99 protein-coding genes and 6 pseudogenes (1 of these 105 running past the window's edge) are annotated in these 104,911 nt (G+C 38.5%); 49 read left to right on the top strand and 56 right to left on the bottom strand.

Translation table 11 applies throughout. The annotated features are described in order from the left end of the window. The 3 genes from RFX69_RS06455 to RFX69_RS06465 form a co-directional block, all read right to left on the bottom strand. Positions 1-668, bottom strand: the 5' portion of a protein-coding gene (locus RFX69_RS06455) for a transporter (RefSeq protein WP_001258758.1). 100 nt of this gene lie to the left of the window's left edge; the window shows 668 of its 768 coding nt (coding positions 1-668); it begins with the start codon at positions 666-668; the stop codon falls past the left edge of the window. 12 nt (positions 669-680) lie between these two features. Next, positions 681-1,226: an ankyrin repeat domain-containing protein gene (locus tag RFX69_RS06460; RefSeq protein WP_289332969.1), complete on the bottom strand. Its 546-nt coding sequence runs from the start codon at positions 1,224-1,226 to the stop codon at positions 681-683. A gap of 159 nt (positions 1,227-1,385) precedes the next feature. Beyond that, entirely contained in the window at positions 1,386-1,736 is a 351-nt protein-coding gene (locus RFX69_RS06465; RefSeq protein WP_001019316.1) for an HPF/RaiA family ribosome-associated protein, read from the bottom strand. Between the two features lie 252 nt (positions 1,737-1,988). Between RFX69_RS06465 and puuE the strand changes: the two genes are divergently transcribed. The 5 genes from puuE (at position 1,989) to RFX69_RS06490 (ending at position 6,117) form a co-directional block, all read left to right on the top strand. Then, positions 1,989-2,954 carry an allantoinase PuuE gene (puuE, locus tag RFX69_RS06470; protein WP_032038012.1) on the top strand — a complete coding sequence of 322 codons (966 nt, stop codon included), beginning with the start codon at positions 1,989-1,991 and terminating at the stop codon, positions 2,952-2,954. 99 nt (positions 2,955-3,053) lie between these two features. After that, positions 3,054-3,557: a 2-oxo-4-hydroxy-4-carboxy-5-ureidoimidazoline decarboxylase gene (gene uraD / locus RFX69_RS06475; RefSeq protein ID WP_000477669.1), complete on the top strand. Its 504-nt coding sequence runs from the start codon at positions 3,054-3,056 to the stop codon at positions 3,555-3,557. After that, positions 3,554-3,877 carry a hydroxyisourate hydrolase gene (gene uraH, locus RFX69_RS06480; protein ID WP_000626018.1) on the top strand — a complete coding sequence of 108 codons (324 nt, stop codon included), beginning with the start codon at positions 3,554-3,556 and terminating at the stop codon, positions 3,875-3,877. The genes uraD and uraH overlap by 4 nt, the downstream gene beginning before the upstream one ends. 24 nt (positions 3,878-3,901) lie before the next feature. Beyond that, positions 3,902-5,269 (top strand): nucleobase:cation symporter-2 family protein, encoded by a 1,368-nt coding sequence (locus RFX69_RS06485; protein WP_001016457.1) that lies wholly within the window; start codon positions 3,902-3,904, stop codon positions 5,267-5,269. A 122-nt stretch (positions 5,270-5,391) separates the two neighbouring features. Then, the gene (locus RFX69_RS06490; protein ID WP_001176278.1) at positions 5,392-6,117 is read left to right on the top strand and encodes an outer membrane protein OmpK; all 726 of its coding nucleotides are present in this window, start codon (positions 5,392-5,394) and stop codon (positions 6,115-6,117) included. A gap of 52 nt (positions 6,118-6,169) precedes the next feature. On the opposite strand, the gene hpxO is transcribed toward RFX69_RS06490, so the two are convergent. Next, on the bottom strand, positions 6,170-7,327 hold the full coding sequence (gene hpxO / locus RFX69_RS06495; RefSeq protein WP_001103527.1) for an FAD-dependent urate hydroxylase HpxO: 1,158 nt from the start codon (positions 7,325-7,327) through the stop codon (positions 6,170-6,172). A gap of 199 nt (positions 7,328-7,526) precedes the next feature. On the opposite strand from hpxO, the gene alc reads away from it, so the two are divergent. Next, positions 7,527-8,537 carry an allantoicase gene (gene alc / locus RFX69_RS06500; protein WP_289332968.1) on the top strand — a complete coding sequence of 337 codons (1,011 nt, stop codon included), beginning with the start codon at positions 7,527-7,529 and terminating at the stop codon, positions 8,535-8,537. Beyond that, the gene (locus tag RFX69_RS06505) at positions 8,534-9,037 is read left to right on the top strand and encodes an ureidoglycolate lyase (protein WP_032050630.1); all 504 of its coding nucleotides are present in this window, start codon (positions 8,534-8,536) and stop codon (positions 9,035-9,037) included. Before alc ends, RFX69_RS06505 begins: the two co-directional genes overlap by 4 nt. Before the next feature lie 122 nt (positions 9,038-9,159). Here the strand turns inward: RFX69_RS06505 and parE are convergent, their stop codons facing one another. Both parE and RFX69_RS06515 read right to left on the bottom strand, forming a co-directional pair. Next, a complete protein-coding gene (gene parE, locus RFX69_RS06510; RefSeq protein ID WP_000195974.1) occupies positions 9,160-11,043 on the bottom strand; it encodes a DNA topoisomerase IV subunit B in 1,884 nt (627 codons plus the stop codon). A 14-nt stretch (positions 11,044-11,057) separates the two neighbouring features. Beyond that, positions 11,058-11,639, bottom strand: a complete 582-nt coding sequence (locus tag RFX69_RS06515) for a YqiA/YcfP family alpha/beta fold hydrolase (RefSeq protein ID WP_001021725.1) — start codon at positions 11,637-11,639, stop codon at positions 11,058-11,060. 211 nt (positions 11,640-11,850) lie between these two features. Here RFX69_RS06515 and RFX69_RS06520 point away from each other — a divergent pair, with 211 nt between their 5' ends. Then, complete coding sequence (locus RFX69_RS06520) at positions 11,851-13,194, top strand: alpha/beta fold hydrolase (protein WP_001139636.1); 1,344 nt, start codon at positions 11,851-11,853, stop codon at positions 13,192-13,194. 64 nt (positions 13,195-13,258) lie between these two features. On the opposite strand, the gene RFX69_RS06525 is transcribed toward RFX69_RS06520, so the two are convergent. Beyond that, complete coding sequence (locus RFX69_RS06525) at positions 13,259-13,615, bottom strand: DUF5991 domain-containing protein (RefSeq protein ID WP_000787566.1); 357 nt, start codon at positions 13,613-13,615, stop codon at positions 13,259-13,261. A 142-nt stretch (positions 13,616-13,757) separates the two neighbouring features. Between RFX69_RS06525 and RFX69_RS06530 the strand changes: the two genes are divergently transcribed. Then, positions 13,758-14,414, top strand: coding sequence for a haloacid dehalogenase-like hydrolase (locus tag RFX69_RS06530; RefSeq protein ID WP_000659467.1), 657 nt, complete (start codon positions 13,758-13,760; stop codon positions 14,412-14,414). 134 nt (positions 14,415-14,548) lie between these two features. Here the strand turns inward: RFX69_RS06530 and RFX69_RS06535 are convergent, their stop codons facing one another. The 18 genes and pseudogenes from RFX69_RS06535 to gshA form a co-directional block, all read right to left on the bottom strand. Continuing rightward, positions 14,549-15,220, bottom strand: a complete 672-nt coding sequence (locus tag RFX69_RS06535; protein WP_000639492.1) for a hypothetical protein — start codon at positions 15,218-15,220, stop codon at positions 14,549-14,551. 69 nt (positions 15,221-15,289) lie between these two features. Next, positions 15,290-16,015 (bottom strand): SH3 domain-containing protein, encoded by a 726-nt coding sequence (locus RFX69_RS06540; RefSeq protein ID WP_005109259.1) that lies wholly within the window; start codon positions 16,013-16,015, stop codon positions 15,290-15,292. A gap of 86 nt (positions 16,016-16,101) precedes the next feature. Then, positions 16,102-16,901 (bottom strand): annotated as a pseudogene (locus RFX69_RS06545) (hypothetical protein). Positions 16,902-16,951: 50 nt separating this feature from the next. Then, the gene (locus RFX69_RS06550; protein WP_289333136.1) at positions 16,952-17,686 is read right to left on the bottom strand and encodes a lysozyme inhibitor LprI family protein; all 735 of its coding nucleotides are present in this window, start codon (positions 17,684-17,686) and stop codon (positions 16,952-16,954) included. Positions 17,687-17,835: 149 nt separating this feature from the next. After that, positions 17,836-18,297: a hypothetical protein gene (locus RFX69_RS06555; RefSeq protein WP_271055966.1), complete on the bottom strand. Its 462-nt coding sequence runs from the start codon at positions 18,295-18,297 to the stop codon at positions 17,836-17,838. Between the two features lie 259 nt (positions 18,298-18,556). Continuing rightward, positions 18,557-19,258 (bottom strand): hypothetical protein, encoded by a 702-nt coding sequence (locus RFX69_RS06560; protein ID WP_216072027.1) that lies wholly within the window; start codon positions 19,256-19,258, stop codon positions 18,557-18,559. 188 nt (positions 19,259-19,446) lie between these two features. Continuing rightward, positions 19,447-19,653: a hypothetical protein gene (locus RFX69_RS06565; protein WP_271055965.1), complete on the bottom strand. Its 207-nt coding sequence runs from the start codon at positions 19,651-19,653 to the stop codon at positions 19,447-19,449. 382 nt (positions 19,654-20,035) lie between these two features. Further along, positions 20,036-20,215: a hypothetical protein gene (locus RFX69_RS06570; protein WP_289332985.1), complete on the bottom strand. Its 180-nt coding sequence runs from the start codon at positions 20,213-20,215 to the stop codon at positions 20,036-20,038. Positions 20,216-20,583: 368 nt separating this feature from the next. Beyond that, positions 20,584-21,120, bottom strand: a complete 537-nt coding sequence (locus RFX69_RS06575; RefSeq protein WP_005109249.1) for a hypothetical protein — start codon at positions 21,118-21,120, stop codon at positions 20,584-20,586. 247 nt (positions 21,121-21,367) lie between these two features. Continuing rightward, positions 21,368-21,838 (bottom strand): annotated as a pseudogene (locus RFX69_RS06580) (DUF2345 domain-containing protein); the annotation flags it as partial. A 134-nt stretch (positions 21,839-21,972) separates the two neighbouring features. Then, positions 21,973-22,671, bottom strand: a complete 699-nt coding sequence (locus RFX69_RS06585; protein WP_271055964.1) for a hypothetical protein — start codon at positions 22,669-22,671, stop codon at positions 21,973-21,975. A 187-nt stretch (positions 22,672-22,858) separates the two neighbouring features. Next, a pseudogene (locus tag RFX69_RS06590) lies at positions 22,859-23,014 on the bottom strand (DUF1311 domain-containing protein); the annotation flags it as partial. A 171-nt stretch (positions 23,015-23,185) separates the two neighbouring features. Next, positions 23,186-23,803: a hypothetical protein gene (locus RFX69_RS06595; RefSeq protein WP_000987758.1), complete on the bottom strand. Its 618-nt coding sequence runs from the start codon at positions 23,801-23,803 to the stop codon at positions 23,186-23,188. Beyond that, positions 23,800-26,163, bottom strand: a complete 2,364-nt coding sequence (locus tag RFX69_RS06600) for a hypothetical protein (RefSeq protein WP_005109247.1) — start codon at positions 26,161-26,163, stop codon at positions 23,800-23,802. Before RFX69_RS06600 ends, RFX69_RS06595 begins: the two co-directional genes overlap by 4 nt. Before the next feature lie 3 nt (positions 26,164-26,166). Continuing rightward, entirely contained in the window at positions 26,167-26,793 is a 627-nt protein-coding gene (locus RFX69_RS06605) for a hypothetical protein (protein WP_309168977.1), read from the bottom strand. Beyond that, positions 26,780-30,100, bottom strand: coding sequence for a type VI secretion system Vgr family protein (locus RFX69_RS06610; protein WP_289332966.1), 3,321 nt, complete (start codon positions 30,098-30,100; stop codon positions 26,780-26,782). The genes RFX69_RS06605 and RFX69_RS06610 overlap by 14 nt, the downstream gene beginning before the upstream one ends. Before the next feature lie 165 nt (positions 30,101-30,265). Then, on the bottom strand, positions 30,266-30,781 hold the full coding sequence (locus RFX69_RS06615; RefSeq protein WP_001240040.1) for a disulfide bond formation protein B: 516 nt from the start codon (positions 30,779-30,781) through the stop codon (positions 30,266-30,268). 14 nt (positions 30,782-30,795) lie between these two features. Beyond that, positions 30,796-32,373 (bottom strand): glutamate--cysteine ligase, encoded by a 1,578-nt coding sequence (gene gshA / locus RFX69_RS06620; protein ID WP_000082287.1) that lies wholly within the window; start codon positions 32,371-32,373, stop codon positions 30,796-30,798. A gap of 168 nt (positions 32,374-32,541) precedes the next feature. Here gshA and RFX69_RS06625 point away from each other — a divergent pair, with 168 nt between their 5' ends. From RFX69_RS06625 to RFX69_RS06645, 5 genes are all read left to right on the top strand, one after another. Beyond that, complete coding sequence (locus RFX69_RS06625; RefSeq protein ID WP_000999589.1) at positions 32,542-33,081, top strand: DUF924 family protein; 540 nt, start codon at positions 32,542-32,544, stop codon at positions 33,079-33,081. Between the two features lie 59 nt (positions 33,082-33,140). Continuing rightward, positions 33,141-33,704, top strand: a complete 564-nt coding sequence (locus RFX69_RS06630; protein ID WP_289332965.1) for a hypothetical protein — start codon at positions 33,141-33,143, stop codon at positions 33,702-33,704. 13 nt (positions 33,705-33,717) lie between these two features. Beyond that, positions 33,718-35,028: a DUF445 domain-containing protein gene (locus tag RFX69_RS06635; RefSeq protein ID WP_001055481.1), complete on the top strand. Its 1,311-nt coding sequence runs from the start codon at positions 33,718-33,720 to the stop codon at positions 35,026-35,028. Positions 35,029-35,055: 27 nt separating this feature from the next. Then, positions 35,056-36,210: a pyridoxal phosphate-dependent aminotransferase gene (locus RFX69_RS06640; RefSeq protein ID WP_000939866.1), complete on the top strand. Its 1,155-nt coding sequence runs from the start codon at positions 35,056-35,058 to the stop codon at positions 36,208-36,210. Positions 36,211-36,316: 106 nt separating this feature from the next. Continuing rightward, positions 36,317-37,684, top strand: coding sequence for an MATE family efflux transporter (locus tag RFX69_RS06645; RefSeq protein WP_001135124.1), 1,368 nt, complete (start codon positions 36,317-36,319; stop codon positions 37,682-37,684). Positions 37,685-37,740: 56 nt separating this feature from the next. Here the strand turns inward: RFX69_RS06645 and RFX69_RS06650 are convergent, their stop codons facing one another. Then, complete coding sequence (locus tag RFX69_RS06650; protein WP_000787758.1) at positions 37,741-38,574, bottom strand: SDR family oxidoreductase; 834 nt, start codon at positions 38,572-38,574, stop codon at positions 37,741-37,743. Between the two features lie 196 nt (positions 38,575-38,770). Here RFX69_RS06650 and RFX69_RS06655 point away from each other — a divergent pair, with 196 nt between their 5' ends. From RFX69_RS06655 to phoR, 3 genes are all read left to right on the top strand, one after another. Then, positions 38,771-39,442, top strand: coding sequence for a TetR/AcrR family transcriptional regulator (locus tag RFX69_RS06655; RefSeq protein WP_000224581.1), 672 nt, complete (start codon positions 38,771-38,773; stop codon positions 39,440-39,442). Between the two features lie 255 nt (positions 39,443-39,697). Further along, on the top strand, positions 39,698-40,408 hold the full coding sequence (phoB, locus tag RFX69_RS06660) for a phosphate regulon transcriptional regulator PhoB (protein ID WP_000650776.1): 711 nt from the start codon (positions 39,698-39,700) through the stop codon (positions 40,406-40,408). Positions 40,409-40,417: 9 nt separating this feature from the next. Further along, positions 40,418-41,776, top strand: coding sequence for a phosphate regulon sensor histidine kinase PhoR (gene phoR / locus RFX69_RS06665; RefSeq protein WP_000273188.1), 1,359 nt, complete (start codon positions 40,418-40,420; stop codon positions 41,774-41,776). A 69-nt stretch (positions 41,777-41,845) separates the two neighbouring features. On the opposite strand, the gene RFX69_RS06670 is transcribed toward phoR, so the two are convergent. The 4 genes from RFX69_RS06670 to pncB all read right to left on the bottom strand — a co-directional run bounded on the left by RFX69_RS06670 (position 41,846) and on the right by pncB (position 46,324). Further along, entirely contained in the window at positions 41,846-43,042 is a 1,197-nt protein-coding gene (locus RFX69_RS06670; protein WP_000619876.1) for an alpha/beta fold hydrolase, read from the bottom strand. 220 nt (positions 43,043-43,262) lie between these two features. Continuing rightward, positions 43,263-44,114, bottom strand: a complete 852-nt coding sequence (gene asd / locus RFX69_RS06675; protein ID WP_000011219.1) for an archaetidylserine decarboxylase — start codon at positions 44,112-44,114, stop codon at positions 43,263-43,265. After that, complete coding sequence (locus tag RFX69_RS06680; RefSeq protein WP_000174475.1) at positions 44,111-44,959, bottom strand: sulfurtransferase; 849 nt, start codon at positions 44,957-44,959, stop codon at positions 44,111-44,113. Before RFX69_RS06680 ends, asd begins: the two co-directional genes overlap by 4 nt. Before the next feature lie 150 nt (positions 44,960-45,109). After that, on the bottom strand, positions 45,110-46,324 hold the full coding sequence (gene pncB, locus RFX69_RS06685) for a nicotinate phosphoribosyltransferase (RefSeq protein WP_032009500.1): 1,215 nt from the start codon (positions 46,322-46,324) through the stop codon (positions 45,110-45,112). A 168-nt stretch (positions 46,325-46,492) separates the two neighbouring features. On the opposite strand from pncB, the gene dtd reads away from it, so the two are divergent. Then, positions 46,493-46,936, top strand: a complete 444-nt coding sequence (gene dtd, locus RFX69_RS06690; protein ID WP_001202026.1) for a D-aminoacyl-tRNA deacylase — start codon at positions 46,493-46,495, stop codon at positions 46,934-46,936. A 39-nt stretch (positions 46,937-46,975) separates the two neighbouring features. Here the strand turns inward: dtd and RFX69_RS06695 are convergent, their stop codons facing one another. The 3 genes from RFX69_RS06695 to serB all read right to left on the bottom strand — a co-directional run bounded on the left by RFX69_RS06695 (position 46,976) and on the right by serB (position 49,677). After that, positions 46,976-47,455 carry a hypothetical protein gene (locus RFX69_RS06695; RefSeq protein ID WP_000778126.1) on the bottom strand — a complete coding sequence of 160 codons (480 nt, stop codon included), beginning with the start codon at positions 47,453-47,455 and terminating at the stop codon, positions 46,976-46,978. Positions 47,456-47,708: 253 nt separating this feature from the next. Beyond that, a complete protein-coding gene (gene aciT, locus RFX69_RS06700) occupies positions 47,709-48,044 on the bottom strand; it encodes a ciprofloxacin tolerance protein AciT (protein WP_000255593.1) in 336 nt (111 codons plus the stop codon). Positions 48,045-48,453: 409 nt separating this feature from the next. Continuing rightward, positions 48,454-49,677, bottom strand: a complete 1,224-nt coding sequence (gene serB, locus RFX69_RS06705) for a phosphoserine phosphatase SerB (RefSeq protein ID WP_001206799.1) — start codon at positions 49,675-49,677, stop codon at positions 48,454-48,456. A 59-nt stretch (positions 49,678-49,736) separates the two neighbouring features. Between serB and RFX69_RS06710 the strand changes: the two genes are divergently transcribed. From RFX69_RS06710 to glmS, 8 genes are all read left to right on the top strand, one after another. Further along, positions 49,737-51,044 carry a hypothetical protein gene (locus RFX69_RS06710; RefSeq protein WP_002000748.1) on the top strand — a complete coding sequence of 436 codons (1,308 nt, stop codon included), beginning with the start codon at positions 49,737-49,739 and terminating at the stop codon, positions 51,042-51,044. A 239-nt stretch (positions 51,045-51,283) separates the two neighbouring features. Then, positions 51,284-52,405 (top strand): bifunctional 3,4-dihydroxy-2-butanone-4-phosphate synthase/GTP cyclohydrolase II, encoded by a 1,122-nt coding sequence (gene ribBA, locus RFX69_RS06715; protein WP_001131392.1) that lies wholly within the window; start codon positions 51,284-51,286, stop codon positions 52,403-52,405. An 11-nt stretch (positions 52,406-52,416) separates the two neighbouring features. Then, on the top strand, positions 52,417-52,887 hold the full coding sequence (gene ribE, locus RFX69_RS06720) for a 6,7-dimethyl-8-ribityllumazine synthase (RefSeq protein WP_001007829.1): 471 nt from the start codon (positions 52,417-52,419) through the stop codon (positions 52,885-52,887). 3 nt (positions 52,888-52,890) lie between these two features. Continuing rightward, complete coding sequence (gene nusB, locus RFX69_RS06725) at positions 52,891-53,340, top strand: transcription antitermination factor NusB (protein ID WP_000084188.1); 450 nt, start codon at positions 52,891-52,893, stop codon at positions 53,338-53,340. A 15-nt stretch (positions 53,341-53,355) separates the two neighbouring features. Further along, positions 53,356-54,273: a thiamine-phosphate kinase gene (thiL, locus tag RFX69_RS06730; RefSeq protein WP_000807406.1), complete on the top strand. Its 918-nt coding sequence runs from the start codon at positions 53,356-53,358 to the stop codon at positions 54,271-54,273. Next, a complete protein-coding gene (locus RFX69_RS06735) occupies positions 54,251-54,784 on the top strand; it encodes a phosphatidylglycerophosphatase A (RefSeq protein WP_270900887.1) in 534 nt (177 codons plus the stop codon). Before thiL ends, RFX69_RS06735 begins: the two co-directional genes overlap by 23 nt. 8 nt (positions 54,785-54,792) lie before the next feature. After that, the gene (glmU, locus tag RFX69_RS06740) at positions 54,793-56,157 is read left to right on the top strand and encodes a bifunctional UDP-N-acetylglucosamine diphosphorylase/glucosamine-1-phosphate N-acetyltransferase GlmU (RefSeq protein ID WP_000108581.1); all 1,365 of its coding nucleotides are present in this window, start codon (positions 54,793-54,795) and stop codon (positions 56,155-56,157) included. A gap of 12 nt (positions 56,158-56,169) precedes the next feature. Beyond that, positions 56,170-58,008, top strand: a complete 1,839-nt coding sequence (glmS, locus tag RFX69_RS06745; protein ID WP_065709189.1) for a glutamine--fructose-6-phosphate transaminase (isomerizing) — start codon at positions 56,170-56,172, stop codon at positions 58,006-58,008. A gap of 228 nt (positions 58,009-58,236) precedes the next feature. Here glmS and RFX69_RS06750 read toward each other — a convergent pair. After that, positions 58,237-58,531 (bottom strand): annotated as a pseudogene (locus RFX69_RS06750) (hypothetical protein). A gap of 767 nt (positions 58,532-59,298) precedes the next feature. On the opposite strand from RFX69_RS06750, the gene RFX69_RS06755 reads away from it, so the two are divergent. The 4 genes from RFX69_RS06755 to RFX69_RS06770 are packed head-to-tail and all read left to right on the top strand — an operon-like array spanning position 59,299 to position 65,086. After that, positions 59,299-62,031 (top strand): type VI secretion system Vgr family protein, encoded by a 2,733-nt coding sequence (locus tag RFX69_RS06755; protein WP_270900886.1) that lies wholly within the window; start codon positions 59,299-59,301, stop codon positions 62,029-62,031. Between the two features lie 20 nt (positions 62,032-62,051). Continuing rightward, complete coding sequence (locus tag RFX69_RS06760) at positions 62,052-63,110, top strand: T6SS immunity protein Tli4 family protein (RefSeq protein WP_271055962.1); 1,059 nt, start codon at positions 62,052-62,054, stop codon at positions 63,108-63,110. A 1-nt stretch (position 63,111) separates the two neighbouring features. Further along, the gene (locus RFX69_RS06765; RefSeq protein ID WP_257934860.1) at positions 63,112-64,842 is read left to right on the top strand and encodes a triacylglycerol lipase; all 1,731 of its coding nucleotides are present in this window, start codon (positions 63,112-63,114) and stop codon (positions 64,840-64,842) included. Between the two features lie 46 nt (positions 64,843-64,888). Next, the gene (locus RFX69_RS06770) at positions 64,889-65,086 is read left to right on the top strand and encodes a hypothetical protein (RefSeq protein ID WP_270900884.1); all 198 of its coding nucleotides are present in this window, start codon (positions 64,889-64,891) and stop codon (positions 65,084-65,086) included. Here the strand turns inward: RFX69_RS06770 and murI are convergent. The 10 genes from murI to hutC form a co-directional block, all read right to left on the bottom strand. Continuing rightward, positions 65,078-65,887 carry a glutamate racemase gene (gene murI / locus RFX69_RS06775; RefSeq protein WP_289332964.1) on the bottom strand — a complete coding sequence of 270 codons (810 nt, stop codon included), beginning with the start codon at positions 65,885-65,887 and terminating at the stop codon, positions 65,078-65,080. The two genes, RFX69_RS06770 and murI, sit on opposite strands and share 9 nt — an antisense overlap. Before the next feature lie 23 nt (positions 65,888-65,910). Continuing rightward, positions 65,911-66,549 carry an HAD family hydrolase gene (locus RFX69_RS06780; protein ID WP_272310452.1) on the bottom strand — a complete coding sequence of 213 codons (639 nt, stop codon included), beginning with the start codon at positions 66,547-66,549 and terminating at the stop codon, positions 65,911-65,913. Positions 66,550-66,648: 99 nt separating this feature from the next. Then, positions 66,649-68,475 (bottom strand): DUF885 family protein, encoded by a 1,827-nt coding sequence (locus RFX69_RS06785; RefSeq protein ID WP_289332963.1) that lies wholly within the window; start codon positions 68,473-68,475, stop codon positions 66,649-66,651. A gap of 254 nt (positions 68,476-68,729) precedes the next feature. Continuing rightward, entirely contained in the window at positions 68,730-69,650 is a 921-nt protein-coding gene (hutG, locus tag RFX69_RS06790; RefSeq protein ID WP_001016884.1) for a formimidoylglutamase, read from the bottom strand. 10 nt (positions 69,651-69,660) lie between these two features. Next, the gene (hutI, locus tag RFX69_RS06795) at positions 69,661-70,866 is read right to left on the bottom strand and encodes an imidazolonepropionase (protein WP_289332962.1); all 1,206 of its coding nucleotides are present in this window, start codon (positions 70,864-70,866) and stop codon (positions 69,661-69,663) included. A 51-nt stretch (positions 70,867-70,917) separates the two neighbouring features. After that, positions 70,918-72,330 carry an amino acid permease gene (locus RFX69_RS06800; protein WP_000081464.1) on the bottom strand — a complete coding sequence of 471 codons (1,413 nt, stop codon included), beginning with the start codon at positions 72,328-72,330 and terminating at the stop codon, positions 70,918-70,920. A gap of 64 nt (positions 72,331-72,394) precedes the next feature. Further along, complete coding sequence (gene hutH, locus RFX69_RS06805) at positions 72,395-73,933, bottom strand: histidine ammonia-lyase (RefSeq protein WP_000421600.1); 1,539 nt, start codon at positions 73,931-73,933, stop codon at positions 72,395-72,397. A gap of 87 nt (positions 73,934-74,020) precedes the next feature. Continuing rightward, on the bottom strand, positions 74,021-75,697 hold the full coding sequence (gene hutU / locus RFX69_RS06810) for a urocanate hydratase (protein ID WP_000214181.1): 1,677 nt from the start codon (positions 75,695-75,697) through the stop codon (positions 74,021-74,023). A 250-nt stretch (positions 75,698-75,947) separates the two neighbouring features. Beyond that, positions 75,948-76,523, bottom strand: coding sequence for a HutD family protein (locus RFX69_RS06815; protein WP_289332961.1), 576 nt, complete (start codon positions 76,521-76,523; stop codon positions 75,948-75,950). Next, complete coding sequence (gene hutC / locus RFX69_RS06820; protein WP_001138319.1) at positions 76,520-77,272, bottom strand: histidine utilization repressor; 753 nt, start codon at positions 77,270-77,272, stop codon at positions 76,520-76,522. Before hutC ends, RFX69_RS06815 begins: the two co-directional genes overlap by 4 nt. A gap of 352 nt (positions 77,273-77,624) precedes the next feature. Between hutC and RFX69_RS06825 the strand changes: the two genes are divergently transcribed. Next, complete coding sequence (locus RFX69_RS06825) at positions 77,625-78,737, top strand: acyltransferase (RefSeq protein ID WP_289332960.1); 1,113 nt, start codon at positions 77,625-77,627, stop codon at positions 78,735-78,737. Between the two features lie 33 nt (positions 78,738-78,770). Here the strand turns inward: RFX69_RS06825 and zigA are convergent, their stop codons facing one another. From zigA to RFX69_RS06840, 3 genes are all read right to left on the bottom strand, one after another. Further along, positions 78,771-80,036: a zinc metallochaperone GTPase ZigA gene (zigA, locus tag RFX69_RS06830; RefSeq protein ID WP_289332959.1), complete on the bottom strand. Its 1,266-nt coding sequence runs from the start codon at positions 80,034-80,036 to the stop codon at positions 78,771-78,773. A 142-nt stretch (positions 80,037-80,178) separates the two neighbouring features. Next, on the bottom strand, positions 80,179-80,862 hold the full coding sequence (locus tag RFX69_RS06835; protein WP_032061085.1) for a D-Ala-D-Ala carboxypeptidase family metallohydrolase: 684 nt from the start codon (positions 80,860-80,862) through the stop codon (positions 80,179-80,181). Between the two features lie 163 nt (positions 80,863-81,025). Further along, positions 81,026-82,414, bottom strand: coding sequence for an amino acid permease (locus RFX69_RS06840; protein WP_000107088.1), 1,389 nt, complete (start codon positions 82,412-82,414; stop codon positions 81,026-81,028). A gap of 358 nt (positions 82,415-82,772) precedes the next feature. Between RFX69_RS06840 and fahA the strand changes: the two genes are divergently transcribed. From fahA to RFX69_RS06860, 4 genes are all read left to right on the top strand, one after another. Beyond that, positions 82,773-84,080 (top strand): fumarylacetoacetase, encoded by a 1,308-nt coding sequence (fahA, locus tag RFX69_RS06845; RefSeq protein ID WP_032061084.1) that lies wholly within the window; start codon positions 82,773-82,775, stop codon positions 84,078-84,080. Beyond that, positions 84,067-84,699 (top strand): maleylacetoacetate isomerase, encoded by a 633-nt coding sequence (gene maiA / locus RFX69_RS06850; protein WP_000781238.1) that lies wholly within the window; start codon positions 84,067-84,069, stop codon positions 84,697-84,699. The genes fahA and maiA overlap by 14 nt, the downstream gene beginning before the upstream one ends. A gap of 17 nt (positions 84,700-84,716) precedes the next feature. Continuing rightward, on the top strand, positions 84,717-85,265 hold the full coding sequence (locus RFX69_RS06855) for a VOC family protein (protein ID WP_000141646.1): 549 nt from the start codon (positions 84,717-84,719) through the stop codon (positions 85,263-85,265). 299 nt (positions 85,266-85,564) lie between these two features. After that, the gene (locus RFX69_RS06860; RefSeq protein ID WP_000568800.1) at positions 85,565-86,344 is read left to right on the top strand and encodes an IclR family transcriptional regulator; all 780 of its coding nucleotides are present in this window, start codon (positions 85,565-85,567) and stop codon (positions 86,342-86,344) included. 65 nt (positions 86,345-86,409) lie between these two features. Here RFX69_RS06860 and hppD read toward each other — a convergent pair whose 3' ends face one another. After that, the gene (gene hppD / locus RFX69_RS06865; protein WP_000353163.1) at positions 86,410-87,465 is read right to left on the bottom strand and encodes a 4-hydroxyphenylpyruvate dioxygenase; all 1,056 of its coding nucleotides are present in this window, start codon (positions 87,463-87,465) and stop codon (positions 86,410-86,412) included. Positions 87,466-87,987: 522 nt separating this feature from the next. Between hppD and RFX69_RS06870 the strand changes: the two genes are divergently transcribed. Continuing rightward, positions 87,988-88,461 carry a DUF523 domain-containing protein gene (locus RFX69_RS06870; RefSeq protein WP_289332860.1) on the top strand — a complete coding sequence of 158 codons (474 nt, stop codon included), beginning with the start codon at positions 87,988-87,990 and terminating at the stop codon, positions 88,459-88,461. 9 nt (positions 88,462-88,470) lie between these two features. Here RFX69_RS06870 and RFX69_RS06875 read toward each other — a convergent pair whose 3' ends face one another. The 3 genes from RFX69_RS06875 to pncA form a co-directional block, all read right to left on the bottom strand. Continuing rightward, positions 88,471-89,814, bottom strand: coding sequence for an MATE family efflux transporter (locus RFX69_RS06875; protein ID WP_289332859.1), 1,344 nt, complete (start codon positions 89,812-89,814; stop codon positions 88,471-88,473). A gap of 179 nt (positions 89,815-89,993) precedes the next feature. Then, positions 89,994-90,932, bottom strand: coding sequence for a bile acid:sodium symporter family protein (locus RFX69_RS06880; RefSeq protein ID WP_289332858.1), 939 nt, complete (start codon positions 90,930-90,932; stop codon positions 89,994-89,996). A gap of 54 nt (positions 90,933-90,986) precedes the next feature. Further along, positions 90,987-91,631 (bottom strand): bifunctional nicotinamidase/pyrazinamidase, encoded by a 645-nt coding sequence (gene pncA / locus RFX69_RS06885; RefSeq protein ID WP_289332857.1) that lies wholly within the window; start codon positions 91,629-91,631, stop codon positions 90,987-90,989. A 329-nt stretch (positions 91,632-91,960) separates the two neighbouring features. On the opposite strand from pncA, the gene dapA reads away from it, so the two are divergent. The 5 genes from dapA to RFX69_RS06910 all read left to right on the top strand — a co-directional run bounded on the left by dapA (position 91,961) and on the right by RFX69_RS06910 (position 95,749). Further along, positions 91,961-92,854, top strand: a complete 894-nt coding sequence (gene dapA, locus RFX69_RS06890; protein WP_000193600.1) for a 4-hydroxy-tetrahydrodipicolinate synthase — start codon at positions 91,961-91,963, stop codon at positions 92,852-92,854. Between the two features lie 15 nt (positions 92,855-92,869). After that, on the top strand, positions 92,870-93,472 hold the full coding sequence (locus RFX69_RS06895) for a hypothetical protein (protein WP_001177091.1): 603 nt from the start codon (positions 92,870-92,872) through the stop codon (positions 93,470-93,472). A 37-nt stretch (positions 93,473-93,509) separates the two neighbouring features. Then, complete coding sequence (purC, locus tag RFX69_RS06900) at positions 93,510-94,229, top strand: phosphoribosylaminoimidazolesuccinocarboxamide synthase (RefSeq protein WP_000917863.1); 720 nt, start codon at positions 93,510-93,512, stop codon at positions 94,227-94,229. Between the two features lie 192 nt (positions 94,230-94,421). Further along, positions 94,422-94,625, top strand: a complete 204-nt coding sequence (locus RFX69_RS06905; protein ID WP_000418560.1) for a hypothetical protein — start codon at positions 94,422-94,424, stop codon at positions 94,623-94,625. Between the two features lie 284 nt (positions 94,626-94,909). Then, entirely contained in the window at positions 94,910-95,749 is an 840-nt protein-coding gene (locus RFX69_RS06910) for a formate/nitrite transporter family protein (protein WP_272370941.1), read from the top strand. A 14-nt stretch (positions 95,750-95,763) separates the two neighbouring features. Here RFX69_RS06910 and RFX69_RS06915 read toward each other — a convergent pair whose 3' ends face one another. The 3 genes from RFX69_RS06915 to RFX69_RS06925 all read right to left on the bottom strand — a co-directional run bounded on the left by RFX69_RS06915 (position 95,764) and on the right by RFX69_RS06925 (position 98,875). Next, positions 95,764-97,029 carry a replication-associated recombination protein A gene (locus tag RFX69_RS06915; protein WP_001285409.1) on the bottom strand — a complete coding sequence of 422 codons (1,266 nt, stop codon included), beginning with the start codon at positions 97,027-97,029 and terminating at the stop codon, positions 95,764-95,766. Between the two features lie 105 nt (positions 97,030-97,134). After that, positions 97,135-98,307, bottom strand: coding sequence for a PQQ-dependent sugar dehydrogenase (locus RFX69_RS06920; protein ID WP_254946418.1), 1,173 nt, complete (start codon positions 98,305-98,307; stop codon positions 97,135-97,137). A gap of 109 nt (positions 98,308-98,416) precedes the next feature. After that, positions 98,417-98,875 (bottom strand): YcgN family cysteine cluster protein, encoded by a 459-nt coding sequence (locus tag RFX69_RS06925; RefSeq protein ID WP_000102817.1) that lies wholly within the window; start codon positions 98,873-98,875, stop codon positions 98,417-98,419. Between the two features lie 194 nt (positions 98,876-99,069). On the opposite strand from RFX69_RS06925, the gene RFX69_RS06930 reads away from it, so the two are divergent. The 8 genes from RFX69_RS06930 (at position 99,070) to RFX69_RS06965 (ending at position 104,357) form a co-directional block, all read left to right on the top strand. After that, positions 99,070-99,228: a DUF1328 domain-containing protein gene (locus RFX69_RS06930; protein ID WP_000490267.1), complete on the top strand. Its 159-nt coding sequence runs from the start codon at positions 99,070-99,072 to the stop codon at positions 99,226-99,228. 171 nt (positions 99,229-99,399) lie between these two features. After that, positions 99,400-100,137: a dienelactone hydrolase family protein gene (locus RFX69_RS06935; RefSeq protein WP_000100767.1), complete on the top strand. Its 738-nt coding sequence runs from the start codon at positions 99,400-99,402 to the stop codon at positions 100,135-100,137. 185 nt (positions 100,138-100,322) lie between these two features. Next, positions 100,323-100,685, top strand: a complete 363-nt coding sequence (locus tag RFX69_RS06940; protein ID WP_000130110.1) for an HIT family protein — start codon at positions 100,323-100,325, stop codon at positions 100,683-100,685. Positions 100,686-100,825: 140 nt separating this feature from the next. Further along, positions 100,826-101,860 carry an A/G-specific adenine glycosylase gene (gene mutY, locus RFX69_RS06945; protein WP_001113873.1) on the top strand — a complete coding sequence of 345 codons (1,035 nt, stop codon included), beginning with the start codon at positions 100,826-100,828 and terminating at the stop codon, positions 101,858-101,860. 47 nt (positions 101,861-101,907) lie between these two features. Beyond that, positions 101,908-102,444, top strand: a complete 537-nt coding sequence (locus RFX69_RS06950) for a M23 family metallopeptidase (RefSeq protein ID WP_001253744.1) — start codon at positions 101,908-101,910, stop codon at positions 102,442-102,444. A gap of 9 nt (positions 102,445-102,453) precedes the next feature. Beyond that, positions 102,454-102,699, top strand: coding sequence for a hypothetical protein (locus tag RFX69_RS06955; protein WP_001287365.1), 246 nt, complete (start codon positions 102,454-102,456; stop codon positions 102,697-102,699). 30 nt (positions 102,700-102,729) lie between these two features. Then, positions 102,730-103,290 (top strand): DNA-3-methyladenine glycosylase I, encoded by a 561-nt coding sequence (locus RFX69_RS06960; RefSeq protein WP_000857019.1) that lies wholly within the window; start codon positions 102,730-102,732, stop codon positions 103,288-103,290. 38 nt (positions 103,291-103,328) lie between these two features. Further along, on the top strand, positions 103,329-104,357 hold the full coding sequence (locus tag RFX69_RS06965; RefSeq protein WP_289332856.1) for an NAD(P)-dependent alcohol dehydrogenase: 1,029 nt from the start codon (positions 103,329-103,331) through the stop codon (positions 104,355-104,357). A 2-nt stretch (positions 104,358-104,359) separates the two neighbouring features. Here the strand turns inward: RFX69_RS06965 and RFX69_RS06970 are convergent. Together RFX69_RS06970 and RFX69_RS06975 are read right to left on the bottom strand one after the other, a co-directional pair. Next, a pseudogene (locus RFX69_RS06970) lies at positions 104,360-104,602 on the bottom strand (PLP-dependent aminotransferase family protein); the annotation flags it as partial. 2 nt (positions 104,603-104,604) lie between these two features. Continuing rightward, positions 104,605-104,850 (bottom strand): annotated as a pseudogene (locus RFX69_RS06975) (LysR family transcriptional regulator); the annotation flags it as partial. Between the last annotated feature and the right edge of the window lie 61 nt (positions 104,851-104,911).

The raw sequence follows: 104,911 nt of genomic DNA on the forward strand, positions 1-104,911 counted from the left end.
GCGTAAACTAAACCTGTTCCTAAACCATATTGGTAGTCTTGGCTTTCAGCTTTACGATAAACAAATTCAGAATATCCTGAGAGTTTGCCCGCAATCTTATAATTGATGGTTGGAATTGCAGTCACTGCCCAGTTACTGTTTTGTACTTCATAACGCATGGTAATAGAAGTATCCAACAAATCATTATATTTATAAGCTACTGCTGAACTTAAACTATATATATCGTCATGGGCAGTAAACTCATCATTACCTGTTGCAATGACAGCTTCAGCCAATACAGCCATTGTTAAATTTTCATCATTTAAATCAATTGCTTTTTTTAAGCCGATGCTTACATCGCCAAAACCTGAGTTATCCGTTTTTTTACCAGCACGTTTAGTTTGAGTCCATGCCGGACCTTGCCAGCCTAATTGCAATTCCAAACCATCAGCTAAACCTGTACGGAATAACATATCCTCATTTACAGTAACTGTTTTTTCTTTAACGCCATCAACAGTTGTCTCTGTATAGGTTGCACTTGGTAAGCCTTGTTCCCATGCTAATTTACCAACTGGCGTAATGCCTGTTCCAAAGCCTGAACCCGGACGATCAAACGAGAACTCTGCGGCAAAAGTACTTCCTGCAGCAACAGCGGTCAGAGCAAAAGTTAAAATTTGAAATGTTCTCATTCTATTATCCAATCAACTAGTTAATTCTTTTGACATTTTTGCTCCATGACGGCGCAATAACTCTAGTGTTTCACGCTCTTCTTGAAGCGCTTCTGACCAATCTATTTCATCAAAATCACAATCAAAGAACAACTGACTGATTGAAGATAAAATGGTGAGTCCTTCTTCATCACGTGTGTTTGGATCAACTTTTTCATCTAGCAAGCGCTGAACTGCTGGTGCACATGCCGAACTTGCTGCATCCCATAGTGGACCATAAAACTCTTCTGCATCCCAAAGATGAACATTTGCCTTTGCCTGAATGAGGGCTTCAAGAATATCGAGATAAACTTGCAGGGCTTGCTGTTTTTCTTCTTGTGATAATGGAGTCCCCGCTTCATACGCTTCAGAGACGTCTTCCCACCATTTAAAAATTCCATCACAAATAATGGACACTGGCGGTCCTTGTTCCGGATCAATGAAATTCGGATCAAGACCCTCAGCAAGTAATTTTTGTACTTGCGCGAGTTCTAATTCTTCTATGGCTTTAATTAAAGCCTGCTGTTGGGTGGTTAACATGACCATCTCTCAAAAATATATTAGCGCTATTATGCCTAATCTCTACTGAAGATTTTAGAGGTCAACGCTATTGCATTGCAAACCTAAAGTTGTGAAGAGTTTTTATTGGTCTTTTTATGTCTTCATAAAAAAAGCCCCGAAGGGCTTTTTAGTGTTTTTTTAAACTTCATCATCAATGAATTCTGGTTGACCACCTCTCGGGTGTTCTTTTTTCTCAAAGGTATGTTCAAGGCTACGTTTTAGCTTTTCAATCGCGCCATGAATTGAAGCGTCAATATTTCCTGCTTTATGGTGCACTGCAACTGGTTTTAAGCCAGAAGGACGTGCTTCGATCATACAGTGGATATCTTTGTCTCCACCTTTGTCCCCATTTTCATCACTAAAATGAACCGAGAAATGTGTAATACGTTCGCTATGACGTTGGAATTCTTGAGTAAGTTCTGCACGTACATAAGTAATTAAACGTTCACTATTATGGATGTTTTTATCTGTGCGGATTTCAATATTCATAAATACCATCCTCTCTTTCTTACTGTGGATCTTTTCTATGCAAAACTTTTTTATGTTGGCATGTTTTAAGCATGCATGAACTGACTTCAATTGTACATTTTGATGGTGTAATGGTTTGTTATCTCCTGACTTAAACGTACTGCTTTTAATTTATTTTGAAGATCTTCATACCTTCAATATCAGTCCATCTATAAAAATATGCAAGCTGATTTTTTAAATTTTTATGAAAAATTGAACAAAAGGAGAGCAATTGTGCCCGAATCTTATCTATCTGGAGCAGAACTTATTGAGCAGATTCAAAAGTCTCCTTATTCACGTGATTTAATCGGTTATCACGGACAGCCTCCAGAGGTGAAATGGCCTAATAATGCTAAGGTTGCCGTGCAATTTGTGCTGAATTATGAAGAAGGTGGCGAAAAACATATTGAACACGGTGACGAAGGTTCAGAGCAGTTTTTATCCGAGATTATTGGCGCTGCAAGTTACCCAGCCAAACATATGTCGATGGACTCTATGTACGAATATGGTTCACGTGCTGGTTTTTGGCGCATTCATAGTGAGTTTCAACGGCGCAAGCTCCCCATGACCATTTTCGGAGTAGCAATGGCGCTTGTTCGCAACCCTTATATTGTAGAGGCAATTAAACAGGCCGATTACGATGTGGTTTCTCATGGCTACCGCTGGCTTCATTATCAAGAGACAGATCTTGAAGTCGAAAAACAGCATATGGAACAAGCTTTATCTGTTTTAGAAAACTTGTTTGGAAATAAAACTATAGGTTGGTACACCGGACGTGATAGCCCCAATACGCGTCAGTTGCTTGCAGAGTTCCCGCAAATACAATACGACTCTGATTATTATGGTGATGACCTGCCTTTTTGGACCACACTTACCGATACGGCGGGTGCATCACGCCCTCATCTGATTATTCCTTATACTTTGGAATGTAACGACATGAAGTTCTGCTCACCAGGTGGATTTAATAGCTCAGAACAGTTTTTTCAATATTTAAAAGATAGTTTTGATGTGCTGTATGCAGAAGGAGAAACTGCACCAAAAATGATGTCGATTGGAATGCATTGCCGTATTTTAGGGCGTCCGGGTCGTTTTAAAGCATTACAAAGATTCTTGGACTATATTGAAATGCATGATCGTGTTTGGGTATGTCGCCGTCAGGATATTGCAGAATATTGGTATAAAAATCACATAAACCAATAATTGGTTAGTAATTTTCCAAATTTTTAAGCAAATCTCACATCACTCTTGGCACTGTTATTGCTAAAACTCTATATCACGACAACGAGTTTAGGAATAACAGTGTTTTTAGCCGAGTTTAATCAAGCCCCGCCCGACCAACTCAAGACTCTGTTAAACAACTGCGTCCATATTCCTGTATGGGCCGAAAAAATTATTTCAGAACGTCCCTACTCATCAACATCAGTACTTTTAGGGTATGCAGAACAATTAAGCCACACATGGTCATGGCAAGAGATTCAGGCCGCATTAGCCACCCATCCAAAAATTGGTGAAAGACAGGCAAAAAAACAGCTCAATGCAAAAGAGCAAAATTTTTCAGCCCAAGAACAAGCTGGCATTTCCTTAGATGAACAAACACAACAAGCCCTGCTGCAAGGTAATATCGAGTATGAGCAGAAGTTTGGTTTTATTTTTCTAATTAAAGCCGCAGGCCTCAGTAGCGACGAGATTTTAAAAAAACTCCATCAACGTCTTCAAAACAACTTAGCTATTGAAAAAACAATTGTACATGAGCAACTCGCTGCAATTGCTCTATTACGTCTATCTCAGGAAGTACAAGCATGATCAGCACTCATATTTTAGATACGAATTTAGGTAAACCGGCGGCACAGGTCGAAGTGAAGTTGTTTCATGCAGCCACTCATGAACTGATAGCGACTGCAATTACCAACCAAGATGGGCGAGTGAGTGATTTTGGAATAAAAAACTTAGGTAAAGGTGCTTATCAACTTGAATTTGAAGTTGCCCCTTATTTTTCATCACAGCAAATCAAAACTTTTTTCCCCCGTGTTTGTATTCAATTTTTTATAGAAGACACCAATCAGCATTACCACATTCCATTACTTATTAGTCCGTTTGCTTATTCCACTTATCGCGGCAGCTAACTCAAATATAAATAGGAGAAAAATATGAATCATCAGCAAAAGAATGCGATTTCTCCAGAGCATGAATATTTAGGAATTTCCAAAAGTTTTGCTTACGGCTTACAGCATGTGCTCACCATGTATGGGGGAATTGTAGCCCCGCCACTGATTATTGGAACGGCAGCTGGCTTAAGCGCAGCACAAGTCGGAATGCTCATTGCAGCGGCCCTATTTGTAGGCGGGTTGGCAACTCTCATACAAACCATCGGAACCAAATATCTAGGGGCAAAATTACCTCTAGTGCAAGGTGTGTCTTTTGCTGGTGTGGCAACCATGGTTGCTATTATCACTACAGGTGGTGGGTTGCCTGCTGTCTACGGCGCGGTTATTGCAGCCTCTCTAATTGGACTATGCCTTGCACCTTACTTTTCAAAAATTATTCGTTTTTTCCCACCTGTTGTGACCGGATGCGTCATCACGATTATTGGGCTATCGCTATTACCCGTTGCGATTCGCTGGATGATGGGTGGTAACAACAAAGCACCTGATTGGGGTAGCGTCGAGAATATCTCTTTAGCTTTGCTGACCTTAGGCATTGTGATTATTCTAAATATGCTGCCACAAGCAAGTATTCGCCGTTTATCAATTTTGTTGGCTATTGTTGCGGGTACTACCCTTGCCTACTTTATGGGTTTTGGAGATTTTAGTCAGGTGAGCTCAGGCGCATGGCTGCAATTTCCGCACTTATTTGCATTTGGTTTACCAACTTTCGAGCTAAGTGCAATTTTATCGATGCTAATCGTTACTTTGGTGATTATGACGGAAACTACAGCCGATATTATTGCTGTCGGAGACATTGTAGGAACCCAAGTCGATTCAAAACGCATCGCCAATGGTGTACGTGCAGATATGTTTTCAAGTGCGATTGCTCCTATCTTTGGTTCATTCATGCAAAGTGCTTTTGCCCAAAATGTTGGACTGGTGGCAATTACAGGTATCAAAAGCCGCTTTGTCGTAGCAGCAGGCGGTGTCATTCTGATTATTTTAGGTCTATTACCTGTTATGGGCCGCCTTATTGCGGCAATTCCTATGCCAGTACTTGGTGGTGCGGGTTTGGTCTTATTTGGGTCGGTTGCAGCAAGTGGAATTCGCACTTTGGCAAAAATTGATTATAACGATCAGAAAAATTTGATTATTGTAGCAACTGCTTTATCAGCTGGGATGATTCCAATTATTAACCATGAATTTTATGCTCATTTCCCAGTTTGGGTACAAACTTTGTTCCATTCGGGTATTAGTTCGACTTGTATCTTTGCTATCTTATTGAATTTGTTATTTAATCACTTACCTTCATTTCGCAGCTCGCGTACCCCTCATTTAAGCCAAACAATAAACACACGAAATACACATTAATGAGTTAGTTTTTTAGCGCCCCACTTCGGTGGGCTTTTTTTTAACCGTTGATCAAATTTGGCTTCATTTTTGCTTAAGACCCTGTATCCTTAGCGTGCTTTATTTGGGGGGAGATCATTTAAATGCAATTAAAGCAACTTGCGGCGACTTGTGCCTTGTTATCTGCAACTGCCATGGTTCAGGCAAAACCAATCTGGCAAGATTTTAGCGTGACTGGACTTTATGGTGAAAACTATGAAGTTGTAGATGACAAAGAAACCACCATTACTTTGGAATATGCAGCAAAAGTTAAATATGCTGATGTATTTTTCTTTATGGACCGCATGCGTGGCGAAAATGACCATAAGAGTACTTATTTTGAGTTATCACCACGTTTAAGCTTAGGCGAAGTGTCTGGCAAAAAACTGGCGTACGGCCCAATTAAAGATGTACTCATTAGTACCACTTGGGAAAGTAATAGCGAAAACGGCAATAACTTTGACAACTTCTTGTATGGTTTTGCAGTTGATTTAGATATCCCATATTTCCAATATGCGAATTTAAACTTCTATCGTGCGAATAATGAGAACACTGACGACGATTATCAAATGACGTTCGTTTATGGCATTCCATTTAAAATCGCATCTGAAGATTTCTTGGTAGATGGTTTCCTAGACTGGTCAACCGCTGAAGGCGACCATGCGAGCGAGTTGAACTGGACAACTCAATGGAAATGGAATGTAGGTAAACACATTTCTCCTGATACACGTCTATACCTCGGTATCGAGCACTCTGTGTGGAATAACAAATTTGGTATTAAAGGTGCCGACGAGAATAACGTTAGTGCATTGGTTAAATACCACTTCTAAAATTTTTATTTAGAAGATAAAACAGCAAGGAAAATCCTTGCTGTTTTTGTTTTTAATCGAGTGGATTACCCACAATATTGCTAATAATTCCCTGCATAATATGTCCGCCTTGTTCACGGCGTAGTTCCGCATACCAGGCCTGCGTGACCGTTTCATCTTTCATATGCGTTACGTCACAGCGTTTGCGCGCACGAAGCACCAATTCATTGGCACGTTCATTACGCTTGTTTTGATACCGGCGTAAAGCATCCTCTAGTCCCAAAGTGTTAATTTGCAAAGACCGCGCTAAATAAATCGCGTCTTCCATAGCTTGGCAACCGCCTTGCCCAATATCAGGTGTCGTGCTATGTGCAGCATCACCTAAAATCACCACACGACCTTTATAAAACTGTGTGAACGGTTCAATATCATGGATTTCTACCCGATTGGTTTTTTGCGGGTCTAAGCGTTCAATAAGCTGCTGCACTGGCTGACACCAATCAGCAAAATATTGTTTTAAAAGTTTTTTATATTCATCCCGATTATTCTCTAACCCTGCTGGTAAAGGTACATCTAAAAAGAAATAAAAACGTCCATCCGCAACTGGCATCAGAGACGCGCGCTTGCCCTCTCCTACATAAGTCGTCCATTGCTGAGCTGGCGCTAAATCTTCGGATATTTCAACCAGACCATTCCAGTTCACATAACCTGCATAGCGACGTTGTACCTGCTGACCTAACACATAGGCCCGAGTCATTGAATGCGTACCATCTGCCCCTATGAGTAAATCAGCCTGTGTTGAGCTACCATCAGCAAAATGAACCTCTACAAAATCAGCTTTATCTTCAAGGCCTACCATTTTTTTGCCTAAATAAATCTGATCTCGACCAAACTCATCCATTAACATATTTTGTAAATCGGCACGTGCAACCGGATAAGGGCGTTGTCCTACTTCTTCAATTAATGGTCGTAAACTGAATTGTGTCATCACATCTCCAGTTAAACCATCTACATAGGCCAAGTCATCCATTTGTCCACCAAGTTTGGCGATTTTGTCAGTTAATCCCAGATAGTTCAGACATTTCACCCCATTCGACCACAGCGAAATTGCGGCGCCGACCGGAAGAATCTTTTCAGTTTGCTCAAAAATACGAACTTGGTGACCAAATTTCTTTAATGCAATGCCTGTGGTTAGACCTCCCATTCCCGCACCAATAATCACCACATTCATAACACGCTCCTATAGATATTCACCTATAGGATGCTTATGCTAAAAACATGCCATCGTTCAAAATTTATTTAGCTTTTCCACAAAACTGGCATGCACCATGCTTATATATTTATGTATAAAACTCATCTCAACACGCTCAGTGTGAGTGCAGTTTTAAATGAAAAATCATGTTTTTAACAAGAAATACGGATACTCCATTATGGCAACATTGCACGCTCCAGCTTTTGAACTTCCTGAAATTTTGAATACTAAAACGAATTTGGCAGATGCCCGAATTGGTGCACAAGTGATTGAGTGTTCAGATGATTTCTTTGCAGAAGCAAAGCGTATGCTGCAATTTGAAGCACCTATTTTTGTTGAAGATAAATTTGATGATCATGGCAAATGGATGGACGGTTGGGAGACCCGCCGTAAGCGTCATGCAGGCTATGACTGGTGTATTGTGAAACTAGGTGTGAGTGGAAAAATCAGTGCACTTGATATCGATACCACGTTTTTTACAGGAAATTATCCTGCATCTGCATCATTAGAGGCATGTTATGCACCAAATGGTGACCTTACTGGGGTAACGTGGCAGAGTATTTTGGAAAATACAGAGCTAGGGCCGAGTCAACATCATATTTTTATGGTCAATAATGATGCAATTTTCACGCATATACGCCTCAATATTTTCCCGGATGGCGGTATTGCCCGTTTACGTGTTTATGGTGACGTTCATATTCAGGTGACCGACCACGAGCAGACTCTCGATTTATTGGCCTTAGAAAATGGCGGTCGTGTAATTGCTTATAGCGATGCGCACTTTGGACATCCACGTAATTTGATTAACCCAGGCCGTGGCATCAACATGGGCGATGGATGGGAAACCAAACGCCGCCGCGCACCAGGTTATGACTGGTGTATTCTTGCACTGGGTAAAAGCGGAAAAATTGAAAAAATTGAAATTGATACGGCGCATTTTAAAGGTAACTTTCCTGCTGAAGTTTCTATTCAGGCGGTCTACCTTGAAAATGCAACCGATGCACAGCTGATTCCACAAAGTATGTTTTGGTCTTACTTACTTGAAGCCCAACCTATGCAAATGGACCATATTCATGAATATGTGAATGAGATTTTAAAGCATGAAAAAGTCTCGCATATCCGTATTAATATGATTCCGGATGGTGGTATTAGCCGTGTCCGTTTATGGGGAAGAATTGCCAAGTCATGATCATGAAGAATGTTCAAATTCAGCCTTTAACCATTGAGAACTTTCAGCCCTTCGGAGAAGTCATTTGTTGTGACGGGCATGATTTTTTTCATATTAATGATGCACACACCGAGCGCTACCATGCGCTCGTTGAAACTGAAATTGAGGGCGAAGCAAAGGCAGGAATTAGTATTTTCCGAAATATTAAGGCGAGTGTGTTACCTCTGGAGATTTCAATGCTAGAGCGCCATCCGAAAGGCTCTCAAGCATTCATTCCATTACAGCAACAAAAATTTTTAATTATTGTGGCCCCTGCTTTAGACAAAAATACTCCTGATATTTCAAAACTATGTGCTTTTGTTTCGGATGGCAAGCAAAGTATCAATTATCGGGCAGGTACTTGGCATCATCCTTTGCTTACCTTTGAAGCGCCGAGTGATTTTGCAGTAGTGGATCGAATTGGAGGCGGTGCAAATTGTGATGTTTTTCAATTTCCAGAAGCTATAAAAATTACTGTCTAAATTAAAATAGACAGATCTGTCTATTTTTTAATTTAATAGTAGAACCCGTTGTGGTGATTTTCAACAATTTAGATTTACACAAAAAATCCCCGCCAATTGAGCAGGGATTTTTTCATTTATTTTTAAACCGTAATATCAGCTAAGTTACCCTTCTGCTCAAGCCATTGCTTACGGTCTGCTGCACGTTTTTTTGCAAGGAGCTTGTCGAGTAAACCTGCCGTTAAATGTGCATCATCTAGATCGAGTTGCACCAAACGACGGGTGTTCGGATCCATTGTTGTTTCACGTAGTTGAATTGCGTTCATCTCACCCAACCCTTTGAATCGGGTAATTTGCGGGTTCTTATTGCCTTTAACATTTTTCAAAATGGTTTCAAGCTCTTCATCATCTAGCGCGTAATGGACATCTTTACCAATGTCGATACGGAACAATGGTGGCATTGCTACATACAAATGCCCTTCTTCAACCAATGCTGGAAAATGTTTAACGAATAAAGCGCAAAGCAAAGTCGCAATGTGTAAACCATCCGAGTCGGCATCGGCCAAAATACAGATTTTGCCGTAACGTAATTCAGATAAATCATCACTACCTGGGTCTACACCAATTGCAATCGCAATGTCGTGAACTTCCTGAGAAGCAAGTACTTCATCTGAAGAAACTTCCCATGTATTTAAGATTTTTCCACGAATTGGCATGATGGCTTGAAAGTTCTTATCACGCGCCTGCTTGGCACTACCGCCCGCTGAGTCACCCTCAACAATAAAGAGTTCACTTTCTTCCCGTGTTTGGCCCACGCAGTCCGCTAGCTTACCCGGTAAAGCCGGGCCAGAAACAATCTTTTTACGCTCAACTTTTTTTGCAGCTTTTAAACGGCGCCCTGCTTTAGAAATTGCCATTTCAGCAAGTTGCATGGCAATTTCAGCATGCTGGTTTAGCCAGAGCGCAAACGCATCTTTAGCAATATTTAAAACTATATTGGCAGCTTCACGACTCGAAAGACGCTCTTTGGTTTGACCAGAGAACTGTGGTTCTTGGAACTTAAGCGATAAAATATAGTTCACGCCATCCCAAACATCTTCAGCCGAAAGTTTAAGATTACGTGGTAATAAATTACGTAACTCACAGAATTCACGTAGCGCTTCGGTCACCCCTGAACGCAAACCGTTCACATGAGTACCACCTTGTGCAGTCGGAATCAGGTTGACGTAGCTTTCTTGAACCTGTTCACCACCTTCAACATTCCAGCAAATCGCAAATTCACATGCCGCACGGTCTGCTTGCCCACTGCTTACAAATGCAGGGTTTGGCAAAATTTCGCGGTCTTGCAATTCATCCATCAAATAATCGACAAGACCATTTTCAAATTGCCATTCGATTTTTTCATCATTAATTTGATCGATATAAGTAATTTTTAAACCAGCTGCTAAAACAGCTTTAGCTTTTAAATTATGTTTGAGTGCTTTTAAAGCAAATTTTGGACTATCAAAATATTTAGCTTCAGGCCAGAAACGTACCGTTGTACCAGTCGCACGTTTTGGTGCTTTGCCTTCTAGCACTGCCAAAGGCGCAACAGGTTCACCTTGCTCAAAGGCCATCTGGTATAAATTACCCTGACGCTGAACTTCTACCTCAACACGAGTTGATAAAGCATTTACAACCGAAATCCCCACACCATGTAAACCACCTGAAAACTGATAGTTATCAGTACTAAACTTACCGCCAGCATGCAGCTTGGTTAAAATGATTTCGATACCACTTTGTCCATATTCAGGGTGAATATCGACTGGCATACCACGGCCATTATCTTCAACCGACAACGAACCATCTTTATAAACCGTGACACAGATTTTGTCGGCATGACCGGCTAAGGCTTCATCGACAGCATTATCAATAACTTCTTGCGCTAAATGGTTAGGACGAGAAGTATCGGTATACATCCCCGGACGACGACGAACAGGGTCTAAACCGGAAAGAACTTCAAGCGATTGAGCCGTATATTGTGTCACGTTGTACGTTTTCCTTATTTGATGGTGTGCGCAAAGAATTCGATCACTAAGGGTAATTTTTCTTCAAAATCTTCCATGGCATGATTGCCATGAGCATCCGTCAAAATCAATGAGGATGGTGTTGCAGCACTATAATAGCGTTGTGCTTGACGATAATCCAAAATTTCGTCGCCTTGTTGCAACAAGACGAGTATTTTGTCAGCATTTTCAGGCTGTTTCAGTTCCAGTTGTTCTAACTGTCGTAACTGAACATGATCAATTGACCATTGATCGTTCACCTTATAAGGCATACTTTCAACTTGAAATAACTCATCAAACAGCTTCCATGGTTGCATAGCAGGGTTAATCAGTACAGCCGGAATATTATATTTCGCGACAAAATATGTCGCAAAAAATCCACCAAGACTACTGCCGACTAAAGCCACCTCTTGTAAAGACTCAATCAGCTCTGAAACCTGGGCTACTACCTGTTCCGGAGATCTATTTAAATCTGGCAAATGCACATTTATGCCCAATTCGCTACAATACTGCTTAAGGCTGAGCCCTTTAATTGAAGAAGAGCTACTATTAAAGCCATGGAGGTAGATAATATTCATATATTTTCCCTCTAAATTGAGAATAAACTCACATTTTTGTTCTCAGTTTGTATATAAAAACACTATTGTCAGACAAGAAAAACCACTCAACTTACCATTCATCAGTATTTTAAAAACATGTGTTATTTAAACTACTAAGATGGAAACGTTAGCTGCCGTTCATAAAAAGTACAGCTTAAAACGTCGGTTATAACGTAAATGGGGAAAAGATATGCCGAGCTTAACACCGTTACATGAAACTTATTGTAAATGGGATCGTACGCCACCTAGTCAGGCCGACGTACTAGAAGGTTTAGCTCAACTGTTCAGTACCAGCTTAAATGGTGTACATGAATTAATACAAGTCATTAATATTGAAGTATTAAAAAATGCTTTTGGTATTAGTGCCCAAAATGCTAAAAATTTCCAAAAACGGCCCTCTGTCCAAAAGGCATATCAGTTTTCTTATGGTGCCTTACAAAAATATGGTAGTTGTTTTTTAGCACCAGGGCTGCGTCGCATTATTGAAAAATTTCCAACCCTTCATGAGAAGCCATTAACACCAACCCTTCATTTTTTAGTAGGAGTGTTAAATGGTATTTTCGGAGACTATCTACTTAAACAACATAGTCCCCTCGCCTTGCCAATGGTTCTATACGACCACTACGGTGCAATCCAACAAGGCGAACTTGCAGGCCGTATTGTAATTTTGGTTCATGGTTTGTGCATGAACCATCTTACTTGGTCAAATGCACATTATGGCGGGATTGGTGAGCGTCTGTTAGCACAGCGTGATCACAACACGATGCTGTATTTAAATTACAATACAGGCCGCCGCATTTCAGCCAATGGTCGCAGTTTCTCAAATTTATTAGAAGATTTAGTACAGCGTAATCCAAGAATTACTAGCATTGATTTAATTGGTCATAGTATGGGTGGACTGGTTTCCCGTAGCGCACTGTTTTACGGTAAACAAAATATGTACCAATGGATTCATATGGTCGAAAACCTCGTCTGTATTGGATCTCCCCACCACGGTGCAGTGCTTGAGCGTTTTGGATTTGCACTACAAGATCGGCTAGGCGCTTTTCCATTTGTTGGCCTAATTGGTCAGTTGGTTAACATCCGTAGTAATGGGATTTTAGACCTACGCCATGGTAGTGTTCGAGATGATGACTGGGAATACATGGATGCCCGTATTGGTATGATGGATGACAACCGTGCTCCGGCTCCTCTACCTTCCCATATCAATACCTTTTTAGTGGCAGGAACACTCGAGTTTGAAAAGGTGCGTAATAAAGCGCTTACCGTGATTGGCGATTACTTAGTGAGTGTAAAAAGCGCACTAGGTGAACATCCTAATCCACGTTTTCAGCTTAAAGTTCCAGATTCACATAAAGCGGTGTTTTATGGCTTAAATCACTTTGAAATTCAGTATCACTCAAGTGTTGCCGAACAGATTACTCGCTGGTTATATCCTCATGTGAATGATTATGTGCAAGACGGTATTCAAACCCATATTATTGATATGCCGAATTATACGCTCGAAGATTTAGAAGGAATTGTAGAGACGTAAAAAAAGCCCAACTTATGTTGGGTTTTTTTACGTTTAAATTATTTTAAAAATAGCCCTATATCAATTATTTATCTTTATAAAATAGGTTATCTTTGATATCTAAAACGTCATCGGAATAAAGATAATATTTTCCTTCCTTAAAGACTACTTTTCCTAACTTTTCACCACTTTGAACTTTAAAGAAATATAGTTCGTTATTTTTCTCTTTCACTTTGCATATATAAGATTTATCAACTTGAAAGCCAGCAACAGAATACTCACACTTTTTGGGTGTTAATGCTAAAACAGATTCTATCGTCGCAACATTTCCACCTGATAGTTCTTCAGAACTATAATAATGATAAGTACCATACCACTTATCTGCATTTGCAAATGTGTTAGTAGAAAGAACTAGGAATAATAAAAAACAAAAATTTTTCATTTAATTAATTTATAAACAATCAAGTCAAACTATTATAACCAAATTACAATACAATAAAATATTTAATAATTTTATAAATCAACTATTAAAATACTCTTTTGAAAATTAATTCTTATCACTATTAACAAATTTAGAGAAATATATGAAGGAAATTGTTGTTTTTGATTTGGATGGGACATTACTCTCGGGTGACTCTACAAGGACATGGTTAACAGATAAATTGAAATCTAATATTTTTAGATTTATCGGAGCACTTATTGTTACACCTATCGCTTTACCTCTTATGAAATTTAAGAAATATAAATCTAAAGGTGCGTCATTGTATTTATGGATTGCAACGTATAGCTTGAACGAACAAGAATTAGAATACAGCTTTAAAAATTTCTCTAAGAATATCAATGAAACTACTTTCAGTTCATTATATTGGTTTGAGCAAGGTATAGCCGAAGTTAAAGATCATTTAGCCAATGGAAGAATTGTGTTTATTGCCACGGCTGCACCAGAAAAGTTAGCAAAAGTTTTACTAGATTCTATTAATCTAAATGTACAAATCATTGGTACTCCTTTACAAAATAAACTAGGAGGATGGGTAAGTGGAATACATTGTAGGGCTGAAGAAAAAGTAAAAAGATTGAATAAGCTTGATATCAAACAACCTTGGTTTGCAACATACAGTGATGATATTGAAGATGACTTACCCATTTTGATTGGCGCTAAATTACCCTATTTAATTAACGGGGATAACAACAAAATTAAAAATATTAAAATCAAAAATTTAAAAATATTAAATTGGTTTTAAGCTTATGATATGAATATTGTTTATATAAATTTCTAAAGACTAAATAAAGATAGCATAGGCACTTTTAGTAATAAAGGTGTCTATGCTATTTAAATTAAATTTCTATTTATAGAGAATATTATCAGATACTTTCATTAATTTTCTCTATACTTATTTCTTAAATCTAACAAACCTTTACTATATATTTTTTCATTTTCAGTACACGATGCTTGTAAGTTCATATCTAGGTAAGTGTAACGATGTAACAACTTTTCTTCATTATTTTGCCCTCCAAAAATATTAAAATGTGCACCTTCACTTGAAAAACATTCAGTTATAATATTAGGAATTCCATCCCCTATCAAATCAACTCCTCTAATTTTATTATTTTTATATAAAATCTGATCCTTATTTAATTCAAAGCCATAGCCTCGAACTAAATCCTTGCTTCTTTTTTTAATATTATAAAAATAATTAGGCTCATCTGTAACAAAAGCTAATTCTGAAACACAATCACTACTATCTTTTTTCAATAGTGGGTTCACAACATCATATTTAAATTTTTCTTCCTCTTTATAGATAATTACGATATCTTTATTAAGAGGTTTTTCACTTACTATACAACCTTCATCAGAATCTAATAATAAATAAATTTTATTATCTAAACCCTTTTTTATTTTTCTAATTTTTTCAGTAGATTCAATGAATTGGCTATTATTTACTTTCTGTATTTCAAAAGAATTTGCATAAGCTCCTTCAATTACATATTGAATAGTAGATAAGCTAAAACCTACTAAAAATACAAAAACTAATTTTTTATAAATCACTTCTATTTTCTCACATCACTAATGAAATTAATATTTAGAGCCATTCCTAACTTTACTATATGAATATTATCAAATTTCAACTTTCCAAGCTTTATTGGCAACTAGTTTTCCATTTTTTATATTTAAAACGATATTATATGCTGCTGCACCACCATTATTAAAAGTATTTAAAATAAAAATATTATTATTTAAGTAATATATTTTAAAATCAGCAAGCTCGTTCTTGCCCTCATCGATACCATCTTTAGGGAAAAAATATTGCTCGAGCTCAGTTCTACTGATTTCTATTCTGTTATCTTTTTCTTTAACAATAATTTTATCAAGTTGTAAAAAATTATTGTCAGGTAGACTACCATCTGTACCAAAAAACTTTTTATTATTAAAATATTTATATTTACCTTTGAAAGTTTTATACAGTTTAGGATCCGAAATAGCTTTTTTTGCATACACTTCTACAATTATATTTTTATCACTATAGATAACCTTTTCTCTAGAATATTGAGATAGCTTAATAGAAGTGTAACCACTAAAATTATTTATTCTATTTTTATAGACAAATCCTGTTGCACCATTACTTGCATTAACTAAACAAAAATTATTAGTCTCTTCATCCATTACACAAGAAACAATTTCATTATTATTTAATTTAGATGTAACTTTCGAACTTAAACTTGAATTTTCCCTTACATTCACATACCCATCCTTATCTTGAATAAGACCAAAGTCAGCATGTAAAGCCTCAATAGATCCAATCATGAAAGCAGTAAAAACTATAAATTTAAGATATTTATTCATTCGGTATTAACTTTTATTAATAAGAAAATATTTTCAATATTACCAATTATTTAAAAAGCAGTAAAATAATTTATATAAAATAATCTCTATTTCAAAAAATATAAATACATATCATTATTTTCAATTTTTGAAACAATATTTTTCTCACCCTTTCTCTTTTCAACAATATCTTTAATTAAAAAAGGTTTATTTTTATCAGGAATTAAGGAAAAAGAATATTGAATTGGAAATTTCTCATAATTAACTTTTCCAGTTGAAGCAAAATCTTCAGTTAGTTTTTGAAAGTCATATACTATTTGATATGACTTATCTTTTTTATTATACTTTATGGATGATAATTTTGTAAATTTCATTGAAGCATCATTTAAACTTCTTAATTTAACATTTATTGATAAAAATGATGGATTGTATATCCCTATACTTTTTTTATTAAATACATATATATCACTTTTAAATTTTTTTGAATTATTATTGGACACAGGATTTGTATAACTTTCAATTGAAAAAATAGAAATATTATTATCATTATAAATAATACTAGTACCAATTGCTCCAACATCTGAAATAACAAAAGGAAGTTTATATTGATTTTCCCCTAATAGAATTGTAGGTTGATAGCTTATAAAGTAATAATTCTTTCCTTTTATTTCATTATTATTATTCAAAACCGGATTTAGTAAAACTGTAACTTCGCCATATGGAACAGTAATGATATTTTTTTCAAATCTACATTTTTGCTGACATCAGTATATATAAAGGAAGAATTTAAAACACTCCGATACCCTAATTTGACATTTACTGGCTGATCTTGATTATTTTCTATATTAAACTCAGCATTAGCAGCATTCGCCCAAGCTAATATACTAATTATAAAAAATTTAAACATGCGGTTTTCTCAGTTTACAAAAATATTAGTCTTTAAATTTAAAATTTATATCAGTCAATTGAACATGCTAGCTTCGTCTCTTTAAGATTATTATCTGTTGTATAATTAATTGCAAAATTCAAATTTATTAAATCTACTTTTCTAAAGATTTTAGGAACTATATTCCAAACATTTTTACCGATAGTAACAAATACCAAACTAAATTCTGGAACTTTATTATTATTCGTATCAATTTGATATTCTATAGAAAATTCATCTTTTTTCTTACCAACAATATTATATATACGTGCCTCCTTTAACCCTTGATCACAAGCTTGATATATATAAATTTTGTTTTTTAAAATTTTAATTGTACTTTCACTACAATAACATCCACCTGTTTCTAACTCTTTGACAATACCATCTGTGTATTTAAATGGTTTTATTAGGTTTCCCTCTAAACTATCAAGGTCCAAATATAACTTTTTCAAATCTTTTATTTTAGAACTATTAAAATCACTTAAACATTTATAGTTTTCACTACTTGCTTCTTTCCCATTAAATTTACATTTTAAATTTCTATCTTTCAACCAAGAACGTTGAGTATCTACCAGATACTTAACTTCATTTTTATTATCACTGATATAGCTTTTTATATCTAAATATATACTATTCAGATCATGCTCACTATTACTATATATTGTTTTCTCATCTAACCGTTGTGGTTTATAATCTGCAGCATTTGAATAGATACTCAAACTAGAGACTAATAAAATATTAGAAAACTTAGTGAAACTATTTTTCACTATATGTACCTTCAATAAAAATCAAAATTCAGACAAATTTCTATTTTATAAAAAATTTACAACAACATCACAAATATATTAAAGTTTCTTGTTTTTCCCAACCATAATTTATATATTACACTAGTATTTTCACTAAATAGAAACAAATATTATTGCTGCAAAATTTTAATCAAATTAGTATTATTATCGTATTTTATATTCTTAATAAGCTTACATTTACCTTTATTTTCTATCAAAAAATCAATAAACTCACCATGTGTAGGCGTATTAAATTTAACAGTAACAATATTATCTGTAGCTTGTAGTATACTAAATTTACCTATATCATCTTGTGCATTACTTAAAATATTAAAATCTATATTGCATACACCATTTAGATTATTTCTACAAGTATAATCTTTTACTAACATATTTGTTAATTGATTAGAAAAAAACCTAGAAATAGTTTTTCTATCAGCACTCTCAATAATTTTATTTCCATCCACAGGATAGTTTTTATATAAGTTTGTGATTAAACTTTTTGAGTCTTCAAAACATTTCTCATCGTTACTTGCATTTGTAAAACTAAAGAAAAAGGATAGAAAAATAAATGTAAATAATTTGTATTTCATAAATTATACCTAAGCTGATATCTTATTTTACAAGAAAAATTATAAAAACATCGCAACATTTTTTATTTACATTTTTTGAAACTAATAGGAGAAATATTTACTCTTTGAATATCTTCCTTGCAAAAAATACTTTGACATTTATGTAACAATAAAAAATATAACTAATATTCTCAAAATTTTCGTTAAAAATTTCTATCTGTACCCCAAATCTATTGGGGTACAATAAAAGTATATATTAGTCTAATTTTTAAGACAATTCTTATTTTAAATTTTTCTTTAAAATTTTACCATTTTCATCTTTATAAGTTATCACTCCTGAACTATCAATTGAGTAATAATCTCCTATTTTCTCTACTTTTAAATCAGGCTTTATTTTTATTAAATAAAATTCAGAACTAGAACTTTCATCTGTATCAATATATTTTTCAGCAATAGAATAAAAGCTATCTTTGAATTGAGGAAGGAATCTAAATGTATTTACATTTAACGAATCTACTTTTGTGTCCTTAAGTATATTTATAAAATCAGGAGATATTTTTTCTAATTCAGAGAAAGAGTAAGCCCGATTATTAGAATTTTCAAGTTGCGTGCATTTCTTAGCTGAGTTTTTCTCGTTACATTTGGAGAAAAAATCTGAGGAAATTGGAGTTTTTAAATAAACTAGTGACTTATTATTAGTTTTTTGATTTATATTTTCTACAATACTAACCTTTACAAAAGCATCATCAATAATTTTAAAACATGCTTTTGAATTTAAATATGTATCTCTATAAGAGTATAAATCTCCAGCTATACACAATTCATCTTTTTCAACAGAATAATTAAAGTTAGCTTTATTTTTACTTATTTGATAATTTAGAGGATAAACCACATAATTTTTTTGGTTTAATACAGCCAATCTATAATATTTACCATCCTCAATCTTTATTACAGAATAATCTTTGTTAAAATCTGGCTGCATACCAATATTATTTTCAAAAATTTTAGTTTATCTTTTTTTACAATAATAGTTATCCACATCATAATCAAAACCACAAGGCTCAACTTTAATAGTCTTCAGGTTTTTTGGCTCTACTGATTTAGCATTACAACCTACTGTAAGGCCTATTGCAGATAATAATACGTATATTAGTCTTTTCACTGTTCATCTCACTTTTGATGTTGTTGATGATATTTCAAAATTTTTTCCAAAATTTCTTTAACCATTTTTGTAGAGCCCATATTTGCATGATTGGCCTTACTTTCATAAAAAGATTTTGTTCCATCTGAAACATAGTCAACACTCTTTTTACCAATTTTCAATCCATGAGGTGTAGCTATTGATGCCCATTCTTTTGAAGCTTCATATTGGGCCAATTGTACGGTACCTTTCCCATCTAATACAAATGCACCTAAAGTTGGTCTCTTTGAAGGTATCAAATATTCCCGGAAAATCCGCTCTTGTAAATTGGTATTAAACTTTTCTTTTCCAGTTAGACCAACTTAAATTTAGCTTCTCGCATAGGTCCTAGAATAATATTTAGTACTTAGCAACAGTAAACATTCTTGTAGTATCATTTGGTGATAAATTATAGGTTTTTTTATTTAGTTAATAATTATACTAACGGCAGGGTGTAAATCTACTACGGCCAAAACTTGAATATTTCCTACAATGTTATTCCACTGAATAAAAAGAGTAAGTTATTTTCTATTCATCTCTGAGTTTATATAAAACAGTCAGAACAGAACCATAAATCTTTTAAATATCTGCTTCCCTATAATCCCATTGGAATTGTTTAATACATTTTACAGTTAGCTTTGTAAATTCATCTTTTAGTAATACTCCACCAAAACTTGCTAAGCGAATATGAACTGCTCTGATTAACTCACTTTTACCACTGGAAATAGATTGAAGATTGGCTTTACAAATATTCGCCATAATGAAATTTTAGTTCTACCTACAACAGCACACAGGATAATAACTGAGAATATATGAATACACGCACTGGAATAATCAAGGACATCATACTCTGACCCTCTATCTTCCCATATCACCTTTTTTAATAGTAGGAATGCTTGAGTAGTATCCGATTCAGTAATTTCAATTCTACTTATTATTCTCCTATAGTATCCATTAAAGCTTTTATTTCTTAACCGTTTGCAAATAAGTTCTATTCATTCTCCAATGATCTGAATTTGTTTAGCAGGATGCTACAAAAAATTTAATAAAGAATTAATATCAATGTGTCCAATCCAGCTCTATATCGCGTTAATGGATATGATTTTTGATTTATAGATTTACTATTTTTATTTATTTAAGTCCTCAAAACTAAATCGCTTAATATCAATTTTTTTATTACTGATATATGAGCTTAAAATAGGTTTTAATTCCTCAAAACTCCCCAAACCAGGACAACTTAACTCCACACCATTTTTATTTGCTTTTTTTGTTGGAAAAAACTTATCTTCAAATATATCATAGCGGCCTAAATTTCTGAAATATGAAAAATAATTGCCCTTATTATCATTAATAATACTTATATCACTATGGTCATTTTTTAGATAAGCATAATAAACTTGATATTTATTTTTATTAACTTCAATAATTTGACACTCCCCTGTTGACATCCATTGAGCATCTTTTGGATTTAAGCCAACAGTCTTTACTAATCTTGCTTTATTAGTATCTTCCCAAATTTGTTTACATAGGACAGTAACTTTATCAATTTTGATACTTTCATTCTTATGCTTGAAACTATCCCAAATTTTTTCACATGCGTTGTCTTCAGCAAAAGCTTGTATTGAGATAAATGTGCTCAGTAGCAATATTAGACTACGTTTCATTTTTACTCCAAATTGATTAGATTTATCTTTTAAGACACCTTTATATTCACTATCTAAAGCTTCTTTAAGCTGATTTTGGATTCCATTACCTACCCCATATTATAATTATAAGGCACTTCATTTACCCCTTTGATTTTATAATAATTTTATTATTACTACTACTCATAAATTGAATTTTAGACAACATCCCGATATATTTCTTATTATTTTTTCATGATTTTAAATCTAATTTAATCTTTTAAATTTTCTAAATTGCAAATATCATTATATTTAAATCTCGACTAAAAACTTCACTCTCAATTATTTTTAACAACTCAGCATTTACTATTCCCCTAATCGTAAACAAATGCTGCCCAGCTTTACTTTTATACTTATTATTAAAAATACACCATTAGCATTAATTTTAAGCTGTGCCCCACCTGCTGTTAATACAATTTCTTTAAGACTTGTAAGCTCATTTTTTCTTCAGTAGAAGAAATTAGTTTGATGTCTTTCTTAGCAATTGCTTTAATAGCATCATCTCATGCTTGCAGCTCGAGCTTTCTTTTTGCTGCATAAGCCCGTAAACCCTTTTGTACAGCAAACAAACTAATTTTGTCTTGTTCTTGTTGTGCGCATCTGCACTACTTTCTAAGCCTTGGGTATAACCCTCTATAAAGCTTTTAAAAGAACTCAATGATTTAGAAGGTGATACTTTCAATTTACTACCTTTACTAAAAAAGTTCCAGATTCACATAAAGCTATCTTTTAAAGCTTAAATCATTTTGAAATTTATAATTGATAGCAGACCTTGTATGTACTTAAAGATTTAAAAGATATTGGAAAAACCCAACTTATATTGGGCTTTTTACACTAATTAGCTTTTGTAGCAGGAAGAACCCCTATTGTCTCACATCCTAAAGTAGATGAAATACACTTTAAATTACTATTAAAAATAGTTTTTATAGATTGAGTTTTTCCTGTTTTATAAGATTTTATATTTGCTAGATAAATATATTGTCCTTTTTTTGAATCATATGTTAACTGATCTCCTTGTAAGATATCGGTCGACTTACTTTTATCCTCACTATCTGAATTCAAAACTGGTACTTCAATAAATTTATTATTTATCAAATTATAAAAATATGCATTTGTAGTAAAATTTTTATATGGTTCTTTCACATAATCTATATTACTATTTTCCCGAATTCTAAAAGCCACAATATTTTTATCATTGTATAACAATATAAAGTCAACATTAGATTTTAAAGGAACTTTACCTTCAAAAATATTATATAGCTCTTTCCGATTTAAAATTTGAACTCCATATTTTTTTAAAGAATATTTAATATCTTTTTTAGTTTTACTAATATTACCAAAATCTACTAATTTAATTTTTAAATTAGGATTTATAACTGTATATTTATTATAAGAATCTATATATTCTATAGGTGAATTTATTTGGGTAGAATCTTGTAAATAATCGTTCCACTCGCTATTGTCTTTTGCATAACAAATATTGAAAGATACACTACAAGCTATCACCATTGCAAAAGAATTTAGATTTTTCATAAGTACCTCAAAATTAATACGGCAAATTTACATTTATAATGCTATTGGGAAATCTTTCGTCTAATTCTACCTCTAAAAAAAATATACTTCTAGCTGAAAATGAAGATGAGTATCTTTGTAGTTGTTAGTTAACTTATTCATATTATCTATTGTAGTATTTTAACTAATTAACTCTTCAGTATAGTTTTTTTATGACAGGATATAAATCGTTTAGACTATGCTCACTATTACTATATATTATTTTTTCATCTAACTGTTGTTGTTTATAATCTGCAGCATTTGAGAAAATACATAAGCTGGGAACCAATAAAAAATTATAAAATTTAATAAAACTAGTTCTCACTATATGTACCTTCAATAAAAATCAAAACTCAGACAAGTTGCTATTTTTATAGTTTTTTTCTAATCCTAAAAACAAATATCACACCTAAGTTATTCATTTTAATAAACTATGTTAGGTTGAAAAATGTAAGACTTACCATTCTTACATTTTTATTCAAAAAGAAAAACTAAATCAGTTTACCTGCTTAAAATATACTTTTTCCCCTTCAGAACATACTCCATAAAAAACTCCATAAGATTCATTCTTTACAGAGGGATTATTCAAATAACTATTACAGTCCAATACTAAATCTCCAGCATTTTTCTTAAAAAATATTTTTTGCTTTTGATAATATGGAGCACCCGTATAATTATCAGCTAAATAATAGATTCCCGATTTAAAATTCTTTGATTCAGCCTGTTTAGTTGCATATCCATTTTTTATAAAATCAATCCCACCCAAGGCTAGGTTAACTTTATCAATATTTAAACTCAACTCACTACTATTATTTTTATCAGCTTTAGCTTCTGCCCATCCAACTTGAACATCTTCACTATAAACATTTTTATAATATAAGGTAAAATTACCATTATTATCTTTTATATAAAATTCATCATATGCAGGATCAAGTCTTTTAAAGAGATAATTATCCATCTTTTTTGTAGGTGTAAAATTCTTACACTTTCCTGCCTTTTCACAGATTCGATATGAAAAATAAAGTTTTGTGTTACTTGATTTAGGCTGATCCGCCTCAGTTGTACATGCATACATTAAACTAATTACAAATAAAAGAAATAATCTGCTCATCATTGTATAATCTCTATGTGCATAGCACCTTCACCTGCTACATCTGCTGAAATAAAACCCGAAATAATTCCATCTTTTAAAGCTTTCTCACAAACAGCTTTAAATCTTTTTCCTACACTATTCAAAGTATTTCCTGTTCCAAAACCATTACTATTCGTACCTAAATCAATAATATTATTTTTTCTATATTGCTCTTCTGAAACGCAGTGTTTCGAAACTCTTACCCCTTTATTTTGAAACTCAACAATTTTTTCAACCATTTTTTGAATAGTTGCCTCTTTTCCAAGCCCTTTAGCAATACATTCTGCTTTAACTTTTTTTACGTCCTCTCCTGGTTTAGCATATTTTGTTGCCTTAATATACATTGCTTCTGCCTGAGCTCTTGGAGTCCTTATTGTACTTGTAATATAAAGTTTATCCATATTTGCTTCTTTAGCTAAATAAGCTAGTACATTTTTTGTTTTCTGGCTTACGATAGCTTGTCTAGATTGTTCATTAACACCTTTAAAACTTATTATTACATCTGACACACTAGGAATGACAGATCTATCTATCTTTAACTCAAAAGCTTTCATCCCTCTGCTTAAATTACCATCAAAAGCAATAAATTCCTTTCCACCACTCGAAGCTGTAATTTTTATCTTTTGACCAATTTCTCCCTTATGTATTTTTTTCCCTATTCCGTGTATACCGCTTGAATGTCTTTTTTTGTTACCTTTATATTCAATCGAATAATTACCACCACTAAATAATTGATTAGTTTTCTGATCATATGTATACACTATAAATTCAGTTTCACCATTATCATTAACTAATGTTTTTGGATGCCCGTCTGTACTAATTTTTACTTTTTCATCTCTCTTGGGAGTAGAGTCATGAGTTTCCACTGGGTGCTTCTGTTTTGAGGAAGGAACGGGTTGTTTAGATTGAGCTATTTCTACAACTTTAGTCCCTATCTTTATATTTTTTGATGCTTGCTCTATTGCTGACGAGTCAACATCGATAACACGAAGCGATTTATTTTTATCAACTTTGATAGTCAATAAGTTCCGTTCATCTCTTAATTTATAATTCAGCTCGAATCCTGGCATTGCACTAACAGTTATCTTTCCATTACCATCAGTCTTTTTTTGCTTTATCTGATTTCTATATTTTTGAATTAAATTCAAATTTGTTATAGGTTTTTTCGTATCTTTATGTCTAAAAAGAATATTAAAAGTATGTAAATTAAGCTTTATCGTCTTTTCGCCCATACCTTCTTGTGCTGTAAAACGAATAATTTCTTGTTTTGAGTCTAGCCCACTAATTAAAACCGTAATCTCCTCGCCACTTAATGCTACTAAGTTATTTTCAATACCATTAGCCCCTACACTATGCTTCTTTTCTGCATTTTTATATTTGAGAAAATAAGAAAAATTTGGAATCGCTTTATTTTCACTATCTATGACCTTAATACTAAAATTAACATTTTTTTGTTTAGTATTATTATCACTGACTTCCGCTTTTTTTTCATTATTTACTTCAGCCTTAGAATCTATTTTTACAGATTCTTGCTTTTGACCAGGGATAGGCTCTTGGTTATGTATATCTGTTTTCGACTTAATACCTCCTTTCCCATTATTTACTACAATAACTGATGCATAATTTTTACCATCACCTAATAAAGAGATCTCTTTATTATTCTTATCTTTTACTAAAACACCATTAACCTTAAACCTAGCACCCATATAGTTACAAACCTTAACTTTTTTTATCTTCCCTTTTTGGTCTGTAATTAAATCCTTGAATAAAGGGACTGGTTTTTTATCGTTATATACTACATCAACTGTCACACCAACTAATGGATTTCCAGCATTATCAACAAATGAAACATCAAATATTGAAGTTAAGACTTTATACCAACGCATATCATCCTTTTCAGTCCCTGGTATTTGAACTTGTTGAGTAGGATTCGATTTACTTACTACAAAATCAGGAACTAAAGAAGGGTAATTAGAAGGATCAGATTTATGTAATTGTGCCTGTGCCTTAGGGCTATAATAATACACAACACCGCCTGTAAAATCGGGTTCTGTTCCATTAAATATAGGTTCTACTGCTTTAATCAAACTCATTAATTTAGGTGAAATATCACCTGAATCTAAAGCTTTTTTTGCTCTTTTATAAGGCGAATTTTTCTGGGTGTATGCATCATATCCTGTTTTTGTAACGATTTGGATAATAGTGCTCCAGGATTTCCAGTTTGCGAAACCAACTCTGTTTCTCATTGTATGCGCAATAACTTTCCATGAAGTTTCACTACAATTTTCAGCTTCACCATTAATAGTTGCAACAAATATTTTAAAATCTTCGCTATAGCTCATTTATTACTCACAAGTTTTCTTAATTATTTTATTAAAATACAAACTATTACCATTTTTATCTACATCCGCTAACATTGCTACTAAATGTAATTGTCCTTTATCATCAAAATATGATTTTTCTTGAAATGAATTATATATAGCGCTATCTATTGGAACATTATCAAATTCTTTATTTTTCAAATTAGCTATTATTTTTTTATTTTTATTAAATAGCTTTCTAGCATAGATAATATTTTTCTTGGAATCACTTTCAATTAAACAATTATTTTTTTTATCTAAAGCAATAAATTCTTTAGTTTGATCTTCCTGTATTTTACTTATAAAAAAATGATATTGACATGGTGAACCACAACTACCATAAGCATGAAAAATATTTTCATTTACTTTATCAACTTCAGGATATCTCATATTTCTTAAAATGAAAGTAGTTTTATTATCAGAATTTTTTACAATATCACAATATTCTTGATCATTCCCTTTGCATTTTAATTCAACATTAAATATATCTTTTGCATAGACAGTCGAACTAATAATAACTCCACAAAAAGCAAGAGCTAAAATGATTAAGCTATTAATATCAAGTAAATAAAATTGTGATCTCTTACTTTGTAAAATTTCAATCATGTTCATGCTCTTCTCCACAACCACAGCTATCAATATCTTCATCATCTAATGACTCAGCTTCCTGTTCAGAAATTAACTCTTTAATTTCTGTTAAATAAACTCCTGGCACTAAAGCGAGTTCTACATTATCAACAGAATCACTATAAACTCTTGCGCTACTTTCTTGCTCAAACTCATATACAGCTTCAATTTTCTTAGAATGATTAATTAATTTATATTCCATATTTTTTAATATTTTAGTATCAAATATTTGACTTAAATCAAATCTCATACTGTACATTCCTGTTTCTGGCATTTTCGGCAACTCAGCATTTACTGTTGCTCCACTCGTAAACAAATGCTGCCCAGCTTTACTTTCAAACTTACCACCTGTTGTTGAAAATACGCCATTGGCATTAATTTTGAGCTGTGACCCACCTGCCGTTAATACAATTTCTTTTGGACTCGTAAGCTCGATTTTATCTTCAGTAGAAATAAGCTTAATCACCTTCTTCGCAATTGCTTCAATAGCATCATCTTGTGCTTGTAGTTCGAGCTTTCCTTTCGCTGCATAAGCACGCAAACCCTTTTGCGCAGCAAACAAACTGATTTTGTCTTGTGCGTGCCCAATAATATTTTTTTGCGCACTTAAATTAATAGAACCGCTGGCACTTTCGGCAATATCTTGCGAAGCTTGCAAAATAATATTTTCAGGCGTCGTCAAAGCAATACCATTTGGCGATGCTAACAACATAAGGGCTTGTCTGAAGATCTTGCCTTGCTCTTGTTGTTTAGTATCGGAACTGCTTTCTAAACCTTGGGTATAACCCTCCATAAAGCCTTGTAAAGAACTCAATGCTTTAGAAGGTGATACTTCCAATTTACTGCCTTTACTAAAAGTTCCGCACGTACTCATCAAATCAAAGTCTTTAGTCTCGACATTTGCTAAGACTTTCCCGACCTCTTGAATACTTTCAAATGGATTTTTATGAATTCGGTCTTTAATACTTGCGAGTTTTCCTTTAACAATATCAGGGCCATGTTCTTCAACGTTTTCGATAAATGCTTTTAAATTTTCTACTGCATCTTTAGCATCGCTAAAGAAAGAATTAAATTCATCTACAACGCCTTTTGCATTTCCCCCTAGTGCACCAATGTCTTGAATAAAGCCACCGCAGTCTTTTAGGGCATGGATAGGATCGTTATTAATTCCTTCTTTGAATAGGTTTACCGTACTATTTAATGCCTGACCTGTGGTTTTTAGCTCAAGCGATTGGATAAATTTAGGTAAGCGATTAATTACGTTTAAAGCATCAGTTTGTTGCTTGGCTGCAACTTCACTGAGCATTTTCATGCTTTCATAGCCTTGTGAAAGTAAAGATTGTGCTTGTGCAGCCTCTAAATGATCTGCAATCGCTTGCTCTTGTGCATAGGTACTAATGAGCATGCCTTTACCCGCCCGCACAGCTCCCCAAGCGTCTGTTCTAAGCTCAAAGCCTTCACCACGGCCTTGGCTTGTCGCTTGTTCTTTAGGATGGCTTAAATTACCTAAATTCAACTGTGTTGCCGCATGGCTACTTTGGAGTTGAGTACTGATCTGCCCTGTTGTGTCATCAAAGCGTAATTGGTTGAAGCCACTTCCATTGATTTCCTGACTGCGTATGCCACTTAGCTTTTTAGTATCAGGAAGCTGCCCTTTTACATCGAATTTAGTTGGTGAACGCTGTGCTTCATGGATTCGACCCGTCACAAATGGACGGTCAATATTGCCATCAAAAAAGTCAATGACAACCACTTCACCAATACGTGGCAAGAAACGTGCACCATAACCTTCTCCTGCCCAAGGAGTCAGTACATCCACCCAAGCCGAGTCAGTATCATTGTCATTGCTACCTGCACCACCGTCATGGCCATGATCATCACTACGAGTAAATAGAAAACGTACTTTAATACGTCCCCATTCATCGACATGAATAGTTTCTCCCTCAGGTCCCACGACTTTCGCTCTTTGTGGATAGGCAATTGGTCGATGCTGTTCCGGATTGTATTCAGGTGCCGTTTTGATTTGACGGCGTATTAAGGTCAGCTCATTACTTTGACGTTCGATATCATCGTAACCATGTTGATCCCAACGACTTTGGGTTAATAACTGGCTAACTTGCTGATGTAAATCTTTAGGTAAATTATTTTGGTTATAGAAATTTTTAGCAATGATTAGGAACTCTTGATCTGCTCCTTCATGCTGATCAATTTCAGGGTGCTCTCTTAAATTAAACCAATAGCCGACTTGGGTATCGCGCACACTACTGTAGGCTTTAAAGTATTTGGCCCGACTCGCATGCATGTCAGTGAAGTGCTGATTTAATTTTTCTAATTGGCTACTGCTTGAAGCGGTTGCCTGATCTTCCCCTTTTAAATCTTGCATCCAGGCGGGGCTTACGTGCCATGCTTGCTCAAGACTTAAAGTAGCCGAATCAAAGTTATCTGAGTGTGTATGGGTAGTAACAACTGAACCATTACCCTCTTCTTGCGCTAACGCATCGGGCTGCCAACGCTGTACATGTACGGCAGTCGGTTGCAGACTTCGCACTGCAACAAAGCCTGTAATACTATCTTGATATTCGGTTGCGCTACTTCTGTGATAGCGAATACTACGACGTGCTAAAGCTTGGTATTGGTTATTGTCATCAATTAATTTTAGTTTTTGAGCTTGTATTGGTGCAGTAAAATGAGGGACAAAAAGCTCTGATTCATCAATGAGCCAACTAACCCCCTCACTTCGCCACAAACGTGTGAGAAAGTCATAGTCAGACTCATTGTGCTGCATAGTGAACGGACGAATATCATAGTTTTGACTTAACCCACCCAAATCAAGACTTAAACTCGCAGCAAACAGTGGACTTTTTTCTTGCCATTCTTTAAATAGAACTTCGGTAATTTCTACGATACTTTTATTCATAAAAACACGACTATTACGGCGTTTGTGCCATAAATTTGTCGCATCTTCTATAGTCAGCTTATAAAGCGTTAAAGCGCCATCACTTTGTCCATAACTGGCCTCAGTCACAATACCTGTAGTTCGGAACAATTGCCCCGAATCAGTGACCTGATCAACAGCGACTTGAACACCAATAAATTGCTTCAATGCAATTTGGGCATTGGTTGAAAGGCAGATCAATTCTGCCATTAGGCCACCATTTAGCTGATGTTGGCCTTCTATACGTTGTAAGAATACTTGATGATTGAGTAGTTCATTAGAAAATTGTACGTGGATAGCACGTTTCTGAGCATTTAGCCCTATTTTTTCCAAGACACTAAATATATTAAAAAGCATTTTTTTATAATCATAAGGATATATAAACGGCTGCACTTTATAAAAAACAGAACTATCTGTCTACAAAATTATGCGTTATTTCTATCAATTTTTTTATATTTTCACTTATTCGAAAGTTATAAAAAAAGCCCAACTTAAGTTGAACCTTTTTTAATTACTTTAAACTTACTTTTTAGCCGTCTTAAACACTGGATAAAAACGGAATAACTGCCATAAACAAACCAATAATAGTAAAAGGAAATAGGCCAATGACCAAACTGGTAAAGACTGACCTAAAAAAGTCCAGTCAATTGCCGCACACTCACCTGAGCCAGAAAGTACTTCTTGTAAAACGGTTTTCATTGGTAAAGCATCAATGAGGTAATTTAAACCCGGACCACAGCTTGGTACTTGATCTGGTGGTAAATGCTGTAGCCAAACATGTCGGCCCGCCACTCCCACTGACCATAAAATTGCAACACCTGCCAAAAATGCATAAAAGCGTTTAATCGCATTGGAAACCGGGTTATGCAAAAACGCAATAAGAGCCACAAAACCCATTGCCATTAAGCCAACACGTTGAAAAATACAGAGCGGACATGGCTCCAACCCTTTTACATGTTCCAAATACAACGCAAAAGACATGCCGACAATGCTTGCCAGAACAAGCAGTCCACTCACCAAACGGTAACTTAATCGCATGTAAAACCTCATTTTTATCTATATTGTTCAAGATATTGATCAAAACTGATCTGATTATCTTGCTCAAGTTGTTCTTGCTGCTGTAAAGATTGCACAGCCAATTGTTCAAAATATTGCAAAGTCTCTGCACTAATCTCATGCTTTTCATAAGTTTCAGCATGTAACTGTGCCATATGACTACCAAAGCTCCAGGTTCCACCATGCTTTAATGTGTCATCAATCACATGAGCAGATAATGTTTCATCTACTTCATCAATACGTTCTTGCATCACAGCCAAAGCCGAGCTGTATAGATCTGTGGCATAGGTCTGATCGAGTAAGCGAGCACAATCCTGCATTTTAGAAATATGCTGACGTGCCCAATCTTCAATATGATAAGACCCGTTTAAATCAGTAATGGTTGCGTTTGGTGCTCGACCACGGTTAACCACTTCTGTCTGGTTTTTCTCAATCAAATCTTGCTCAGGGCATAACAGTTCAGGACTATCGCTTAATAAACAATAAAGCGCTAATGCCTCAAGGAAACCTGCTGTTGTTTCATTGACGCCAATTGCCGAATATGGATTTACGTCCACTGCACGAAGTTCAACATAACCCACCCCTCGATTTTTCAAGGCTTGAGACGGTGTTTCACCCGCTTGAGGAACTTGTTTTGGACGCACGAGACTGTAATATTCATTCTCGATTTGTAAAACATGATCATTAATTTGCAATGGTTCACCAGAGGCATCATTTAACCCTAAACGGCTAAATGGCGGGTATGGAGAATGTACTGCTTTTTGTAAACCGTCCAGATAACCAGTTAAGTTGTTATAGTGAATGCCTAAACTTTTTTGTGCCGAGTTTTGGTAGCCTAAACGTCCCATACGCAGAGCTGTAGCATACGGTAAATAATATGACCCTTTGATTAAAGGCAACAAATGGTGTTCATGACCCGTCAGAAAACAACGGCAAACCGATGGACTCGCTCCCACCAAAAACATAACCAGTGGCGTTAAACGAATAAAGTTACGGATAAGTCCAAAATAGCGATGACTACGATAATCTTGCAGACTAAGTGCTTTTAATTTTTCGTCAGTTTCATGTGCCTGCAAGGCAGTAAAAAGCGAATCTGGAAAAGATAAATTATAGTGTACGCCCGAAATCGTCTGCATACGACGACCATAACGAATACCCAAACCACGGCGATAAAGAGTCTTGAAACGGCCAATATTAGAAGTGCCATATTGAGCTAGACGAATACGTTCTTCATTGTCATCTAGCATACATGGCATAGACAACGGCCAGAGCTTTTCACCATTTTCTAAATGACGGTGCACAACCGCATGAATATCGGTGAGCTCATGCAAGGCATCACCAATGGTTGGCTGTGGTGAAGTAATAAACTCCATCAACGCTTCAGAATAATCTGTGGTGATTTTCGGATGTGTTAAAGCTGAACCTAATGCCTTTGGATGTAACTCTTGTGATAAGAACCCATTACTTTGCATACGTAGGCTTTCACGTTCTATTCCACGTAACATGCCTTGTAGTAGCGACGAATCCACCCAAGCAGGAATAACTGATTGAGATGGTGTAGTGGGTTGACTCATGCATTTGCTCGCTTATAAAAGATCACTATATACAAAATCGTGACATGATACGGCTATTGATATGATCACATCATTTCAGTTTGGCAATTTTTATCACAATCTTGTTATTTAAGACACGAAAGAATTGTGATTTTATTGAAGAATAATTGCTAAAGAGTTGTCAATATCATGAACGATCAAGACATTTTAAACTTCTGGTTTTCACCTGAACACCGTTCACTCTGGTTTGCAAAAAGTGAGGATTTTGACGCAAAAATTCGTGATCAATTTGCAGACGTTCATCGACAGGCAACTCGAGCAGAACTTTGGTCTTGGCGGAAAACACCAGAAGGTCGTCTTGCAGAGATTATTGTGCTAGATCAGTTTTCTCGCAACATTTATCGTGATCAACCCGAATCTTTTGCTTATGACAGTCTTGCTTTAGCCTTGTCACAAGAAGCAATTAGTTTGCAACTCGATGCACAACTTAATCCAGAGCAGCGCTCGTTTTTGTACATGCCATTTATGCATAGTGAATCGAAGTTGATTCATGAGTTTGCTTTAAAATTATTTCAACGCCTCGGCAATGAAATTAATTTAAGCTTTGAGAAAAAACATAAAGTGATTATAGATCGCTTTGGACGTTATCCTCATCGCAATGCCATCCTTGGACGTGTCTCAACACCAGAGGAAACCGAATTTTTATTAGAACCGAACAGTAGTTTTTAAGACTTCTCTATTTTTAATGCTGACGCATCCATTCTTTTATGCTCAGCTGGGAGTTCACTATGAAATATCTCTCTCTTTGTTTAGCTTTAGGCACTGCCATAACTTTAAGTGCTTGTTCAACTGTATCCAGCAAACCAAAAACTTTCGATCAGCTTGGCCAGTTTTCGGCCTATCCGTTAAATGCTCAAACGTTTCGAATCAGCTTTCAGGCTGATCCAAACATGAGCTATGGAGCAGCCGAAGAAATTACTTTGGTGAAATCAGCACAGACTACAGTACAAAAAGGTTTCCGCTTTTTTAAAGTACTGAACGACCCAAGTAATCAAAGCCAAAAGCCACCGCGTCAAGCTGTAGTTTACCCATCTGCACCAAGCTTTTACCCGTATGGTTACTACCGCCGCTATCCGGGTTTCTGGCATGATCCGTTCTATGATTTCCCACAAGTGGTCAATATCGACCCTGTTCAAGTGTCGTATACTATTGAATGTTATCGGGATCAAAAGCAGGCTCCTCAAGATGCCTTTGATGCAACGTTAATTCTCAAATCTATCGGACAAAAATATGGTTTAAGCCCGACAGGAGAATTGTTGCCACCACCTGAGCCGCCAGTAAAACAAAAATGAATAGGATGACCGTATGAATATGGCAGAAGAAGTACACCATGCACCCAATCTGAAGCGCAGCAAATATTTCGCTACGATGGCACTTATTATTGTGGTGGTGCTGTGGATTGGGTTATTGATCGCCAATCGCTTTCTGCCAGAGTACACAGACTTAATTCATATTTTAATGCTAGGTGCGGAAGCTGGTGTAGTGGGTGGACTAGCAGATTGGTATGCGATTACCGTTCTGTTTCGAAACCCATTTGGTAAGCTTCCTATCCCTAAGTTTTTGCGTGATCATACTGAAATTATTCCACGTAATAAGGCACGTATTGCCGAATCAATGGGTCGATTTGTGCAGGAAAACTTCCTGTCGCCTCAGGTGGTCGAACGAAGCCTAGAAAAAACCGATTTAAGTCTTGCCATTGGCCAATGGCTTGCCAGTCCACAAAACAATACGCAAGTGGTACAACTCATTCAGCAAACTGTACCTAAAGTTTTTGAATTTGTGAGCCAAGAACAAATTGCCAATTTCGTGCAAAACAACAGTGTGCAATGGGTGCGTAACACTCAAGTCAATAAACTTGCGAGTGAAATGCTGCGTGCAGTATTGGAAAATGATTTCCACCAAGATGTACTGCAACGTGGCCTCGATATCGCGCATGAGTGGGTGGTACAAAATCCAGATAAAACTCGCGAATTGACAAGAAAAATGTTTAAAGCGCTGGGGGTCTGGTCTCTTGCAAAAGGTGCAAGCTGGATCGGTATTGATGTTCAGCAGCGCACCATTGATTCACTGGTTGAAAAAGTAGAATCAATGCTGGCTGACCATGAACACCCATGGCGACAGGAAATTGAAACTATTGCCCACTCGCTCATGCTGGAGTTAGCAAACCCTGAGAGTATTGCCAGCCAACGTCTAAATAGTGGCAAAGATGCGCTGCTAGATAGTCCTCAGGTCCTAAATTTCATTAGTGGTGCTGTCACTATTTTATGTGATGCCATTAAAGAAGATTTAATGAAAGAAGACTCTGGTATTGCAATGAACCTTAGAGCTGCCATTCAGCAGTTGGGTGAAAACCTTGTCCAAAATGTAAAAGTACGTGAAGTTCTCAACAAAGAAATGACAGGACTTGCCATGAACTTTACGGACCAATATAGCCATAAAATCATACGCTATGTGAGTGAGCGCATTCATGAGTGGGACTCACGTGAAATGATTGGAAAAATTGAAAACGAAGTCGGTGGCGACTTACACATGATTCGTGTGAATGGCGTTGTGGTAGGTGCATTTATCGGCTTAACTCTAGGTGTAATACGAGCAGCGATTGAATCAATTTTATAACGTTAATAATTTCCTTAAGAGAACAATATGCTACAGCTTCAGTCCAAATTGCCCGCACAAGGGGTGACTATTTTTAGTACGATGACGGCAATGGCACAGCGCTTGGGTGCACTTAACCTTTCACAGGGTTTCCCGGATTTTCCTGCACCCCCTGCTTTGCTCGAAGCCCTATCTCAGGCAACTTTGGCTGGACACAATCAGTATCCACCTGGTGATGGCATTCTCGCACTGCGTGAACAGCTCGCTTTACAATTTCAACAACGTGATCAGCTTCAACTTGATCCTGTAACTCAAATCACGATTACGCCGGGTGCAACCATAGCAATTTTCTGTGCCATACAAGCCTGCATCAACACAGGTGATGAAGTCATTATTTTTGACCCGAGTTATGACAGCTATGGACCTTCTGTCGAGTTAGCAGGTGGTAAAGCAGTACATATTGCCTTGCAAGCACCTGACTTTAAGGTGAACTGGCAACAAGTTAAAGATCGAATTAACGATAAAACCCGTATGATTGTGGTAAATACTCCCCACAATCCAACAGGTACAATCTGGTCCAAACAAGACTGGTTAGAACTCATTGAACTAATTCAGGATAAAAATATTGTAGTTTTATCTGATGAAGTCTACGAACACTTAGTTTTTGATGGTCAACAGCACTTTAGCGCGTTGCATTTCCCTGAGCTCAGAGAACGTAGTTTTGTGATTGGTTCTTTTGGAAAAACCTTCCATGTCACAGGCTGGAAAACCGGTTACTGTGTTGCTTCACCTGATTTAATGCGTTTGTTCCGCCAGATTTATCAATATGTTAATTTCTGTGGCACAACACCATGTCAGATTGCACTTGCGCAATATATGCAGCAACACCCAGAACATATTCAGGAACTTTCACAGTTTTATCAGACTAAACGAGACCGATTTAATCAGGCGATCCACAATAGCCGTTTTTTGCTTAAACCATCGCAAGGAACTTATTTCCAAAACCTTGATTACAGCCAGATTAGACCTGACTTAAACGATGTGGAAATGTGCCAGTTTCTTGCCGAGCAACATAAGATTGTGGCTATTCCTGTTTCGGTGTTTTACCAACAAGCCCCAGAGTCTTTACGCCTAATACGGTTCTGCTTTGCAAAAAATGATGAAACACTGCAAAAAGCAGGAGAAATTCTGAATCAATGTTAATAAATTTAGTCACTTAGCATAGTAAAAATACTACAAGAAGTTCCCTACAACTATGCTAAGTTGAATATCCGACCCGCTCATCAAAGAGATGGGCGATGGAGAATACATGCCACCAAGACAGTCTTTAATTCATCAGCAAAATCTTTGGAAAACATTTTTTGTTTTCTTATTGCCCCTGATTGCAACCAATATCTTGCAAAACCTGTCCGGTACCATTAACACTATCTTTGTTGGACAAATGATGGGGGTCGATGCCATCGCTGCAGTTTCTGTATATTTCCCCATTTTGTTTTTACTGCTTGCGTTTATTATCGGTATTTCAACGGGTACCACTGTTTTAGTGGGACAGGCTTGGGGCGCACAAGACATAGAAAAGGTTCAAAGTGTGGTGGGTTCTACTCTGTTTATGACCATCATCGGCGGTATCATTACCGCAATCATTGGGGTGTTTTTTGCCCACGACATTTTAGAACTTTTAGGTACGGACCCGAAGGTGATGCACCTCTCTTTGCCTTATGTGCAATGGATGTTAGCAGGTAGTCCTCTTCTCTTTGTTTATATTATCTATACCTCAATTTTACGTGGTGTAGGAGACAGTACTACCCCTTTACTTGCACTGGCTTTAACCAGCGTGATCGGCGTAATTATTACACCAATTCTGCTGAAAGGTTATTTTGGCTTTCCTGCCCTCGGTATTATTGCACCAGCTATAGCATCAATTATTAGTTATATTGCTATCTTAATTTTTCTTGCGATTTATCTAAATAAGAAAAAGCATCCACTTCGGCCGAACCGTCAGCTTTTGCAACATATCCGTCATAATTCGGCATTAAGTAAAATCATTTTACGCCTAGGTGTTCCAACCGGTATTCAAATGATTACCACTTCAATGGCCGGTTTAGTCATTGTGGGTTTAGTAAACCGTTTCGGAGCTCATGCCACAGCGGCCTATGGTGCCGTGAATCAGGTACTCAACTATATTCAATTTCCAGCGATTTCGATCTCCATCGCGGCCTCAATCTTTGCAGCACAAGCGATTGGTGCTGGTAAGTCGGACCTACTCGCACGTGTTACACGCACCGCTTTGGGAATGAACTTTTTATTTACAGGTGCCTTAATTGCACTCGGCTATCTCTTTTCAAAATATTTGATGGCTTTATTCATTACAGATCCAACTGTGGTGGTGTTAGGGCAACAGCTTTTATTTATTGTACTTTGGGCAATTTTATTCTTTGGTGCAGGTGCCATTTTTGCATCAATTATGCGTGCCAGTGGGACTGTAACCGTACCGATGCTGATTAACATCTCTGCCATTTTATTTATTGAAATGCCATGTGCTTACTGGTTTAGTTCGATGTGGGGGCTTAAAGGCATTTGGGTCGCCTATGCCTTGGCATTTGTCAGTTTATGTATTATTCAAGGCTTGTATTATCAATTTATCTGGAAGAAAAAGAAGATCAAAGTTCTTATTTAGAATGCATTAAACCTTATAAAAAAAGCCATCAATTGATGGCTTTTTTCTTTTAAATCTTATTTCATCCATTTGGTTACAATGGTTGAAGCACGTTGATATCCCGTTGGGAATAAACGCTGGAATGCATCCAGAATTTTTGCATCGCTACCAATGAGTAAACGGCGTTTATTTTTCAAAACTGCATCCAAAATTTGACGAGCTGCTTCCTCTGGTGGGGTACGCAATAACTTGTCAAAGTTTTGAATCGATTTAGTTGGGTCCATACCCAAGCTACTCAAACTATCACTCATTTTTGCAGCTTTAGCGATATTGGTACGAATACCGCCCGGATGTACACATAGCGAACTTACGCCGCATTTTTCAATATCTAACTCTTGACGCAATGACTCAGTAAAACCACGTACCGCAAATTTGGTCGCGTTATAGCCAGACTGGGTTGGCTGAGCTGTTAAACCAAATAAGCTGGAAACATTAATAATATGGCCATCTTGTGTTTGCTTAATGAACGGTAAGAATTCTTTAGTACCGTAAACCACGCCCCAGAAGTTAATTCCCACAATCCACTCTAAATCTTCGTAAGTCGCGCCTTCTACAGTTGAGCCTAAAGCTACACCAGCATTGTTAAAAATCAGGTTAACACAGCCATGATCTTGAACAGTTTCCTGTGCCCACTGCCTTACAGCCTCACGGTCAGAAACATCTAACTTCTTGGTTGTTACAGTAATGTTACTGTACGGTTTTAATAGCTCAACAGTTTTCTCTAAGCCCTTTTCATTAATGTCACTTAATGAAAGATGGCAGCCCTGCTTTGCCAGAAGAATTGCTAATTGTTGCCCAATGCCAGAACCCGCACCCGTAATTGCAGCGACTTTGTTTTTAAAATTTTTCATTGCCCATCCTTTGTTTTTCGATTTGCACAACTGGTTCATTGCATGTGCAATTTAGACTCTTTCAATATAATTTTGACAATATACATTGTCAATATAGTACACTGTAATTTCAGATAGATTGGCACAATTCTGCTGACGGCTTTATCATAGGGCTCATATTTGCCGAAAAACCGATAAATTAGGAAACCATTTATTTATGGCGACAAACGACTCAACCAGTAAAAAGAAAACAAAAACTGTGAGTAAAGAACGTCAGTTCAAAGGGTTATCTCTGTCTGAGCGCAAAGAGGCACGCCGCGAAAAACTCATTGAAGCCGGTATTGCAACTTATGGAACCCTTGGCTTTTTTTCCGTGACGGTAAAAGATGTCTGCCAAGAAGCAAAACTCACCGAACGTTATTTTTATGAATCATTTAAAAAGAGTGAAGATTTATTCCAGACTATCTTTTTAAAAATGATTGAAGAATTACAGCAAAACTTGATGCAAGCCGTCATTAAAGCGGCTCCAGACCCTGAGCAAATGGTCGATGCTGGTTTACGTGCTCTACTGAGTACTTTAAAAGACGACCCTCGTTTGGCTCGTATTGTGTATGTCGATGCAATTTTGGTCCAAGAATTACATAATCAAGCCACCATTCAGGAAACTCTCGCCCAGTTTGATCGTATGATTCAAGCTTTTGTGATGCTAACCATGCCGCAAATCCAGCATAACGAAAATGAACTCTCATTAATCGCTACTGGTTTAAATGGATACGTGACACAAATTGCCGTTCGATGGGTGATGGGCGGGTTTAAGCAGTCTCTAGAGCAAGTTTTAGCGGCCTGCCGTATCGTTTTTTTAGCTTTGCTCGCGAAAGTTTCAAAATAATATTAAAGTTTTTTGACACTGTTTTTATTTTAAAAACCTCGTTTAAGATAAGCTTGTAACACACTGAATGGTTTTAAGAAAATTTATACCTATCTGTCATCATTTGGTCATGCGCTTGCCGTATTTTTGTCACAAATTATTGCTAAATTCGATTTTATAGACTTTTCTGCAATGAAATTGTCATAATTAATCTTTGTAATAAGCCTGTCATAACTACAAAACGGTTCACCGTTAAAATCTACAAGGTATTACGCTGTGAAAGATGACTATATTTTAATTGTCGATGATGAGCTTCCTATCCGCGAAATGATCCATACCTCTTTGGACATGGCAGGCTTTCAGTGTTTACAGGCAGAAGATGCCAAACAGGCTCATCAAATTATCGTCGACCAACGTCCGGCGCTTATCTTGCTCGATTGGATGTTACCCGGGGGCGTAAGTGGGGTCGACTTATGTCGCCGTTTAAAACGTGATGAAAACTTAGCAGAAATTCCAGTCATTATGTTGACCGCTCGCGGTGAAGAAGACCACAAAGTACAAGGTCTGGATGCTGGTGCAGATGACTATATGACCAAACCATTTTCAACCCGTGAATTGGTTTCTCGTATTAAAGCTGTTCTACGCCGCGCAAATGCATTAAGCGGTGAAAAAACAATTGATGCCAATGGTTTAATTCTTGATCCTGTAAGCCAACGCGTAAGCTTTGGTAACAGTATTTTAGATATGGGACCAACAGAATACCGTCTGCTTGCATTTTTTATGACCCATCCGGAACGTGCCTATACACGTGCCCAGTTGCTCGATCAGGTGTGGGGCGGTAATGTATACATCGAAGACCGTACTATCGATGTGCATATCCGTCGTTTGCGTAAAGTCTTAGAACCTTTTGGTGTAGATCGATTTGTTCAGACTGTACGTGGTACAGGTTATCGTTTCTCAACACGTGCAGATTTAGCCGCAGGTTAACCAAAATTTATGTATGAACCCTACCCCGTCCCCGAACAGGTACGTGAACAAAAGCTTTCCCGCTACAGTAGTTTATGGACGTTTGCTAAACAAGATTTACGACTTTTATTATTTTTCCTGATTATTGCAGGTTTAGTCGGTTTAGGAATTGGGTATTTCTGGAGCTGTATTTTTATTGCCTTTGTGGTGTTTTTTACACTTCAGTTGCGTTCTTTATATTTGGTCAATGACTGGATTGCCAATAATCCATACGATGTCCCTCCGAACCTCAACGGAATTTGGGGGGCATTATTATTTAACGTTTACCGTGCCCAGCGCCAAGAACGTATTGTTCAAGCGGAAATGGTAGGACTTATTGACCGCGCTCAATCTTCATTAGTTGCACTTGCCGAAGCGGTAGTCTTGATTGATGATCAACATCAAATTGAATGGTGGAACCCAGCCGCAGAGCGTTTACTAGGAATTAGTCCACTTGACCGTGGTCGCAACTTATTAACCATTTTGCGCCAGCCAACTTTTATTGAATATTTTAACAATATTGATCAGGCACCCGATGGGATTAAACTCCATTCGAATTTTGATGATGACCGTTATGTACAGGTTAAGCTCACACGATTTGGTGGGGAAAGTCGCTTACTTGTGGCATACGATGTGACTCGTATGCATAATCTTGAGCAAATGCGTAAAGACTTTGTCGATAATATTTCGCATGAACTACGTACACCATTAACCGTGCTCAGTGGTTATATCGAAACCTTTACCGACCAAGAAGATATTAACCCGCGCTGGAAACGTGCATTTGACCAGATGCAATCTCAAACCAAACGTATGAATGCGTTGGTTAATGACTTACTACTGTTATCAAATTTAGAAAATAATAAGAAAATCGCAAAAAATCAGATTATTGAAATGCCGAGCTTAATGAATCAATTATTTGATGATGCTCAGGCCTACAATGCCGATTATGGACATACACTCAACTTACATATTGATAGCCACTGTGACCTCATCGGTTCAGACATGGAAATTGCCAGCGCATTTAGTAATTTAATTACCAATGCCATTAAGTACACACCAAAAGGCGGAACCATTACCATTGGCTGGCACGATGACGGTGAGCATGCTTACTTTAGCGTACAAGATACCGGTATCGGCATTAATCCTAAACATTTACCGCGTCTGACTGAACGCTTCTACCGCGTGGACAGCGACCGTAGTCGTCAAACCGGTGGAACAGGTTTAGGCTTAGCGATTGTAAAACACGTACTCATGCAACACGGCGCCTACTTAGATGTGCAATCTAAAGAAAATGAAGGATCAACCTTTACCGCAGTTTTTCCAAAAGAAAGACTCTATAACATGACTTAAAATCATCTTTCTTCAAATATAAAAAGCCGACTTATGAAAAGTCGGCTTTCTTGTAGTATTTAAACCAATTTACTTAAGATTTGAGCAATACGATTTTGTCTGATTTTTCTCTATAACATTTAAAAAGTCAGTGGCAAAAGTATGACTCTGACGTAGTGCATCGCGATGATCTCCACCATCAATTGATTGATAAATAGTTGGTTTTTTTGATTTACATAGCTGTTGGTAATAAGCATATGTTCCTCTAGGGTCAACTAAATGATCTTTAGAACCCTGAACAATCATTAACGGTACAGTCGGCACCATATTTTCAATAGACTGCTGTTTTAAATAAGACAAAAGAGGTTTTAAATCTGCATTAGGTCGAAATATGCTAGAAGGAGATTTCTTCAAATCAGATTGAAGTTCAGATAAACAGCGGCTACGTGCTTGAGTCAGCACATTGCCCATTTCTGGACTGACTAAATTCTCAGGAATAATACTTGGCTCTGCTGCTTGCGCTCCCAATAATACAATCGGGAAAAATGCTGCCACACTTGGTTCTGGGTTTGGATGACTCAACACATATTCTGCAATGCCTTCATATTGATAGCCACCTGGCGCAAGAGCAATTGCCCCTTTTAAATCTAGTTCGGGAGCATCTTTTTGACCATAAGCCGCCACGGTAATAGCAGCAGCACCGCCTTGGCTATGCCCCATCACCAACCACTGTTTATTAAAATCTTTTGGTTTAAGCATATGTAACGCCCGCACTGCATCTACTACTGTATGCAATTGGCTCTTTGCATTCATATAAGGATGTGCACCTAAAGTACCCAGACCTTGATAATCAGGTGCAACTACTGCATAGCCTCGTGCAAGCCAACCATCTAACGCTTTTGAAGCAACTTCCTGATATGAATGAACTGGTCCACCGGCATAATCACCCGAAGGTGCACAAGTATCGGCTACTCCTGTTGTACCATGCGCCCAAGCTAGTACGGGCCAGCCATTTTTTGGTGGTGTTCCTTTCGGTAATAAAATAAACGCTGAGGCAACGATAGGCTCGTCATTCACACCTCGACTACGATAATTTACTAATAAGCGCTGATCTGCATGAGGAAATAAATCCGTCACATCTTGTTGCGCTATAGAAAGTATTGAGCCCGGTTTTTCACTCACAATTTGCTTACTCAAATCTGTAATTGGAGCAGCCATAGCAGAACCAGATATCAAACAAATACTGCTAAATAAAATTTTTAATAAAGAATTACTTTTTCTAATCAAGGGATTACTCCTCTACTTTCTAATCATCATTTCAAATTAGTTTTATAAAAAAATATGCCCCCTATTGCATATAAAGAACCTAACAAGAGGCAAATGAAAGAACTCACATACCAAAATAGATGACTATTCTCACTAAATCTAGACTTTAAGCATAGAAATGCCAATCCATAGAAAATAAAAAAGAGAGCAAATGCTCTCTTTTTTATTTTCTATGGATGGGTTAAAGCGTATGGCCCATACGTTCGCCCATGACAACAACGGACTCGGCTTTAAAACGTTTTTCCCACTCGATTTTATCTTTTTCAAATAAAATAATTGCAGTAGAACCTAAATAAAAACGGCCAAGCTCAGCACCTTTCTCTAACTTCAACTCATGATGCTGTAATTCGATACGACCTGATGGTTTTACTTTACCTGTTGCCACAGTTTCAATACCTGCCACAATCATAGCGCCGACCAAAACAACGGCCATACGACCAAGCTCAGTATCAAATAAACATACCATACGCTCATTACGGGCAAATAATCCCGGTACATTTTCAGCAGTCACCTGATTTACTGAAAATAACTCACCCGGTACATATAACGTTTCAGTTAATGTGCCTGAAAATGGCATATGAACACGGTGATAATCACGTGGAGAAAGATAAACCGTTGCAAACTCACCTTCTTGGAAAGGCTGAGCAAGTTGTGGATCGCCAATTAACTTTTCTACAGAGAAACTTTGGCCTTTTGCTTGAAATACTTCGCCCGCAGTGATTTTACCAATTTGAGAAATCGCGCCATCCGCTGGTGAAACAATACTATCCGGATTTTCATCAACTAAACGTACGCCATCTTTCAAGGCACGGGTAAAGAAATCATTAAAAGATTTATATTTCAGTGCATTGCCTTGTTCAGCAATCGATAAATCAATGCCGTATTTGGTTTTAAATGCATGAATAACAGCAGCTTTTAAAATTGGATTTTCACTTGCAGCAACTTTACCCACTACACGACTTAACTGATGCTGAGGAACAAGATTTTGTGCCTTAATAAATAATTCTTTTTTTAAGCGAGATGTAAAACTCAAGACGGCGATTCTCCAGTAATGATAGGACTATCGAGGCGATTGCCCCATTCACTCCACGCACCATCATAGGCTTTTGCTTCCCAACCTAAAAGTCTAGCCAGAATATAAGCCAAACCAGAACGGTGATGTGACTGGCAGTATACGACTACAGGTTGCTTTAAATCGAACCCAAGTTGTTCAAGACGCTGCCGCGTGCGTTCAAGCGGATGCAATTTTAGATGATTTTGACGATTAAGTGCAGTACTCCATTCAAAATGGAGGGCATTTGGAATGTGACCACCGCGTCGCGCTGCTAAACGGACGCCACTATATTCATCACTGGTTCTGCAATCCCACAATTGCACACTTTCTTGCTCAACTTGTTTGCGTAGTTCTTCATAGTTCACTCGGAACTGAGCAGCATGTGATAAATCGATCTGAATTAAGTTATCAACTCGAGGAAGTTCTTCAACCTCAGCTGTGGTGGGTAAACCTGCACCAAGCCATGCATGAATTCCGCCATTAATTAAACTTGTACGGGTAAAACCTAAGCAATGGAGATTCCAGATTAAACGCCCTGCCCATGCTCCACCTTCATCATCATAGACCACCACATGGTGATTTGGTGAAATATTCAATTTTTCAATAAGCGCTTGTAAACCCGCTTCATCCGGTAAAACACCTGTTGCTTCTTCGTGTTGAGCAACTAACCATTTAGGTTGTAAGTGAATAGCATGCGGAACATGGAGCTGCTCATAAACTGATGCACGGCTCAAATCAACAATACGGATATATTCATTGCCTAAATAAGGCACTAACTCTTCTGCTTCTATTAATAAATCGAGTTTAAAATCAGGGAGTGTCATCGTCATGGTTACTTTTTATACCAGCTTAATTTCATCTTAGCATAAGCTTATATCTATCAAACCCTGATTTTCTGCTAGTGTTTAGCAGAAAATAAGATATTAAAATTCTCAAGTCTTAAGTGGCTGCCAAGCGCTTAAGCTCTATTGTAATTAAATTGCTTCATCCAGCTCTTCGATTTGGAAAACCTGACGTAAATAGGCCAAGAATGTATCGTTATCAGTCATGGTTTTGCCAGGGCTGTCCGAAATTTTAGCAACAGACTGACCATTACACTCAACCAGTTTCAATACAATATTGAGCGGTGTTTGGCCCATGTCATTGGTCAAATTAGTACCAATACCGAAACTCACCTGGAAACGGTCTTTGAAATATTGATGTAGCTCCCAAGCCTTTGGTAAATTAAGGCCATCACTAAAGGTCAACATTTTGGTTTTGGTATCAATTTTTAATTTACGATAGTGTGCATATGCTTTATCACCCCACTCGTACGGATCACCACTGTCATGACGTAAGCCATCAAATAATTTGGCAAAATACAAGTCAAAATCTCTGAGGAAAGCGTCCATACCCACAACATCAGTTAAAGCAATTCCTAAGTCTCCGCGATATTCTTGAACCCACGTCTCTAAAGCAGCTTTTTGAAAGTCACGTAAGCGAACATCAAGCGCCTGAAAAGCTTGTAAGAATTCGTGGGCCATGGTTCCAATTGGCGTAATATTTAACTCTTTGGCAAGCAAGACGTTACTTGTACCACGGAACACATTTGGCACAGTGTTATGAAATGCAGCAACTACATGTTTTTGCCATTCAAAACTATAACGACGGCGGGTACCAAAATCAGAAACTAAAAATGGTGGATCATTCGGTTGTTGAGATTTTTCGTATTGCTGAATTAATTCAAGTTTTGTTTGTAAACGACGCTCGCCTTCAGCCCAGACTTCATCTGTTTTAATCCGGCTAAAATATAATTCATTTACAATGGCTAAAACAAAAATCTCAAACATCATGGCCTGAACCATTGGCCCTTCAATACGGATGTCTAATCGACCTTCTTCATCTATACTCGCATGAATAAAACGGCGTTTGAGTTGAAATAATTCTAAATAATCGACAAAGTCGCTTTTAATAAATCGTAATTTTCTTAAATATTGTAGTTCGTCTTCTTTATATTTGAGATTACATAAATGGTCGAGTTGCTCGTTTAAGTCATCCAAAATATCCACTAATGGATAGACCGTATCTTCTAAATTTCTGCAACGAAAATGATAGACGCTATGTGTTTGCGGGAATTTATGCAGAACCACTTGTAGCATCGTAAATTTGTACAAGTCTGTATCAAGTAAAGAATGGATAATTGGAGACATAGTCAATGATTATTCGCTTGCTTCTTAGCATTAAAGCATATTTTTCTAGATGAATTGCGAGCTTTTATACCATTGTTGCAGTTCCATGAAATTTCCTTTTAAAAATCATTTAATTTAATTTCTGCTAAACTGCATCCATTCAATTAATTGCAGAAACTTTCTCTAACAATGCGCGCTTTAATACAACGAGTTCTTGAAGCTAAAGTAGTAGTAGACGGTGAAACGACCGGTGAAATCCAGCATGGCTTATTGGTTTTTTTAGGGATCGGTCGAGACGACACGCTTGCCACCGGACAAAAGCTCATCGACAAGATTTTGAAATATCGTATTTTTGATGATGAGCAAGGCAAAATGGGCTGGAATGTATCTCAGGCAAATGGCGGAGTCCTGCTTGTTTCACAGTTCACTTTAATGGCTCAAACGCAAAAAGGACTACGTCCAGACTTTGGTCCGGCCATGCCACCTAGCGACGCAAAAGCACTATATGAACAGTTGGTAGAATATACTCGTTCACAGTTTGAAAATGTTCAAACAGGTATTTTTGCTGCGGATATGAAAGTTCATTTGATTAATGATGGACCAGTCACTTTCAATTTAGAAGTTGAAGCATAGATATAAAAAAACTCCCAATCGGGAGTTTTTTGTTAGATCTTAACGACCAGTTTTTTCTTTAATAAAAGCACGTGCTTGACGTACTTTATCTTTTACTGGTTTTGGTAATTTTGGTGGAATCAATTTAGCTGCTTGGTTAAACCAAACGAGCAAGCTGAAATCACCTTCCATTTTAATGCTGCCGTCTTGCATACCCGTCATAAATGCTGTTGGGTCACCTTTGAGTAAAGTTTTTACGCCTTGTTCGCTATCTGCAAACTGCAAAATAAAGTCAGCTTTTTCAGGTGATCCAGCAACTGTATCGATGTGACCATGATTAATAATAATTTGGCGAGCCACACCTAAATCAGTACCAATTTGAATACGGAATGCGCGATCATGCACTAGCTCAATAAACTTAGGACTTGTACGTGCCAACTGTTTCATACGCAGCGCCAAACCTGCTACCAATAAATCTAACGGGTCTGTACTGACATCAACAAGTGGTAACTTGACTACAGGTATAGAAGAAAGTTTCATGAACATTCACGCCTATTGTATTTTTATGAAAACCTTGGGGCAAAACTCAGCAAGGACTCACCATTGCCTGTTTCGTGCATCGACTGATGATATTCTAATTGGCAACGCAATCTATATATGAAACGTCAACAGACCAGTCTATCGTAGCATAACTGGCTATTTTTTAATAAATGCTTTGTATAATAAAAATCATGTTTTCGTAAATAAAAAAGGCATGCTGTGCATACCTTTTTACCGTTAGATAACAATTAAATTATCGGCTAGAACATTGCTGCTGATCATCTTCATATACTGGCGTGTGTTCTATATATTGGCGATTTGCCAAAGCCTTCTGTGCCTGTTTATCCTCACGTAATAAAACAAATGTAACCATTACCATCGCTAGACTTAGTGCAGTTAAATAACTATATGTGACTGGCATTTCAAAAGTGACTTGAACTCCAAAACGGACCACTTCCAATAGCCCCCAAAAAAACATCCCTGCAAGCATAAAACCAAGCCAACGACGGTAAGGAGAAAAGAACACAGCAACAAGCGCGACAGCAATTAAGCTGAGTCCGGCGATAGCGGCAAAATTCGCTGTTACCATAGAAACCTCCGTCTTAATGAAAACGTCTAAAAACATTCGGTCTGAACACCAGACCTCATTCCAAAAACAACTTTAATTCATGATTTGTGTTGAAGCTTAGAAAGCATTATGGATGTTTTTTTTTAGAAAAAAAGACCTGTTATTTGTCGATGCGACATACTTTGTCGCAACATTCTTTTGTCATTACATTTTTGTAAATTTAAAAAAGTTCTACTTCCTATATGGCATCAATTCTGGCGTGTCATTACAAAAAACTATGCTGTTTTTTTGTCTTAAAATAAGTTTTTTTCAGTTTTTTTTATTGCCTTTTTTCTGTGCATAATTTTGTCATAACTTGCTTGTTTTTATGACTATTCTGCATAAAAAAAGCGCTACTCTTGAGCAGCGCTTAATGATTGTTCACTATTATTTAAGCACGGCTTAAATCTTTGTCATGCATACCGAGTAAATACAGTACTCCATCCAGACCAACGCTTGAAATCGCCTGATTTGCATTTTGACGCACCAGTGGTTTAGCACGATATGCCACGCCAAGTCCTGCAATCGCAAGCATCGGTAAATCATTTGCGCCATCGCCAACAGCCATCGCTTGCTCTAGTGAAATACCGAGTTTGTTCGCCAGCTCACGCAGCAACTCCGCTTTACGGGCACCATCAACAATTACACCTTTTACTTCACCTGTCACAACGCCATCTTGTACATCTAAAACGTTAGCGTGAACTTCATCAATGCCTAATTTAGCTTGTAAATATTCAGCAAAATATTGGAAGCCACCAGATAAAATTGCCGTTTTATATCCAAGGGCTTTTAAAGTCGAAATGAGGCGCTCGGCACCTTCGGTGATTGTCAATCGCTCGGCAATTTTAGGTAAAACTGACGCATCAAGACCTTTGAGTAAAGCAACCCGCGCACGGAAACTTTGTTGGAAGTCCAACTCACCTTGCATCGCTCTTTCAGTGATTTCAGCAACTTGCTCACCCACCCCTGCTTCAAGCGCCAATTCATCAATCACTTCTTGTTCAATTAAAGTTGAATCCATATCGAAGCAGACTAAACGGCGGTTACGTCGATAAGCGTTATCTTCCTGAACAGCCACATCAATATTTAATTCGCTTGAAAGAAGCAAACAAGCTGCACGCATAGCTTGAGCATCTAAAGTCGGACCACTGCTTAAACCAAACTGTACACAAGCACGGCGAGGCAATGTGCTATCTTTTTCAAGATCTACACGACCTGATAAACGAGTTACAGTTTCGATGTTAAAGCCTTGGCTAGACACAATTTGTGTAACGGCTTGTAAATGTGCAGCAGTGAGTTCCGGTGCTAAAGCCGTGACGATATAACGAGTTCGTCCACCTTCGCTGACCCATTGATCGTATTCTGCGCCCGAGATAGGTTTAAAGCGCACTGTTAAGCCAATATCATGTGCTAAAATCAAAATCTCTTTCATTGCCAACGCGGTCGCGGTTTCATTTTCAGAGGCGACCACAATGCCCAATGTCAGTTGATTATGAATAACAGCCTGACCTACATCCAGTATTTGCAATGAATGTACGGATAGTACTTGCATTAATCGGGTAAACTGGTTTGGTTGGTCCGGTCCTAAAAAGGATATAAGAATGATTTCTCGCATGAATTGACTCTAGTCTGAGTGACAACTATTGTAAGAATCATAATCGAATTTCAATATAATTGCCTTGGAAGTTTAACTTGATTGCGCCTAGACAAGGGCTATTTGCTAGCCTACTGATCATTAGTTTTGCATTGCATACCTTTTTATTGGTGATTGCAACGACACACCAGCTCAATGAAAACCGTGCGAGTCAAGGTCAGCTCATGACCAGTCAACTCGTTGCAGACAGCTTATCTGAGCTTGAACCTGCCAATACGGTCTCTTTAGCTCTGATTGCCAATCGCTATGCGACCAATCCAAGTGTGGCATCTATCCGTATTCTTGACGCCAATAAACAAGTTTTGGCAACAAGCGGCATGTCAAAAACTCGCCAAGGTGAAATTTTTGTTCGTGATGCGCTTCAAAACGAGAAAAAAGTCGGTTCTATTGAAATCACACTAATTCAACCAAGTATTGGGGAAATTCTTCGTACCCAATGGCTTGCGATTTTAGCTTCACTGTTTTTACATGTTTTATTATGGCTGGCTTACCGCGCCATTGCTCGCCCAACGCGTAGCGAATACTTAGCCCGTATTAACGAAGAAAACCGTTTAAAACATGAGATTCAAGAGTTAACTCAAGCTCTAGCACTGGAAAAACAAAATACGGTAACCTTGGTAGCTCAAGCTCAGCAGCAAGCTAAAGCTAAACCAATTGTTCGCTCACAACCAGAAAAAAGCTTAGAGTCTACAGACCAAAATACCTTGGCACTTAATATTCAATTTTATGACCCTAAACAGTTATTAAGTAGTGTTAACCAGTCTGTTTCTGTACCGTACTTTAAACTTTGTCAGCTCTTCTTAAACAAGAGTATTGAGCTATGTACAAAGCATTATCATTTGAAAGCGACTGATATTGATGTCGTAGACGAGTTTCATGCAGAGGGAGCAACACTTGCCATTTCGACTTCACATCCACACGCTGTAGAGTGTCTACTTATGGTAGGTACGGTTTTCCAATTGCTTTCAGACGTTTTATATAAGCGTTACCGTGAAGATAAACGCTTTGCGCTACAAACTCGCAGTGCCGTGTGTAATGCCGTAGAAGCAATGCAAATTGATGCCAAAGAAGCTGCTCAACGTTTAGCGCAACATCTTCATGCGAAAGAATCTGCACTCTACCTTGATAATGAACAGCTTAAAGCAATTCAAGACAGCTATCAGCTTGTTGCAATGCCTAACCCAAGTAATGTCATGACTCGTCATGCATTTATGATCAATGGTATGAATGCTGAATGTGCAGAGCTTGCACAAAATATTCGAACTGAAATTTTGATGGGTAAAAAATCAATTCCTCAAAATGACAGCCCGAGTAGTGCAGCATCTTAAAAATTTATTGTGCGCATTTAAACCTAGCCATTCGGCTAGGTTTTTTTATCTAAATTTATGGTATTTATTTTAAATAATTTTATTTCTTTATGATTTATTTATCTAAATAAATCCGGACTTATGATGTTGAGCCGTAAATTTGGATAAATCAGAATCATAGGCAAAATTCTATAAACAGCGTAAACTATGCGAAATTTATTCAATAGAAATTGTCTTACGACAAAAAAAGGTGAAAGCGAATGCCGCTGAGTCGTGTTGAAGAACTTGTCGCCGATATTCGTGCAGGCAAAATGGTCATCTTAATGGATGACGAAGACCGTGAAAATGAAGGTGACCTTGTCATCGCAGCAACGCATGTACGCCCTGAAGATATTAACTTCATGATTACACATGCACGCGGTTTAGTTTGCTTAACTTTAAGCCGTGAACGTTGTAAACAATTAAACCTCCCGCTGATGGTTGACCAGAACGGTGCCCAGCATGGTACTAACTTTACGTTATCTATCGAAGCAGCTGAAGGTATTACTACTGGTATTTCGGCAGCAGAACGTGCTCACACGATTCAAGCTGCTGTGGCAGCACATGCCAAACCAACCGATATTGTACAACCGGGCCATATTTTCCCACTCATGGCACAGCCAGGTGGTGTATTACACCGTGCAGGTCATACCGAGGCAGGTTGTGATTTAGCACGACTAGCAGGTCTTGAGCCTGCATCTGTCATTTGTGAAATCATCAAAGAAGATGGCACAATGGCACGCCGCGCAGATTTAGAAATTTTTGCTGAGAAGCATGGCCTAAAAATTGGTACAATTGCCGACCTAATTCACTACCGTATGACCAATGAGCAAACTGTAGAACGTTTGGATCAAAGAACGATTCAAACAGAATATGGTTCATTTGAGCTCTATCGCTATCGTGAGATAGGTAACCCTGACATTCATTTGGCTTTAGTCAAAGGTGAGCCAAAAGAAGGCGTTACAACGGTACGTGTACATGGTTTTAGTCCTGTTCGCGATTTGCTTAAGCTAAATAAAGCTGACGGTGAACCGGCTTGGAATCTAGACCGTGCGCTACAAACGATTGCAGCAAGTGACCGCGGCGTTTTAGTCTGGATCGGACAAGATCATTTGCAAGACTTGGGACCAGCGTTGGATGATTTAACTAAGCCAAAACCGGTGAAATCCAATGCAGCACTTTCACATCAATATCAAACCATTGGTGTTGGTGCTCAAATTTTGCGTGATTTAGGTGTTGAAAAAATGAAGCTTCTTAGCTCACCATTGCGTTTCAATGCCTTATCTGGCTTTAATTTAGAAGTAGTGGAATATGTCACTGCTGATCAAATCACAACGAAATAATCGAGGTTGCTATGGCAATTCGCCGTATTGAAGGTTTATTACATCTCGCAAGCGAAGGTCGTTATGCGATTTTAGTGGGTCGTTTCAACAGTTTTGTTGTTGAACACTTATTAGAAGGCGCGATCGACACGTTAAAACGTCATGGCGTAAATGAAGATAACATTACTGTTATTCACGCTCCAGGCGCATGGGAACTACCGATCGTTGCTAAAAAATTAGCTACATCAAACCAGTTTGATGCCATCATTGCACTCGGTGCAGTCATTCGTGGTAGCACACCTCACTTTGACTTTGTTGCTGGTGAATGTGCGAAAGGTTTAGGTGTAGTTGCGTTAGAAAGCAGCTTGCCTGTTATCAATGGTGTATTAACTACTGACAGCATCGAGCAAGCAATCGAACGCTCAGGTACAAAAGCAGGAAACAAAGGTAGCGAAGCTGCTTTAACTGCAATTGAAATGGTTAATTTATTAAAGGCAATTTAAAGCATGTCTCAAACACTGCAAGCCGCTTATGCAGCAAAACGTAAAGCACGTCGTTTTGCTGTACAAGGTATTTATGAGTGGCAAATGAGTCACAACCCTGTACATGAAATTGAAGCGCGTACACGTGCTGAAAATGCAATGCACAAGGTAGACTTGAACTATTATCACGAACTACTTACTCAAGTTATCGCTCAGCACGAAGACCTTGATGCGTTACTTATTCCGGTACTTGACCGTGAAATTGACGCACTAGATGGTGTAGAGCTCGCAACTTTGCGTTTAGGTGCTTACGAGTTACGTGATCATCTAGAAATTCCATATCGTGTGGTACTTGATGAAGCAATCGAACTTGCGAAGCATTTTGGCGGAGCAGACAGTCATAAATACATCAATGGTGTATTAGACCGTTTAAGTTCGACACTGCGTAGCGCAGAAAAACAACAAGCAAAATAATAGGCTTGATGTTCTATGGCTGAGTTCTCAATTATTGACCAATACTTTAATCGTCAGTCACATCCTGACGTTGCGCTTGGTATTGGTGATGACTCAGCCTTAATTACTCCCCCTCCAAATCAACAACTGGTGATCTGTGCAGATACACTTGTTGCTGGACGTCACTTCCCTCTTGAAACCTCGCCCCATGCGATTGGCTGGAAAAGTGTTGCCGTAAATCTGTCTGATATTGCTGCAATGGGCGCCAAACCACATAGTATTTTACTTGCGATCAGCTTGCCTCAAGTTGACCATGAATGGCTTGAAGGATTTAGTCAGGGAATCTATGACTGTTGTAATCAATTTGGAGTTGCCTTAATTGGCGGAGATACCACTCAAGGTCCGCACCTTACTATTACCGTCACGGCCATGGGCTGGATTGAAACAGGAAAAGCTGTATTACGTTCAGGTGCTAAGGTCGGTGATTATGTTTGTGTAAGTGGGCAGATTGGTGATGCTGCTTATGGGCTTCAGCATTTAGGACATTCCCTACAACAAAGACTGGACTATCCGACGCCACGTTGTAAGCTTGGAGAAGAGCTAAAAGGGCTCGCCTCTAGCATGATCGATGTGTCAGATGGTTTAGCTCAAGATTTAGGACATATTTTAAAAGCATCCAAGGTTGGAGCACGACTCATTCTTGAAAAATTACCTGTCGATCCTGTACTGCAACAACTAGAAGAACGACAACGTTGGCAATATGCCTTGGCAGGTGGTGATGACTACGAATTATGTTTTACAATAACACCGCAAAATTATGAAAAACTTTTGCAAAAACAACTAGACGTTAAGATTACAATGATCGGACAGATCGTTGAGCAAACAAAACTAACTTTTGAGCATTTGGGTTCAGATTACCCATTGCAAATTCATGGATACCAACACTTTGCATAAACCGCCGATTCATTTTAAAGACATGTCTTGGTTCAACCGCTGCATCGTTTTCTGTGGGGTTGGTTTTGGATCTGGTCTTGCTCCTAAAGCACCTGGTACTTTTGGCTCTGCTTTTGCCTTACTTTTTGTTCCCATCTGGTTATCTTTCGGTTTTACTTTAAGTTTAATCGCTATTCTCATCATGTCAGTGGTGGGTATTTATATTTGCGGTCAAACTGCAAAAATCCTTGATGTTCATGATGATGGACGAATTGTTTGGGATGAATTTGCAGGACAATCAATTACTCTTCTGCCTTTAATATTTTTTAATATAATGTCGTTACAATGGGCACTAGTTGCTTTTTGCTTATTCCGCCTGTTTGATGTTTGGAAACCTTGGCCAATCCGTGTTGCTGACCAGAAAGTTGCTGGTGGCTTCGGAATTATGCTAGACGACATCATTGCAGGGCTTTGGGCGGCACTCTGTATCATCATATTTATTACTTTCTGGGGCGTAACGCCATTTAAGTAGGTTTACTCATGTCAACTACCGTCATTATCCTTGCTGCAGGCAAAGGAACGCGAATGCGTTCACAACTACCTAAAGTATTGCAACCTTTAGCTGGACGCCCGCTACTAGGACATGTTATTAAAACAGCAAAACAACTATTAGCAGAAAATATCATTACCATTTATGGACATGGCGGCGATCACGTAAAAAAGACTTTCGCACAAGAAAACATTCAATGGGTTGAACAAGCAGAACAGTTAGGGACTGGTCATGCTGTACAAATGACTTTACCGGTACTTCCTAAAGACGGCATTTCATTAATTTTATACGGTGATGTTCCTTTAGTCCGTCAAACAACGCTTGAACAGCTGATTGAAGCATCAAATAAAACCGGTATTGGTATGATTACTTTACATGTCGATAACCCAACAGGTTATGGTCGTATTGTCCGCCAAGACGGTAAAATCCAAGCGATTGTTGAACATAAAGACGCAACCGAAGCTCAGCGTCAAATTCAAGAAATTAACACAGGTATTTACTGTGTCAGCAATGCAAAACTTCATGAGTGGTTGCCTAAGCTTTCAAATGAAAATGCACAAGGCGAATACTATTTAACTGATATCGTTGCGATGGCTGTTGCTGATGGTCTAGAAATCGCCTCAATTCAACCAGAGCTCGCATTTGAAGTTGAAGGTGTAAATGACCGCCTGCAACTTGCAGCACTTGAGCGTGAATTTCAAAAACAACAAGCAAAAGAACTTATGCAGCAAGGCGTAACTTTTGCTGATCCTGCACGTTTTGATTTGCGTGGTACAGTAAAAGTTGGTCATGATGTCCGTATTGATGTGAATGTCATTATTGAAGGCGACTGTGAACTCGGTGACTTTGTCGAAATCGGTGCTGGCTGTATCTTAAAAAATACAACCATTGCAGCGGGCACTAAAGTCCAAGCATACAGCGTTTTTGATGGAGCAGTTGTTGGAGAAAATACCCAAATTGGTCCATTCGCACGCTTACGTCCAGGTGCTAAATTGGCTAACGAAGTACATATCGGCAACTTTGTTGAAGTCAAAAATACAACGATCGGTCTAGGCAGTAAAGCTAACCATTTCACCTATTTAGGTGATGCCGAGATCGGTGCTGAATCAAATATTGGGGCAGGTACAATCACCTGCAATTATGATGGTGCAAATAAACACAAAACCACTATTGGCGATGCAGTTTTTATCGGTTCTAATAGCTCGCTGGTTGCGCCTGTGACTATTGGTAATGGAGCAACAGTCGGTGCGGGTTCTGTGATTACGAAAGATGTGGCTGAACAAAGTCTCTCCTTTGAGCGTGCTCAACAAATTTCTAAAGCAAATTATCAACGTCCCCAAAAGCTTAAAAAATAAGAGGATTGAAATATGTGTGGTATCGTCGGAGGCGTTGCAGAACGTTGTGTAACCGAGATTTTAATTGAAGGTTTAAAACGTCTTGAATATCGTGGCTATGATTCGGCAGGCGTTGCTTTACTCAATAACCAGCAAATTTTACGTGAGCGCCGTGTTGGTAAAGTTGCCAATCTTGCAGACGCTGTTTCAGAACACCAGCTTACTGGAGCAATTGGTATTGCGCATACCCGTTGGGCAACACACGGTAAACCGACCGAAAATAATGCTCACCCGCACATGTCAGGCAAGGTAGCAGTCGTTCACAACGGTATTATCGAGAACTATCAAGAGCTTAAAGATGACCTTCAAGCTTTAGGATATGTATTTACTTCTCAAACAGATACTGAAGTGGTAGCCCATTTAGTTGCAGAAGCTCTAAAAAATACTGATAGTTTACTTGAAGCAGTAGAATCTGTAGTTCCTCAGCTTAAAGGTGCCTATGCGTTAGGTATTATTCACAGTGATTACCCAGATGAACTCATTACTGTACGTGAAGGTTCACCACTTGTAATTGGTGTGGGTATTGGCGAGAACTTTATCAGTTCAGACCAATTGGCCCTTTTACCAGTAACGAACCGTTTTATTTACTTAGAAGAAGGCGATATTGCTCGTCTTACTCGTACTTCAATTGAAGTATTTGTAAAAGGTGAACGTGTTGAACGTCCAGTTAAAGAACTTGATGCAACTGTAAGCAGCGCTTCAAAAGGTGAATATAAACACTACATGCTCAAAGAAATTTATGAGCAGCCTGAAGCAATCAAACAAACAATTTCTCAAGCACTTGATGGCAACAATTTACGTGATGATTTCTTGAAAGATGCTGATGCAGATTTCAGTAAACTTCAAAGTGTTCAAATTATTGCGTGTGGTACAAGTTATCACTCAGGAATGATCGCTAAATATTGGTTTGAACAGTTAATTGGTGTGCCATGCCAAGTTGAGATTGCGAGTGAATTCCGTTATCGCTCACCAGTGATTGTGGAAAATACACTTTACATCTGTATTTCACAATCAGGCGAAACAGCGGATACCTTAGCTGCACTACGTGAAACTCAAAAACGTGCTAAAGCAAATAATATCGATATTCAGACTTTAACGATCTGTAACGTCGCAACTTCTTCAATGGTGCGTGAAACTGATCACCACTTATTGACGCTTGCAGGTCCAGAGATTGGTGTTGCATCAACAAAAGCGTTCACGACTCAGCTTGCTGCATTAATGTTGTTAATCTTGAAAATTGGTCAAGTGAAACAGCGTATTAGCAATGTGATGATTGAAGAGCTTGCTCGTGAATTGTGGCATAGCCCGAAAGTCATTCTTGATACGCTTAAGCAAGATGCTGAAATTTTACGTTTATCAGAATTGTTCGTTGAAAAACAACACTGTTTATTCTTAGGCCGTGGCACACACTATCCAATCGCTTTGGAGGGTGCATTAAAGCTTAAAGAAATTTCATATATTCATGCAGAAGGCTATGCAGCTGGTGAGTTGAAACACGGCCCATTGGCACTTGTAGATAATGAAATGCCAATCGTGATTCTTGCACCAAATGACGAAATGCTTGATAAGCTTAAGTCAAATATGGAAGAAGTTCAGGCGCGTGGCGGTGAATTATTCGTTTTCGCTGATGAAAATAGTGGTGTAGTTGAAAAAGACCGTCAACATGTCGTTCATATTCCAGCAGTAAACGAATGGCTTGCACCAATCATTTATAGCGTACCAGTTCAGTTATTGTCTTATCACGTTGCTGTATTACGTGGTACAGACGTTGACCAGCCACGTAACTTGGCGAAGTCAGTAACTGTAGAGTAATTCAAAAAAAATCATTATTAAGGCATCACCTGCTTTAATAACTGATTTATTAAGCCCGATATGCATTAATTGCCTATTGGGCTTTTTTATTGCCTTCATACTGCTACACAGAAGCTTTCCTACGGAAGAAAATAGAGAACTCTGCTTAGGTCCCCGTGTCACAACGGACTTTTTACTTTTGCGCTGATTTAAAGTTTGAGAGATCATTGAGACACAGAGATAAGGAAGCTAAGCGAACTTAGCCCATTTCAGTTTTGTCACAGCGTTGAATGCTGCTAAACAAGTTAGGAGCAAAGTCCTGTGGGAGATCAGGACTTTGCAAACTGGTGTGTTTTAAACGTTGTACGGTTTGAGGTGAATACACCTGTACAAGCTGTTGGCAAATACAATTGCAACTGGCTTGCATGTGTTCACTTGACAAACAAATTCTTTTAAATTCCTGCTGAGCATTGGCATCATCATTTGTAATACTGTAAACACCGAACACAAGGTTTAAAAACAATATAAATTTATGAAGTTTCATATTATTCTCATAATTATTTATATCTTTAAATAAAATAAAAATATAACTCATCTAAATGTTTAAATATTTTTTAAATAATAATTAACCCCCACAAACACAGGAAAATAAAATAATTAAAATTTTAAAATAGAAATAATTTATAAATTTAAAAAATTAGGTCGCAAAAACCCATATTTTAAATAAATAAAATAATTAATTGAGAGAGAAAATGAGTTTGAATAATGGTATGGCCAACTCCTTAAAAATGGAGTTCTACCACCAGATTACCGCGAACTAATTTAGGGTGGTAGAACGAAAGAGGGTTAGCAGACTGACCTAGCGACCAGCACGCGCGAACGCGTCCCCCTTCCGCCCTACCATAGAGAAAAAGGGGGCATAAAGGTTCCACACGAGAAATACTGAGGAAGTATAACCCGCTACGCTAGGGTCGGTCTGCTAAAACCGGCTGGCAATGTAGGCCAGCAACGAGATAATAATTGGTGATTTTAATTACGTCAATTTATTTTAATGAAAAAAATTTAAATATAATAATTTTATTAATATTTAAAATAATATTACCCTTGTTTTTATTTATAGTTTTTAATTAAATTTAAAATATAAAATTGATTTATATATATTTAGTTAATAAAAATTGGATGGCTGAACTTATTGAAATGTCTTCAAGAAAGAAATTAAATGAATTGAAACAAAAACACGAAAAAACCTAGATTGAGACAGAAAGATACTTCTGCTAGGCTTGTTTGATTAATAATAAGGTTTGCATCATAATGTTGAATAATATCTTCGGTATCTTGGAAAAAATAGGATTTGGTGCTCAGAAACGGGCGATTAGTATCCAGTTTTCAAATGCAGAGCTTAATTCACAAATTATGTTGCAACGTATTGATGGTTATCATGGCATTAATGACGGACTATCAGCAGAGCTTATTTGTTTATCGACAAACCCATATATTGAATTAAAAAATTTTATCGGCTGTCAGGTTGCAGTTGATCAAGTGACAGATTCAGGTCAGCTTTTTAGAACTACGGGTATAGTCACTGGCGCTAGCCAAGGACAAAGTGACGGCGCTTTCAGTCTGTACCGCTTGACTATGCAGGATGCAACGAGCTTATGGCATAAACGACGCAACAGCCGTGTGTTTATGAATAAAAGCGTAGTGGACATTATCGAAGTCATCTTTAAGGAATGGCAAAGTAAGAGTCCTTTATTTGCATCAAGTTTACAGTTAGATACGAGTGGTTTAACCAAAACATATGATGTACGCCCGTTTTCCATGCAGTCAAATGAAAGTGATTATGCATATTTAACGAGGATAATGCGTGAAGAATCGATTAACTGGCTTGTGGGCGAGGCAAGTTATCTTGTAGCAAGTAATAGCCAAAGTATTGAGGCACAAAAACTACGTTTAATTGATGATAATGCTCAGTTTCAATCGCTTGAACGTAGAACCATTCGTTACCATCGTTCTAACGCAACTGAACAATATGACAGTATCACTAGCTTTATTGCACAAAGACAATTACAACCAACAGCGATACATATACAACGTTGGCAAGCGGATAGTCTTAGTCAAGAAGATGCCAGTGGTTTAGTGGTCAGCTCACATCAACACAGCGCTCTACGAGATAATGAAAGCTTAAGTTTAGAACAGGCATGGAATATATCTCCTGCTTGGATAAGTGATCTTAAAGGAGAAGATCAAGCCACAGCTTCAAGTAATAGTCAGTTAGATCGACTGAATAAGCATCTTAACCAATATCACGCCTTGCAAGCCAAGTATTTTACTGCGCATAGTAGTGTGCGTGACACTCAAGTCGGTTATTGGTTCCAATTACATGATTATCCAGAGTTAGAGAAAAATCATAGTCAGCAAGATAAAGAGTTTTTAATCCTTAATAAGCACTTTTATAACCAAAATAACTTGCCCAAAGATATTCAAGACCAAGTAGAAAAACTATTGACCTTAAGTCACTGGCAAAACAGTAAAGACAGTGATCAAGAACGTCAGGCCAATGAATTTGTGGTCGTTCGTAGAAATATTAATGTTGTTCCTGAATATAATCCTTTAAAGCATCGCCCTGTTGCTCATGTACAACGTGCCAAAGTGGTCAGTGATGGTGAAGAAATCCATGTGGATGAATGGGGACGGATTAAAGTCAGATTCTTATTCACACGTACCGATGACCATGCTCATGATGGCGGTGCGGGTGCCAATAATAGTGATACAGATTCGGCATGGGTAGATGTTCTTACCCCTTGGGCTGGTGAAGGCTATGGGGCACGTTTTTTACCGCGTAAAGATGAAATCGTAGTGATTGATTTCTTTGACGGCAACATTGACCGCCCTTTTGTAACGGGGCGCATCCATGAAGCGCAGCGTTCGCCAACGAAGTTTGATATTAAAGGGCAACTTCCTGACACAAAAAAACTGAGTGGTATTCGATCCAAAGAGGTTGGCGGTAGTGGATATAACCAGCTGCGTTTTGATGATACGACAGGGCAAATTAGCGCTCAGTTACATAGCAGTCACGGTTCCTCTCAACTTAACTTGGGGAATTTAAGTCATCCGAAAGATAAAGCGGAAAGCGAAGGACGTGGACAAGGCTTTGAATTACGAACAGATGAATGGGGAGCTATTCGTGCCGCTAAAGGAATACTTGTAACATCCGAATCGTCAGAACAAGCACAAGGCGAACAACTGACAAGGTCGAACATAAAAGAGAATATTAATTTTCATACCGAAAGTAATAAATACTTTAAAGAACTTGCTTCAGCCCATGAGGTGGATGAGCCAGATTTAGGGGCCCAAGATACACTTAAAGAGAAATTTGATAAATGGAATGAAAGTTCAGATGCTTTAGTGGCTTTACATAGTGAATCAGCAATGATTTTAGATAGTAAAGAGAGTTTACAACTTGCTGCTAAACAAAATATCGATGTTAGTACACCGAAAAATCTGCAATTTTTTACTGGTAAAAGCTGGATTGCAAAGGCACTGGATAAAATTAGTATTTTTGCCAAACATGCAGGAATCAAAATTAAATCGGGTGAAGGTGATATAGAGGTAGCCGCACAAAAAGGAAAAATGACTTTATCTTCCAAACAACAAATGCATGTTTACTCACTTAATGATTTTGTCCGAATCGAAAGTGGAAAAGGAATTTTGATTACTGCTGGTGGCGGATATATCAAAATTCAGGATGGAAATATAGAAATTGCATGCCCTGGTTTAATGGAACTTAAAGCTGGTCAAATCCAGACAAAAGGTGGTGCTTCTCTTTCAAGTCAATTACCTGCAATGCCAGAATTAAAATCACAATATGACGAGCATTTTATTTTGCATTATCCAGACGGCGAACCTGCTAAGAATCTGAAGTACCGAATTACAGCTGAAGATGGTCAGGTTTTTGAAGGGGTATCTGGCGAAGATGGGAAAACTACAGTTTTTACCAAAGATGCGATGACAGCATTAAATATAGAAGTTTTTTCTCCTGAATAAAGGACTAAGGAAAGTTAATAATGAACTTATTAAAGCGCTTAACCCTTTGCTTATTAACAACAGTTTCTTTTAGTGCATGTTCAAATGTTGAGAAAGAACAAGAAGGAATTAAAGTGATTGATTATAGTAATCCTAAAAAAGTATGTTTTGGCCGAATTGAATTAACGGTCCCGAAAGAGACCCAAGTTGAATACAGTAACTTTAACTACAACGGTAGTAACATAGAAGTTGATGAAAGTGTAAAAACATACGAGACATATCAAAAACTGATTAATGACAAGATTCAGTATTTAAAGCATGAACCTCATGAAACAGAAGGCGTTTTATTAAAAGGAGAAATGCAAGGTCCTGTAAACCAAGCTGGACGTTCAGTTAGCCATATTATTGTTTTTAGAGATGGGCAATATGTCACGTCAATTTATGAAGTTTATGGCTATCTTTATTTAAGTCCAGGAAGATTACTTGTTCTAAAAAGTGGAGCCAGTAATGATTTATTGGATAATGCTATTGAGGACATGAAACACACATTAAAAAGTATAAAAATTAGATCGACTAAAGGCGAAGAACAAGCTGGTTTATGTTGGAAAGAGTTTTTTATTTTAGATGATATGAGTAAAAATATTCCATTTGGTGGTGGATATTTACACTTTAAATTCCCTAGTTATCCGCAAGTTCGGGCCGATGTCGCACACCGTGTAACCTATGACTCGGATTTACACTTAATTGAACTGATGAAAAAAAATCAGCAAGAGTTACCTGCCATTGCGAAAACCTTGATGAGCATTGAGAATCTCAGAGAACATAAAAAGATAATAAATGGTTTGGCAGGTGAAGAAGTGCTGAATCATATGTCTCGACGTGGACATTTTGAAAGAGGCTATGAAATAGGAGAATGGCAGTATCTAGGCACACTAGATAACCATAATGACCCTTATATTCAGTTTAGTTTTGATAGTGCAGACATGGTAAGACCTGACGATCCACTCAATTCAACAATAAGCCAGAAAGAAGCTCTTCGACTGAATGATTTTATTTTAAACAGTATCCAAATTACACCAAATAATAAAAAAGAGAAATAACATGGCGAACAAAACTATTGCACAAACAGGGTCGGCAACAAGTCCAACTACCAATAAGTCTGGAACTTATGTAGAGGTGCCATTACAGGACACAATCCCAATTATATTTGTGCCCGGCATTATGGGTTCAAATATTTTTAATACTGTTTTGGGTAAGCCAGTATGGATGATTGGTAATGGCGTTTCTGGTCAAGTTAAAACCTTAACCAAACAGATGGGAAAAACTCCTGCTGAGCTACAGACAGAGTTAGACCCTTTAAACACAAGAGTGGATACAAGCGGTGATATCGTAGTTGACCGACGACTAAAGCTTACCGAAAAAACACTGCGGGAACGTTATTGGGGAACTGTACATTGGGATAGTTATGGTGGAATTCTAACTTATTTACAAATGGTATTGAATAACGTTGATTTAAATGAAAAACCGATTTATGCAACAGGCTTGGGAGGAGGATATGCTGCTGTTCAACAAATGAAACAGCAAGAGTCAGTTTATGAGTGGAAAAGTTTATTAAATCAGGCTGAGCCCTCAAATTGGTCCCCTCAAGAATCATTTGTGCCAGTTAATCAACAAGAAATAGAGCATCTTAAGAAATTCCATTTTCCTGTCTATGCGATGGGTTATAACTGGTTACAGTCGAGTGAAAATGGTGCAGCGATTGTTGCCCAAAAACTAGATAAAATAAAACAAGAATATGGTGCACGGTTCCATAAGTTTATTATCGTAACTCACTCTATGGGTGGTCTTTTAACACGTAGATTAGTTCAATTACGTAGTGCCGATATTGCAGGGGTGGTGCATGGGGTGATGCCTGCTGAAGGAGCAGCAGCGGCTTATCGTCGTATTGTGGCAGGTTCTGGAGATGTCGGAGCATTACCTGCTTATGTACTTGGTAAGAATACTGAACATGTTACTGCTGTGCTTGCAAATGCTCCGGGTGGTTTAGAGCTTTTACCAAGTAAAGCTTACAATAATGGACGGCCATGGCTATTCCTGAACGGCTCTGGGCTTATGAATGGGAAAGACTTACAAACCAATGTCGCTCCTCTCCCTAAAAGTGACCCTTACGAAGAAATATATAAAGCTGACGGGGTGTGGTGGGAAATGGTCAAGAATGAATTAATTGATCCTGCTCGGATGATCAAGAAAGATAATCCTAGTCAGAGAGCCAAAGATGTATATTTCAAAAAAATTGAAAAAGTAAAAGAGTTTCATTCAAAAATTACCAATAAATATCATCCATGTACTTATGTTAACTATGGACATGACTCTAAGCATTTAAGTTTTGGAACACTCACATGGACATTAGATCGACCATTGAGAGGTTTAACGGCCGAGCAAATGAAAAGGCTACCAAGAGCAACAGCAAAGCAAATAGGTACATATCGCCAAAAAATTGTTCAAGAACAAATGGTAAAAATTAAAGAAGGCAAAGGTGCCGATGCTAACAATCGTGACTTAGCACTTGAGAATAATGGTATCCGCTATATTTCGTTAGTAAGTGGTAATCTGGGTGTCTTTTCAATCTCCAATCAAAACGCAGCTGGAGATGGTACCGTACCGCACCAGTCTGGTTCTGCTCCACTAAAGCAGCCTGGAGTTAAACAAGTATTCAAAATGAAAGGTTTTGATCATCAAGGTAGTTATAACAATACTCTGGTTAGGCGTTCTGTACTTTATTCTATAGTCAAAATTATTAAGGAAAATAATATCCAACCGAAATATAGATAAATTAAAAGAGATATATGGCCTTCAGTGGTTTTAGGGTTGAAATACTATGTTAAGTTCAGCAAATATTGGACATGGGATAATGTTGGCTTTGATTGCTCTGGTTAGCATTATTCTCCTAATTATCACAGGTATTACTGCTTTATTTAGGCTTAAAAGCAAGAATAAATCTGAGACAAAAGATATGATAATTATATCATTTGCTTTGATTGGAATTACTGGCTTGTTATTTTCATGCTCAGGTTAATAAAAGAGACATACTCTTCACGGGTAAACGTTTACCTAACAAAGAAAAAGTAACATCCGCAACTTCCAACGGGTCTGAACTAGTCCAAATAATATGATTCCCCTCATTTGGACTTTCAGAACTTAAATCATATTGATTGAGTTGACGCATTAATTGCGCAGTTACAGCTTCCGAAGGCTCAATAATTTGAATATCACGGCCTACAATTTCCTGAATCGCATCTGAAACAAACGGATAATGGGTACATCCTAAAATAATCGTATCGACTTTTTGTTCGACCAACGGCGCCAAAATATTTTTTAAATAATCTTTAACTTCCGCGGTATGTGCTTTACCCGTTTCAATTTTTTCGGCCAAACCAATACACGGCACTAAAGACACTTTAATATGTTGCGCATACGTTTCAATTAAACTTTTTAAGTTTTTGCCCTTTACCGTGGTGGCAGTTGCCAAGACAGCAATATGCTTAGTTTGTGTGATTGCTACAGCAGGTTTTACGGCTGGTTCTATCGCAATAAGTGGCACATTAATTTGCGCTCTAATCGTTTCAATCGCTACAGCCGTCATGGTATTACAAGCAATCACAATCGCTTTGCATTTACCATGAGCAGCTAGGTTTGAAATTAAATGCGTGGTCCTTGAAACAATCCAGTCGCTTTCTCTGTCTCCATAAGGGACATATTTCGAGTCGGCGAAATAGATAATGTCTTCATTTGGAAGCGCCTCCCGAATATGCTTAAAGAGAGACAACCCGCCTAAACCAGAGTCAATCATTCCAATCGGGTTGTTATTGTTATTCATGCTTTATCCTGTATTTCATGTGTTTAGAAAAATTCTTTCATGGTTGCTAAGTCTGTTAGCACGACTTTGGGCTGAATGGTTTTTAATTTTTCGGCCGATGTATACCCCCAACCTACCCCAGCAAAATCAATGCCTGCCTTATGTGCAGCTTCGCCATCCGTGGTTTGGTCGCCGACATAAATTGCTTGGTTTTTACTTACATCCAAAATGTTGAGAACACGCTTTATTCGCTTCGCTTTGCCAAATATAGACGAGCCACCATCAATATGGCTAAAAAGCTCACAGAGTTCTTTACCCAGTACATTTTGACAGTTTTCTTTAGAGTTTGAAGTAATAATTGCGAGCGTATAACCCCGCTTATGCAGTTCAATTAAGTGGTCCCGCATACCCTCAAACAAATGAATTTCTTCATCTCTTTCTTTCATTAACCGAATAAAATCTTTCGCAATCCAAGGCAATTTCCACCTAGAAACATTCATCTCTTTCATAATTTCTTTTGGTGAAAGATGTTTGTACTGCTCTACTTCATGTAACTCTACAGATTTAAATTTATGTTTCTTGGCAAGCTGATTTAAAGCACCTAAAAAAAAGCTAAAGGAGTCGACTAAAGTACCGTCCATATCAAAAATAATAGCCTGATATTCTTTTAGGTTTTTTTCCATTTCTAGTTTCAAAAATATATTTTTTATTATTATATTCTGTTTTCTATCGGTTTTTAAATCAGGCCCAACGAGGACCTGATCTAAATTTCGACTTTTCTTTTAAGCTGCCGCTTTTTGTTCCTTAATCCAATTTTTAATACGTGCATCCAGAATATTTAAAGGCAGTGTTCCTGCATTTAAAATCATGTCATGGAATGCTTTGATATCAAAACGGTCTCCAAGCTCCTGTTTGGCTAGCTCCCGTAGCTCTAAAATTTTCAGTTGGCCCATCTTATATGCTAATGCTTGAGCAGGAATAGCAATATATCGATCAGTCTCTGCCTGAATATCTGGTTCATCTAAAGCTGAGTGTTCACGCATAAAATCAATCATTTGCTGACGGGTCCATTTTTTATAATGCACGCCAGTGTCAACCACTAAACGACAAGCGCGGAACAACTCACTCGATAGTCTTCCATAATCTGAAAGCGGGTCTTTATAGAAACCAACATCTTTACCCAGTTGCTCTGCGTAAAGTGCCCATCCTTCAATATAAGCGGTATGGTTGGGTTGCTTTCGGAACATCGGCAAATTTGGCAGGTTTTGGGCAATATCAATCTGCATATGGTGGCCGGGAATTGCCTCATGATAAGCGGTCGCTTCCATTGATATTTTGGAACGTTCAGAGAAGTCGCCAGTATTTACATATACTTGTCCGGGACGTGAACCATCAGGCGTGCCTTGGTGATACTCCGCACCTGCCGCTTCTTTTTCTCGATATTGCTCTACAGGTAAAACTTCCACTTTATTTTTGGGTAATAAGCCAAACAGCTTCGGCAACTCTGGTTGCATTTGGGCAATATACCCGCGATAAATCTCTAAAATTTCTTCACGAGATTTTGGAAAAACAGCGGGATTTGTTTTTAAAGATTGTTGGAAACTTTTTAAATCATTAAAACCTTGTGCTTTAGCAATTTTCAGCATTTCCGCTTCTATACGAGCAACTTCTTTTAACCCGAGCTGATGAATAGTTTCAGGGCTTTCCGACGTGGTTGTATTGTTTTCTACATAAAAACGATAGAGCTCGTCACCGTTTGGCAAACTCCATATACCCTCGTGATGTCGTCCATAGGGTAAGTAATTTTTCTGAATAAACGTCCCGAGTTTTTGATAAGCAGGGCGAACATTCTGATCTATGGCCTGTAGTATTTCACGGCTTAAACGCTCTTGTTCTGCTTTTGAAATATTGCTTGGAAATTGCTTTAATGGAGAGGCAAAAACACTGTCCTTCCCTGCTGGAGTTGCAATGCTATCAATCTGCTTTGCCACCTTTTCAATTAAATATTTGGGTGGCATCAAGCCATCTTTTTGTCCTTGTTTCGCTAACTGAATACCTTGCTCAAGAATAAGAGGAATTTGTTTTAAACGAGCAATATAGTCTTGATATTGCTTAGCATTATTAAATGGAATCGAACTAATAAATCCCGGAAATTGTAAATGTAGCCCCCACATTTGATTAAAAGGCATTTCATACAATTTCAAATCATAATTTTTAAGTGTTTCTTTCAACTGATAAATCATTAAATCTTTATTTAATTGATCAGTTGCTGAAAATCCTGTGCTATCAATTGCTTCAAAACGTTTTAAAAAATTTTGCGTAGTTTTTTTATCTTTCTCAATCTGATTTTTTGAAAACTCGGTCCATCGATCGTTGTAGCGTAAATCGCCTAAAGTCGTTGCAGTTTCAGGGTTATTTTTCAAAGTATATTCCCACTGTTCCTGTAAAAGTTGGTTTAAAGCTTTCACCCGAACAGAGACATCACTCTTTTGTTTAGATTGTGATTTTTCGATAGTATTTGTATTTATTTCGGGGGTTGCAGCATTAGAAGAATGAGACATCCAAAATAAAACACTGATACAAGCAAAATGTAAGGTTCTGTTTTTCATTTAATTATCCAAACATATTTAACGAAGTTAAAATAAAGACAAAACAAATTACGTGCCAAGCAGCATATAAAATAGTGTAAAAATCGAGTATTTTTTTAACTAAATGATTTTATAAATTAATTTTCTTTTTAATTAAATTAATTATAGTTGCTATCTATATTCCGTATCTGACTTTAATTTACCAGAAAGTCAAAAAAAAAGCGCACATGAGCGATCTCAGTGCACTTTTTCATTTCTACATTAAAAATTGTTTCTCAAGAAAACAAATATTGATAAACAATATAGGCAGCCAGTTTTGCTGTTCTATTGTCTAAATCAAATTTTGGATTGCACTCAGCAATATCTAGAAGTTTGATTTTGCCAGTCTCTTGAATATGCTTAAAAATTGCTTCAAAAGTCGCTAAATCAATTCCTTTTACAGCAGGTGCACTGACTCCCGGTGCAACCGCAGCCGCGAATACATCTAGATCAATCGTAACGTACAAACAGTCTACTTTTTCAATAAAAGCATCAACCGCTGCAAGCACGTTGTTTAGGTTAAAAATATTAACCTCATGATCACGTAAATATGAACAATTCAGCGCATCGGCAGTATCAAACAAAATTTTAGTATTGGCATGGTTGGCAACCCCAATACATAAATAATTAAATTGTTTTTGATACTGTTCTGAAAGACGAGCTGCCTGTAAAAAAGGTGTTCCAGAGGTGGCATGCTCTGCTTCACGCAAATCAAAATGGGCATCGAAATTAATAATGCCGATTTTTTTATCTGGTGCGTGGGCTTGTACATATTGGAACAGACCGCTAAAGCTGCCAAATGCAACTTCATGTCCACCGCCCAATACAACAGGTTTTAAGCCATGTTCTAGGCTATTTGCGACTTGTTCAGCTAATTCGCTTTGTGCTTGCTCTAAATTGCCATATTCACAGGTCACCGTCCCCAAATCGACAATACTGACTGGACGATGAATTGGTAAGTTAGCAAGTTGGGTACGAATCGCATCTGGTGCGTCGGCAGCACCAACTCGGCCTTTATTACGTTTCACGCCTTCATCAGAGCTAAAACCAATCAGGGCAAATTCAGCATGTTGGGTGGTGTTCACAATATGGTGAATACGTTGATGTGCTTCACCCTCGCCATCATGTCGGCCTTGCCATTTAAATGTGTGATTCATGTGACACCGTTTAAAAAATAACTTCTTGTCCATGCTGAACGACTCGCTTAGGCAAATCTCCGCCCAGCCAGTAAACAATTTCAGATGGATGCTCAATATCCCAAGCGACAAAGTCAGCGACTTTACCCTGCTCCAAACTACCGTGTGTTTGCTCTAAACCGAGCGCTTGTGCAGCATGAATAGTGACACCTGCTAATGCTTGCTCAGGTGTCAGACGGAATAGCGTACTACCCATGTTCAGCATTAAACGCAAAGAAAGTGCCGGAGATGTGCCGGGGTTTAAATCGCTCGATAGCGCAATACGCACGCCATGCTTAATCAGACTTTCAATCGGTGGGTATTGGGTTTCACGCAATAAATAAAAGGCACCCGGTAATAACACTGCAACTGTGCCTGACGCTGCCATTGCTTTGACGTCATCTTCAGTCATGTATTCTAAATGGTCGGCCGACAAAGCATGATAACGTGCTGCTAAGCTTGAGCCACCTAGCGATGAAAGCTGTTCAGCATGAAGTTTAACGGGTAGCCCCAATGATTGTGCCGTTTTAAAAACGCGTTCAACCTGAGCTGGCGAAAATGCTAAATGCTCGCAGAAAGCATCAACAGCATCGACTAAGCCTTCAGTATGCAGTTTAGGCAGCATTTCTGTACAGATATGCTCGATATAAGCGTCGCTTTGGTCTTTGTACTCTGGCGGTAAAGCATGTGCAGCTAAACACGTACTTTTTACCGTCATCGGTAATTTTTCACCAATTTGACGGATCACACGCAGCATTTTGCGCTCGTTTTCGTAGTTGAGTCCGTAGCCAGACTTAATTTCAATGGTGGTTACACCGTCTTGTTGCATGCAGCGAATACGCTTAAGGGCTGAGTTCAGTAATTGTTCTTCGCTGGCTTCTCGGGTTGCACGAACAGTACTGGCAATACCGCCACCACTTGCAGCAATTTCAGCATAACTCACGCCCTGTAAGCGCTTTTCAAACTCAACACTACGGTTACCACCAAATACGCTATGCGTATGACAGTCGATGAACCCTGGGGTTACCCAAGCGCCATTTAAGTCAACTGTTTCGGAATAAGTGTCGGCAGGAAGTTGTTGTTGTTTTCCAATCCAGTGGATGAGATGCCCTTCTGTGACAATTGCAGCATCTTCAATGTAGGAATATTGCCCATTTTGCATGGTGGCAATATGGCAGTTTTGCCAAAGTTTTTTCATTAGCCTATCCTCGAAACTGCCCAACAGTAAAACTATTGGGCAGCTGATTTGTTAGCTTTCCATTTCTATGTTTTGCTGGACAGGCTCACTTTCCTTTCCCAAGCTTTGCTCTGGTTTTACCCAAATACGATAAGCAATAGTTAAGAGAGCAAGCCAAGTGATTCCTACATAAATTGCAGGACGCGAATCTGGGAAGTAGCCCATCATCACTAAAATGAACACCATAAAACCGATTGCAAAAGCAGGGGCATATGGCCAGCCAAATACAGGGAAATCAAGTGCCTTAATTTCAGCAGTAGATAATTTACGGCGCATTGCCACTTGCGAAAGCAAGATCATGAGCCATACCCAAACAGTTGCAAACGTTGCAATTGATGCAATGATGACAAACACATTTTCAGGAATCAGGTAGTTCAGCACCACACCAATTAACAGCACGCCAGCCATAACCACAACAGTCATCCAAGGCACACCATTACGCGATAATTTTTGGAAAATTCGAGGTGCTTGACCACGATTTGCCATACCGTACAACATACGGCCTGCACCAAACACATCACTGTTAATTGCCGAAATTGCAGCAGTTACCACCACAATATTTAAAATATTTGCAGCAGATTTAATGCCTAAGTTTTCAAAAATTTGTACAAACGGACTGCCTTGGCTACCAATCTGGTTCCATGGGAAAATCGACATGAGTACAAATATAGTCAGTACATAGAAAAGTAAAATACGTACCGGAACAGCATTAATTGCTTTAGGTAAAGTAGTTTTCGGGTCTTGTGATTCACCTGCTGTAATACCAATAATTTCGATACCACCGAAAGCAAATACCACTACAGATAAACATGCAACCAAGCCTGCAATGCCATGTGGCATAAAGCCTTCATAGATCCATAAGTTTTGAATCCCTGGCACTACACTGCTATGGTCAGCATGGAAGCCATAGAACATCAAACCTAAGCCACCTAAAATCATGGCAACAATGGCACTCACCTTGACAATTGAGAGCCAAAATTCGAGTTCACCAAAGACTTTCACATGAATGAGGTTAATCGCGCCCAAGAACATGATGAGAGACAAAATCCAGATCCACCGTGGGACATCGGGATACCAGAACCCCATATAAATACCAAACGCAGTGACATCGGCAATTGCAACAATCACCATCTCAAAAACATAAGTCCAGCCTGTCGTAAAGCCGGCCAAAGGACCAATGTATTGAGAAGCATAGTGGCTAAATGAGCCAGAGACAGGGTTATGGACTGCCATTTCACCCAGTGCGCGCATCACAATATAAATTGCAATCCCTGCAACGATGTACGCAAGTAATACTGAAGGCCCTGCCATTTTAATAGCAGTTGCCGAACCATAGAAAAGCCCAGTTCCAATTGCTGAGCCCAATGCCAAGAAACGAATGTGGCGGGTGTTTAAGCCCCGCTGTAGTGTGGAGTTTTGTGACATTATAATCTCCAATCCTTGAGGAAATTTAGTTGGATTCGGCCACTCCATGTGACCGTTTTATCAATCACACTTCAGATAAACTAGGGAGTAGTTTTGGAATGAGTAACTCGTTTAGGCAACCACTCGCAAGCAATTCACTAGCCTGTTCGATATCAGGAGCAAAGAAACGGTCTTCACTGTAGTAAGGAACTTGGTCGCGCAAGATTTTACGAGCTTGTTCAAGTTTAGGCGAGCTTTTTAAACCTTCACGGAAGTCTAGACCCTGACAAGCGCCTAACCATTCAACAGCTAAAATGCCGCGAACGTTATCAGCCATATACCAAAGACGTTTACCAGCATTTGGAGCCATCGATACATGGTCTTCTTGGTTGGCTGAAGTCGGTAAGCTATCCACACTTGCAGGATGTGCAAGCGCTTTGTTGTCACTCGCAAGAGCAGCAGCTGTCACTTGAGCAATCATAAAGCCCGAGTTAACACCACCATTTGCCACCAAGAACGGTGGAAGCTGTGACATATGACGGTCCATCATCATCGAAATACGACGTTCAGACAGTGAACCAATTTCTGCAATTGCCAATGCTAAATTGTCGGCCGCCATTGCAACAGGTTCTGCATGGAAGTTACCACCAGAAATCACGTCACCTTGTTCAGCAAACACAAGTGGGTTATCAGATACGGCATTTGCTTCAATTTCTAATACTTCAGCAGCCTGACGGATTTGAGTTAAACATGCACCCATCACCTGTGGTTGGCAACGTAAAGAATATGGGTCTTGAACTTTGCCACATTCTTCATGTGAACGAGAAATTTCACTCGAATCAGTCAATAAATCGCGATAAGCCGCAGCCACATCAATTTGACCACGTTGGCCGCGTACTTCGTGAATACGCGCATCGAAAGGTGCACGTGAACCAAGCATTGCTTCAACACTTAAGCCACCACAAACTGTCGCGGCAGCAAATAAATCTTCTGCTTCAAATAAGCCGCGTAAAGCGTAAGCTGTCGAAACCTGCGTACCATTTAAAAGTGCCAAACCTTCTTTAGCTGCTAAAGAAATTGGTTCCAAACCTGCAATTTTTAAAGCTTCAACTGCTGGTAACCATTCACCTTTATAACGTGCCTTACTTTCACCAAGTAAAACCAAAGACATGTGTGCAAGGGGTGCCAAGTCACCAGAAGCCCCTACTGAACCTTTCAGTGGAATGTGTGGGTAAACTTCAGCATTAATTAAGGCCAACAAAGCATCAATGACTTTACGACGAATACCAGAGAAACCACGTGCCAAGCTATTTGCTTTCAATAGAATAATTAAACGAACCATTGCATCATCAAGTGCTTCACCTACACCTGCCGCATGCGAAAGAACTAATGAACGCTGTAATTTTTCTAAATCTTCAGGCGCAATTTTAGTTGAAGCAAGTAAGCCAAAACCTGTATTAATACCGTAAGCTGTACGTCCTTCATTTACAATTTGCTCTACACAAGCCACGCTTGCATTAATTGCAGATGAAGCACTTTCATCTAGTTTAACTTTAATTGGGTTGAGATAAGCTTGACGTAAATCGGCTAAGGTCAGTTTTCCCGGTTGGATCAGTAATTCCATGTTGGCTTCCTAATTTTTTGCACTATATTCTGCTGAGACGGTGCTTTTCACAATTGCAAAAAGCACCGCCAGTTCTTCCATGTATTTTTATTGCGTGATCATTGGCAAGTGTAGGCCTTGCTCTTTGGCACAGTTAATCGCAATTTCATAACCTGCATCGGCATGACGCATAACACCTGTTGCAGGGTCATTGGTTAGTACGCGAGCAATACGTGCAGCAGCTTCATCTGTACCGTCACACACAATCACAACGCCTGAGTGTTGAGAGAAGCCCATACCTACACCACCACCATGATGTAGAGACACCCAAGTTGCGCCGCCTGCTGTATTTAACAATGCATTTAATAAAGGCCAGTCTGATACTGCATCTGATCCGTCTTGCATTGCTTCAGTTTCACGGTTAGGACTTGCAACCGAACCTGAGTCTAAGTGGTCACGACCAATCACGATCGGTGCAGACAATTCACCGCTACGAACCATTTCGTTAAATGCCAAACCAAGTTTTGCACGTAAGCCCAAACCTACCCAGCAAATACGCGCTGGTAAGCCTTGGAAGCTAATACGTTCACGAGCCATGTCTAACCAGTGATGTAAATGCTCATCATCAGGAATTAACTCTTTAACTTTGGCATCTGTTTTATAAATATCTTCCGGATCACCAGAAAGCGCTGCCCAACGGAATGGACCAATACCGCGACAGAACAACGGACGGATGTATGCAGGTACGAAGCCCGGGAAATCAAAAGCATTTGCTACGCCTTCTTCTTTCGCCATTTGACGGATGTTATTGCCATAGTCAAATGTTGGAACACCCATTTTTTGGAAATCAAGCATCGCTTGTACATGCTTTGCCATCGACTGTTTTGCAGCTTTTACAACAGCTTCCGGTTCTTTTTTCGCGCGTTCACGGTATTCATCCCAAGTCCAGCCTACTGGTAAGTAGCCATTAAGTGGATCGTGTGCACTTGTTTGGTCAGTTACCATGTCTGGACGTACACCACGGCGTACAAGCTCAGGTAAAATTTCAGCAGCATTACCATGAAGTGCGATTGAAATTGCTTTACCTTCTTTTGTATAACGATCAATACGCGCTAAAGCATCGTCTAAATCAGTTGCTTGTTCATCTACATAACGGGTACGTAAACGGAAATCGATACTTGCTTGTTGGCATTCAATGTTTAAAGAACATGCACCTGCAAGTGTTGCAGCTAAAGGCTGAGCACCACCCATACCGCCTAAACCAGCAGTAAGAACCCAACGACCTTTTAAATCACCATTGTAATGTTGGCGACCTGCCTCAACGAAAGTTTCATAAGTACCTTGTACAATGCCTTGGCTACCAATGTAGATCCATGAACCTGCTGTCATTTGACCGTACATTGCAAGTGCTTTTGCATCTAACTCGTTGAAGTGTTCCCAGTTTGCCCAGTGCGGTACAAGGTTTGAGTTTGCAATTAAAACGCGTGGCGCATCTTTATGAGTTTTAAATACACCTACTGGTTTGCCTGATTGAACTAATAAAGTTTCGTCAGTTTCAAGATTTTTTAGCGTATCTACAATTTTGTCGAAACATTCCCAGTTTCGTGCTGCACGGCCAATACCACCGTATACCACCAACTCTTTCGGGTTTTCTGCAACGTCCGGATCAAGGTTATTCATCAACATACGCAATGGGGCTTCAGTTAACCAACTCTTAGCCGTTAATTCAGTGCCGCGTGGTGCACGAATTTCTACATCACGAAATTTTGTTGTCGTTGTTGTCACAGTCGGACTCCTTCCTTTGAGCTTACATCAGCAGAACATCACTTGTTTCTGCATTTGTATAGTAATGTATTAACTTGTATATACATCCATATACTACACAAATATTTTTCGGCGTGAAGAGGCTTGCTCGTATTTTTTTAAAGAAATTGAATAAGCTTATGAATTAAATTAATTTATTTTTATATCTGATATAAAAAAGCACATGTCTTCTAACAAGACATGTGCTTTTTAATCAGTAAACTATATCTTTTTAACGTTGAATTAACTCAATGATATAGCAACTTTGGAACTGTTTTTTTGGAAAATTGATTGATGTGACACTAGCATTTTTCTCAATTTTTAGCGTCTCATGAGCAGCAAGCTGAACAAAATCATCATCAACGTTCACTTCCGTTTCACCACCCTGATTAAAAATAAAAATCAGGTCTGCCGAGCTTATAAATGCCTGCTCCGCTGCCTCATTCAACCACTGAAAACGGGCATGAAACTTTGCAGGATCATAAATTAAATTTAAATCCCGAATTGCACCGTCTACCAGTCCACTTTGGACCTGACTTTCACCATGAAAAGCAAAAATATCGCCCTGTTTCAGCTTTTTGGCAGGAAGGTTATCGACATGCACTACCATGCCCTGCCCATCGAGTACGCTAATAATGCGTTGCTTATTGGGAAATAACGAAAATGGCCCAGAAGTTGTTACATCTGCCATCGAAATGCGCCACTCAAAGTCGGCTTCACCTTGGCTTCGAGCAATTTCTAAAGTAAAGCCTGCACCATTTTTCCAAAGCATTTTTGTATATTGATCGGCCCTGATCAATTCAATCATGGATTAAATTTCCCTTCGAGATAATAGCGACTGCCCGGATAAATCAATCGTGCACTTGAAATGAGTTGTTTGTTTGACCATGTGCGACGCCGGATGAGTAAACACGGTTCAGCTTTAGTAATCTTTAACCACTTACACTCTTGAGGTGATGCTAAAACGGCCTCAACAATGTGTTCACCTTCTGTCACGGGTGCTTTTGCCATGAGGTAAGCATTTGGGGTAATGGTTTTAAAATCTTGTTCTAAATAATCTGGAATCAGTGCTGCATCAACTAAACGATCTTCGACCTGAACAGGTACATCATTTTCATAATGCACAATAATCGAGTGAAATAATTTTTGCCCTTCGCGAGTCTGCATTAACACGCTTTGCTCTGCATTTGCATAAATTTGTTCTAAGACTAAAACTTCAGCATGGTGCTTATGGTTTCGTGCAATAATCTCATCGGCAATATTGTTAATTTGGAAAAGTGCAGTTCGGCCTTGCCCTTCAGCAACGAAAGAACCAACACCCTGAATTCGAACAAGTAAGCCTTCTGTTGTTAACTCGCGTAGCGCACGGTTTACCGTCATACGGCTACAGCCGAGTTGATTAACCAGTTCACTTTCCGAAGGAATTTTTTTATTTACAGCCCAAGAGCCTTCATAAATCTTTTGTGAAATCAGCTGTTTTACGCGCTGATATAAAGGAACTGGACTATCAGCTTCAATCGAAAGCTCAGTATGTTCTTGTTTTGATGTTCTGGGCATAACAAATACTCAAAAAGGCAGCAGGCAAAAAGGTATTTTAGTTGACATGCTATGTATATACAACCACATACAACATGTTAATTTATGAATTAAATATATTTTAAAAAGTTTAAAAAATAAACATAGCTCGACAAGAGCTAATTTAAAGTTTTATGTAGAGAAATTCAAATATATAAAGGCTTTATCAATATTTATTTAATAGTTATTTCTGCTAAGCCAGTGCCCCATCCTAGAAAACAAAAATATCATTTTTTCTGGTTTACGAAATGATGCTTAAAATTTTTATTTAAAATAACTGATCGATAGTATTCTTCTGCCACACAGTATATTAATAAAACTGGAAGCACATCGAATGCGTAATTATAAAATAGATATTCTTCGAGGAATTTCTATCCTTTTGGTTCTTTTACATCATTTTAATATTCCCTATAAACTCAAAGATACATGGTTAGGTTTTGATTTTTTAGGTGAAGCATTTAGCACAGTCATCGCAAGAAACGGAAATTATGGCGTCACCATGTTTTTTGTGATTTCGGGTTTTTTAATTACCCATCACACTTTAAAACGAGACAAACAATTTTCTGCAATTAACCTCAAGCATTTTTATATCCGACGGGCAGCACGTATTTTACCGTGTCTGGTATTACTCATTTTAGGTGTAAGCATACTTGGTTCATTTGACTTAAAACCCTTTATGAACCAAGCACCGAATGGCATTGAGGTCTCTTATCCTTTAACCATATTTGCAGCCTTAACCTTCTGGATGAATATCCTGATTATTAAATTTGGTTGGGTAAACTACGCTTTGGGCGTGTTGTGGTCGCTCTCTGTAGAAGAAGTTTTTTACTTTGTTTTTCCATTATTGTGTCTACTTACGCGTAGTAATAAGGTCTTTATTACTGTACTTGTTGGAGTGATTTTATATGGACCTTATTTTAGGTCTCTCCATTTTGGAGAAGAAAGCGGTGCCTATTTATATCATTATTTTTCGAGTTTTGATGGTATAGCAATTGGTTGTTTAACGGCGATATTTTCTCATACCTATCGACCAGATTGGACCTATAAAAAACCTCTTTCATGGTTGATTATTTTGAGTATGACCGCTCTATATTTATATGCGCCCATTAAAGAAGTCAGTACATGGGGTATTAGCTTATTTGCTCTTGCCACAGGTTTACTCATTTTGTGTTTCCAACATCCTTCCGAAACACAAGCACATAATCTATTTACCAAAGTGATAGTCTGGTTGGGGCAAAGAAGTTACGAAACTTATTTGTTTCATCTGGTTGTGCTGGGCCTTATGAAAGTTGCTTTTGTTCCGGCTCAAACCGACTCTAGCATCAAAATTATGCTTTTAATTGGCTATTTGGTTCTGACTTTTATCATTAGCGCAGCAATAGAAAAATACTATTCCACCCCACTTAACAGCTACATTCGAAAGGTTTTTATTAAAGATAAATCATAAAAATAAGCCCCTTTAAAATAGGGGCTTATTTAATTAAGCAATCAACATGGTTTCATCTTCTTGCTTAAAAGGATTAGACCAGCTCTGCCAAACTTGCGGACCTAAAGCCATTTCTTCATCACTTAACAAGCAACGATCTAAGCGTTGTATTAAGGCTTGCTCATCCATTTGCATACCAATTAACACCAGCTCCTGACGGGCATCACCTGTGCGAGCATCCCAATTTTTCTTAATTTCTTCAATGCTGGCTAGGTCACTCGGCCAGTCTTCTTCTGCAACGGCGGCCCACCAATAACCTGCCAAGCCGTGTCGAGCTATTGCACCTGCTTGTGACCATGAATAAGCCAATGTCGGTTCGGCAGCCAACCAGAAAAAGCCCTTAGAACGCACGACTCCCGGCCATTCAGCCTGTACCAAATCATAAAAACGCTCGGGATGGAAAGGTCGGCGGGCACGGTAAACAAAGCTACTAATGCCATACTCTTCAGTTTCAGGTGTATGCTCGCCGCGTAACTCTTTTAACCAGCCCGGTGCTTGCGCGGCTTCATCAAAATCAAATAGCTGTGTATTTAAGATTTTGTCTAAAGCGACCTTTCCAAATTGAGCAATTTCAATTCGGGCACGCGGGTTTAACGTTTTTAAAATGGCGATAAGCTGGTCTTGCTGAGCTTGATCAATCAAATCAATTTTATTCAGCACAATCACATCACAAAACTCAATCTGATCGATAAGCAGGTCAACCACAGTTCTCTCATCTTGCTCGCCTAATGATTCGCCGCGTTGTTGTAGGGAGTCAACTGAACTGTAGTCTTTAAGAAAGTTAAACGCATCGACTACCGTAACCATAGTGTCGAGTCGAGCAAACTCATTGAGTGAGTTTCCATCTTCATCTTCAAAAGTAAAAGTTTCTGCCACAGGTAATGGCTCTGAAATACCTGTTGACTCAATCACCAATTGATCAAAGCGCCCTTCATCGGCTAAGCGTCTCACCTCAACCAATAAATCTTCTCGTAACGTACAACAGATACAGCCGTTACTCATTTCAACCAGTTTTTCATCTGTTCTTGAAAGCTCTGCCCCACCTTCGCGTACTAAAGCCGCATCAATATTCACCTCAGACATATCATTAACAATCACGGCAATACGGCGGCCTTCGCGATTATTTAAAATATGGTTGAGTAATGTGGTCTTTCCTGCACCCAAAAAGCCCGATAAAACAGTGACGGGAAGCTTGGCAAATGAGTTGGCGATTGCAGTGTGCATGGCTTGATCTCTTTGAATAATATTTAAACTGATCATGGCTGGCCATTTAAATATGGCCAGATCACAGGCGTAATCTATTTCTAAACCACAATAATGTTATGTTATAACATAACTATTGATCAAGTTTTTATTCCAGTTTTATCTAAGCCAAATCACTTAGTCTTTGAAAAAGTTGCTTTTATAGTCCCTGACAAATTGAGGTTCTATAGTGATGGTCTGGCCCCCATGCTCTAAAACCTTGGCTATCAATATGGATTTGTCCTGAAGCATAAACACCCAGTCCCATATTAAGCGCTTGGCCTTTTGTGGCCCAAAACTGACAAAGCTTGGTTTTAGTTTGTTGAATATTGAACTGGTCTAAGTCGCTAGGCTGTTCTGGCCCAATTCTAAAATCAAGTGCTGCATTAAAGACATGTCGGGAAGCATCAGCACCACCTGCACAGCGGTTTAAAGCTAAAGCTCGATAGACCGAAGTCACTTCAAAATCATTAATTACGCCATCGTCAACCAATGCTTTTAATATATTGAGCGTCGGAACAATGTTGGACCAAATCTCGCGTGGTGGCACTGCGTAAGGCTCAACTCCACATTTTTGCCAGTCTCGGGCTGAACGTAATAACTCGTGGTCTGGAACTAAATCGGCAAGTCCTTTTTGCTTAAGAAATTGCTTATAAGCTTGTACAGACTGTCTGTGATCTGCAGTTGCGATCCAAACGACATAATCTTCAGGCTGTTGTTTGATTTTAACCACAGTTTTAGAGGGTTGAGGCAAAGAGGGAGAGCGATGAGTAATCGTCGGCTGGGGTGTTTGAGTACTACAAGCCGCCAGAGATAATACGAGTAAACCTAAATAACGCTTCATAAATATATTCTATCTTCCCTAAACATCTGGAAGCCTTTAATCATTTAATTTCAGAAATGTTATAATATAACAATTATTAAATCCTTTAATTTCTGTTGTAAATTTTAAAAAATAAAAAAAGGACGTATTTATACGTCCTCTTTAGCTTCTAACTAAGATCTGTTTACATATCGGCTTCTAAAGCATGTACAGGCTGCTCAGCTTTTATTTTACGGCGCTTAAATTGATAAGCCACCATCAAACACAAAATCCATCCTGGAATCATCATAACTGCCACACGCATGTCTGGCGTTAAAGACATCACAACTAAAATTCCAAGCATGAATGCCATGCAAAGATAGTTGCTAAATGGATACATGAAGCTTGGGAATTTAGTCGTTTGACCTTGGCGTTGCATAAATTTACGGAATTTTAAATGTGTCCATGAAATCACAACCCAGTTAATTACAATCGCTGCTACGACAAGCATCATGAGTAAACCGAATGCTTTTTCAGGGAAAATATAATTCAGTAAAACACACAATACCGTCACAAATGCAGAGACTAGAACCGCATTGGTTGGAATACCGCGTTTATTAATACGGGCAAGAGCTTTCGGTGCATTACCTTGCTGGGCAAGACCTAAAAGCATACGGCTACTGCAATAACTGGTTCCGTTATAGACGGAAACTGCAGCTGTCAAAATAACGAAATTTAATAATGTCGCAACACCTTGGCTGTCTAAAGAGGCAAAGACCATCACAAAAGGACTGCCACCTTCTGCCATTTGATTCCATGGAAATAATGAGAATAAAACAAAAAGTGTCGCAATATAGAAAATCAAAATACGATAGATAATCTGGTTTACAGCTTTAGGTAAAGTTTTGTCTGGATCACGCGCTTCAGCAGCAGTAATACCGAAAAGCTCAATACCGCCAAAAGCAAAAATAATCACAGCCATAGCCATAACCAAGCCTTCAATACCAAATGGGAAGAAACCACCTAATGCCCAAAGGTTAGAAATACTGGCCTGAGGCCCTGCTGTGCCGGTTGCAAGTAAATATGAACCGAAACCGATCATGGCTAAAATTGCTAAGATTTTGACAATTGAAAACCAAAATTCCATTTCGCCAAAAAACTTAACATGCAGTAAATTGATACCATTAATGAGAATAAAGAACGTTAGAGCAGATGCCCAGGTTGGGATTTGCGGCCACCAATATTGAATATAAAGACCAATTGCACTTAACTCTGCCATACACACAAGTACATTGAGTACCCAGTAATTCCATCCTGACATGAAGCCTGCAAAAGGTCCCCAATATTTGTAAGCGAAGTGGCTAAAAGACCCACTTACAGGTTCTTCTACGACCATTTCACCGAGCTGGCGCATCATTAAAAAAGCAATAAATCCTGCAATCGCATAACCCAAGATTACCGATGGACCTGCCAATTTAATCGATTGTGATATACCAAGAAACAGCCCTGTACCAATCGCTCCACCCAACGCAATCAGCTGGATGTGACGATTACTCAAACCATGTTTCAGGTTTCCTTGCTCTTGTGTTGACATATGATTATTCTCATCCTTGTCACGTAATTTTTTTCCAATAAATTACGTATATCATAAATTAATCGGATTTTCATAGAGATTGATGAAAAAATAATTGCGTTACTTTTCTCACAACCGCGCATGAAAACAGAAAATGCAAGAAATAACAATTATTATGCAATGTGTAATTAAATTATGTATTGCGTAATTTGATGAATTCAGTATTATAAGAACCATGAAGTAATTGGTTGTTCTCGGTCTCTATCAAACTCATAAGTAAAAAGATGATCTAAATAACGGTTAAAACTTATTGAGTAGCTCAGTCCCTAGACCGAACTTTTATTTGTATAAGACGCGAGATGAAGACAAGGAAGCGAAAATGGAACAAAAACTAAACTCTTTTATTGAAGTTTCACCTCAATCTGATTTCACTATTCATAATTTGCCTTATGGTATTTTTAGTAGAACAGCCGAAGGCGAGCGTCAGGTTGGTGTAGCTATTGGTGATTGGGTCATTGATCTCGCTGCTCTTGAAAAGCATGGTCTTTTAAAACTTTCAGATCAAGACACCTACTTTAACCAGCCTACACTGAATAAATTTATTGAATCGGGCAAAGCCAATTGGTCTAAAGTTCGTAAAACGCTACAGTCTCTTCTTTCAGTTGATAATTTAACGCTTCAAGAAAATGAAGCATTACGTCAGGAAGTTTTAGTCAAGCAAGACAGCGTGACTTTACATTTACCTGTTCAAGTTCCTGGCTATACCGATTTCTATTCTTCTAAAGAACATGCAACCAATGTAGGCTGTATGTTCCGTGACCCTAAAAATGCTTTGCTTCCAAACTGGAGCGAGTTGCCTGTCGGTTATAACGGCCGTGCTAGCTCTGTTGTAGTCAGTGGCACTCACGTCGTACGCCCTTCTGGTCAGATTAAACTTCCAAATGAAGAACGTCCGGTTTTCTCAGCAACTCGCAAGCTCGATTTTGAACTTGAGACTGCATTTATTGTGGGGAAACCAACTCAATTAGGTCAACCAATCGCCATTGAAGATGCATGGGATCATATTTTTGGCATGGTTCTGCTAAACGACTGGTCAGCACGCGATATCCAGCAATGGGAATATGTTCCACTTGGCCCTTTCAACGCGAAAACATTTGCAAGTTCGATTTCTCCTTGGGTCGTCACGCTTGAAGCACTTGAGCCATTTAAAGTGGAAGGCCCAAAACAAGAGCCTAAACCTTTAGCGTATCTACAAGAAAATATCGCGAATAGTTACGACATTAATTTGAGTGTTGAAATTCAAAGCCCGAAATCAACACAACCTGATGTGATCTGCCGTACTAATTTTAAATATATGTATTGGTCTATGGCTCAGCAGCTAACTCACCACACCATTGGAGGCTGTAACGTTCAGGTCGGTGATTTAATGGGTTCAGGTACTATTTCTGGTTCTACACCTGACTCTTATGGTAGCTTGCTTGAGTTGACTTGGAACACCACTAAGCCTCTAACACTTGCGAATGGTGAAACTCGTGGTTTCTTGCAAGACGGCGACACACTCATCATGAAAGGCCACTGTGAGAAAAATGGTATCCGTATTGGTTTTGGTGAAGTCCGAAATACGGTACTTCCTGCATTAACTTTTGATTTTGCAGAAACTTCGGAGCCTAATTATGAAGCTGTATAGTTACTTTCGTAGCTCTGCAGCTTACAGAGTACGGATTGGTCTCAACCTTAAAAGTCTCGCTTATGAAACTGTACCCGTTCATTTAGTTAAAAATGAGCAGCAAAGTGAAGACTATTTAAAGTTAAATCGTAGTGCCTTAGTACCAACTTTAGTGGACGGCGATTTAACCCTGTCACAGTCATTAAGTATTTTGGAATATCTGGATGAACAATATCCTGAAACCAAATTACTTCCAAATGATGTGAAAGAGAGAGCCAAAATCCGTGCTTTTGCACAGGCGATTGCCTGTGATATTCACCCGTTAAATAACTTACGCGTGCTGAAATATTTAAAAAATGATTTAAATGTTTCGGACGAACAAAAAAATTACTGGTATCAGCACTGGATTCTTGAAGGCTTTCAAACACTCGAACAGCAACTTCAAGATTCAAATGGACAATTTTGCTTTGGACAACACGCAACCATTGCCGACTGCTGCCTAATTCCACAGGTTTACAACGCGAAACGCTTCAAGATTGATTTGTCGGCGTTTCCAAAAATTGAATCAATTTATCAACATTGTTTGTCTATCCCAGCCTTCTATAACGCGGCGCCAGAACAACAACCAGATTGGGAATAGTAAAAAGGAGTTTCAACATGACATTTGCCATTAAAAAAATACATCACGTTGCATATCGCTGTAAGGATGCGAAAGAAACTGTTGAGTGGTATAAAAAAATGCTCAACATGGACTTTATCTTAGCTTTTGCAGAAGACCATGTACCTTCAACGAAAGCCTTTGACCCGTATATGCATTTATTCCTAGATGCAGGCCAAGGCAATGTTTTAGCATTTTTTGAATTGCCAACCCAACCAGAAATGGGCCGTGATGAAAATACGCCTCAATGGGTGCAACATATTGCCTTTGAAGTTGAAGATTTAAATGCTCTTTTAGCTGCCAAAAAACATTTGGAAGAAAACGGCGTTAAAGTGTTAGGTATTACCAACCACGGTATCTTCCACTCAATTTATTTCTTTGACCCAAATGGACATCGTTTAGAACTGACTTATAACGATGCACATGCTGAAGAAAAAATTGCAAAAATTACTGAAGAAATGAAAACTGAAATGTTAGAGGAATGGAGCAAAACCAAACGCGCTCCACACCATACTCATTTCTTGCATGAAGAAGAATTAGGCGCGTAATTCTTTCAAAGCAATCGTTTTAAAAGTCGGCATTGATGGGAATAGTTTGAATGAACTGTTCTATATCAATGCCGATTTATATTGTTTAAATCTACTAAACCTCTATCAATTTACGCTATAAATGTAAGATGAAGGTGTTTGTAAAAATTGTGGATTATTAAACATGTGAATTTCGCTAATAGAAAAAGGTGATTTCTATTTTTCTATAGGCTCAGGCATGATGTAAAACGCATCAATGCCAATTTATGTTCTGAACAAAACTGTTTAACTGCTGAAGTAAATCGATTAAGGGTATTTAAATGATTGAAGAAAAAATATCTGGGGGGGTTCAATCACTTGAAGTTGGCTTATCCGTACTAAATGCCCTTTTAGAGCACAATCAACCCATTATTCTCAAAGACTTATCTAGTAAGCTTGAGATGCATCCTGCCAAAGTACACCGCTACTTGGTGAGCTTAATTCGCATGGATTACGCCAAACAACTTGAGGATGGCCAATATGCCTTAGGTGATCAAGCATGGCGTTTAGGCTTAAACTGCATTCAGCACAGCGATACTTTACAGTTAGTACAACATTTAATTTACGACTTACAAAGCAAAATTGGCTGTGGTATTCAAATTAGTAAGTGGTCACCCAAAGGCCCTGTCGTGGTTCAATCGATTGAATCTAACCACCCAATTTCGATTGTGACCAAAGTTGGCTCAATTATGCCTTTAGTCAATTCTGCTGCTGGGCGTTTATTTGCTTCTTACCTTCCTGAGCATTTTGTTCGTCCTTTATTAGAAACTGAGTGGCAAAAACATCAGGAACTTGGGCTAAACATTGCGCCACATAACTGGGAAGAATTTTTAGAACTTAAAGAGACGATCCGCCAACAACAAATGTCTGCGGCGAAAGGTGATTTACTTACCGGTATTAACGCAGTAGGCCTGCCAGTATTTAACTCAAACCAAGGGATTGAGTTTTGTATTGTGGCGCTTGATAGCGAAATGTTTTTACCTGTTGACCCACAAAGTAAAATTATTGAAACACTTAAAAATGAGATTAATTCAATTAATCAATATATTAAAAGCCGCTAATCAATAGCCATAAAAAAACCAAGAGCATTGCTCTTGGTTTTTTTAGATTAGAGACAAAGCAAAACTTATTTTGCTTCGAGCACACCACGGCGAATCTGGTCACGTTCAATCGATTCAAACAATGCCTTGAAGTTACCTTCACCGAAACCGTCGTCATCTTTACGTTGAATAAATTCGAAGAAGACTGGCCCAATCATATTTTCAGAGAAGATTTGTAATAAAAGCTTCTTCTGGCCATCTTTAGTACTGCCGTCTAATAAAATACCACGTTGTTTTAACTCTTCAGTTGGTTCACCATGTTCAGGTAAACGCTCTTCAAGCATTTCATAATACGTATTTGGCGGTGGTGTCATAAACTTAAGACCCAAGCCTTTTAACTTATCCCAAGTCGAAATTAAGTCATCACAAATAAACGCGATATGCTGAATACCTTCGCCATTAAAATCAGCTAAGAATTCTGCAATTTGACCGTTACCCTTGTCTGAGTCTTCATTTAAAGGAATACGGATCATGCCATCTGGTGCAGTTAATGCTTTAGAGGTTAAACCTGTATATTCACCTTTAATATCGAAATAACGAATTTCCTGGAAGTTGAAAATCTTCTCGTAGAAGTTTGCCCAATATTCCATACGTCCTTTGTAGACGTTATGAGTTAAGTGGTCGATTTCTTTTAAACCCGCACCTTCAGGGTTACGCTGCGCATCATCAAAGAAAACAAAGTCATTTTCATAAATATCGCGGTCAACTAAGAAGATTGGCATGCCACCAATACCTTTAATTGCCGGAATGTTAAGCTCCATTGGCCCAACTTTTGAGTACATTGGTTCTGCACCAAGCTCAACCGCCTTTTTAAAAGCTTTTGCTGCATCACGAGTTTTGAATCCCATCGCACAAGCAGATGGACCATGCTCATTAAAAAAGAATGAAGCATAAGATTCTGGCTGATAATTCAGGATAATATTGATATTTCCTTGACGCCATAAGTACGCTTTTTTCGATTTATGCTTGGCTACTTTTGAAAAGCCGATTGTTTCAAAAATTGGATCTAATTCATTTTCTTTTGAAACAAACTCAATAAATGCAAAACCGCATAATTCTAATGGGTTCTCTAAAATATCCATCTAGTTTCCCTCTGGTAATTACCTGATCCGTTTACTTCTCATGCTGATCTGGTCAGCTCCTTTCTCTATAGAATACGCATTTGCTGGGAGTATGTTTGAACCGTCAAAATGCCTTAGCCCAACGCATCCTATGAGAAAAAAACCAATAACTAAAACGAAGATTGAGTGAGCGCAAAGCTGATGATTAATTTCCCTTCTATATGGTGTTTGTTTTCCATACACACTGTCCTTTCTTATCTAAAAGTACGATTGAGATTTTTCAATAAACCTTTAAAAATCGTCTTTTCCTAAAGTTATTCCTAGATTTATGGAGGCCAACATCCTTGTTGGACCTCCAATGGCCATTTACCTTAAAACAGATGCTACTAAAAACAATTAAATTATGCAATACATAATTTAATTATGAATTGTGTAATTTATTAATCAAATTACTTCGTTTGTTTGTGCTTGTTTTAGATTTCATATTTTATAAATCATTGGGTACACTCACATGGCTTTTAAAGTTCTAAGGGCGGAAAAATCATGCTTTTAATCAGTGCCTGTTTAATTGGGGAGCCTGTACGCTACGATGGCCGCTCTTGCTTACACACTACACTTAAGCAATTATTTTTAAATAAAAAAGCGCATGCACTTTGTCCAGAGTTATTAGGTGGTTTTACTACTCCAAGGTTACCTGCAGAAATTGTTGGGGGTACGGGGCAAAATGTGCTTGATGGCAAGGCAAGAATCATAGATTCATCTGGTTTAGATGTGACTGAGCTATATTTAAAAGGCGCCTACCGTACTTTAGATATTGCACGGCAAATACAAGCAACTTGTGTGGTTTTAAAAGAAAACAGTCCGTCCTGCGGTAGTCAAAAAATTTATAACGGTACTTTCCAAGGCGAGAAGATCACGGGTGTTGGGATTACCACGGCACTGTTACAGCGCCATGGTTTTGAAGTGATTTCTGAAAATGAGATTGAAGAATGGTTAGCAGCACATCCTCTTTGTTGATCTACCCAATCAAAAACCTCTTAATTGCTTTCTAAAACGAAAACAGAAGGCACTCAATACACAAGCTACTAAATAGCTTATGGCCGCCATACTCCAGAAACCATAAATTCCCATTGCAGATATAGAGTGACTTCCCCAGTGCAGCCCTTTATAAGCCATCCACCAACCACCGCCCAATCCGAAACATAGCACCACGACTAAAAAAATCAGCATGGGTAAAATCGACACATCCCAACAACGCAGCAAAGAGGTTAGTAACGTCATTAAGCCATCGAGAAAATGAGACATGCAGACAATCAAGAGCAGTGATGTAGCCAAAATCTGTACAGCCAAATCATCTGAATAGAACGTGACAATTAAGCCCCTCTCCAACCATAAACACAAGGATAAACTGCCACTCACTGCCATAATTACCCATATACTTTGTCTGGCAATTTTGTCTGCTTCTTTCATGTTGCCGCTGCCCATAGTTCTTGACACCAAAATGCTATAAGCCGAGGCAATTGATGAAGGAAAAATAAACATGAAACCGCCAGTGCTCGCGACAATTTGATGGGCTGCAGACACCACACTCCCGAAAGGCAAAATCAGAATAGCAACTGAACAAAATGCAATAACGTCCATCAACGCCATGATCGCAGTAGGTATCCCTATTTTTAAAATCATACGCAGACTTTGCCGGCTATCTTCATCTGACCGTTCTGGATGTTCAATAAAGATGTACTTTTTCTCTAGAAAAAACAGGTAATAAACGGTCAACATAAACCACCGTACAATGATAGTGGCTAACAACGCCCCTATCGCCCCGAGTGGCGGAATTGAAAATAAAGCGACACCATAAATCAGAAGATAAGACAAAATAATTTTAAGAATGAAGAAAAGACTATCTGATAATAAAACCTTATACGCATTTTCAGTGACCTGAGACAAAGCTGTAAATAAGCGCATCAGTAAATGGGCAGGTAAAATAAATACCAAAGCCCAAATACAGTTTTTAGTAATTAAAACGACATGTTCAGATGCACCAAATAATTTTGGTAGATCACGGAACAAGTAAAGCAAGGCAATACTCACCAATGCCGAACCTAACATCAGCCAAACGCCTTGAATAAAAATTTGACGAATACGTGGTATGTCATGGCAACCATAAGCTTCCGAGAGCTTAAGCATCACACCTTGCAGTATCCCCATTCCAATGACATAAACCACTGTATATAAAGATAAGGTCACCGATAAGGCGGCAACATGATCATTGCTAAAATGCCCTACATAAGCAATATCAATCAATCCACTTAAAATTAGAATCAAATTGCTAGAGAGCATGGGAATAAATAATTTAAAAATCTGGTTCATCAAAAAAATGCCTTATTTTTTTTCTTTGCGATTTATGTTGATATTTACGTTATTTTTAGTGCATCAATTCGAAGCAAAAGACATACCAGTTTTAAATTCAGCTCAAATAAAAAGTGCTTTAAATAAAAAGACCAAACTATCTGTTTGGTCTTCTTTTCTAATGTATATCGTTTATATAGTTATTCTTGTTTGTGTTTACTTGCCCAATAAGTCGCAAGTGCAGGACCAGAAATATTATGCCAAAGGCTGAAAATAGCACTTGGTACGGCAGTAATCGGGGAAGCCGCAAAATGCACTGCTGCAAGCGCCACGCCTAAGCCTGAGTTTTGCATTCCTACTTCTACCGCAATTGCTTTACTGTCCGCATAAGGCAATTTAAAGAAATGCGCTGCGGCAAAACCTAATAAATATCCAAGCCCATTATGCAATATCACTACCGCCAAAATGAGCAAACCCGACTGTAAAATAGCTGCTTTACTGCCACCAATAATGGCTGCCACAATCGCTACAATTGCAATCACTGAAACTAATGGCATGACTTGAATATAGGATTCAACCTGACGTTTAAGCCAAGTTCGCAAAATCAGCCCAATTACAATCGGAAGTAGTACGACCTGCAAAATCGAAATAAACATCGAAGCCGCGTCAATCTTTAGCCATTGGCTGGCGAGTAGATAGAAAATTGCAGGTGTTAACATAGGAGCCAAGAGTGTTGATACCGAGGTACAGGCGACCGATAAAGCCACATTGCCTTTGGCCATATAGGTAATGACATTTGAAGCTGTTCCTCCTGGGCAACAACCTACCAAAATAACGCCGACCGCAATTTCAGGAGGCAAATTAAATAATTTACATAATATAAATGCCAAGCCCGGCATCACGACAAACTGCGCAATAACCCCAATTAACACGGCTTTAGGGCTTTGTAGTACCCCTTTAAAATCATCAACGGTCATGGTCATTCCCATGCCAAGCATAATAATGCCCAAAATCCATGGGATGTACGCTTTGAGCCAAACAAAAAATTCAGGTTGCCATAGCGCCAGAGCTGCAAAAATAATTACCCATAGGGCAAACGTCTTTTGAACAAACTGAGTAAAACGGAGTAATGCAGACATACTGTTCATCCATACCAAATCGCAATTAAAGTCCAAGCATCAAAATCAGTATCTCTAGCATTCATTCAACAGATCAGTCGATTGAATACGGATAACCCCTTGTTGCTGCATAGTTTGCCACGCTTGTTCTAATGAACCATTAAGATCAATACTTTTGCACGCATCTTCAATTACTAAAGTTTTAAAGCCTTGCTTAACCGCATCTAAAGCAGTCCATGCGACACAAAAGTCTGTGGCAATTCCAACCACATAGACCGTATCAATACCACGTTCTTTTAAATATCCCGTTAAACCTGTCATTGTGGTGTGGTCAGCTTCCATAAAAGCTGAGTAACTATCAATATGAGCATGAAAACCTTTTCGGATAATCAGTTGAGCTGTCGGGATATTTAAATCCGGATGAAATTCGGCATCATGAGTGTCTTGTATACAATGCTTAGGCCAAAGCACCTGTGATCCATAATCCAGTTCAATCGTTTCAAATGGCTGCTTGCCCGGATGGTTGGCTGCAAAAGAAATGTGATTATCCGGATGCCAGTCTTGAGTGAGGACTACATTTTCAAAACAACCTGCCAATTGGTTAATGGTCGGAATAATCGTATCGGCGTCGGCAACTGCTAGGTTTCCACCAGGGGTAAAACCATTTTGCACGTCAACTACGACTAAAGCCGAATTTTGTGGTTGTTTATTCATTTTCATGCCATCTTAAGTCCCATTCGGGAAAAATATGCATTTTATCTTGCCATAAAAAAGACCGTGTTAAGTAGAGGTTGGAAGAATTGCACCATATTCTCATTTTTACTGTCTTTTACTTGAAATCATCAAATTGGCATTCTATGTTTTGCTCAAGTTTACATAGGGTTTATCAGTCAAGCATATTGTTCTTATGCGTCTGATCAGTCATAATTTGCATAATTGTCATTCAACAATCTGTTATTGTTAGAACTGGACAATCAAAATACTGCAACCATCCCACATTTTGTTTTTCTTACCTCAGATTCGGATGGATAAATAGGATATTTTTTAAAATGACTCAGCAAGCACAGACCATTCAAGGCTCAATCGTCGCAATCGTCACTCCCATGTTGAAAGATGGCGGTGTAGATTGGAAGAGTCTTGAGAAGCTGGTTGAGTGGCACATAGAACAAGGTACAAACAGTATTGTAGCCGTCGGTACAACCGGCGAAGCCTCAACATTGAGCATGGAAGAGCACACACAGGTTATTAAAGAAATTATTCGTGTAGCCAACAAACGTATTCCAATTATTGCCGGTACTGGTGCAAACTCAACCCGTGAAGCAATCGAATTAACTAAAGCTGCCAAAGACCTTGGCGCAGATGCAGCTTTACTTGTAACCCCATACTATAACAAGCCGACTCAAGAAGGCCTTTACCAACACTATAAAGCGATTGCTGAAGCTGTTGAATTACCGCTTATTCTTTACAACGTACCTGGTCGTACAGGTGTAGATTTGTCAAACGATACAGCTGTTCGTTTAGCGGAAATTCCAAATATTGTCGGCATTAAAGATGCAACAGGTGACGTACCGCGCGGTAAAGCTTTAATCGATGCTTTAAACGGCAAGATGGCTGTGTACTCAGGTGACGATGAAACTGCATGGGAACTTATGCTTCTTGGCGCAGACGGTAATATCTCGGTTACTGCAAACATTGCACCTAAAGCAATGAGCGAAGTATGTGCGGTTGCAATTGCAAAAGATGAGCAACAAGCAAAGACGCTTAACAATAAGATTGCAAATTTACACAATATTCTATTTTGCGAATCAAACCCAATTCCTGTGAAATGGGCACTACATGAGATGGGACTGATTGATACTGGTATTCGTTTACCACTCACTCCTCTCGCTGAGCAATATCGCGAACCTCTCCGCAATGCCCTAAAAGATGCGGGAATTATTTAATAAGAGCAATTTATGATGCAATTACGTCTTGGTTTAGTCCTTGCAGTTTCAGCCTTAAGTTTAGCTGGCTGTGGTCGCTTCGCACTCAATAATCACTCTTTAGATTATAAAAATGCAAAGCAACTCGCCCCACTTGAGTACCCTGCCGATGCAACTGTACGACCAGCGACACCTTTGTATCCTGCACCAACAGTAGACCAGCTTGCTATCGATCACGCACCGAAGTTTGAAAACAAGCGTGGCAATCGTTTTGCATTGCCACGTCCTGAACCACTTCAAACTGATACGACAGCAGATGCATCTGCTCAAACAGGTAGTGCGCTTGGTCGCCCTCAACTTGTGACAGATGGTAATAAAAATCCACTGTTAAAAATTGATGGAAGTACTGCCGAGATTTGGCAATACACCAAAGCTACGTTAAGCACGTTAAATTACAACGTCATCGCTCAAGGTAACAATCAAGCGACGATTAAAGTAAATGACAATACATATGTGCTTAAGCTCACTGGTGTTGGCTCTAGTCATAGCCTTGCTCTATTTAATCCAGATAACACTTTTGCTAGCCCTGATGTTGCCGCAGAAGTGTTAAACCAGATTTACCAAAATTGGCCAGCCTAGTCGTTTACTAGGCATTTTTTTTAAAAAAGGTTCCCTCATGTTAAAACAAACCTTGCTCTATACTGGTAAAGCAAAATCTGTATATGAAACAGACAATGCCGACCATCTGATTTTAGTCTTTCGTGATGATGCCTCTGCGTTCAATGGCGAAAAAATCGAACAACTAGATCGTAAAGGCAAGGTGAACAACCGTTTTAACGCCTTCATCATGGAAAAACTTGCTGAAGCGGGTATCGAAACGCATTTTGAAAAATTGCTTTCTCCAACTGAAGTTCTTGTTAAAAAACTTCAAATGATTCCTGTTGAATGTGTAATCCGTAACTATGCAGCAGGTTCTCTATGCCGTCGTTTAGGTGTAGAAGAAGGTAAAGAGTTAACTCCTCCTACATTTGAATTGTTCTACAAAGATGATGGCCTAGGCGATCCAATGGTTAACGAATCTCAAGCGATTGCTTTAGGTTGGGCGACTGCTGAACAGTTAGAACAAATGAAAGTGTTAACTTATAAAGTAAATGATGTATTAAAAGCATTATTTGCTGAAGGCAACATGATTTTGGTGGACTTCAAACTTGAATTTGGTGTTTTCCATGATCGTATCGTACTTGGTGATGAATTCTCTCCAGACGGTTGCCGTTTATGGGACAAAGATACTAAGAAAAAACTCGACAAAGACCGTTTCCGTCAAGGCTTAGGCGGTGTTGTTGAAGCTTATGAAGAAGTTGCTGCTCGTTTAGGCGTAGATTTATCTGACATCTAATCAGCTCAACTTTATAAAAAACCGAGCATTTCAGCTCGGTTTTTTTATTTTCAGCACCCTAGAATTTAGGAAAAGTAGACAGATTTGTATATTTAATTAAATTATGACTTGCACAATCTCAAAACAAAGCACTAAAATCTAAAAAAATATAAATTGCATCACAATAATTAAATTTTTAAATAGGATGAGTCTATGGAACTATTTAAGCCTGAAAAGAGATTAATGAATCATCCAATCCATTTTGGTGAAAATCCATTAGTGATTTTATCTAATTTTAGCCACTCTGCCTTAAAGCAGGGATGGAGCCAAGCTGAAGTCGAAACTGTCATTTCTGAAGCTTCCCAAGGCGACTATATGAAACTCATACGTACCTTGAGAGCATATACCTTGTTTTAATTATTGTTGCCATTTTCATGACTACAAGCGCTTAACTTCAACGTTACACTTTTATAGCAGGCTGTTTGAGTTTACTATCTTTTCTTATACTTAACTTTTCTCTCAGGTCTGGTCGATTCTTTTCTTCATACATTATTGTTCTAGTTCGCTTACCCCCAGAGTGTTCAATTTATAAAAAAACACATAAAGCTGGTAGGAATCTTCTAGATTTATCCTGAACACTGCCTTAACAATAAATAAAAAACGATAAATATAAATTATTTATTCAGTGAGGAGTAAACCCGATGGACCATGAACTAGAAGAAGAGAAAGTCGATCAAACCCTAAGCTGGCGTGAAAAAATGGCAGTTGAAGAACACGAGAAACTGTCGCCCCGTTTAGTATATGAAATTATTCGCCGTGATGGTGCCGAAGAGTTAGATCGCCCGACAGCCGCGCTCATCTTTTCAGGCATTGCAGCCGGTCTCGTCATCAGTTTTTCATTTGTATTTAAAGCGATTATTGCTTCTTATATCCCAACTGATGCCATCTGGACCGATTTAATTACCAATTTCGGTTATACCATTGGATTCCTGATCGCTATTTTAGGACACATGCAACTCTTTACCGAAAATACCATTACTACAGTTGTGCCCCTATTTAAGCCCTTTACCTTAGACAAATTACGAGCTGTAGGCCGTCTATGGGGAATCGTGTTTCTATGCAATATCATTGGAACAGCTTTGGCGAGTTTATTCTTCCTGACCACCGACCTGTTTACTCCAAACATTGACAAAGCCCTAGATGAGCTCGCACATCATGTTGGGTCTTTTTCCGCCACCCAAAATCTGCTTAAAGGGGTTATGTCTGGTCTTTTAATTGCTGCATTGGTCTGGATGCTACCTTCCGTCAGCAATAAGTTCCTAGTCATCTTTTTCATGACTTATCTGATAGGACTAGGCGATTTTACCCATGTGGTCGTTGGCTCTACCGAAATGTCCTATCTGGTCTGGCAAGGAGAAGCTTCTCTTGGTGAATATATGTTTAATTTCCTGATCCCAACCACCATTGGCAATATTATTGGTGGTACAGGCGTGTTTACCCTGCTGATTTATGGTCAGGTGACTGAAGAATTGGAACAATAGCAAGAAACAATAAACTATTGTTCCTGCTGCCATCTGCGTTGTTGTAAGCGTTCACCTTCAACTTCACGCTTGTTTCTTGCCGACTCATAGAGTTTGGTTCCCTTTAACTCAGGTGGCAAATAGTCTTGCAGTACAAAGTGCTCTGGGTAGTCATGAGGATAGAGATAATTAATTCCATAACCTTGCTGTTTCATCAGCTTGGTTGGCGCATTTCTCAAGTGTAAAGGTACTGGTAAATTTGCCGTTTTCTCAGCAAGTTCTAAGGCCTTATTAATCGCGAGGTAAGTACTATTACTTTTTGCACTCGTTGCTAAGTAAACTGCTGTTTGACCCAAAATAATTCGAGCCTCAGGCATTCCCACCGCCTGTACAGAACGGAAACATTCACCTGCAAGCAATAATGCATTTGGATTCGAGTTTCCAATGTCTTCTGAAGCGGCAATCAACATACGTCTTGCAATAAAAACCGGATCTTCCCCACCTTTAAGCATCCGCGCCATCCAGTACAAAGCCGCATCCGGATCACTACCACGAATCGATTTGATAAAGGCAGAAACGAGGTCGTAATGCTGTTCACCCGATTTGTCATAACGCGCAATATTTTGCTGAGCGACTTTTACTACAACCGCATTGGTAATGGTATTTTCAACTTCGGGCTCAAAAGTACTTGCAATTAAGTCAAGTAAATTGAGTGCCTTACGAGCATCACCTGCTGCAAACTGTAAAAGAGCATCATACTCTTCAATATGAATATAGCGTTCTTTTAAAAATTTATCGTTTTGGAGTGCATTGTTAAGTAGCGTCTGAATTGCTTCACTGTCTAAACTGTTTAAGGTATAGACCTGACAGCGTGATAAAAGTGCACTATTGACTTCAAAAGACGGGTTTTCAGTGGTGGCGCCAATTAATGTAATTTTACCTTTTTCTACGGCACCTAATAATGCATCTTGCTGTGATTTATTAAAGCGATGGATTTCGTCAATAAAAACTACAGGTGTCAGTAAGTCACCACTTTCTGCAATCACTTCACGTAATTCTTTTACGCCCGTATTTAGCGCAGATAAGCTCACAAATGGACGATCTATTGCCTGAGCTAAAAGCAAAGCAATTGTCGTTTTACCGACGCCTGGCGGCCCCCAAAAAATAATAGAAGGCAAATGCCCCTGATCAATCATTTGACGTAAGGGCGCATGTTCACCTAACAAATGATCTTGCCCAATAATTTCAGACAAGTCTCTCGGGCGCAGGCGTTCAGGAAGTGGAATATGGGTGTCTGACATCTCAAATAGCTTTATCGTCTTTTCACTATAGTCTATTGTGTCTCACAGAAATCTACAATTTGAATCTATGAGACACATCCTTTATTTACAGGGTATTTCCTAGCATTAAGAGGGTTTCTTACTCAGCTTGAGTAAACGAGCATTGGGGCCATCTTCAATTACCCAAATTGAACCGTCTTGTGCTTCATGTAACCCACGAATACGTTGCTTCATCTCTAATCTTTGTACTTCTTTTACGGGCTTATGCTCTAAATCTACAACTACAATTGCTTCTGAAGATAACCCGCCAATTAAAGCTTTATTTTGCCATGCGGGAAATTGTTGTCCGCGATAAATAATTAAGCTCGACGGTGAGATTACAGGGGTCCAGTCAATTTCTGGCGCTTTAAACTCTGGGCGCGTGTGATGATCTGGGATAGGCTGACCTGAATAATGATCTCCATTTGAAACAATCGGATAACCATAGTTTTCGCCTTTGGTAATAATATTAAGCTCATCACCACCTTTTGGCCCCATCTCAACCACCCATAGCTGTCCTTTACGGTCAAAGGCCATTCCTAATGGGTTACGATGTCCAAGTGACCATATTTCAGCAGTGACACCGCCTTGCTCATAAAAAGGGTTACCTAAGGCTGCTGAACCGTCGTCATTTAAACGCAAGATTTTGCCCAAGTTGCTTTTCATATTTTGGGCAGGGTCAAACTTTTGGCGCTCACCTGAACTGACCCAAAGCTTACCGTCTGCACCAAAAAGCATGCGATGCCCATAATGGCCTTGTCCTGAGACTTTAGGTACTTGCTGCCAAATCTGCTTTATATCGGTGAGTTTTGGCTGATTAGGATTAGATAAATCTAATTTTGCACGTGAAATCACTGCACCAGACCCACCTTGCCCTTTGGCTGCATAACTAAGATATATCCAGTGATTTTTGGCAAAGTCTGGGTGTAGAGCAACATCCCCTAAACCGCCCTGTCCGCCATAGTTCACCGCTGGAACACCCTGAACATCTAGCACTTGTTTATTTTGTGGATTAAAAATTTTTAGCTTACCTTGCCGTTCAGTCACCAATAACCGCTGATCAGGCAAACTGGTGATCGCCCAAGGCTCATTAAAATGTGCGACTGCCTCGACCTGATAAGTTTGTTTGGCAGCACTGGTCTGCTCTGTTTTTGCAGTTGTATTTTGTTCAGGATTTTTTGAATTAGTATTATTAGAGCCACAGGCCATTAACAAGAAGAAACTACTACATAATAAGGGGGCTGCTAATCGTCTCATCATTTTTATCTCCTTTTGCTTTTATTTTTATATAACGGAGATGATTAAAAAATTTACGATAAAAATGTTACTTTATTATACGCTGTAATTAAAAATGCTCATCGGGAGCGTATTAACGCACCCAACGCACCACATAATCTTCGATATCATCTTCATGTACATCAGTTTCAGGAATACAACGCCCTGCTACCGACTTTTTCGCTTTCACTACGCTTTGTCTGGAACCCGTATTTAAATAGTGCCAAGAAGGTAAATTTTTACCTTCATTCAAACGTTTATAGGCACAGCTCGATGGCAGCCAGTGTATGGTTTTTAAGGTTTCCGGCGTTAGTTGTAAACAGTCGGGTACTTGCTGCTGACGGTTTGGGTAGTCAGAACAACGTCCAGTATTGCAATCAAGTAACTTGCACGCCACTTTGGTGTACGCAACTTCATGTGTATCTTCATCTTCTAGCTTGACCAAACAGCACAATCCGCACCCATCACACAGTGCCTCCCACTCAGCCTGAGTCAGTTGCTCTAGCGTATAATTTTTCCAAAACAATGGACGAAGTGAGGTCTCGGTAGACATAAGATTTTAACGGCTATATAGATCAAGCAAAGTCAGATTATAGCATTGAAGTACGCTGGTCTTAAGAAAAGAAGCCGTATTTTTGGCATCACAAAATGATTGTTTAATATACATTTCAACCACATAAACGACACATTTCGTGCAAAAAACACGCTATATAGTAAAAAGACAATGAAAAATAAGGAGGACAGCATATGTTCCGTTGGGCAATAATTTTTGCAGTGATTGCACTCATTGCCAGTCTATTAGGGTTTGGTGGTGTTGCAGGGTTATCTAAAGACTTTGCCGTGATTTTATTAGTGATAGCTGTAATTCTCGCTGTTATTGGTTTTATTTCGCGAGGCCGAACTTAATTTAATCATGACCATATCAAAAAGAAGGAACTCGTTCCTTCTTTTTTTATTGCATAAATATTTCTATGCTTTTCTTTTGATGTAGTTTTTTACATAGTTATTTATATGGCTTTTATTTTTTATGCTTTAATCAAGCGTATTTAAATCGAATTTAATTTCAGGATTAATGTCATGAGTACAGCAATTAAAACCCGTGAAATTCAATATACTGCACCAGATGGTAGCCATTTAATTGGTTACTTTGCGGCTCCAGAAAGTGAAACACCTGTACCAGGTGTCATTATTGGTCCTGAGTGGTGGGGTCGTAACGAATACACTGAACAACGTGCGCGTGAACTTGCTGAACACGGTTATGCTGCACTTGCAATTGACATGTATGGCGATAAAAAAGTAACAACGACTGCAGCTCAAGCTTATGAATGGATGATGCAGACATTTGAAGATTTAGACACGGTAACTGATCGTGCCAACGCAGGTCTTCAGACTTTGGCTGCTCAACCGGAAGTAAATAGTGAAAAACTTGCAGCGGTAGGTTTTTGCTATGGTGGCAAAGTGGTACTCGATCTAGCTCGCTCAGGTGCTCCCCTCAAAGCAACTGCGACATTCCATGGTACATTAGCTCCTAAGGCTCCTGCTCAAAAAGGCAACATTCAAGGTGAGGTATTGGTTCTACATGGTGAACTAGACAGCATGGTCACCTTAGAAGATGTTGCTAATTTTGAAAAAGAGATGCAAGCTGCTGAGGTTAAACATGAGGTAGTGGTTTTAAAAGATGCTAAACATGGCTTTAGTAACCCGCTTGCAGATGAAAGAGCTAAAGCGAATGGTGTAGACCTTGGCTACAACAGCGAAGCGGAGAAACAAGGCCTTGCTAAAATGTACGCTTTATTAGAACGTACTTTAAAATAAAAGAAGCAAATTTGGAGCAAATGGCATTTTTCGCATTTGCTCCCTTAAATGTTTATGACTTTGCAATATTTTTACTGTATTTTTTAAACCATACTTCAATAAATATACTCCCGTTGAGCTAGAGCAAAGCCTAGTCTTATTTCCCGCACTCGGGGTTTAATGGAATAACATGAGAGGATACAACAATGACTGACAAGAAATGTCCGTATTGCGATTTTGATGAATATGACATCATTGATAAGAATGAATTTGCTGTAATTTTACCAGACCCAAATCCGTTGTCTAAAGGTCACTGTGTAGTGACTCCACTACGCCATGTCAGCTCGTTTTTTGATATTACGTCTAAAGAGCACCAAGGCTTACTGACACTTCTTGAAATTGCCCGTCATGAAACCCAGCTTCGCCATCAGCCAGACGGTTTCCATATTGGCTTTAATGATGGTGAAGTGTTTGGACAGACTTCTGACCATTTCCACATTCATGTCATTCCATATTACAAAAATCAACCGTTGAAACTTGATCAACGTTGGGGTGTACAAAAGGATTAATCCTTTTTACTCATAGAATAGGGACTACATTTTTGATGTAGTCCCTGTTTTCATATGTCCATTTTCTTCGGTTGCTTTAAACAAAATTTCACCCAAATTTCAGCTATAATTTAGCCCTTACTTTTCTTCTATAGCTGTTCATGCCTGAATTTTCTTTTTCTGATGCCCTCTTAAACTGGTTCGATCAACATGGTCGGCATGATTTGCCTTGGCAAGTCGCAGATGATCCATACAAAGTCTGGGTTTCTGAAATTATGTTACAGCAAACTCAGGTAAAAACAGTTCTGCAATATTTTGACCGCTTTATGGAGCGCTTCCCAACTGTAGAAGCTTTAGGCTATGCAACTTGGGATGAAGTCGCCCCTTATTGGGCAGGTCTTGGCTATTACGCTCGTGCCCGCAATTTGCATAAAGCTGCCGGCCTTGTAGCACAGCAAGGCAAATTTCCTGAAACTCTAGAAGAATGGATTGCACTACCCGGCATTGGTCGCTCGACCGCAGGTGCACTCATGTCTTTAGGTTTACGTCAGTATGGCGTGATTATGGATGGCAACGTGAAACGCGTTTTAGCCCGTTTCTTTGCCATTGAAGATGACTTAAGCAAACCACAGCACGAACGTGAAATGTGGAAACTGGCTGAAGAGCTTTGTCCCACCCAACGCAATCATGACTACACTCAAGCAATTATGGACTTGGGTGCGACCATCTGTACGCCTAAAAAACCTCTTTGTTTATATTGCCCAATGCAAGCTCATTGTCAGGCTTATCAGCAAGGTTTAGAACAAGAATTACCTTTTAAAAAACCGAAAAAAACACCGCCTGTTAAAACGGCAGATGTTCTTATTATTCAGTGCGAAGATGAATGGTTCTGGCAGCAACGCCAAGCTCATGGTCTATGGGGCGGTTTATTTTGTTTACCTATTTTAGAAAATGAACATGAACGCTTGAAATTAAGTCAGCAATTTAAGCTACAACCTCAACCACAAACTTTTCAGATCAGTCATAGCTTTACTCACTTCACATGGTTACTTAATGCTCATGTGTTCCACGTGGAACTTGATCAAAAAGAACATCTGGCGATTGAACTTGAAGGCCAATGGCTGAGTCCAGAACAAGCTATTGCTAAAGGTGTTCCAACTGCTATGAAAAAATTGATCTCGACAAGCCGTTCATGACATAGTGAGCAAAATAATTTTGATATGGCTGTGACAGGGAGTATTTTGTGCGACGTTTAGTTTCCCATCTCTCACTTGGTTTTCTCATTATTCTATTGGCAGCCTGTGCCAGTGCGCCTAAAAAACCTGCCCCGCTTTCACCAGCCCAAGTTAGCAAACTCAAGAGTATGCAGCTTCCAAGTCGGCTTCCTGTTCCGGTAAAAGGTGTCGATCGAGATGAGCTAAAAGACACATGGGGAGCTGCTCGGAGTCAGGGCCGTAGCCACGAAGGAATTGATATTTTGGCTCCACGTGGAACCAAAGTGTACAGTGCAACTGAAGGGCTCATTGCCGATCTTCGTAATAATAACCTCGGTGGCAAAGTCATCTGGATTTTAGGCCCAGCAGGAACATGGCATTATTATGCTCATCTTGATGGACATAAACGTGGCTTAAACGTAGGTGACTATGTCAAAAAAGGTGATTTAATTGGCTATGTCGGCAACACGGGCAATGCACGTTATACTTCACCTCATCTTCATTATGGTCTTTACTTAGATGGTAAAGGTCGTGGTGCTGTTAATCCTTATTCATATTTACGCTAGGAACATTTTATGTCGGAAGCGCTGATCAATCGCTTAGTAGAATTTGCCGAGTCTGGCAACCAGCAAAAGATCATTTTAAATGGCAATAGCTATCAAGGCTGGATCATGGAAATCAGTGATGATGCCCTACTGATCAGTACCGGTTTTTCAGATAAAGTTGGCAAAGACTTTTGGCTAAAGTTTGAAGACTTAACTCAAGCTGAACTGTATTATTGGGATACTCGCCCAAATGAATGGGTACCATTCAAACTCTAAAATACCAAGATAAATATAAGGAGTATCATCATGAAAACTCAACGCTGCGGATGGTGTTCCGATGATCCACTCTATATTGCTTACCATGATGAAGAATGGGGAAAACCAGAACACGACGAAGCCCGATTATTTGAAATGCTCTGTCTTGAAGGACAACAAGCAGGTCTATCTTGGATTACCGTACTAAAAAAAAGAGAAAGCTACCGCCAGCACTTTTTTAATCATCCTATTGCTGACATTGCCGCATTTACGGATGACTTTTTAGAAACAAAACTATCCGATGCAAGCTTAATTCGTCACTTGGGGAAACTCAAAGCTATTCGTGATAATGCGATTGCTTGGCAAGCCCTTAAAGCCCAAGTTGGTGATGTTTCTAAATGGCTTTGGCAGTTTGTAGATGCAGCGCCACAAAACAATGATGTTGCAGATTATCGTAAGGCTCCTGCTCAAACTGAGCTCAGCCTAAAACTTTCCAAAACGCTCAAAAAAAATGGTTTCAAATTTGTTGGTCCAACCACCTGCTATGCGTTTATGCAGGCAGTGGGTATGGTCAATGACCATGAAAACGATTGTCAATTTAAAGCTTCCTAACCCACCAGAACGGTTCAAATCCGCTTAAGGAGTTTCCGATGAGCAATAATACGATTCAGGCTTATGCTGCAATGCAGGCAGGTGAAAAACTGGTCCCATACCAATTTGATGCAGGTGAATTACAACCGCATCAGGTTGAGGTAAAAGTTGAATACTGTGGTTTGTGTCATTCTGATATTTCTGTTTTAAATAATGAATGGCGCTCAACCGTGTACCCTGTAATTGCAGGCCATGAAATTATTGGACGAATTGTTGCTTTAGGCTCAGAAGCCAAAGGACTACAAATTGGGCAACGTGTCGGTATTGGCTGGACCGCCGAGAGTTGCCAAGCCTGTGATGAGTGTATTGGTGGTCAGCAAGTTCTTTGTACGGGCGAAAATGTAGCAACAATCGTGGGACATGCGGGTGGTTTTGCCGATAAAGTTCGTGCAGGCTGGCAATGGGCCATTCCCCTTCCCGAAGATTTAGACCCAGAAAGTGCAGGCCCTTTACTTTGCGGCGGAATTACCGTTTTTGATCCACTACTCAAACACAAAATACAGGCAACACATCACGTGGGTGTGATTGGTATTGGTGGTTTGGGCCATATTGCCATTAAGCTCCTTAAAGCGTGGGGCTGTGAAATTACGGCTTTTAGTTCTAACCCAGATAAAACCGAAGAACTCAAAGCAATGGGAGCCGACCATGTGGTGAATAGCCGCGATACAGAAGCGGTAAAAGCTCAAAAGGGTAAATTTGATTTATTGCTGAGTACCGTGAATGTGACTTTAAATTGGCGTGCTTTCATTTCTACGCTAGCACCAAACGGTTCTTTGCACTTTTTAGGACTGACCCTAGAACCTGTTCCTGTTTCTGTCGGCTCACTTATCGATGGTGCCAAGTCAGTAACAGGCTCACCTACAGGTTCACCTGCTGCTCTACGCCAACTTTTAAAGTTTGCCGCACGCAAAAAAATTGCACCTCAAATTGAGCTATTTCCAATGTCACAGCTCAATGAAGCAATTGAACGTCTACACTCAGGTCAAGCACGCTACCGTATTGTGCTTAAAGCAGACTTTGCAGAATAAAACTAACTCACTGTTTGCATCTGTTGTCGCGACCAGTCTGCCAAGCTCATAATTGCTTGGCGGACATCTGCTGTTAACTCATGGCCTGCGTTTAAACGAATAAAATGCCGATAACGTTCATCCTCACCAAAAACATGGCCCGGTACTACAGTAATTCCCTGAGCTTGGGCAGTGTAATAGAGCGCTAAACTATCTACACTCTTAGGTAACTGTATCCATAATGCATATCCGCCTTCGGGCTGGCTCCTTCTTCGGCCGCATTCAGCTCATTTAAAATTTTACGGGCTTTTATAAGAAATTGTTGCCCTTCTTGAGTCAATTTCAATTTACGCGTTGTTCGCTCTAGCAAAGTCACATCTAACTTTGCTTCCAAGCGGGTTAAAGATCGGCTCACCCCCGAAGGTGTTTGCTTTAAATGTTCTGCTGCTGCCACAAATGAACCTGTATCAACAATTGTGATAAAGGCAACAAGTTCTTCAATTGTTGATTTCATCGTTTATTCTATTATTGACTAAACATCAAAGATATTTTGCTTAGGGTTTGTTGACATTTAC

The sequence above is a fragment of the Acinetobacter sp. 148 genome, assembly GCF_031196675.1.
Lineage (GTDB): Bacteria > Pseudomonadota > Gammaproteobacteria > Pseudomonadales > Moraxellaceae > Acinetobacter > Acinetobacter baumannii.

Excerpts from the sequence above, each read along its gene's own strand:
- RFX69_RS06460 (WP_289332969.1), bottom strand. The coding sequence starts at position 1,226 with ATGTTAACCACCCAACAGCAGGCTTTAATTAAAGCCATAGAAGAATTA.
- RFX69_RS06465 (WP_001019316.1), bottom strand. The coding sequence starts at position 1,736 with ATGAATATTGAAATCCGCACAGATAAAAACATCCATAATAGTGAACGT.
- uraH (WP_000626018.1), top strand. The coding sequence starts at position 3,554 with ATGATCAGCACTCATATTTTAGATACGAATTTAGGTAAACCGGCGGCA.
- RFX69_RS06485 (WP_001016457.1), top strand. The coding sequence starts at position 3,902 with ATGAATCATCAGCAAAAGAATGCGATTTCTCCAGAGCATGAATATTTA.
- RFX69_RS06490 (WP_001176278.1), top strand. The coding sequence starts at position 5,392 with ATGCAATTAAAGCAACTTGCGGCGACTTGTGCCTTGTTATCTGCAACT.
- hpxO (WP_001103527.1), bottom strand. The coding sequence starts at position 7,327 with ATGAATGTGGTGATTATTGGTGCGGGAATGGGAGGTCTAACCACAGGC.
- alc (WP_289332968.1), top strand. The coding sequence starts at position 7,527 with ATGGCAACATTGCACGCTCCAGCTTTTGAACTTCCTGAAATTTTGAAT.
- RFX69_RS06505 (WP_032050630.1), top strand. The coding sequence starts at position 8,534 with ATGATCATGAAGAATGTTCAAATTCAGCCTTTAACCATTGAGAACTTT.
- RFX69_RS06515 (WP_001021725.1), bottom strand. The coding sequence starts at position 11,639 with ATGAATATTATCTACCTCCATGGCTTTAATAGTAGCTCTTCTTCAATT.
- RFX69_RS06520 (WP_001139636.1), top strand. The coding sequence starts at position 11,851 with ATGCCGAGCTTAACACCGTTACATGAAACTTATTGTAAATGGGATCGT.
- RFX69_RS06525 (WP_000787566.1), bottom strand. The coding sequence starts at position 13,615 with ATGAAAAATTTTTGTTTTTTATTATTCCTAGTTCTTTCTACTAACACA.
- RFX69_RS06530 (WP_000659467.1), top strand. The coding sequence starts at position 13,758 with ATGAAGGAAATTGTTGTTTTTGATTTGGATGGGACATTACTCTCGGGT.
- RFX69_RS06540 (WP_005109259.1), bottom strand. The coding sequence starts at position 16,015 with ATGAATAAATATCTTAAATTTATAGTTTTTACTGCTTTCATGATTGGA.
- RFX69_RS06555 (WP_271055966.1), bottom strand. The coding sequence starts at position 18,297 with ATGAAATACAAATTATTTACATTTATTTTTCTATCCTTTTTCTTTAGT.
- RFX69_RS06560 (WP_216072027.1), bottom strand. The coding sequence starts at position 19,258 with ATGCAGCCAGATTTTAACAAAGATTATTCTGTAATAAAGATTGAGGAT.
- RFX69_RS06570 (WP_289332985.1), bottom strand. The coding sequence starts at position 20,215 with ATGGCGAATATTTGTAAAGCCAATCTTCAATCTATTTCCAGTGGTAAA.
- RFX69_RS06575 (WP_005109249.1), bottom strand. The coding sequence starts at position 21,120 with ATGAAACGTAGTCTAATATTGCTACTGAGCACATTTATCTCAATACAA.
- RFX69_RS06585 (WP_271055964.1), bottom strand. The coding sequence starts at position 22,671 with ATGAAAAATCTAAATTCTTTTGCAATGGTGATAGCTTGTAGTGTATCT.
- RFX69_RS06595 (WP_000987758.1), bottom strand. The coding sequence starts at position 23,803 with ATGATGAGCAGATTATTTCTTTTATTTGTAATTAGTTTAATGTATGCA.
- RFX69_RS06600 (WP_005109247.1), bottom strand. The coding sequence starts at position 26,163 with ATGAGCTATAGCGAAGATTTTAAAATATTTGTTGCAACTATTAATGGT.
- RFX69_RS06605 (WP_309168977.1), bottom strand. The coding sequence starts at position 26,793 with ATGAACATGATTGAAATTTTACAAAGTAAGAGATCACAATTTTATTTA.
- RFX69_RS06610 (WP_289332966.1), bottom strand. The coding sequence starts at position 30,100 with ATGCTTTTTAATATATTTAGTGTCTTGGAAAAAATAGGGCTAAATGCT.
- RFX69_RS06615 (WP_001240040.1), bottom strand. The coding sequence starts at position 30,781 with ATGCGATTAAGTTACCGTTTGGTGAGTGGACTGCTTGTTCTGGCAAGC.
- gshA (WP_000082287.1), bottom strand. The coding sequence starts at position 32,373 with ATGAGTCAACCCACTACACCATCTCAATCAGTTATTCCTGCTTGGGTG.
- RFX69_RS06625 (WP_000999589.1), top strand. The coding sequence starts at position 32,542 with ATGAACGATCAAGACATTTTAAACTTCTGGTTTTCACCTGAACACCGT.
- RFX69_RS06630 (WP_289332965.1), top strand. The coding sequence starts at position 33,141 with ATGAAATATCTCTCTCTTTGTTTAGCTTTAGGCACTGCCATAACTTTA.
- RFX69_RS06635 (WP_001055481.1), top strand. The coding sequence starts at position 33,718 with ATGAATATGGCAGAAGAAGTACACCATGCACCCAATCTGAAGCGCAGC.
- RFX69_RS06640 (WP_000939866.1), top strand. The coding sequence starts at position 35,056 with ATGCTACAGCTTCAGTCCAAATTGCCCGCACAAGGGGTGACTATTTTT.
- RFX69_RS06645 (WP_001135124.1), top strand. The coding sequence starts at position 36,317 with ATGCCACCAAGACAGTCTTTAATTCATCAGCAAAATCTTTGGAAAACA.
- RFX69_RS06650 (WP_000787758.1), bottom strand. The coding sequence starts at position 38,574 with ATGAAAAATTTTAAAAACAAAGTCGCTGCAATTACGGGTGCGGGTTCT.
- RFX69_RS06655 (WP_000224581.1), top strand. The coding sequence starts at position 38,771 with ATGGCGACAAACGACTCAACCAGTAAAAAGAAAACAAAAACTGTGAGT.
- phoR (WP_000273188.1), top strand. The coding sequence starts at position 40,418 with ATGTATGAACCCTACCCCGTCCCCGAACAGGTACGTGAACAAAAGCTT.
- RFX69_RS06680 (WP_000174475.1), bottom strand. The coding sequence starts at position 44,959 with ATGACACTCCCTGATTTTAAACTCGATTTATTAATAGAAGCAGAAGAG.
- pncB (WP_032009500.1), bottom strand. The coding sequence starts at position 46,324 with ATGTCTCCAATTATCCATTCTTTACTTGATACAGACTTGTACAAATTT.
- dtd (WP_001202026.1), top strand. The coding sequence starts at position 46,493 with ATGCGCGCTTTAATACAACGAGTTCTTGAAGCTAAAGTAGTAGTAGAC.
- RFX69_RS06695 (WP_000778126.1), bottom strand. The coding sequence starts at position 47,455 with ATGAAACTTTCTTCTATACCTGTAGTCAAGTTACCACTTGTTGATGTC.
- aciT (WP_000255593.1), bottom strand. The coding sequence starts at position 48,044 with ATGGTAACAGCGAATTTTGCCGCTATCGCCGGACTCAGCTTAATTGCT.
- serB (WP_001206799.1), bottom strand. The coding sequence starts at position 49,677 with ATGCGAGAAATCATTCTTATATCCTTTTTAGGACCGGACCAACCAAAC.
- ribBA (WP_001131392.1), top strand. The coding sequence starts at position 51,284 with ATGCCGCTGAGTCGTGTTGAAGAACTTGTCGCCGATATTCGTGCAGGC.
- ribE (WP_001007829.1), top strand. The coding sequence starts at position 52,417 with ATGGCAATTCGCCGTATTGAAGGTTTATTACATCTCGCAAGCGAAGGT.
- nusB (WP_000084188.1), top strand. The coding sequence starts at position 52,891 with ATGTCTCAAACACTGCAAGCCGCTTATGCAGCAAAACGTAAAGCACGT.
- thiL (WP_000807406.1), top strand. The coding sequence starts at position 53,356 with ATGGCTGAGTTCTCAATTATTGACCAATACTTTAATCGTCAGTCACAT.
- RFX69_RS06735 (WP_270900887.1), top strand. The coding sequence starts at position 54,251 with ATGGATACCAACACTTTGCATAAACCGCCGATTCATTTTAAAGACATG.
- glmU (WP_000108581.1), top strand. The coding sequence starts at position 54,793 with ATGTCAACTACCGTCATTATCCTTGCTGCAGGCAAAGGAACGCGAATG.
- glmS (WP_065709189.1), top strand. The coding sequence starts at position 56,170 with ATGTGTGGTATCGTCGGAGGCGTTGCAGAACGTTGTGTAACCGAGATT.
- RFX69_RS06755 (WP_270900886.1), top strand. The coding sequence starts at position 59,299 with ATGTTGAATAATATCTTCGGTATCTTGGAAAAAATAGGATTTGGTGCT.
- RFX69_RS06760 (WP_271055962.1), top strand. The coding sequence starts at position 62,052 with ATGAACTTATTAAAGCGCTTAACCCTTTGCTTATTAACAACAGTTTCT.
- RFX69_RS06765 (WP_257934860.1), top strand. The coding sequence starts at position 63,112 with ATGGCGAACAAAACTATTGCACAAACAGGGTCGGCAACAAGTCCAACT.
- RFX69_RS06770 (WP_270900884.1), top strand. The coding sequence starts at position 64,889 with ATGTTAAGTTCAGCAAATATTGGACATGGGATAATGTTGGCTTTGATT.
- murI (WP_289332964.1), bottom strand. The coding sequence starts at position 65,887 with ATGAATAACAATAACAACCCGATTGGAATGATTGACTCTGGTTTAGGC.
- RFX69_RS06780 (WP_272310452.1), bottom strand. The coding sequence starts at position 66,549 with ATGGAAAAAAACCTAAAAGAATATCAGGCTATTATTTTTGATATGGAC.
- RFX69_RS06785 (WP_289332963.1), bottom strand. The coding sequence starts at position 68,475 with ATGAAAAACAGAACCTTACATTTTGCTTGTATCAGTGTTTTATTTTGG.
- hutG (WP_001016884.1), bottom strand. The coding sequence starts at position 69,650 with ATGAATCACACATTTAAATGGCAAGGCCGACATGATGGCGAGGGTGAA.
- hutI (WP_289332962.1), bottom strand. The coding sequence starts at position 70,866 with ATGAAAAAACTTTGGCAAAACTGCCATATTGCCACCATGCAAAATGGG.
- RFX69_RS06800 (WP_000081464.1), bottom strand. The coding sequence starts at position 72,330 with ATGTCACAAAACTCCACACTACAGCGGGGCTTAAACACCCGCCACATT.
- hutH (WP_000421600.1), bottom strand. The coding sequence starts at position 73,933 with ATGGAATTACTGATCCAACCGGGAAAACTGACCTTAGCCGATTTACGT.
- RFX69_RS06815 (WP_289332961.1), bottom strand. The coding sequence starts at position 76,523 with ATGATTGAATTGATCAGGGCCGATCAATATACAAAAATGCTTTGGAAA.
- hutC (WP_001138319.1), bottom strand. The coding sequence starts at position 77,272 with ATGCCCAGAACATCAAAACAAGAACATACTGAGCTTTCGATTGAAGCT.
- RFX69_RS06825 (WP_289332960.1), top strand. The coding sequence starts at position 77,625 with ATGCGTAATTATAAAATAGATATTCTTCGAGGAATTTCTATCCTTTTG.
- zigA (WP_289332959.1), bottom strand. The coding sequence starts at position 80,036 with ATGATCAGTTTAAATATTATTCAAAGAGATCAAGCCATGCACACTGCA.
- RFX69_RS06835 (WP_032061085.1), bottom strand. The coding sequence starts at position 80,862 with ATGAAGCGTTATTTAGGTTTACTCGTATTATCTCTGGCGGCTTGTAGT.
- RFX69_RS06840 (WP_000107088.1), bottom strand. The coding sequence starts at position 82,414 with ATGTCAACACAAGAGCAAGGAAACCTGAAACATGGTTTGAGTAATCGT.
- fahA (WP_032061084.1), top strand. The coding sequence starts at position 82,773 with ATGGAACAAAAACTAAACTCTTTTATTGAAGTTTCACCTCAATCTGAT.
- maiA (WP_000781238.1), top strand. The coding sequence starts at position 84,067 with ATGAAGCTGTATAGTTACTTTCGTAGCTCTGCAGCTTACAGAGTACGG.
- RFX69_RS06855 (WP_000141646.1), top strand. The coding sequence starts at position 84,717 with ATGACATTTGCCATTAAAAAAATACATCACGTTGCATATCGCTGTAAG.
- RFX69_RS06860 (WP_000568800.1), top strand. The coding sequence starts at position 85,565 with ATGATTGAAGAAAAAATATCTGGGGGGGTTCAATCACTTGAAGTTGGC.
- hppD (WP_000353163.1), bottom strand. The coding sequence starts at position 87,465 with ATGGATATTTTAGAGAACCCATTAGAATTATGCGGTTTTGCATTTATT.
- RFX69_RS06870 (WP_289332860.1), top strand. The coding sequence starts at position 87,988 with ATGCTTTTAATCAGTGCCTGTTTAATTGGGGAGCCTGTACGCTACGAT.
- RFX69_RS06875 (WP_289332859.1), bottom strand. The coding sequence starts at position 89,814 with ATGAACCAGATTTTTAAATTATTTATTCCCATGCTCTCTAGCAATTTG.
- RFX69_RS06880 (WP_289332858.1), bottom strand. The coding sequence starts at position 90,932 with ATGTCTGCATTACTCCGTTTTACTCAGTTTGTTCAAAAGACGTTTGCC.
- pncA (WP_289332857.1), bottom strand. The coding sequence starts at position 91,631 with ATGAAAATGAATAAACAACCACAAAATTCGGCTTTAGTCGTAGTTGAC.
- dapA (WP_000193600.1), top strand. The coding sequence starts at position 91,961 with ATGACTCAGCAAGCACAGACCATTCAAGGCTCAATCGTCGCAATCGTC.
- RFX69_RS06895 (WP_001177091.1), top strand. The coding sequence starts at position 92,870 with ATGCAATTACGTCTTGGTTTAGTCCTTGCAGTTTCAGCCTTAAGTTTA.
- purC (WP_000917863.1), top strand. The coding sequence starts at position 93,510 with ATGTTAAAACAAACCTTGCTCTATACTGGTAAAGCAAAATCTGTATAT.
- RFX69_RS06905 (WP_000418560.1), top strand. The coding sequence starts at position 94,422 with ATGGAACTATTTAAGCCTGAAAAGAGATTAATGAATCATCCAATCCAT.
- RFX69_RS06910 (WP_272370941.1), top strand. The coding sequence starts at position 94,910 with ATGGACCATGAACTAGAAGAAGAGAAAGTCGATCAAACCCTAAGCTGG.
- RFX69_RS06915 (WP_001285409.1), bottom strand. The coding sequence starts at position 97,029 with ATGTCAGACACCCATATTCCACTTCCTGAACGCCTGCGCCCGAGAGAC.
- RFX69_RS06920 (WP_254946418.1), bottom strand. The coding sequence starts at position 98,307 with ATGATGAGACGATTAGCAGCCCCCTTATTATGTAGTAGTTTCTTCTTG.
- RFX69_RS06925 (WP_000102817.1), bottom strand. The coding sequence starts at position 98,875 with ATGTCTACCGAGACCTCACTTCGTCCATTGTTTTGGAAAAATTATACG.
- RFX69_RS06930 (WP_000490267.1), top strand. The coding sequence starts at position 99,070 with ATGTTCCGTTGGGCAATAATTTTTGCAGTGATTGCACTCATTGCCAGT.
- RFX69_RS06935 (WP_000100767.1), top strand. The coding sequence starts at position 99,400 with ATGAGTACAGCAATTAAAACCCGTGAAATTCAATATACTGCACCAGAT.
- RFX69_RS06940 (WP_000130110.1), top strand. The coding sequence starts at position 100,323 with ATGACTGACAAGAAATGTCCGTATTGCGATTTTGATGAATATGACATC.
- mutY (WP_001113873.1), top strand. The coding sequence starts at position 100,826 with ATGCCTGAATTTTCTTTTTCTGATGCCCTCTTAAACTGGTTCGATCAA.
- RFX69_RS06955 (WP_001287365.1), top strand. The coding sequence starts at position 102,454 with ATGTCGGAAGCGCTGATCAATCGCTTAGTAGAATTTGCCGAGTCTGGC.
- RFX69_RS06960 (WP_000857019.1), top strand. The coding sequence starts at position 102,730 with ATGAAAACTCAACGCTGCGGATGGTGTTCCGATGATCCACTCTATATT.
- RFX69_RS06965 (WP_289332856.1), top strand. The coding sequence starts at position 103,329 with ATGAGCAATAATACGATTCAGGCTTATGCTGCAATGCAGGCAGGTGAA.